This window comes from Gottfriedia solisilvae (assembly GCF_002128405.1).
Lineage (GTDB): Bacteria > Bacillota > Bacilli > Bacillales > Bacillaceae_G > Gottfriedia > Gottfriedia solisilvae.
Map to the genome: position 1 here is coordinate 461,374 of NZ_NETJ01000004.1, position 115,343 is coordinate 576,716.

A 115,343-nucleotide genomic window follows, 5' to 3' on the forward strand; every position below is an offset into this window, starting at 1 on the left:
TGAGCCAATATTGTAACGGCTTCAGGTCGAATTTCAATGAATCCGCCACTAACTGCAACAAAATCAGTTCCAGTTGGTGTTTTAATTTTAACAGGTGCTGTTGCTAACGGTGCCACAGTTGAAATGTGTCCAGGTAAAATACCAAGCTCACCGCTAGTTGCTTTCGTGCTAACGAATTCTGTTTCGCCTTCATAAGCCGGTCCATTAGGAGTGACGATACTGACTTTCATTGTCTTCATAGTTAACTCCTCCTGTCTAGCTTTGTGAGCAAATCAAGTTCTTATTATCAATCGATGAAAGAACGAGATTTCAATTAGACAAATATTATACTAGTGTTTTTGCTTTTTCTACTACTTCTTCAATGCGTCCAACTAAACGGAATGCATCTTCAGGAAGAGTATCATATTTACCTTCTAAGATCTCTTTGAATCCACTTACAGTTTCTTTAACTGGTACGTAAGAACCTTTTTGTCCAGTGAATTGCTCCGCAACGTGGAAGTTTTGAGATAAGAAGAATTGAATACGACGAGCACGAGCTACGACTAATTTATCTTCTTCTGATAACTCATCCATACCTAAGATTGCGATGATATCTTGAAGTTCTCTATAACGTTGTAATGTTGATTGAACTTGACGAGCTACTTCATAGTGCTCAGCTCCAACGATTTCTGGGTTTAACGCACGAGATGTAGATGCTAATGGATCTACCGCTGGGTAAATACCCATCTCAGATAAACGACGCTCTAAGTTAGTTGTTGCATCTAAGTGAGCGAACGCTGTAGCTGGTGCTGGATCCGTATAGTCATCGGCTGGTACGTAAATCGCTTGAATCGAAGTTACAGAACCTTTGTTTGTTGAAGTAATACGCTCTTGTAATTGACCCATTTCAGTAGCAAGAGTTGGTTGGTAACCTACCGCTGAAGGCATACGACCTAATAGGGCAGAAACCTCTGAACCTGCTTGAGTGAAACGGAAGATGTTATCGATAAAGAATAACACGTCTTGTCCTTGCTCATCACGGAAATATTCAGCCATTGTTAAACCAGTTAATGCAACACGTTGACGTGCTCCAGGTGGCTCATTCATTTGTCCGAATACCATCGCTGTTTTCTTGATAACGCCTGAGTCTTTCATTTCGTGGTATAAGTCGTTACCTTCACGAGTACGCTCACCTACACCAGCGAATACTGAAATACCGCCGTGCTCTTGTGCGATGTTGTTGATTAATTCTTGAATTAATACAGTTTTACCTACACCCGCACCACCGAATAGACCGATTTTACCACCTTTGATATAAGGAGCTAATAAGTCTACTACTTTGATACCAGTTTCAAGGATTTCTACTTTTGTAGTTAATTCTTCAAATTTAGGTGCTTGACGGTGAATTGGGTCACGACGAACGTCTTCCCCTAATTCTTCGTCTAAGTCAATGTTGTCACCTAATACATTGAATACGCGTCCTAATGTAGCGTCACCAACTGGAACCGAAATTGGTTTAGCTGTGTTAACTGCTTCCATTCCACGTACTAATCCATCAGTTGAAGCCATTGCAACTGTACGAACAGTATCGTCACCTAAGTGAAGAGCAACTTCTAATGTTAAATCAATGTTAACTTCATTTGCGCTGCCCGCTTCTTGACGAACACGTAACGCATGATAAATTTGTGGTAATTGGCCGTTTTCGAACTTAACGTCTACTACTGGTCCTAATACCTGAGTAATAATACCATTGCTCATCGCTTTTCCTCCTAGCATTGTTTCCTTAAAAGCCGAACGATTTATATGTCATTGAAGGCAGAATTAACCTAATGCTGCTGCACCGCCGACAATCTCAGTAATTTCTTGTGTAATTGCAGCTTGACGTGCACGGTTATAGTGAAGAGTAAGCTTACTAATAACTTCTTTCGCATTATCAGTCGCACTTTTCATAGCCGTCATACGAGAAGCATGTTCACTTGCTTTACTATCTAATAATGCACCGTAGATTAAGCTTTCTGCGTATTGTGGCAGTAAAACTTCTAAGATTTCATCATCAGAAGGTTCAAATTCGTAATTAGTTGTAGCTTTACCTGTGTCAATATCTGTTAAAGGTAAAAGCTTTTTCTCAGTAACTTCTTGAGAAATCTTACTTACGAAATGGTTGTAAGATAAGTATAGCTCATCAAAAATGCCATCAGAGTACATTTGAACTGTACGATTAGCAAATTTTTGAATGTCATCGAATGAAGGTTGATCAGGAATACCTAGAACCTCTTCAACGATTGGATAACCTAAACGATTAAAGTAATCACGTCCAACACGTCCTAATACAATAACAGCAAACTCATCATTTGAACGATGACGCTCTTTAATTGTATTTGTTACAGCACGTAATACATTACTATTGAATGCACCAGCTAAACCACGGTCTGAAGTGATAACAATATAACCAGTCTTTTTAACAGGACGAGTTACAAGCATCGGATGTCTACTGTTTACACCTTTCGCAATGCTACCAACTACTTCTTGCATTTTTTCCATATAAGGAACAAATTGCTTAGCATTTTGGTCAGCACGGTTTAATTTCGCAGCAGAAACCATCTCCATCGCTTTTGTGATTTGGCTTGTCTTTTTTGTTGAATTAATTTTCGTTTTTATATCGCGTAATGATGCCACAGGTTTTCACCACCTTTTGGTAAACAGTTAAAGGAAGGACGAGCTAAAGCTCGTTCCTTCAATATCAGTTATTTAAATTGCTTTCTTATTTAGAAGCAACAAAGTTCTTTTTAAAACTTTCGATCGCAGCGTTAAGGTCAGCTTCGTTTGGTAATTTACCAGTTGTACGAATAGCATCTAAAAGACCTTTAGCATTTGAATCCATCCAAGATAACATTTCTTCTTCAAAACGAGTGATGTCTTCAACTGGTACGCTGTCTAAGTGACCACGTGTTAGAGCATAAAGACTAACTACTTGTTTTTCTACTTTTAAAGGTTTGTGTAAACCTTGTTTTAAGATTTCAACTGTACGAGCACCACGGTTAAGTTTAGCTTGCGTAGCTTTATCTAAGTCAGAACCGAACGCAGCAAATGCTTCAAGCTCACGGAATGACGCTAAGTCAAGACGTAGCGTACCTGCTACTGATTTCATCGCTTTTGTTTGCGCTGAACCACCAACACGTGATACAGAAAGACCCGCGTTAATCGCTGGACGTACGCCAGAGAAGAATAAGTCAGACTGTAAGAAGATTTGTCCGTCAGTAATCGAGATTACGTTTGTTGGAATATAAGCTGAGATATCACCAGCTTGTGTTTCGATGAATGGTAATGCAGTTAATGAACCGCCACCTAACTCATCATTTAACTTAGCTGCACGCTCTAATAAGCGAGAGTGTAAGTAGAATACATCCCCTGGATAAGCTTCACGGCCTGGAGGACGTTTTAATAGTAATGAAAGCTCACGGTAAGCTACCGCTTGTTTAGATAAATCATCGTATACTACTAATACGTGTTTACCATTGTACATAAACTCTTCACCCATTGTTACACCAGCGAAAGGAGCTAAGTATAACATTGGAGCTGGAGATGAAGCAGGTGCAGTTACAACGATTGTGTAATCTAAAGCGCCATGCTTACGTAAAGTTTCAACAAGTCCACGAACTGTTGATTCTTTTTGTCCGATCGCAACATAGATACAAATCATGTCTTGGTCAGCTTGGTTAAGAATTGTATCGATAGCAACTGCTGTTTTACCAGTTTGACGGTCACCGATGATTAACTCACGTTGTCCACGTCCGATTGGTACAAGAGCGTCGATCGCTTTGATACCTGTTTGTAATGGCTCATGTACTGATTTACGTGCCATTACGCCTGGTGCTGCGTTTTCGATTGGACGAGTTTTAGTTGTTTCAATTGGGCCTAATCCATCAACTGGTTGACCTAATGAGTTTACTACACGTCCTACTAATGCTTCACCAACTGGAACTTGCATGATGCGTCCAGTACGACGAACTTCGTCGCCTTCTTTAATACCTGTGTAAGGTCCTAAGATGATAATACCTACGTTGTTTTCTTCTAAGTTTTGTGCTAGTCCCATAACGCCGTTAGAGAACTCAACTAGCTCTCCAGACATACATTGGTCAAGACCATGAGCACGAGCGATACCGTCACCAACTTGGATAACTGTACCAACATCACTAACTTCTATTTCAGTTTGGTAATTTTCGATTTGCTTTTTAATCAGCGCACTGATTTCTTCAGCTTTGATGCTCATGCATTTCACCCCTATCTACAAACTATTTTGCGATTAATTCACGTTCAATACGTACAAGCTTATTTTTTAAGCTGCCGTCAAAAATACGATTTCCAACACGAACTTTGTAACCACCAATTAATGATGAATCAATTTCGTTTTTGATTCGTATAGAATTTTTACCTAATTTCGAAGCGAATAGAGCTCCGATTTTTTCTAGTTCTTCGGAAGTCATTGCCGTTACAGAGTAAACAGTTGCATCTGCAATATTACGATTTTGATTCGCAATATTCACATACTCAGTTACTAAGTTTGGAATGATGCTTAAACGTTGGCGATCAACTAGTAAGCAAACTAGGTTAAGTACAGTTTCAGAGATTGAAGCAAACGTCTCGTTTAATACAGACTTTTTGCTTTCTTTTGTGATTCCAGGATGTTGTAGAAACTTGTGTAATTCATTGTTTTCTACATATTCCTTTTTTACAACTTGTAGGTCATGTTCAACTGTTTCTACTAAATTTTGTTCTGTTGCTAAATCAAAAAGAGCGTTTGCATAGCGTTTTGCAACTAATTCGTTACTCATTTCGCTTCGCCTACTTCTTTAAGATATTGATCAAAAATAGCAGATGCGTCTTCAGACTTCACTTCTTTTTCAAGTACTTTAGAAGCAATTAATACAGATAATGAAGCCACTTGTTGTTGAACTGATTGTACTGCAAGCTCTTTTTCACGAATAATTTCACGCTTAGCGCTTTCTTTCATGTTTTCAGCTTCAGCTTTTGCTGCTGCAACGATTTCTTCACGTTGAACATCAGCTTGTTTTCTAGCTTTCTCAAGAAGCTCACGAGCTTCTGTACGAGCTGCAACTAACTCTTGCTTTTGCTCTTCAACTAGTTTCATTGCTTCAGCATTACTTTTTTCAGCTGAATCTAGTTGATTAGCGATGTGATTTTCACGTTGTTTCATAATTCCCATTACTGGACCTAATGCATATTTCTTTAATAGTGCAAGTAGGATTACGAAGATTAATAATTGATACACGACATCGCCCCAAGCAACACCATGCCCTGCTTCAGCTAATACGAATAGTGATCCGTTTAACACAAGCCTTCACTCCCTTCAAGGGTTTCATTTAATGATTTTTTCTTTATAACATAGTTCGAGTCTCTAACTGACCGAACTTAACTTTCAAAAGGAATCTTTATAACAAGTGTCATAAAGGAAAGGCGAAGTAAATGTGAACACAAACTTCGCCATTTTTTAACTAATTGTATAATCTTACGCTTTACCGAAAGCCATGAAAGCGATAACTACTGCGATGATTGGAAGTGCCTCAACTAATGCAACCCCGATGAACATTAAAGTTTGAAGAGTTGAACGTAATTCTGGTTGACGAGCAACACCTTCTACTGTACGTGATACAATTAAACCGTTACCAATACCTGCACCTAGTGCACCTAAACCTATTGCGATTGCCGCTGCGATTAAAGCCATTTTAAATTTCCTCCTTCTTATACCTAAGAAATATATTTTTATTATAATTTTAACGAACTAACTATTTTAATGAGCAATTAATGCTCGTCCGCCACTTTATGTGACAGGTAAACCATTGTTAACATTACGAAGATAAACGCTTGGATTGAACCAACGAATACAGAGAAACCTTGCCATACTAGCATTGGTACTGCTGCAGCGATTGTCCAAAGAATACCCTCTCCTGCACTTGTTGCATAAGCATGTGTTCCCATTGTTGCAAGTAATCCTAATAAGATCTCACCTGCAAAAATGTTCCCGTAAAGACGAAGACCTAGCGTTAATGTGTTAGCTAATTCCTCAATAATCTTTAGTGGAAATAAGAATCCCATCGGCTGGAAAAATCCTTTTCCATAAGCCTTAAAGCCTCTCATTTTAATACCATAATAATGTGATAATCCAACAATAAAGATTGCTAATGATAACGTAATAACTGGGTCTGATGTAGGTGATTTCCAAACTGATTTTCCATCGACTGAAATATCGAATGGAAGGCCTAACATATTTGAAACAAATATGTACATAAGTAATGTCACACCTAATGTAAGGAAGCGACCACCAGTTTCCCAATCCATTGTACTGTTGATAATGTTTTTAACGAAATCTACTACCCATTCAATAAAGTTTTGCTTTCCTGACGGGCGAAGTTGTAAACTTCTTGCACATGTAACTGCGATGATAAAAACGATTACTGCAGCAATGGTAGTCATCAGAACATTTGTTAAAGTAAAATTTAATCCAAGTATTTCTCTAGAAAAAGTGCCGTGTTCCAATTTATTCACCTCTCTTCCTTGCAAAAGACGTATGTTGTAATGCAAAATTTATCATAATGACAAGATGTCCTGTCATTAGTCCCACCGTTAATGCCGGTATATTGACAAAATCGTCATACCGAAGGGCGATGACCATAGCTAGAGCCACCGCTGAAAGACAAATTACAGTACCAAGTGAACGAACTTTTTGTTGCTTTAAAACTCGATCAAAAAAGGTATTTATCTTTCTGTGTAGAATCCATATACAGTAAAAGCTAGTTACGATACCGAGAATATAACCTGTAAAGATTGTTTTATAATCGGTAAATGCCCATCCTAAAACTGCAAGGGCAGTAATGTATAACATATCTCGTGCGAAACGTCTAAAATGTTCTTTTTGCATGTAACTAGTCCCCTGGAGTAAATTGCTTAATTAGCTTAAGTGTGCCGTAGATACCAGTGAATAATCCTAACAATAATCCGATTATCATAAATACTGGAACAGGCCAATCAAAATATGTGTCAATCCATCTTCCGAGAAAGATTCCTATTAGAATAGATCCAACAAGTTGAGCTAGAATGGAAGACATGAGTGCCATTGCTTTAAGAGGATGTTGATTGTTGTTTTTCATAGCCAATCCCTCCACACGTCAATTTTCATTCTTTCCCAAAAAATTGCCAAAATTCTTATCATGGTTTATGATACAACAAATATTTATTAAAATCTCCACATTAAAGCTAAGTTCACAAAATGTTCACATATTCAAAATATTTAAATAGAAAGGGTTTACATTCAATAAAAACCCTTTTAAACATTCATGTTAAGCATACAATATGTTACAAAAATGTGTCAATTACTTAAATTAAAAAACTATTAAAAATAGCTTACCAATTTTTAGTCTTCTACATATATTTTAGAAACATTTACATAAGATTCTGTTGCACTCTCATATTGTTTACGTTTATAAAAGATCACAAACTTATAAATACCACTTTTTGGAAAGTTTTTTAATACCAACTCCTTCTTTATAATTCCACGCTCACTGTTCTTTTGTTGATCAATTACATCTATCAAACGAAATGTCTCTGCTTCAAACACAGCAATTTTGAATTCCTCAACTTTACTCGGTAAATATAATTCATATTTATAACTACCTTTACCTTTTCCTTTCACCCTACCAAAGTGAAATCCCATTACAGTCGGAAAATTCGGTTCTCCTTGAAGCAATAAGTAAGGCATTCGTAATGTTTCATCTGGCGTACTAATTGTAATTGCACCGTCATAGAATCCATCTTTTAAAACCTTTGTGTCCACTGTTGCATGCAACTTGATGGACTTAGAGGTGTTTGCTGGAATAGTGAAAGGTTTTGGTAATACCCATTTTATTCCGTTAACTTGTTGTTTATTTATCGTCATTACTTGTTTTTCTTTATTTGATTTATTAGAAACCCTAACAGTGAAGTCCTTCTCTATTGGAGCACTCTCTTTCTTAGTTACCCCCAAAGATAAAGAGGTAGGATAAAGTGTTGTTTCAGTTTCTAAAGCTTTATCAATATCCAATCTACCGGCACCTTGTTCATATGAATGATAGATCGTTTTATTATTCTTATATAATGGTGTTGCCGTATTCACAAGGACGCTTTTTAAATCATCCATACTCCAATTAGGATGTAATTGTTTGAGTAAAGCAGCTGCACCTGCAACATGTGGGCTAGCCATACTCGTACCCTGTAATGATAAATAACCTCCGGGAATTGTACTTTTAATTTGCACACCAGGCGCAACTAAATCTGGTTTCATTTGCCATGTCCCAGTAACTGGACCTCTTGAACTAAAATCTGCAAGCACATCGACCTTTTTTTCTTGCCCAGTCGTCGCAATCGTTTTACCCTTTTCTATTTCTTTTTGAATCGCTAATCCTACTTTTCTTGAGACAGTAGCAGCAGGTATTTTTATATTTCCTTTTATTTGTCCTACAAAATCACCATCCACATTATTAAAGACGATAACTGCTTTCGCCCCCGCTGCTTCTGCATTTTTAACCTTATCCGTAAATGTAAGCTTCCCTCTTTCTAACAATACGAATTTATTTCGAACTCTCTTCATTTCACTCTTATCTCCGTACTTTTTAAAAACGATTTTACCTTCTAAATCCCTTGCCCACTTTGAAGATCCAATCATTGGGGTAATAATTTGTTCTTTTTCTTTAATATGAATAGACGGGAAATACAAAGGTGGATAGCTCGCACCAACTGATAGAGCTTTTGCTGCAGTTGCAGGTGACCCAACTGTCCATAATCCGGGGCCAGAGTTTCCTGCTGCAGTAATTGCAAGCACGCCTTTTTCCACTGCTTTATTTAAAGCAATACTCGTTGGCCAATCCGGTCCATTCACTTCGTTGCCAAGAGATAAGTTTATAATGTCGACCTTATCCTTTACCGCACGTTCGATTGCTGCCAATACCGTTTCTGAAGTTCCTACTCCACCAGGTCCAAGTGCTCGATATGCATAGATTTGTGCTTTTGGTGCTACACCTTTTCTTTTACCGTTAGCCGCAATTACTCCTGCAACATGAGTTCCGTGGAATGTACTTCTTTCCTCAAGCCTTGTCTCCATCGGATCTTTATCTTGATCGATCGTATCGTATCCGCCACTATAATTTGATTTTAAATCTGGGTGTCGATAATCAACACCAGTATCAATTATGCCAACTTTTATTCCTTCACCTGTAATGATTCTTCCACGTTGATCTTTATAATTCTCTGCTTCATCTGCACCGATAAAAGGAATGCTTTCCTCCACATGAGCTTTGTAGGTAGTTACGAAATGAAAATCATTTACTAAAGGCATTTTTGCTATTTGAGACAGTTCCTCTAGTGAGCCAGATACGGAAAATCCATAATATGTTTCTGTAAACTTTTGCCTCACCTTTATATCAGGGTAATATTTTCCCATATATTTTAGCGCTTGCGTTAGCATCCCATCCTTAATCGAGAATAACGCTACTTTTTTCTGTTGATCATTTGCCAAAACTGCATAATTTTTCATTGGAACAAGGAAGAAAACTAGACATATAATTATTTTAAAATAATACTTTTTCATTCAATGAACTTTCTCCTTTTTAGACATTTATTTTCCTATATCATTTCTCACTACTCCTTCATTCATGTATAAAAAGGAAATTTTCTCTAAAGAAAACATAAATTTCTACTAATGATTTTAATAGTTCAACACTTGAACGATTCGAGCATTATCAATAGAAATCTATCATTATCTCAATTGGGTATGAATTATCGTTTAACTAAGAAAATAAAAAAAAGACTAACTTAACGGGTTAATCCCTAAAAGTTAGTCTACAAGCTACATATATATTTGAAACACTTCATTAATTTTTTAATTCAGCCTGGTTAAATAGTTGAAATCTTTTCTGTTTAACAATAGATTTCACTTCATTTATTACAAAGTATAAAACTGCTGCGCCTAAAATAACAATCCAAGTTTTCGTAACAACTTCATTTTGCCATACACCTAGTATCATCAAGAATGCAGGAAGTGTAATTGTAATCCAAGATTGAATCATAGCGACAATACCTGTATATCTTTCAATTTTCTTTCCTAACACTATACCTGCAAAGAATAAGTACCATAAGTAAGCCCAAAGAACCCATAACAATCCGTTCACAATATCATGAATAAGTATAAAGCTTACTAATGCATATAAAACAGACATAATTGAAACCCAAAGTGAAAACCAACCTAAGCCAGTAGCACTAAAACCTTTTAAATTAGTAAAACCATTATACAAGTAAGTAATTCCGAAGAAGAAAATACAAGCTAAATTATATAATTCCCACTTGCCATCCCCCATGTTCGTTAATAAATATAAAGGAATGATTACTTGTAATGCACCAACAAATATATTTAAAAGTGATGCACTTTTTGCATCAGCTTTATTTAATAATACAAGACTATTTAAAAATAGCGTCGCACCAGATAAAAGTAATCCTACAGTTGCCATAGCGATTCATCTAATAAGAAAGAAATGATCTTATTAAACTCAACCCTCCTAGAAATATGATTTAACTGAAAAAAAGTACAAGCGCTTGATATAAAATCAAACGCTTGGATAAATTTAATTTAAAACGATACCTACGATAATCGCTGTTAATACACTTACTAATGTTGCACCGAATAATAATTTAAGACCGAAACGAGCTACAACATTACCTTGTTTTTCATGTAAACCTTTAACTGCACCTGCGATAATACCGATTGAAGAGAAGTTAGCAAATGATACTAAGAATACAGAAACGATTCCTAATGTACGTGGGCTAAATTCTTTTGCTTGTTTACCAAGATCCATCATAGCTACGAACTCGTTCGAAACTAATTTAGTTGCCATAATACTACCTGCAGAAACAGCTTCTTTAAACGGTACACCCATAATGAACGCAAATGGAGCAAATACATAACCAAGAATTCCTTGGAATGAGATACCAAAAATCATATCAAAGATATTATTAACCGCTCCAATGATTGCAACAAAACCAATTAACATTGCCGCAACGATAATTGCTACTTTAAATCCATCTAAAATATATTCGCCAAGCATTTCAAAGAATGTTTGTTTTTCTTCTTCTTGAACTTCTAAAATATCCTCTTCAGCTGTTACTGTGTAAGGATTAATAATTGATGAAATAATAAAACCACCAAATAAATTTAAAACAATAGCTGTTACAACATATTTTGGCTCGATCATTGTCATGTAAGCACCAACGATTGACATAGATACAGTTGACATTGCCGAAGCACATAATGTGTAAAGACGATTTTTAGGTAAATGTCCTAATTGTTTCTTAACTGATATGAAAACCTCAGATTGTCCTAAAATTGCTGAAGCTACAGCATTATAAGATTCTAATTTACCCATTCCATTAATCTTACTTAAGATTAAACCAATGTATTTAATGATGAATGGTAGAACTTTTGTAAATTGTAAAATACCAATTAACGCAGAAATAAAAACGATTGGTAATAATACATTTGTGAAGAAAGGAAACGCTCCATCATTTGCTAGTCCGCCAAATACGAAATTAACACCTTCAGCAGCATATTCTAATAATTTACCGAATCCATTTGATATACCCTTAATTAAGAATAAACCAACATTTGTATTTAATAATAAGAAAGCTAAAACGATTTGAATAACTACCATGATTACTACTGGACGATATTTGATGTTTTTACGATCGCTACTAGCAATAAAAGCTAGTCCAAATACAACTAATAGCCCAATAAGTGCGATAATGTATTTCATGTTACTCTCCCCCGAGATTTTTAATTTTTATATAAGCGCTTTCAAAACGTACACAGTTTTAAACTTGTTAGATGTCAGACAAGTAAAATGCTTGTTAGATGTCAGACAACTATTAATCTACTATATATTAAACTTCTAAATCTTTCGAGCTAAATAATCCTGGTAATAACTGGTTAATTGTCGTTTCAGCGACGTCACCTTTTAAGTTTGTTAAAAATACTTTCGTGTTTTCATCACTAAATTCAGCAATAACTTGTCTGCATGCGCCACATGGAGAAACTGGTCCCTCTGTATCACCGACAATTGCTATCGCTTCAATTTTACCTGATCCTTTACCATTAGCTACTGCACTAAAAATGGCTGTTCTCTCAGCACAATTTGTAAGACCGTATGAAGCGTTTTCAACGTTACAACCAGTAAACACTGTTTGATCATTCATCAAAATTGCTGCGCCTACTTTAAATTTAGAGTAAGGAGCATATGCATTTTCTCTTGCTTTGATAGCTTCATTTATTAAAGATTGTGTATTCATCTCTTTATCACCTCTAATGAATAGTTTGGCAATTCATTTAAAAGTGTGTGAGTTTTGTCTTCGCTTTTACATATTAACAATGAATTTCAGAAAGAGCAATAACCCACACACTTTTTTGTAAATTAAATAAATTTAGAAATTAATATTAATAAGCTGTGTTTGATTCTTCACCTTGAACAATCTTAACGCCTGAGCTAGTACCAATACGAGTTGCACCAACAGATACTACATTTTCAAGATCTTTTAAGTTACGAACTCCACCAGAAGCTTTTACTCCTACGTTTGCACCAACAGTTTTACGCATTAATGCTACGTCTTCAACTGTTGCTCCACCAGTTGAGAAACCAGTAGATGTTTTCACGAAGTCAGCTCCAGCTTTAACTGATAATTCACAAGCTCTAACTTTTTCTTCGTCTGTTAATAAGCAAGTTTCAATAATAACTTTAACTAAAGCTTTACCTTTAGCAGCTTCAACAACCGCACGAATGTCTCTTTCTACTAATTCGTTATTGTTATCTTTTAATGCTGCAATGTTAATTACCATATCAACTTCATCTGCACCATTTTCAATAGCATTCTTTGTTTCAAATGCTTTTACTTCAGGAGTGTTTGCACCTAAAGGGAAACCAATAACTGTACAAACTTTTACAGTTGATTCCTTTAATAATTCACTAGCATATGAAACCCATGTAGGATTAACACATACAGAAGCAAAGCTAAATTCTTTAGCTTCCTCAGCTAATTTTGTAATTTCTTCTTTTCTTGCATCTGCACGTAATAACGTATGGTCAACTAAATTTGCGTAACTCATTCGGGTCACTCCTCAATTAATTTTTATAATTTAATGGAAATGAAAATGTCATTTCCTACTTTTAACACATTTTTGAATAACTTATTGAATATGGTTTTACTATATCACCTTCGTGAAATTTTGTAAAATATAAATTGAACTTATGTTCATGGATGGTTTTTCCTATAAAAAAACCTATATTTGATTAGTCTTTCAACTAAAAAAATATAGGTTTTTATTCATTATTTATTTCTAATAATCGCTTAGCAGTAAATTGATCTGTAATTAATATATTGGCGTATTTACCAACTAATGCGCCGTTAATCGCATCAGTTTTTTTCTCCCCACCAGCCACTAGAATGGACTTTTCCTTATTCCTTAACTCATCTAATTCAATACCGATTGTTCTGCTATTTAGTAAATTTGAATAGATTTGTCCATTTTTATCAAAAAACCGTGAGCATATATCTCCTACTGCATAAGTTTGTATATTCTGTTCTTCTTCCTCATTAAAGTATCCAACTCTAAATAACAACGCGTCTTTTTTTACAGTACCGACTGTAAATATTCCTATATTCGATTGTTTACCAAGCTCAATTAACCTTTCTATATGACGGTCTGATTCAACCATTTGTTTTACTTGTGGATTATCAAAAATGACTGGTAAAGGTAAATATCTAGGAATTGTATTAAACGCCTCAGCGAACATGTTTACTGTCTCAGATGCATATGTATTCGTTTTTGAATAACTAATTCCACCATTTAACTGAATAACTTCTACACCTTTTACAGATTTTTTCTCTAATTTTTTAGCAATGTGATACATCGTGGTTCCCCAAGTAACCCCTACAATATCACCGTCATTTACATAATCACCGAGTACATCTGCAGCTTTTTTTGTAATAATCTGTGTGACTTCACTGTAATCATCGATTGGCGAATAACAAACCTCGACTGATTGTAGATTATATTTTTTCTTTAACTCTTTTGCTAAATCATGATTGTCCTCAAGTGGGTCAATAATTTCGATCCGTACATACCCAAGTTCCTTTGCTTGCTGAAGCAATCTTGAAACAGTTGGTCGAGAGATACCTAAAGTATTGGCGATCTCTTGTTGACTAAAATCAGAATCATAATATAATCTTGCTGCATCTATTATTAAACGCTGTTTTTCTAGTGACATCCCACTTTAATCCCCTTTTTTAGCCAAAGCAATTTCCGAAACAAATTTTTAATTATTATAACTCTAATTTTAATTTATACCAACATTGTTCTTTGAGAGTTTTTCAAAATTATATAAAATAAAAAAGCTTTCCATGAAGGAAAGCCCATTTGTAGGAAACAATCATTTACTTATTGAAACGACTTGCCTTTTGAGGCGCGAAGTTACCCTAGTAGGTAATGACACCGAAACCATGTGAACCAACGCTAAAAAGCTAGCCTTTGTCGGGCAGGGTTGCGTTAATTATTTCGTACCAAATAAACGATCTCCTGCGTCCCCTAATCCAGGTACGATGTAACCATGATCGTTTAACTTTTCATCAAGTGCAGCTATGTAAATATCTACATCAGGATGTGCTTGTTGTAATATTTCAACACCTTCTGGAGCAGCAATTAAGCACATAAACTTAATGTTTTTAGCACCACGTGTTTTTAATGAGTTAATCGCCTCAACAGCAGATCCACCTGTAGCTAACATTGGATCGATTACAATGAAATCACGTTCTTCTACATCCGTAGGAAGTTTAACATAATATTCAACAGGCTTTAATGTTTCTGGATCACGATATAAGCCAACGTGTCCAACTTTTGCTGCAGGAACAAGTTGAAGGAATCCGTCGACCATTCCTAAACCTGCACGTAAAATAGGAACAATTCCTAATTTTTTACCTGCGATTACCTTTGATTTTGCAGTTGCAACTGGTGTTTGAATCTCAACTTCTTGTAAAGGAAGATCTCTAGTAATTTCAAATGCCATTAACCCTGCAACTTCATCTACTAATGCACGAAATTCTTTTGTTCCAGTATCTTTACTACGAATAAGTGTAACTTTATGCTGAATTAACGGATGATCAAAAACGTATACTTTACTCATTAATATCGCTCCTTGCAAAGACTTAGTAATATATTATCTTTAAAAAGAATACCGAAAGAGTTTAAATAATTCAAGTCACATCTTAAAATCGTTTTCATTTCATTTGCCACTTTTACAAAACACAGTCCCTATTAACATGTTCAAAAGTATATCAGAATAGTATAAAACAATGAAAATATCTCTTTAAAGTGTTAATCCTTAGATTACTTTAAAGAGATATTTTTCATTTTTATATTGCCAGTTGACTATAAGTTCAAAACTTTTTATATCATTTGATTATTTTTTGTGTTTAAATTAGGAAATTTTGTATTAATATATTTACCAACAAAAGTATCTAGACCAAATTTACCAGCATTTGTACCTGCTATAATAATAAAGATTCCTAATAAAACTAGTTGTGGATTCGTACTTGTCGTTCCACTAAATAAGAATGCGAAATTCATAACTAACCCAAAGAACATCGCTGTTTTTGTAAAACATCCAAGAATTAATCCAAGACCTACAGCAAATTCTCCAATTGGAACTAGGAAGTTAAATAAATCTATATTCGGTAAAGCAAAACTAGTTAAAAAGTCAGCCCACCAAGTTTGTACTGCTGGATGCTCGCCAGTCGCACTACCAATTGCTCCTTTTAGAAATCCTGTCGCATCAAATCCATCACCAGTTAATTTTCCCCAACCTGCAGTTATCCAAGAATAGCCTAAGTATAGACGAAGCACCGTTAACACACCGGCTGCTATATTATTTGTTCTTAAAAAATTAATAAACATATACTTCCCCTCCGTCAAATTTTATTTATTTATTTATTGATGATTACACTTATATTTTATCTAATTTAACTCTCTTTATGTGAAATATTTCACAAATTATATTGAACTTATTGTGTCTAAAATTATACAATTCCTACTATTCGAAATAAAAAAGTAGCCATTATAAATGGCTACTTTGATTGATTAATATGCAGGATATAATACGTATTTACTTGATAATGCATCAACGCGTTTGCGTGAAGTTTCAAGTACTTCTTCATTTTCATGATTTTTTAGTGTATCTGCAATAATAGAAGCTATTTCATCCATGTCTTCTAGTGTAAATCCACGAGACGTAACTGCAGCTGTACCGATACGAATTCCACTTGTTACAAATGGACTCGCTGGATCAAATGGGATTGTATTTTTGTTACAAGTAATACCCACTTCATCTAATACATGTTCTGCAACCTTTCCAGTTAATTCTAATGAACGAACATCAATTAAGATTAAATGATTGTCAGTACCACCAGATACTAATTGGATTCCTTGGGCTTTTAATGCTTCAGCTAAACGGTTCGCATTATCAACGATCGCTTGAGCATACACTTTAAAGTCTTCTTGTAAAGCTTCACCAAATGCTACTGCTTTAGAAGCAATTACGTGCATTAATGGTCCACCTTGAATACCAGGGAAAATTGATTTATCAATTGCTTTTGCATACTCTTCTTTACATAAAATCATTCCACCACGTGGACCACGTAATGTTTTATGAGTTGTCGTTGTAACAAAGTCAGCAAAAGGTACTGGATTTTGATGAAGTCCAGCAGCTACTAAACCAGCGATATGTGCCATATCAACCATTAGTAACGCTCCTACTTCATCAGCGATTTCACGGAATTTTTTAAAGTCGATCGCTCTTGGATATGCACTTGCACCTGCTACAATTAGCTTTGGCTTATGCTCGCGAGCTTTTTCTAATACAACATCATAATCAATAACTTGAGTTTCTGGGTCTACTCCGTACTCAACGAAGTTATATTGAAGTCCACTAAAGTTAACAGGACTTCCATGAGTTAAATGTCCACCATGTGATAAATTCATACCTAATACTGTATCACCATGTTTTAAAATCGTGAAATAAACTGCCATATTTGCTTGAGCACCTGAATGAGGTTGTACATTTACATGCTCTGCGCCAAAAATTTCTTTTGCACGGTCTCTAGCAATATTCTCAGCGATGTCTACGTATTCGCAACCACCATAATAACGTTTACTTGGGTAACCTTCAGCATATTTATTCGTTAATACTGAACCTTGTGCTTCCATAACTGCTTCACTTACAAAGTTTTCTGAAGCAATTAATTCAATTTTAGAACGTTGTCTTCCTAATTCTAATTGAATTGCTTCATACAATGATGGATCTTGCTTTTTTAAGTTTTCCATGGCTACATCCCCCTTTTAATAAAACACGAACATTATAAGTATAAATCAATAATATCATTCGAAAAAACGACCGAATTCCATTATATCTTACCATGATTTTCAATAGAAATAAATCTTTTATCTTTGATTCTATATAACATTTCGTCCTAGATGTTCTTAAATCCTCTTTCACGATCTATTACAAATTAATTTCTTCTTCAAGGGAATAGATCGCTCTTTCTCCCCCTATTAATTTTGGACGAGTTTTCGCTACTGAAATATGAGCTTGTCCAACTTCTTTTATACTTGTTCTTAATGGAACTGCAACATGTTTTAAATGCATTCCAATTAATGTATCGCCAATATCAATTCCAGCATCGGCTTTAATAAACTCTACTATTACAGCATTTTCTAGGTTTCTATAAGCATAAGAAGCTAGAGCACCACCTGCTGTTCGAACAGGAGTTACGGTAACTTCCTCTAATGACTGTTGTTTTGCCGTAGCTTTTTGAACAACAAGTGCTCTATTTAAATGTTCACAGCATTGAAATGCCAATTGTACTCCAGTCTCATTCTGAAACGCTTTAAGTGTTTCGAATAATACTTTTGCAACCTCCATAGTTCCAGATGTACCAATTTTTTTCCCACTTACCTCACTCGTACTACAACCAATCACCAAAATATGTTCACTAGTTAATGTAACTTGTTCCTTAAGCTCAGATAATAGCGTTGTCATTTGTTGCTTTACTAAACTCAATTCTTCCATCATATATTAGTCCTCCATCCATTAAGGTTTATTGATTTTTTGAATAAAAAAAACCGATAATCTTCAAAAGCTTTTTCGGATTAACGGCTGATTTGTTTTATTTCATTACATTTGTTTTTCGTATTCTTTAATTTTATTTACTCGATTTTCGTGACGTCCGCCCTCAAATTCAGTTGTTAACCAAATTTTTGCTATATCTCTAGCTAACCCCGGTCCAATTACTCGTTCGCCCATCGCTAGCATATTACTATTATTATGCTCTCTAGTTGCCTTCGCACTAAAAGTATCGTGTACTAATGCACATCGAATGCCTTCAACCTTATTTGCTGCAATTGACATCCCAATACCTGTTCCACAAACTAAGATACCGCGGTCAACTTCGCCATTCGCAACCATTTTAGCAACTGGAAAAGCATAATCAGGATAATCCACAGATGTACCACATTCACAACCGAAATCCTTATATTCAATACCCATTTCATCCATTAAATTCATAATTTCCTGGCGTATGTTAATTCCACCGTGATCAGATGCTATTGCTACTTTCATATGACAGTTACCCCCATAATGACTTCATGTTATATACTACTTTTTACCATTAAATATATTTCACTTCTATATTACACTATTATGTTCAGAATATGGGATACTAATTATGCTTTTAATCAGTCAATCTTTATCATTTTTTATTTACAATTTTCTTTATTAATCCTTCTAGTTCATTCAATGTATTTTCATATCTCATTAATGAACCTCCATATGGATCCGAAATTTCTCTATGATTTCCGTTCGCATACTCATGTAATGTAAATATTTTTTCTTCATGGTTAGGGTATTTCGAGACTAAGAACTGTTTATGATTCGCAGTCATTGTTAACACATGCGAAGACCAACTTAATAAATCCTCTGTCACTTGTTTTGAGGAATGATTTATTGATATACCCTTATTACTGACCGCAGTAATTGCATGCTTAGAAGCAGGCTCCCCAGGCATTGCAAAGACACCCGCAGATTTTGCTTGATGCGCATCACTCCCATAATGATTTAGAAGTGCTTCTGCCATTGGACTTCTGCAAGTATTCCCTGTACATACAAACAATATGTTTTTCATAAACTTCCTCACTTTCATTTACTCTCATGTATATATCTTTCACGTTATTTTACACATTTGAATTTACATCGTTTTCTTTTCATTTCAATCTCTCTTTAATAATAAACCATTATTCCCCATAAGTATCAAATCTTATTGCTTGTTTTATACCATGCCTTATAAATAGATAAAAGGATGAAGCCATTGTTATTCAATAGCACCATCCTTTAATAATTCATTATGTAGAAAAAAATAATAATTTAAGCCCAAATAAGAGCAAAACAGAACCACCTAGTAATTCACCAAACTTCCCTAGTTCCTGCTCTACCCTTCTACCTAGTAGTAAGCCTGCCCAGGTTAAAATTGTACTTATAATACCAAAGAGCAGAATCGTTAACCATGTTTTCGCACCAAATGTCCCAAGGCTGATCCCAACAGAAAAACTATCAACACTTACACTAAAGGCAAAGAGCAATAAACCAATTCCAGTTGGAGAAAACTTATTTTCTTCCTTACCAAATAGTGTGGAATATATCATATGGAATCCGATTCCTAGTAACAATACACCACCAAGCAGTACTGATATTCTTCCAAATTTATCTGATAGTTCATATCCTATAATCATCCCTAAAAGAGGCATAATGACATGAAATAGTCCAATGACGATACCTATATTTAAGATTTGTCTAAATTTCAGTTGAATTACACCCATTCCTAATCCAACAGAAAACGCATCTAAACCTAGTGCAGATCCCATTATCGTTAATGTAATCATTTCTTCGATTAATGTGCTACTCATGCCTTCCCTCCTAGGACTTGCTATTAAAAGATATGCAAGTCCAACCAATCATATGAGGGATATTAATAAATTTAATTCATTTTTTTACTCCGTAATGATAGAATGTCCACAAGCTTTCCACAAACGATTCATTATTGCAATTCCAATTCCTTCGTAAGGGAAAGATTCACAAAAAATAATATCCACATTCTCTTCATTAAATTGACGAATACAATCATAAAGAGATGCAGCAACAGTTGTTAAGTCTTCTCGTTTTCCACAAGCAAGTACAACATCAGCTTTATATTGGTTAATGTTTTCTTCTGTTGTTAGTATACCTACCTTTTTTCCTTCTGACTTAGCATTGTGTATAAGTTTGTGTATAAACTCCATACTCCCATTTACAAGGTGCATTTGAGCATCTGGCGCATAATGTTTGTACTTCATTCCTGGAGACTTCGGCGCTTCAGTTTCTTTCACGGTTGCAGGATCAACCTCTATATTTGAAACAACTTTTTTTATCATTTCAGGCGTAATACTGCCAGGTCTAAGAATAGTGAATACTTCTTGTGAGCAATCAATTACTGTAGATTCTAATCCTACTCCAGTACTTCCACCATCAACAATACCTGCAATCCGACCATTTAAGTCTTCAAATACATGCTTTGCTGAAGTTGGACTTGGCTTACCAGAAGTATTTGCACTCGGGGCGGCAATTGGTAAACCACTTGCTTCAATTAAAGCAAGCGCAACCGGATGATCCGGCATTCTAACCCCAACTGTGGATAAACCTGCAGTTACAAATTTGGAAACTTGCTTTTTACTTTTTAAGATAATCGTTAATGGACCTGGCCAAAAAGCCTCCATTAACTTTTTTGCACCTTCTGGAATTTCTTCGACTAACTCAGCTAGCTGATTATTGTTTGCTATATGTACGATTAACGGATTATCACTAGGTCTTCCTTTTGCTTGAAAAATCAGCTGAACTGCCTCATCTGAAAAAGCATTTGCTCCTAATCCATAAACTGTTTCTGTTGGGAAAGCAACAACTTGTCCAAGCTGCAATATTTTGGCTGCATCCACAATCTGTGGGTAAACTTTATCTTTATTCACAGAATTATCCACATTCCAACATTTCGTTTCCATGATTAACACCTCGCTTAAAAGTGAATATTAGTGTATATATTACAAATTTAGACAATACAAAATGAATGAAAAGCAAGTCTTATCCACAAATTGTGGATAAAACTTGCTAATTTGTGGACAACTTTGTGTATAGTTCTTTTTGATATACTAATACATTTTCATTCTTAATTGTATTTTGATAATGTTCCATTTCTTTAATATGAAGCGAAACATCTTCCTCTTCTGTCGGTTGAAATCCTAATAAAAGGAATAAATCCTGAACAACATTTTGCTTAGTTAACAAATAAACATGAGAGATCATTTCCTCTTTTAGTTTATCAAGAACACTTTGTAAAAAGACTACCATATGCTGTGAATAAATGGTAGGTGCAACTACTAATGATCTTAATAGTGCTTCATTTTTATACTGTTCATAACCAATGACAGCCTGAGCTGTTCCTACCTCGTCCTCCAATATAAAAAAGGATTCCTGTTGTTCTTGAAGTCCATTTGTAGAAAGTCCAGCTTGTCCTAAAAAAGAAAAAATCGTTTCAAAATCTGATGGTAAAGATGATCTTATTTTCATGAAAGAACCTCCCTAATATGCTTGTAATAACTTATGCACATAGGGAGATTACTAGAACTAAAATAATTGTTTGAACATGTGGACAAAAAAGCTTTCAACTTTAATATCTTCTTCTTGTTCGATTGTCGAGACCGCAGCTACTTCTACAGCTTCTTTATTCGATTCTTCTTGAATACTAGATTCAACTTCAGTAGACTGTTCTTTTTCATTGGATTCTTCTTTTAAATATGAAAATCCTTTACCTTCCTCTGGTTCTTCAATCTTTGTTTCCTTTTCAACTTTTTGTTGTGCTTGAAGCGAATCAACAGTTGCATCACCATTTGAAAAATCTAAGAAACATAAAGGCGGAAATAATACACACCACCAGTTTGCACCTTGTCCAGCACCTAGTTTAATTAATACAGCTTCATAGTCACCTGCTGGGTACAAAAAACTACCGTATAGCTTTGTTGGAAACTTTACTTTCTTAGAATACGTAATCGTAAATGTTTGCTTAGAACCTTCTTCTTTTAAAACACGTTGGACCGTTTTCTCTAAATCTGGAATATGGCTTTGAATGACTTTTTGTCCTTCTTCAAAGCTAGTCAAATCCTTTACCCAAGTATTAATCTGAGCATTAACTTCATCTCTTACTTTACGTTTTAATGCCTGATCTCCACTAGAATCACTATTTGCTAGAATTCGTAAACGTACCGCCTTCTTAGGAATAACAACCATTTCATTACCCTTTGCGTTTGTATCTTGAAGTGGCACTAAAACAGACGAACTGATTAATAATATAATAAATAAAGTAATTATTTTATAAGTAGTTTTCATTTTTGATTTCGCTTTATATCTTCTCATTTTATCTCCACCATCCCTCTAGGAAACAGTTTAGACAAAATGATAAATTCTTAAACACTACTATTCTATTTTTTTGTATCTGAACTTATTGCAAGCCTAACAGATTTCTTCTTAGGTTTGATTAAATCATTTTTAATATATTCAATAATGAGCTCTGCAACATTAATTCCAGTACATTTCATGATTGCTTTCATGTGAGCATTAGAGTTTACTTCACAAACTATCGCCTCATCATTCTCACCAAACAATAGGTCAATGCCAGCAAAGTCTACTCCTAAAATTTTTGCACATCTTAGTGCAAGTTCTTTTTGAGACTCAGTCGGCTCGTATGCAAATGCATCCCCACCTAACTCAGCATTGGCACGAAAATCTGTATCAGAACTACGTAGCATAGATGCGACTACACGATCTCCAACGACATATAGACGCATATCTCTACCCTTACTAGATTCAATAAACTCTTGGTAAAGATGAGGGACATATTGTAATTCATCTACTTTTTTAAGAAATTCTTCGCGATTTTGGATTAAATACACTTGCATCCCAAAAGAACCATAAGATTCTTTTAGGACAAATGGATAACCTAATTCTTGCTCAACGACATCATAAAAAGAGTAGTCTGTAACTTTACAGCTTGGATAGACTAATGGAGCATTTATCGTTTTTGGCATTGGCACTTCATATTCAGATAAAATTTGGTATGTTAATGACTTATTATCACAATTTTTAATAGCTAATGCAGAATTATATACCTTAAATCCCATAATCTCTAAATGACGAGCTAAAGCTGTATCTTTGTCCCAGTATATAATAAAATCTGGCTTTTCTTCACTGTATAATCCTTTTAAAATCGGCTTGCCCTTTTCAATAACAGGGACCAGCTCATGATGCTTTACTAATTTTGTATTTAGACCTTTACTTGCACAAATATCTTGCAAATTAAAGAATAAATCCATAAATTTTGAGGACGTAACATGTCCATTGTAAACAATCCAGCCATTTAAACTTGTCATATACTCACTCAACTTTCTTAACGAAATCATTAAAATGTAAGTTTAGTAATTCATTTCATCATATATACCATACGGTCTTTGCCGTTAATATCAAAGACAACTTCAACTTGTGCATGATTAAAGGTGTTTCTCAATATCGTTGCAACTGGTTCTCCTTGACCAATTCCTACTTCAAAAGCGACTAATGCTTTATGATTTAAAACCTTAGGTAAATCCGTTGCAAACCGACGATAAAAATCAAGTCCATCTTCACCGCCAACTAGCGCGCGATATGGCTCATGCTCCTTAACAACCTCATCTAATTGCAACCAATCCTGATGAGGTATATATGGAGGATTCGAAACGACAATATCGACTTTTTTGTTTTCATCTATAAAATAATTCAACAAATCATTATGAAGAAAATTGACATTTGCTCCTAAATGAAGTGCATTTTGCTTAGCAACCTCAATTGATTCCTCCGCAATATCAACAGTATGAACCGTAAGTTGTGGATTTTCAAGAGCCAGTGAAATAGCGATTGCTCCACTACCTGTACCTACATCAACAAGCTCTAAATGATCCGTTCGGTCCCAGAGTTTATGAATACGTTCAAGGACACCTTCAACTAATTCTTCAGTTTCAGGCCTCGGAATTAACACTTCATTATTTACAATAAATTTTCTACCATAAAAATATTCGTATCCAATTAAATACTGAATTGGTTCACCTTCAATATGTTTTTGTACCATTTCTTGAAATTGCAACAGGTGCTCTTCTTTTAAATCTTCTCTCATATTAGTCAATAATTGCGTTCGGTTGTAATCTAAAATATGCTTTAATGCTATTTCGCCCACATTTTCATCTCGTCCGTGTCTTTGTAAAAAAAGAGAAGCCCATTTTAGGGCTTCGTATATCTTTGTTGTCATTATTGACTTTGTTCCATTCTTTTTGCTTGATCATCCATAATAAGTGCATTAATGATTTCGTCAATCTTACCTTCGACGATTTGATCAAGCTTTTGAATTGTTAAACCAATTCTGTGGTCAGTAACACGGTTTTGTGGGTAGTTATAAGTACGAATACGTTCAGAACGATCACCCGTTCCAACAGCTTGTTTACGGTTTTGATCGTACTCTGCTTGAATTTCTCGTTGGAATTTATCATAAACTCTTGCACGAAGAACCTTCATCGCTTTTTCTTTATTTTTAATTTGTGATTTTTCATCCTGACATGATACAACCGTATTTGTAGGAATATGCGTTAAACGAACTGCGGACATCGTCGTATTTACTGACTGTCCTCCAGGTCCACTTGAAGCAAATGTATCTACACGAATATCTTTATCATGGATTTCAATTTCAACTTCTTCAGCTTCTGGTAAAACAGCAACAGTTGCCGTAGAAGTATGAATACGTCCACCTGATTCCGTTTCAGGTACACGTTGAACTCGGTGAGCTCCATTTTCAAATTTCAACTTCGAAAACGCACCTTTACCATTAATCATAAAGATAACCTCTTTAAAGCCACCTAATTCTGTGTAGTTACCTTCAATAATTTCTGTTTTCCAGCCATTTACCTCTGCAAATCGGCTGTACATACGGTATAATGTCGCGGCAAATAACGCTGCCTCATCTCCACCCGCTGCACCACGAATCTCAACGATAACGTTTTTATCATCGTTAGGATCCTTTGGAATTAGTAATATCTTTAATTGCTCTTCAAGCTCTTTTGATTCTGCTTCAAGTTCATTTAGTTCTTCTTTTACCATTTCACGCATATCAGCATCAAGCTTATCTTCAAGCATTGCTTTTGCGTCTTTAATCTGTTCTTTTACAGATTTGTACTGACGGTAGGCATCAACTGTTTCTTGAATATCTGACTGCTCTTTAGAGTATTCACGTAACTTCTTTGAATCATTTATTATTTCAGGATCACTTAGTAATTCATTTAATTTATCATAGCGATCTTCTACTGCTTGCAATCGATCAAACATAACTTTCACCTCGACATTTTCGTCTTAATATAGTTACTTTATAATATTTGTTGATTTTCACTCAAGGATGCTCAATTTTTCATACCAATCATTATCTTTTTAAGACTATTTATCAAATAATCATATTAAATAACAAACAAGATAGTGCCAGAAAGATCTAACTTAATCGTTTTGGTTTTGGAATGCTGGTTCTGTTCGATGAGAATTTGTAGGTACTTCGTGACAGTGGCGACATCTTGGCTCATAAGATTCAGATGCTCCTACTAAAATAATAGGGTCCTCAAATAAAGCCGGCTTACCATTAATTAATCTTTGTGTTCTACTTGCAGGTGAACTACAAACCGCACATACTGCATTTAATTTTGTTACATGCTCAGCAATGGACATAATTTCAGGTACCTTTCCGAATGGTAACCCTCTAAAATCCTGATCAAGACCTGCGCAAATTACTCTTTTACCCATATTGGCTAATTGCTGAACAACGTTAAATATTTCATCATCAAAAAATTGAATTTCATCTATTGCTACAACCTCAACCTCATCTGTTACATACTTAAGAATTTGAGATGAATGTGTTAATGCATAAGCAGGTACCTTCATACCTGTGTGAGACACAACTTCAACTTCACTATATCTGTTATCAATCGATGGTTTAAATGTTACACAACTTTGTTTAGCAAACTGTGTACGACGAACACGGCGGATCAACTCCTCTGATTTACCAGAAAACATACTCCCGCAAATCATCTCTATCCAACCATTTTTTCTCATCATAAACATTAAGAGTCTCACCTTTCTAAATCAGTTCTATGTCTAATTACATTATTTTTTATCTTTAAGATCTTTCATGTAAGTATTCAATTTATTTATATAAAAATTCTTTTTATGAATTAAATTATTATGTTAAAGGACTATAAATGCGTAAAAAAAGCAGGCAAAGTAGCAATAACTCGCCTGCTTTTCATCTTTATTACCTTAAGACTTAAGACCGTATTTTTTGTTGAAACGTTCAACACGTCCTGCAGCGTTAGCAAATTTCTGACGACCAGTGTAGAATGGGTGAGAATCAGAAGAAACCTCAACTTTGATAAGAGGGTAAGTGTTACCATCTTCCCATTCGATTGTTTCGCTAGAATATTTTGTAGATCCGCTTAAGAACTTGAAGCCAGTGTTAATATCCATAAACACGACTTTCTTGTAATCAGGATGAATATTTGCTTTCATGTTTTTCATCTCCTTCCGCCCTGAAATCCTTGAAATCAGAGTTATCAAATCATGTGTATACCACATAATTTACATTTAACATACAAATGAAATTATAGCAACTAACCCGGGAGAATGCAACCCACTATTTTTCAAAAAGGATGCCTATATCTACCAACTATTTATTAGTGACTGGTGTTTTTTTACTTTCTTCTGTCATCGTATTGAAGAATTCTTCATTTGTTTTTGTTTGACGAAGCATTCTAAAATATCTTTCAACAAAATCAGGTATATCTGACATAGTCTTTCTCATTAGCCATAACTTGTCTAAATGATCTTTAGGGATTAACAGATCCTCTTTACGTGTTCCAGATCTACGTATATCGATAGCTGGGAATATTCTACGTTCAGCAAGTGAACGATCTAAATGCAGCTCCATGTTCCCAGTTCCTTTAAATTCCTCATAGATCACATCATCCATACGTGAACCTGTGTCTATTAATGCTGTAGCTAGAATTGTTAAGCTACCACCTTCTTCAATATTACGTGCTGCACCGAAAAAGCGTTTTGGACGGTGGAATGCAGCTGGGTCAATACCTCCAGATAATGTACGACCACTTGGTGGAATGACTAAGTTGTATGCACGAGCTAGACGAGTAATACTATCCATAAGAATGATAACATCTTTCTTATGTTCTACTAATCTCATAGCACGTTCAAGAACTAACTCAGCTACTTTAATATGGCTATCAGGTGTTTCATCAAAAGTTGAGCTAACAACATCACCTTTAACCGAACGTTCAATATCAGTTACTTCCTCTGGACGTTCATCAATTAGTAATACAATTAATTCAGCTTCCGGATGATTAGTTGTAATACTATTTGCAATTTCTTTTAAAAGTTCTGTTTTACCTGCTTTTGGTGGAGCAACAATTAAACCACGTTGACCGAATCCTACCGGGGCAATCATATCAATAATACGAGTTGAAAACTTCGCTGGGGTTGTTTCAAGCTTCATTTGTCTATTTGGATATAATGCAGTCAGTCCAGGGAAGTGAACACGCTCTTTTGCGTTTTCAGGATCGTCACCATTAACCGCTTCCACTTGTAGTAAACCAAAATATCTTTCGTTTTCTTTTGGTGGACGTACTTTTCCAGAAACTTTATCACCATTACGCATATCAAATCTTCTAATTTGAGATGCAGAAATATAAATGTCTTCTGAACTTGGTGAATAATTGATTGGTCGTAAAAATCCATATCCTTCAGAAGGAATGATTTCTAGTACACCTTCCATGAATAATAATCCATCTTTTTCTGCCTGTGCTTTTAAGATGGCAAATATTAATTCTTTTTTTGTCAATTTGCTGTAATACGAAATCTTCATTACTTTCGCATGTTCATACAAATCTTTTAACTTCATGTTTTCTAATGCAGAGATTGTTAAACTCATACAACACCACTCTTTACTTTTATTCAATCATATAAGGATTATCTTAATTCGGAAGGTTATTTAGAAGGTTTTTTGAAGGAAACTTACATAAAGTAACTTATTCTTTAGTGTAACCTTTTCCCCTAAAAATATTCTAAGTAATTAGAATTAATAGGTTTACTATCTATTGAGATTATAATTCGAAAGGGTTTTTTATGCCAACTATTTTTCTATCTAATAAATTAACAACTCTTTCCTTTAGAAAATAAAGGAAAGAGTTGTTATATCAGTATATTCTTAAAAGCTTAGATCTGATAAAAGAAGAATGTTAATTTCCGCTTCAGAATGCTTAATTTACGTGAGGAGTGAGCCTGAGCCTCATATCCTATCAGATTCATGCAATCTTTCGTTACAACCAACTTCTACTTTTATATTAAATAGTTCCTTACTTTATAACTAAGTTAGGTTTTTTGTTTAGGCTGTGACGACCGTCTACAAAGCGCACCGTGCCTGATTTAGCACGCATTACTAGTGAATGAGTTGTTCCTACATTCCCTTTGTATTGAACACCTTTTAGTAGTTCACCGTCTGTAACACCTGTAGCTGCAAAGATCGCGTCATCACCTTTTACTAGGTCATCCATATATAATACACGGTCTGGGTCTTCTATACCCATTCGTTTACAGCGAGCAATTTCTTCCTCATTTTGTGGTAATAACTTTCCTTGAAGTTCTCCACCTAAACATTTTAATGCAACGGCTGAGATTACCCCTTCAGGCGCGCCGCCGCTACCAAATAATATATCTACACCAGTGTGATCGAAAGCTGTGTTAATTGCTCCCGCTACATCTCCGTCATTAATTAATTTGATTCGAGCACCAGCTGCGCGAATTTCTTCAATTAACTTTTCGTGACGAGGTCTATTTAAAACTGTTGCTACCACTTCATTAATGTTTTTACCTTTAGCATTTGCCACAGCAGTTAAGTTCTCAAGTACTGTTGCATTGATGTCAATTTTCCCTACTGCTTCAGGACCTACTGCAATTTTTTCCATGTACATATCTGGAGCATGCAATAAATTACCATGATCTGCAATTGCGATAACTGCTAATGCATTCCACCCACCTGAAGCTACGATATTTGTGCCTTCTAAAGGATCAACTGCAACGTCTACTCTTGGTCCATAGCCATTTCCAAGCTTTTCACCAATGTAAAGCATTGGAGCCTCGTCCATTTCTCCTTCTCCAATCACAACTGTACCTTTCATTGGAATGGTATCGAATACGTCACGCATTGCTGTTGTTGCAGCATCATCTGCTTCATCTTTCTTACCAAGACCCATCCATTTTGCTGAAGCAAGTGCAGCAGCCTCTGTAACACGAACTAACTCCATTGATAAACTTCTTTCCACTTCAAACTCCCCCTTTGATGAAATGCGAAGTCGCACTAGCAAACTCTATGTGATAAAACGATCCATGAAAAGAGCATGCTTTCTTTTTAACTTTTGTTTTGAAACTGTAAGAGCTTTCCGTCATCATTATACAACGAAAAGTATGTATCCGTCTGATTAAATTAAAATGAAGCACAAATAAAACCGTTCATTATGCGTTTTTTAGTTGTTCTACTTCTTGCTGCGTTAACTGAACACGCCATACATTGGCACCAAGACCTACTAGTTTTTCTACTAAATCTTCATATCCTCGATCTACGTGCTCTAAACCAGTAAGCTCTGTCTTTCCATCAGCAATCAAGCCAGCGATAACCAAAGCGGCTCCGGCTCTCAAGTCACTTGCTTTCACTCGACCGCCTTGTAGTGGAGCTGGTCCAGATATAATTGCAGTGCTACCTTCAACCTTGATCGTAGCGCTCATTCGTCTCAGTTCATCTATATGTTTAAATCGAGCACCGTAGATTGTATCAGTTATAACAGCAGTCCCATTAGCTTTAGTTAATAAGACAGAAAAAGGCTGCTGTAAATCTGTAGGAAAACCAGGATATACTAATGTCTTAATATCAACTGCTTTCAAAACTTTACTTGTCCCAGTTACAATAATTTGGTCATCATTTGTATCTATTTGTATATTCATTTCTCTCATTTTTGCAATAAGTGATTCTAAATGATGTGGAATGACATTATCAACAACAACACTATCGCCTTCTTGAACTGTTGCAGCTGCTAATATAGTATATGTTCCTGCTTCAATTCTATCTGGGATAATTGTATGTGTACATCCAGAAAGTGATTCTACCCCATCTATTCGAATTACATCCGTACCTGCACCTTTGATTTTCGCACCCATGCTTGTTAATAATGTTGCTACATCTACAATTTCTGGCTCTTTTGCAGCATTTTCTATAACTGTTCTACCATTAGCTAGCACCGCTGCTAACATGATATTGATTGTTGCCCCTACACTTACTACATCTAAGTAAATTCGAGCTCCCTTTAATTCTTCTGCTCGTAAATAAATTGCACCTTGTTCGTTCGTCACTTTTGCACCAAGTGCTTCAAAACCTTTTATATGTTGGTCGATTGGTCTTGGACCTAGATAACATCCTCCTGGTAAACCAATAACTGCTTGTTTAAATCTACCTAACATTGCCCCCATTAAATAATAAGAAGCACGTAGTTTTTTAACCTTTCCACTCGGAAGTGGCATTGCGACCATATTTGATGGATCAATTATAATCTTTTCATCTGACATCTCTACTTGACCGCCAATTTCCTCTAACAGGTCACATAAAGTTTGTACATCAGAAATAGAAGGAACTCCTTCAAGTGTTACAGGTGAACTTGCTAAAATTGTTGCAGGAATTAATGCTACAGCACTATTTTTCGCACCACTAACTCGAATTGTTCCTTTTAAAGGTATACCGCCTTCTAACACAAGCTTTTCCATAGTATACTCCCTTCTAAATGAGCAGAAGAAAACAGGGAGAGATGTAAGAATAATATCTCTTCTAATTCCCTAATTATTGTCTACCTATTTTCTCCAATTTTCTATCTCTCTAATCTTAGTTTATACGAGACGTGACTTCTAATGTAAAGTCTTTTGTTTGTACATTAATACACTAATGCTCTATTACTTCTTCAATCCAAACTAGTAAATCATTCATTTTTAAATTATAAATTACTAAATTTAAAATAAAAAATTCAGAGACCTAACAATATGTATTCCAATAATTTAATGGTTTCTTTAACCTGTTTTAAGATATTCTCTATTTTATTTCGAAAACCTTCTACTACGCAATGAAGTATTCTCATAAAAAATTGCTAAAAAAGAAAACCGTCTAAATAGTTTTAGACGGTTTCATTATTTACAATATAACACAATTCATTCGAAAACTCTTTAAATTATGCTTTGTTGCTAGTACCAAACTCACGAATTTTACCAGTAACAGTAGCGATAATCGCTTCACGTCCAGGTCCGATCACTTTACGTGGATCATATTGGTTTTGATCTTTAGCGATGAATTCACGAACAGCTTTGTTAAAAGCAATTTGGTTTTCAGTATTAACGTTGATTTTCGCAGTACCACGAGCAATCGCTTTTTGAATTTGTTCAGTAGGAATTCCAGTACCACCATGTAATACTAATGGTACATTTGTTTCTTTACCAACTTGTTCCATCTCGTCGAACCCTAATTTAGGTTCACCTTTGTATGGTCCGTGAACAGATCCTAAAGCAGGAGCTAAGCAATCAATACCAGTACGTTCAACTAATTCTTTACATTCAGCAGGATCAGCATAGATGATGTCACCTACAACATGATCTTCTTGCCCACCAACTGTACCTAATTCAGCTTCTACAGAAACACCTTTTGAGTGTGCATATTCAACTACTTTTTTAGTAGTTTCTACGTTTTGCTCAAATGGATCGTGTGAAGCATCAATCATTACAGATGTGAAACCAGCATCGATTGCAGCTTTACATACGTCATAGCTTGAACCATGGTCAAGATGGATTGCAACTGGAACAGTTACTTTTAAATCAATTAATAGACCTTCTACCATTTTTACAACAGTATTAAATCCGCCCATATACTTTGCTGCACCCTCAGAAACACCAAGGATTACTGGAGATTGTTCTCTCTCAGCAGCAGTAAGAATAGCATAAGTCCATTCTAAGTTATTGATATTATATTGACCAACTGCATACTTACCTTCTTTTGCTTTATTAAGCATTTCAGTCATAGATACTAAAGGCATGATAAGCCCTCCTTCTAATCTTTTATATAAGTTAAATTTTGTACCCATAATCGTACTAACAAGAATAGATTGCAACAAATTGTTCTTTATTATGTATTTTGATAGGTACCTCTATCACTTACTAAGAATACAAAAAATGATACAAAAATACAACAGTTATCCATTAATGTTCGTATTATCTTAACATTTTAGACAATTATGTATGATATATATAGTTTTTTTACGCTATTTCCGAAAACGCTTTCAAAATGCGCAGTGTAAATAAAAAACAGATGGTCTTTTGCCATCTGCTAGTGTTATTGAAGAGATTGAGGTTGAGAAGTATGTTCTCTAACCACTTTTTTAATTTCATCAATATCAAATGGCTTCGGAAAATATCGAAGTGCTCCTAGTTTTTTAGCTTCTTCAATAATGTCTAATTCACCATAAGCTGTCATTAAAATAACTTTAATCTCTTTGTTAATCTCTTTAATACGTTTTAAAATTTCTACTCCGTCCATGCCTGGTATTTTCATATCAAGAATTACTAAGTCGGGACAATCTTTAATGACAATATCGATTGCTTGAAAACCGTTGGCAGCCTGAAAAACTTCGTAACCTTCTTTTTTGAAAATCTCATGTAGTAGTAAACGAATTCCGTACTGATCATCTACAATTAATAACTTGTTTCCCAAAATTAGTACCACCTCTCTTAACCAGATCTGACTACATGCAAAAAATACAAATTCCCCTAAATTTTTACATTCTCTTTAGAAGTCCTATTTTCCTGCATCTTTTCGTAATTTTTATAAATTATTACTTTCTGAATGATTTAATTCGATACCTACTTTACAGTATAATGGTTAGCACATACTTTTTTAAGAGGGAGTACACAAAATGTTAAAAATTTTTACAACACAACTAAATGGTGTTTTTCAAAAGATATTAAAGCAAGAAGAAGTATTTGAAGATGCTTCTCGCTTTCTAGCACAAGCAATTGTTGGCGAAGGAAAAGTTTATGTACACGGTGCAAAAGAATTTTCAGGAATCGTTTCTGAAATCAAATATGGAGAAGATACACATCAATCATTTGAACCTTTATTTGAAGAAAGCCAGATGAAATCATTATCTTCAGTCGATCGTGTCCTCTTATTCGCAAAGCAGGCAGATGATGAGGAAGTTATTCAAATTGCAAATACACTAACCAAAAACGGAATTGGCTTTGTTGTCGTTTCTACAGTAATTGAGAATGATTCATTATCAGATTTAGCTGATATTTTTATTAATTATGAACTAACGCGTAAATTAGTACCTACTGAAGAAGGCGACCGTATTGGTTTACCGACTTTATTAACAGGATTATTTATATACCATTGCTTACTTTTAACGATCAATGAAATTTTGGCCGATTTTGAATAATTTAAAAACACCCAACACAAATCAAAGTGTTGGGTGTTTCATTCATAAGATTATTTTTTATTATTTAAAGAAGCTCCAACGAAGTCTCTAAATAATGGTTGTGGTCTATTTGGACGTGAAATAAATTCCGGGTGGAATTGAGATGCCACAAACCAAGGATGATTTGGCAACTCAATAATTTCAACTAAACGACCATCAGGACTAGTACCTGAGAATACAAATCCAGCTTGTTCCATTTGTTGACGATATTCATTGTTGAACTCATAACGATGACGATGACGCTCGTAAACTACTTCATCACCATAAGCCTCGTATGCCTTCGTACCTTCAATCAGTTTACATGGGTATAAACCTAAACGTAATGTTCCACCTAAGTCTTCAACGTCCTTTTGTTCAGGTAAAAGGTCAATAATTGGGTAGTTTGTTGTTGGATCAATTTCAGCAGAATGAGCACCTTTCATGCCTAGTACATTACGAGCATATTCAATAGATGCAATTTGCATTCCTAAACAAATTCCTAAGAATGGTACGTTGTTTTCTCGAGCAAATTGAGCAGTTAGAATTTTACCTTCTACTCCTCGATCACCAAAGCCACCTGGTACAAGGATACCATCAACATCACTTAATAATTCACTTACATTATTTGTTGTAACTTCTTCAGCGTTAATCCATTTAATTTCAATTTCACTGTCAAAAGAATAACCAGCATGTTTTAATGCTTCAGCTACAGAAATGTAAGCATCTTGTAATTCTACATATTTACCTACAAGTGCAATTTTTGTTGATTTAGTTAGATTTTTAACTTTATCTACTAATGCAATCCATTCTGTCATATCTGGTTCGTTTGTTTTTATTTTTAAATGATCACAAGCAATCGCATCTAAACCTTGAGCTTGTAGAGCTAATGGAATTTCGTAAAGTGTTTCTGCATCTACACATTCAATTACATCTTTTGCATCAACATCACAGAATTGAGCGATTTTATCTTTCATTTCTTGTGGTACAGATGTTTCAGAACGTAATACGATGACATTTGGTTGAATACCAATGCTACGAAGTTCTTTTACAGAATGTTGTGTTGGTTTCGTTTTTAATTCACCAGCTGCTTTAATATATGGAAGAAGTGTACAGTGAACGTACATTACATTTTCTCGACCTACATCACCTTTAATTTGACGAATTGCCTCAATGAAAGGTAATGATTCGATGTCTCCTACTGTTCCACCAATCTCAGTAATGACAACATCAGCATTTGTTTCGCGACCTGCACGGAAAACTTTATCTTTAATTTCATTTGTAATATGAGGAATAACTTGTACTGTTCCTCCTAAATAATCTCCACGACGTTCTTTTTGAAGTACTGTAGAATACACTTTACCGCACGTAACATTATTAAATTTTGTTACATTGATATCAACGAAACGTTCATAGTGACCTAAATCTAAATCTGTTTCCGCTCCGTCATCTGTTACGAAAACTTCACCATGTTGATAAGGACTCATTGTTCCTGGATCTAAGTTGATATACGGATCAAACTTTTGAATTGTTACATTTAATCCTCTGTTTTTTAATAGTCGTCCTAATGATGCTGCAACAATCCCTTTACCAAGAGAAGAAACTACGCCACCTGTTACGAAAATATACTTTGTCATAATTGAGCCCCTTTCATTTTTTTAGCATTCGTAATTTTATTTTTCTTTAGTAGAAATACAAAGCTAAATTTATAAAAATATAATTAATAACATAATTTTATGTATGCTTTATTGTCGTCCAAAATAGGATTATTTCATGCAAGTTAACATGATTTATCTATTTAAAAACAACAAAACAAACCATCCATAAAAGGTTGATACATCAAGTTTCTCGTTAAAAAAATAAAGACGCCCCCTATATAAAATAGGGAGCGTCAAATATATTTCGTTCTTTTTTAAAGAGCCCAATAAGAATTGTACTTATTCACTATCTAAAAGTCAAGAACTTATAGTTCTTCTTCTTCATCAAGTTCTTCTAATTCTTCATCTTCATCTTCTAAATCTAAATCTTCGTCATCTAAATCTATATCTTCATCTTCATCGATTTCTTCGTCATCAAACTCATCAACAACGTCATCAACAAGATCATCATCTAGTTCATCTAACTCAACTAAATCTTCATCTTCTTCAAAATCTTCATCATCTGCAGAATCATATTCAGCAAAATCATCATCTTCTTCAAACTTTTTAGCGCGTTTCTTCTTAGGTTTTGCAACTGGTAATACTTCCTCTTCAGCTTGATCATACGGATACCAAGCACGTAGGCCCCAACGAGTTTCACCTAAACATACAAAACGACCATCGATGTTTAATTCAGTATAAAATTGAGGAAGCTTTTCTAAAAGCTCTTCTCTTGTTACACCTAATTCTGACGCCATGCGGTCTACTAAATCATAAAAAGAAAACGGTTCTTTTGTTTCAGAGAATAATTCATATGATAATTCAATTAACGATAATTCTTTTAATTGCTCTTCCGAGTATTGCTTTAAACTCAAAGGTAAGCACTCCTTTAAAAATAATATTTTTAACGTAAATTAATCACATTATGTATAAATTTTACTTTTAGTTATAAAATACATATCTTTCATTATAAACAAAAGTATATTAAATATGCTAGCACCTAGACTATATTTTTCGATATTACCCTATTTTTTAATGAAAAAATGATAAATGAGCGTCAAAAAGACGCCCATTTAATGAATAAGTTTTTACATATTTCTTCTATACTGTCCGCCAACTTCATAAAGTGCTTGCGTAATTTGACCTAAACTAGCTACTCTTACAGTATTCATTAACTCTTCAAATAGATTTCCATTTTGTCGAGCTACTTGCTTTAAACGTTCTAATGCAACATTTGCTTCCGAACCATGTTTCGTTTGGAAACCAGCTACGTGATCAATCTGTGATTGCTTTTCGTCATAACTAGCTCTTGCAATCTCCATTGAATTAATAGAATCCATTTGTTCATTTGGATTGATATATGAATTAACACCAATGATTGGAAGTTCTCCATTATGCTTTAACGTTTCATAGTATAGAGATTCTTCTTGAATCTTTCCACGCTGATATTGAAGCTCCATCGCACCTAATACGCCACCACGGTCACTAATTCTTTCAAACTCTTTTAAAACTGCTTCTTCTACTAAGTCTGTAAGTTGCTCGATAATAAATGAACCTTGAATTGGATTTTCATTTTTTGATAATCCGTTTTCTTTTTGAATAATAAGCTGGATTGCCATTGCGCGTCGAACAGACTCTTCTGTAGGCGTCGTAACAGCCTCATCGTATGCGTTTGTATGAAGAGAGTTACAGTTATCATATAAAGCCATTAAAGCTTGTAATGTTGTTCGAATATCATTAAACGCCATTTCTTGGGCGTGTAGTGAGCGTCCTGATGTTTGAACATGATATTTAAGTTTCTGACTTCTCTCAGAAGCACCATACTTCTCTTTCATCGCTACTGCCCAAATACGGCGCGCAACTCTTCCAATTACCGAATACTCTGCATCTAATCCATTGCTAAAGAAGAATGATAAGTTATGTGCAAAATCATCAATTTTCATTCCACGACTTAAGTAATATTCAACATAAGTAAATCCATTAGATAAAGTAAATGCTAGCTGTGATATTGGATTTGCTCCAGCTTCAGCAATATGATATCCAGAAATTGATACTGAATAGTAATTACGAACTTTATGATCAATAAAATATTGCTGAATGTCGCCCATCATTTTCAACGCAAACTCTGTAGAGAAAATACAAGTATTTTGACCTTGGTCTTCTTTTAGAATGTCAGCTTGAACTGTTCCACGAACTTTTTGTAATGTTGTTACTTTTACTTCTGTAAATTCCTCTACAGTTAAAATTCGTCCTAGTTCCCTTTCTTTTATTTCAACTTGCTGATGAATAGCAGTATTTAAAAACATCGCTAAGATAATTGGTGCAGGACCGTTAATCGTCATCGACACAGAAGTCATAGGATTACATAAATCAAAGCCTTTATATAATTCAATCATATTATCTAATGTACATACGCTAACGCCACTTTCACCAATCTTTCCAAAAATATCTGGTCGTGTTGCAGGATCCTCTCCGTATAGCGTAACCGAGTCAAATGCTGTACTTAGACGCTTAGCAGGATCGTTTTCGCATAAATAGTGGAAACGTTTATTCGTTCGACTTGGCGGTCCTTCTCCCGCAAATTGTCTCTTTGGATCTTCATCTTGACGTTTAAATGGGAATACGCCTGCAGTAAATGGAAAATAGCCAGGAACGTTTTCTTTTGCTACCCATCTTAATAAATCACCATAATCACGATAAGTTGGAACAGATATTTTTGGTATTTTCGTTCCAGATAAAGTCTTAGTTGTTAATTCAACTTTTATTTCTTTATCTCGAATTTTTTGTACCAGTTGATCTTGAGAATAGGCTTCTTTGATCTGTTTAAAATGGTTTAATGCTTGTTTGGATGATGGTGCTAGAGAGTCTTCAAATTTCTGTTTTAACTCTACTAAAGTTCCTTTTCCATCTTCAACATTCAATGACTCTATTTCATTCAATGTTCCTTCAATTTGATATAACTTAGAAGCTTTAATTGCTTCTGCCTCAGTATTTTGATGGTAATTCCTAACTGTTTCAGCGATTTCCCTTAAATAAAAACGACGTTTACTTGGGATAATGACATGTTGTTTTTCAACATTTCCAGGTTGAATATATGTTGTTTTCCATTGTTTATTCACTTTCTTCTCAATCTCACCTGTTAATGCTAAAAATAAGTTATTCGTTCCTGCATCATTAAACTGACTTGCAATCGTTCCATACACAGGCATTGTATCTAAATCATCATGGAATAAATGACGACTACGTTGATATTGTTTTTGAACTAAACGTAACGCATCCTCAGAACCTTGACGTTCGAATTTATTGATTGCTATTAAATCTGCAAAATCAATCATATCGATTTTTTCTAATTGTGAAGGCGCTCCAAACTCACTTGTCATCACATATAAATGAATGTCACTAAATTGAGTGATTGCAGCATCCCCTTGACCGATCCCACTAGTTTCAACAAAAATCACATCGAAGTTTGCTGATTTTAAAATTGCTAACGAGTCGCCAAGAGCATTTGAGATTTCTGACTGACTATTTCTTGTTGCTAAGCTTCTCATATAAACATTAGGATGATGGATTGCATTCATTCGAATACGATCTCCCAGTAATGCCCCACCTGTTTTACGCTTTGTCGGATCGATTGAAACGATACCAATTGTCTTCTCGGGGAACTCTTGAATAAAACGGCGAACTAATTCATCTGTTAATGAACTTTTTCCTGCGCCACCAGTTCCCGTCATACCAATTACGACGCTATTGCTAACTTCTGATTTTTCTAAAGTAGCAGCCATTTCTAAACTTGAATCTAGAGAACCTTTGTTTTCCGCTAAAGTTATGAATCTAGCAATTTCCTTATGATTTGAAGCTGTAATTTGCTGCACATTTTCAATATCCTTTAGAGGAGGAAGGAAGTCTGTACTTTGTAACATGTGATTAATCATGCCTTGAAGTCCCATTGTTCGCCCATCTTCAGGAGAATAAATTTTTGTTATACCGTATGCTTCTAACTCTTCTTGCTCACGAGGAAGAATAACTCCTCCACCACCACCAAATAACTTGATGTGTGAAGCACCTCTTTCTTGTAGTAAGTCATACATATATTTAAAGTATTCCATATGTCCACCTTGGTAAGATGAAATAGAGATACCTTGTACATCTTCTTGAATCGCTGCATTAATAATTTCTTCAACCGAACGATTATGTCCTAGATGAATAACTTCAACACCATTTTCCTGCAATAATCTTCTTATCATATTGATGGAAACATCATGGCCGTCAAATAAGCTTGATGCAGTTACAAAACGAATCTTATATTTAGCTTGATACTTTTCTACCATACTAATCAGCCTCCGTTATTATCATTACCTCATTCAGAAAGAAAACTTGGTAAAAGGCTTTTCATCCCTCATACCAAGTTAATTTCACCTTTTGTACTACATAAAAGAATTTAGAATCTTATCACGTCTTATAGCATTCTAGAGATTACTAGCTTCTGAATTTCTTGAGTACCTTCATAGATCTGTGTAATTTTCGCATCACGCATGAAACGCTCCACAGGATAATCTTTCGTGTAACCATATCCACCAAATACTTGAACTGCTTCAGTTGTCACTTTCATTGCTGTATCTCCAGCAAATAACTTCGACATAGCAGACTCTTTACCATATGGAAGCCCATTAGACTCTAACCAAGCAGCTTGATAGGTTAATAGACGAGCAGCCTCTACACCAGTCGCCATATCCGCAAGTTTAAAAGCAATACCTTGTTGAGCAATAATTGGCTTACCAAATTGTACTCGTTCTTTCGCGTAGTCAACTGATGCATCTAATGCACCTTGTGCAATACCAACAGCTTGAGCTGCAATCCCATTTCTTCCTCCATCAAGTGTTTGCATGGCAACCTTAAATCCTTGCCCTTCTTCACCTAATAGATTTTCTGCTGGAATACGGCAGTCTTCAAAAATAATTTCTGTGGTCGGAGATGAACGAATTCCTAATTTACTTTCCTTCTTCCCAACTGAAAAACCTGGTGAATCACTTTCTACGATAAATGCCGATACTCCATGTTTATTCGTAGGATCAGTAATTGCGAATACAACATAAATTTCTGCTTCTCCACCATTTGTAATGAAAATTTTCGAACCATTTAATATATATTCATTTCCTTCTTTTCGGGCAGTTGTTCTCATTCCACCAGCATCTGAACCTGATCCTGGTTCTGTTAAACCGTAGGCACCAATTTTTGTCCCCTGTGCTAGCGGTTTTAAATATTTTTGTTTTTGTTCTTCAGTTCCAAATTTATAAATAGGCCAGCTTGCTAAAGATGTATGAGCAGACAGTGTTACACCTGTTGAAGCACATACTCTAGACAGTTCCTCAACTGCAATAACATATGCTAAATAATCACTACCGATTCCACCATACTCTTCTGGAAATGGAATTCCTGTTAATCCAAGCTCTGCCATTTGATTAAAAATATTTCGGTCAAACTTTTCATGCTCATCACGTTCAGCTGCAGAAGGTGCAACCTCATTTTTCGCAAAATCCCTTACCATTTTTCGAATCATTTCATGTTCTTCACTTAGACGAAATTGCATACTTTTCTTCCTCCATTATCATTAATAGGGTAGGGTTAAGGGGAAAAGATTTTAAGAATTAGAAAAAGACATAAACCCTTTTTCTATACACAATCTCTTACCTTTTTTCCTTATTTCAGTACTTTAAGAAGCCCAATATTACAAGAATACCGTCGAAATTTGTAAGCGTTACCATAATTATTTGAATTCTGCTTTAATATGCAGTCTACATATTAAATAATTCTACAAAAACTTCAAAATCCCTTGTTATTTTTTGTAGAATTTTGAAAAATTAAAAAATAAAAAGGTTCGAAAAAGAAAGAAGTTGGGATTAGTCTATAAAAAACTAATCCCATTACCCTGTTCTTTTCTAACCAAGTGTCTTTAAACCTTCTATACCTCTATTAACACTGCGTCGCCTTGCCCACCACCACTACAGATTGCTGCGATACCCAGTCCGCCACCTTGTGCCTTTAAAGCGTGTATGAGCGTGACAATAATTCTAGCGCCACTTGAACCAATTGGATGACCAAGCGCGATTGCTCCACCATTTACATTAATTTTATCTAGTGGTAAGTCTGCAATCTTTGCACTTGCTAATACAACAGCCGCGAAAGCCTCATTGATTTCAAATAAGCTTATATCTGAAACTTTTTTATTTGTCTTTTGAAGTAGTTTTTGAATCACATAACCTGGTGTTCTTGGAAAATCCTGTGCTTCAACTGCTATTGATTCTGTTGCAAGAATTTTAGCTAAAGGCTTGTAGTTATTTAATTTAGCTTCATCCTCGCTCATTAATAATAGAGCAGATGCCCCATCATTAATGCCAGGCGCATTTCCGGCCGTTATTGTGCCATCACGGTCAAATGCAGGAGAAAGCTTTGTCAATTTTTCAATTGATGTATCTTCTCTAGGACATTCATCAACCTCTATTTTTGTGATTGCGCCTTTTCTATCTTTTATTTCTACAGAAACGATTTCATCTTTGAACTTACCAGTATTTATCGCATTTACAGCAGATAAATGACTTCTTAATGCCCATTCATCTTGCTGTTGACGAGAGATCTCTTCGATTTTTGCAACATTATTACCATATGTACCCATATGAACACCTGTAAATGAGCAAGTGAGTCCATCATACAAAACACCATCTTTTAATTCAGTGTTGCCTAATTTATTTCCCCATCTTAATGTGGATTGATAAAACGGCGTATTACTCATTGACTCCATTCCACCCGCTATTACACGTTTACTTTCTCCGGAACGAATGAGTAAATCTGACAGCATAACACTTCGCATACCTGATGCACAGACCTTATTAATTGTTTCTGTTCTTGTTTCCCATGGTAAACCCGCTTTGCGCAAAGCCTGCCTTGAAGGTAACTGGCCTTGTCCACCCTGTAAAACACTTCCCATTACGACATCATCTATTGATGAAAAAGGATGGTTTACCTCGTTTAATGCTGCTTGAATAGCAATTGCTCCTAAATCAGACGCACTAAAACTTTTTAACATCCCTCCAAAACGACCGATTGGTGTACGAACTGCACTGACAATAACTGTTTTACTCATATCAATCTACCCCCTTAGATTTTTATCTATTTCAATCTTCATTTGTCATAATCCTTTAAAAAACATACTTTTAACAAAGAAAAAGGTGTACTTTATGTACACCATTCCATTTATATTTTATGATTTTTAAAATTTATTTAGAACTTTCTTAAGAAGCTTGTGTTTGTTTTGAACCAAATATAGATAGTTCTAATAGTTCAGCTACATCAAGTGTTTGAACCTTCTCTTCCACTTCTTTCGCTTTTGTTCCATCAGATAACATTGTTAAGCAATACGGACAACCCGTTCCAATCACATTCGGACTTACCGCTAATGCTTGCTCTGTTCGTGTTACATTGATTCTATTTCCAACATGCTCTTCCATCCACATTAATCCGCCACCTGCACCACAGCACATACCGGTTTCACGTTTACGTTCCATTTCAACCAATGTTACCCCCGGTATAGCTCGCAGGATATCTCTAGGCGCTTCATAAACTTCATTATATCGACCTAAATAGCATGAATCATGGTAAGTGATGACTTGATTTACTTGATGTAATGGTTTTAATTTCCCCTCTTTTACCCATTGAGATAATAACTCAGTGTGGTGATATACCTCTACCGATAAACCAAAATCAGGATACTCATTCTTAAATGTGTTATAAGCATGAGGATCGATCGTTACTAATTTACTTACCCCTGATTTTTCTATTTCAGCAATATTATTGTTTGCAAGCTCTTGGAATAAGAACTCCTGACCTAATCGTCTTGGTGTATCACCAGAGTTTTTCTCTTTATTACCTAATATCGCAAACTTAATGCCCGCTTCATTCATTAACTTCGCAAACGCTAAAGCAATCTTTTGACTGCGGTTATCATATGAACCCATTGATCCAACCCAGAATAAGTATTCGATTTCTTCGCCCGCTTTTTGAGCTTCTTTTACTGTAGGAATGTGGATACTTTCGTCTAGCTCTCTCCAGTTCTCACGGTCCTTACGATTTAATCCCCAAGGGTTACCTTGACGTTCAATATTCGTCATAGCACGCTGAGCATCTGGCTGCATTTTCCCTTCAGTTAAAACGAGATAACGGCGTAAATCAATAATTTTATCGACATGTTCATTCATTACCGGACACTGATCCTCACAGTTACGGCAAGTAGTACATGCCCAGATTTCTTCTTCTGTTATTACATCTCCAATTAGACTTGGATTATAGTCAACCAAAGTCGCAGCTGATTCTTGTTGTCCTTTACCAGCCGCAGCAAATGCTAACTGATTTCCTTTTGTATTCGAGAAGGCAACAGTTGGAACCCACGGAGCACGTGAAGTTACAACCGCCCCTGTTTCTGTTAGATGATTTCTTAATTTTAATATCAAGTCCATCGGAGATAACATTTTTCCTGTTCCTGTTGCTGGACAAACATTCGTACAACGTCCACATTCTACACATGCATATAAATCAATTAGTTGAGATTGACGGAAGTCACTAATTTTACCAACACCAAATGTCTCTTGAGTTTCATCTTCGAAATCAATTTTCTCAAGCTTTCCAGGTTTAGTTAAACGGTTAAAAAATACATTTGCAGGACCAGCAATTAAATGCGCATGCTTTGACTGCGGTACGTACACTAAGAATGTTAAAAGAGTGATTAAATGGATCCACCATGCAACATAAAAGAATGAGATCGCTAATGGTTCGCTAATACCACCAAAAATTGTCGCGATTACAGAAGCGATTGGTTCATGTAATGTAGCTCCTTCTCCATCCCAAATTAACCCCATCCCATTGCCAAACAATGTAGATACCATTAATAAACCGATAAAGATTAATACTAAACCATTCTTCCATCCTCTTTTAAGGCGGACTAGTTTTTCAATATATCTTCTATGGAATGCCCATATAACTGCTACTAAAATTAACAAGGCAACTATTTCTTGAAAAAACGTAAATGCACCATATAAAGGACCAAGTGGCAAATGAACTCCTGGAATTAGCCCTCTTAAAATAAAATCAAGTGCTCCAGCTTGAACTAAAATAAATCCATAAAAGAACAATACGTGAATGATTCCACTTTTTTTATCTTTAAGGAGCTTTTTTTGTCCAAATACATTCACCCAAATTTTCCCGAAACGTTCTTTGAAGTTTTGTTCGAACTCTTCTTTTTTACCAAGTCTAATGTAAGCTAATCTAGTTGTAATTAGGTAAACGAATAAATATAGTGCATAACCAGTAATGGCTACGAACCCTAACGCATTTAAAAAATATAGAGCGTGATCCATGATGTATTCCTCCCCCAAATTAGGTTATAAATAAAACGCTTACTTTTTAAAAATTTATAACCATATTAATATTCTGACAATATATACTATTATTATATAATGAATGAGTATTCAGTCAATAGTTTTTCATGATAAATGAGCCCTTTTTCATATTCCGCATTTTAAATGGTCATACTATCAACACGTACAAGATAAAGGAGTTTAATCATATGTTTCTTTTTATTTGTATTATTATAGCACTGCTATTGCTTATACTCCTTGCTGGTCTAGATCTTTATTTTGGCTATAAAGCTTTTCATAAACATGAAAAACCATGTCCATTTATTAGTAGAGACAGTCATACAAAATTAATTACTGACGGAAATGTCCTTTACAAGCACCTTCTAGACGACATCAAAGAAGCGACATCCAGTATAACGATGCTATTTTACATTGTCCGAAATGATGATACTAGTGAACAATTCTTATCTTTACTTGAACAAAAAGCGCAGGAAGGCTGCCAAGTTAAACTGTTGGTTGATTGGATTGGTAGCTTCGGTCTTAAACGAAAAAGAATTAAACAATTAAAGGAAAATGGCGTAGAATTTCTTTTTAATCGACGTGCAGGCTTCCCATATACATTTTATCGATTGCAACACCGTAATCATCGGAAAATTACAGTGATTGATTCTAAAGTAGGATACTTTGGTGGCTTTAATATTGGTAAAGAATACATAGGATTCGACGAAGAATTAGGTTATTGGAGAGATTATCATATCCGAATGACTGGTGAAGGTGTTAGAGACCTCCACGCTCAATTTTTAATCGATTGGGTAAGAAGTGGTGGAACTTACTTTCCATTTGAAGTATCGAATGAAGTCATTAAAGGGGATACAGAACACCATTTTTACTCTTCAGATTTTACTCGTATAGAATTACTTTACAAGGAACTAATAGACAATGCAGAAAAGCATATTTATATTGGAACTCCGTATTTTATTCCAACTAAGAAGCTAATGAATTCATTACTAGCAGCACTTCATCGTGGTGTCGATATTTGTGTTATGGTTCCTGAAAAAGAAGACCACAGACTTGTAAAAGAAGCTTCATTCCCTCATCTTTTACTCATTTTAGAGGGCGGGGGTAAAGTTTTTCATTATCAAAAAGGCTTTTTCCATGCCAAAGTTTTATTAATTGATGATTGTATATGTGACGTTGGCTCAGTGAATTTCGATCGTAGGAGCTTATGCATTAACGATGAGTGGAGCTGTATTTTTTCAAGTAAACAATTTATTTTAAAAATCAAAGAAATGTTTATAAAAGATTTGGAAAACACGAAAACATATCCGATTGATCATTATAAAAATACTTCATTTTTATGGAAATGTCGCAAGTTGCTTTCTAAACTGCTTTCTCCATTAATGTAAAAAAGCAATTTTGAGGTGAAAAATATGAAAATTCGCTTTGGATATGTGTCACATGCATTATCTTTATATAATTGTTCACCAGCAAAAACGCTCACTTTAACTCGTTATAAAGCAATGGAACAGAACGAAAGGTTAGATAAATTAATAGATGTTACATCCCAAAATATTAAAAATACATTTAGAGCACTTCATTATAATGTAAGTCAGCAAATCCCTTTATATAGAATGTCATCTTCTATGGTTCCGTTAGCAACTCATCCAGAAGTTGAATTTGATTATATCAATATCTTTCAAGACCAATTTAAAGAAATTGGAGAATTTATAAAAAAACATCAATTAAGAGTCAGCTTTCACCCAAATCAATTTACGCTTTTTACAAGTGATAAACAGCATATTACTGATAATGCAGTTATAGATATGGAATATCATTATAATGTTCTAGAAGCTATGGGAGTAGCTAACCAGAGTGTGATTAACATTCATGTTGGTGGTGCTTATGGAAATAAGGAGCTTGCGGTCAATCGTTTTTTTGAAAATATAAAAAAACTACCTGTTCATATTAAGAAACAAATGACACTTGAAAATGACGATAAAACATATACTACTGCTGAAACGCTAGAGATTTGTGTTAAAGAAAAAATCCCGTTAGTATTTGATTATCATCATCACATAGCAAATAACTGTGATGAGCCATTAGAAAGCTTATTACCAAAAATTTATCAAACTTGGGAGTCAACTAGCTTAACACCTAAAATACATATCTCTTCTCCAAAATCAGATAAAGAATTTCGAGCTCACTCCGATTTAATCAATATCGATTTTATCAAACCATTTTTTGATCTAGCAAAAGCAATTGGCGAGGATATTGATATAATGATTGAAGCCAAAAAGAAGGATATCGCATTGCTACAATTAATGGATGATTTATCAAAAATTCGAGGCTACAAACGAATTGATGGAGGAACTATTGAAGTTTAAAACGATTGTAAGTACTCTCCTTTCAATTAATGTATGTAGCGCGAAATTCATATTTAAAAATCAAAAAAACGCTTGGAATAGCTTCCTAGCGTTTTCTTTTGCAATCATCTCAATATTTATTTTGTCCTCGATCATGACCTTTGTTATATCTGTTATCTCGCTGGTTATTGGAATCATCTTTACGATGGTTTTGAGCATTTTGTTTACGATCATTTGAATGATGATTCCCTTTACCTATCTGATGCCATCTATTATCATTTTTCTTGTTTTTTTTTGAAGAGTCGTTCTTTTTATCATCATGGTTATGTTTATTTTCTTGCTGCTTTTTGTTTTCTTGATGATTTTTATTAGACCCATTACCTGAATTTGAATGATTCTGTTTTTCTTTATTCTTATTACCCTTTTGATCCACTTGTTTCACAACGGTTTTCGAATCATTTTTTGTTTCATGTTTTATTGTATTAAACTTATTACTCGGTTGTTTGCTTATACCGTTCTTCTTATCTTTTTTATTTTTTGCATCTTTATTTTTTGGTACCTCTTTAACTGGTTGCTCATTTTCAAAATGAGCATTACTTTGCTTGATATGATCTATTTCTTTACTTAATTTCTTTTGCTCATTACTAAATTTCTTATCCATTGAACCTGAAATCGAAACCTTTTCATCATGCTGAATAATCTCATTTTCCTCTAATTCAACAATCAGTTTTTCAGTAACATCTTTTACTGATTCTTTTTCCCAGTCCTTTAACTCAGCAATGATCTTTTTCCCTTGATCATTTTTTGCTTTCAGGGCAATAACTTTTAATTGTTTATCTAGAATCAATGAAACTTTAGCTTTAGATTCAATATTTACATAACCTGCTGCTAGTACTCTTTTTTTATTAAAATCTACAAGTACAAAAGACATTAAAATTAGGGCACTAGCAATCATAACAGGTACTAATTTAGGAATAATTTTTTTCACTTTATTATTTACGATGACTGCATAGTTAGGGAACTGAATTTCTTCACCAATTGTATATGATGACAATAATCTTTTACATTTTAAATATTCCCCATCTGGTGTAAGCACAATAACAGAATGAGAATTTATTTTTAAAACGATTCCTTTGTTCATCTTCAGTCCCCCCTTTTTAAATAACTTTGTAAATAAATATAATCATTCGCTGCAATGATGCACATGGCAATAATAAACTTTCTATGCTTCTCGAGCGTTTTACGGCTAAGTTCGACTTTACTTGTTAGTAGATTCATAGGCAGTTTTTTCTTTTTATATAGTAAGGTTAGCATTTCTTCATCAGAAGTAATTATTTCAACAACTGAGAATATATGCTCTCTCGTATCTTCATGTTTAGGTGAAACGTCTACTAAACTATCTAGGGATATCCCAAACTGGTTTAGCATTTCATTAAAGTGAATAATCTCTTCTTTGCGGTTTAATTCATCAAAATTCTTAATATATGAATCATATGCATGAAGGTCATATTCATTATGTAGTTCATCAGATTCTGATTGCGTTGCTGTAACATGCTGATGCCTAGATTCTTTTCTAAAGTAATCTATTAACTCTCTTTTAATGATTAACTTAGCAAATGATAAAAATGATGCTCCTTTTTTATAGGAGTACAAATTGATCGCCTCGTGAAAAGCATGTAAGCCAATACTGTATTCATCATCCTGCTTGGTAATATATCTCCCACAAATTGTAGAAGTAGTATTCAAAATAAATGGCTCATATTGAACGATAAAATCATCTAACTCTTTTGAAGAAGATTGTTGGATTGTTAAAACAATATCTTCAATTTTTTCTTTTCGTTTATATAGCGTCTGAAAAATTGCTAGTAACAAGACCACATCTCCTCTCAATAAATTCCTGGATTGGTTATCAAAACATAAGGCGCCACTCATTCATTAATTTAAATGAATGAGTAAGGCACCGTTTTAATGAACCTCATTACTAAAGCATATCGCATCTTTAATAATGTTTCATGTGATTTTTATAGAAAGGTTAATGGTAATTAATTACTTATTTATCTTATTTGTTATCTTTACCGTGATGACCACCATTTTCTTTCTCTTGGTGTTTCCCGTGATTCTCATGGTTTGCTTTATTTCCGTGTTTTTCGTTATGTTTCTCTTCTTTTTTAACTTCTTTTGCTGCACGTTTTTCTTCTTTTTCAGCACGTTTTGCTACGCGTTTCTCTTCTTTTTTAACTCGTTTCTCTTCTTTTTCTACTAATTTTAAAGCTTTTTTCTCAGCGTTTGGATGCTCTTTTTTAGTAGTCGGTGCAACTGCAACTTCATCATTTTTTTCTACTGTTTTTTCTTCTTCAATCACTTCATTTTTAACAGCAGTATTCTCTTGCTCTTCTACATCTTCAATTTTTGTAATTGTAGTAATAACTTCAGGTGTAGTTTCTTTAGAAGTATCAGTTGTGTTTTCTGGATATTTAATTTCGATTACCGGTGTTAGTACTGATTCGTTACCTTCTGATTTTTTCATTAACTTTTCTAACTTATCAGCAATTTTATTAAAGCTTTTTTCGATATTATTAGCGATTGCAGCTTTAGCTTTAGGGTTTTTAACTTGATCTAACACATTTGCTAAAACTAGTAAGTTATTATTTAAGTGATGTTGGATTTTAGCAATTTCTTTTTGTTCTTTTGTCAGTTTCTTTGTTTCTTTTTCTACTTCAGTCTTTTCGTCTTCTGTAGTAGTTTCTTTATCTTCTGTTGTAGTATCTGTGTTTGTTGTTGTGTCTGTGCTTGTTGTTGTATCTGTGTTTGTTGTTGTGTCTGTGTTTGTTGTTGTGTCTGTGCTTGTTGTTGTATCTGTGCTTGTCGTTGTGTCTGTGCTTGTTGTGTCATCCACAGCAGGAAGCTCAACATCAACTTCTTTTTGAGCAATTTCCATTTTTGATACAGCTTCTTTAATTGTTTCTTTCGCTAAATCCTCTTTACCTTCTTTAATTAAAACGCGTGCTTCATGAATACGCTCTCCAGCAAACTCTGCTAATAATTCAGCTTCTTTTACTTTATTAGTTGTTAGTAAAAGTTGAATTTTTTCTACTGTTGTTTTAACGAAATAAAGGAAATCACCTTTTACTAAAGATGGATCTTCTTGTTTTAATGCATCTGTTGGTAATGCTGTTTCGTTTGTATCAGCAAGTGCTGAATTTGCCATTCCTAATTGTGATAATAATAAAGCCGTTGCAGTTGTATGTACTAATAATTTTTTCATTAATTTTCTCCCCTTTTGTTTATCTCACTATATACATTCGAAAGAAGTTTTCATTTTAGGGGGGTCAAAATAAAAAAAAATAAATAAATTTGTCATTTAATGAAAAAAATTGTTTATTTCTGTGATTTTACGTTGTGGATTATCAGTTTTTCATATAGATAAAAACTGTTTAAGGCAATAAAAAAATACCATGGACTAATTTAAGTCCATGGTATTTACTATTTAACATTACATTTTTTCCGGAGCCGCTACGCCAACTAATGCTAATGCATTTTGAAGTGTTACCTGAACAGCTTTCATTAATGCAAGACGTGCTTTCGACTTATCAACATTTTCTGCATCAAGAACTTTTTCTGCATTGTAGAAGCTATGGAACGTACCCGCTAATTCAAATACATAGTTTGTAATATGATGTGGAGAACGTTTTGATGCCGCATGAGAAACAGCAGCTGGGAATTCTCCTAATTTCTTTAATAACTCATACTCTTTTTCAGATGATACAAGTCCATAATCAGCAGAACCATCAAAAACAATACCCATTTCTTCACCTTGGCGAAGGATACTACACACACGCGCGTGTGCGTATTGAGAGTAGTACACTGGATTTTCATTTGATTTTGATACAGCTAAGTCCATATCAAAGTCTAAATGCGAATCACAACCACGCATTGCAAAGAAATAACGAGTTGCGTCAACGCCTACTTCTTCCATTAAGTCACGTAACGTAACAGCCTTACCTGTTCGTTTACTCATTTTTACTTTTTGACCATCTTGGTATAATTGAACCATTTGGATAATTTCTACTTCAAGCGTATCAGCATTATATCCTAAAGCTTGGATTGCTGCTTTCATACGAGGAATATAACCATGGTGATCAGCTCCAAGTATATCAATTAATTTATCCGCTCCACGTCCTAATTTATCACGGTGATAGGCAATATCTGGTGTTAAATATGTGTACGAACCATCACTTTTAATTAATACACGGTCTTTATCATCACCATAAGTAGTTGAACGGAACCAAGTTGCTCCTTCTTCTTCATAAGTTTCGCCGCGTTCTTTTAAATCTGCAAGAGCCTCTAAAACTTTACCATTTTCATATAATGAAGTTTCTGAATACCAAACATCAAATTCTACACGGAAATTGCGTAGGTCACGTTGTAATTTTTCCATTTCTAACTTTAAACCGTACTCACGGAAAAATTTATAACGAGCTTCTTCTGGCTCGTTTACATAACGATCGCCAAATTCAGCAGCGAGTGTTTTTCCAATTTCAATAATATCTGCACCATGGTAACCATCTGCAGGCATTTCTTTTTCCATACCAAGTGCTTGCATGTAACGTGCTTCTACAGAAAGTGCAAGGTTATTAATTTGGTTTCCAGCATCGTTAATATAGTATTCACGAGTAACACTATAACCTGCTTTATTTAAAATATTACATAAAGAATCACCAAACGCAGCACCGCGAGCATGTCCTAAATGTAAATCACCAGTTGGGTTTGCTGAAACAAACTCTACTAAAACCTTCTCACCGTTTCCAAAAGTAGTTTGTCCATAACCTTGTCCCGCTTCAATGATCGTCGGTATTAAATCTGTCAGATAACTATTATCCATATAGAAGTTAATAAAACCAGGTCCAGCGATTTCTACTTTTTTAATACTAGCTTTACTTTGGTCAAAAGCATTTATTAATTCTTCTGCAATCATTCTTGGTGCTTTTTTAGCAACTCGAGCTAATTGCATTGCCATATTCGTTGAAAAGTCACCGTGAGCCTTATCTTTTGGTGTCTCTAAAACTACTTGTGGCAATTGATCCTCTGTTGCTAATTCTGCTTTTAATACTGCAGCTTCTATCTCATCTTTTAAACGACTTTTTACTTGTTCTAAAGTATTCATGTCGTAGCCTCCTTAATTGATACTGTAATGTTATACGAACCAGCATTTTCGTCACCTACAAATAACTTATACCCTAATTGAAGGACACCTTTTAATGGACCTTCTGATACTAGAAATTGACATTTTTTAGTATATGCTTTCGTGTGGAATACACCTAATTCATTTGAAAATGTACCCTCAGTAGTCTGATTGACTTTGTAAAGATGGCGCATTGTAACACCACCATTTCGAATGATTGTTACTTCACCTTTACCGATTTTCATCGTAGCTTTAACTTTTCGGTCCTCATGATTTTCATCAAATAACAAGTATGTAAGATCATCTTTTTTATAGTATAGTCCATTTGCTTGAAAACTGATCTTCTCACGTCCACTTGGATCTTTAATCAATGTCTCAAAATCAATTGAAACAGGAATTCCTAACTGTTCTTTCACTTTTACACGTCCTTTTCCACTGAACGTAACGAATCACATCCAAAAATCATCTTTTCCCATTTTAGCATAATCTAATAAAAAAAATAAAATAGGGAGGAAAAAAATATTGAAAAATATACTTTCTATTTAATTACATGGCCTGTTAAAAAATAATGTTGATTTCCGTTACAGGATGCTCGCTTTCCATGGGGCGTGAGCTGAGCCTCCTCGGCGAGCCTGCGGGGTCTCACCCTTCCCGCTACTCCCATAGGAGTCTCGCACCTTCCACTCCAATCAATCTCTTTAAATATTCTAAGTTTAAAATTCTATAAGATTTTTTTCGAAAATGTCTTTTGTAAAATATCAACAATTAACATTAATAGAGCCAATCACAAAAAAAGGCATCTTTTCGATACCTTTTTTGCGAAATTTTAGATTATCAAACACTTGTCTCTCGCTGCGTGAAAGCCTGATGAGGAGCGTTTTTACCTGAGAAGGTAATCAGGCAAGTAAGCGAAAGCATGCGTTTGGCAGACAGTCTATAGAGTTTACTAGAAATTAATGTGCTGACTCAGCTTTATCGATATGAATTAAATGTTTCTTATTTATAAATAGGAAGAAAACTGAAAGTAAAACGAAACATCCACCTACATAGAAAGGAACATGTGGATTGAACCACTCTGCCAGTTTCCCTGCTAAGTAAGGAGCAATTGCACCACCAATAAAACGTAGGAAGCTATATGCTGCTGATGCTGTTGATCTTTCAACTGGTGCTGCTTGCATAACTGCGGTTGTAATTAATGTATTGTTATTACCTAAAAATGCTCCTGCTATAATTACACTGAAAATGATAACATTATTTGTTTCAGTCCCTATTCCCATTATGATTAAAGTAATGGCGAAAAGCGTTAACATTGCATACATCGATTTAAGTGTACCGATCTTCTGTTGTAGTTTTGGTGCCATAAATACTGATGTAATTGCTAGTAATAGTCCCCAACCTAAAAATACATAACCTAAACCGTGTTCATCTAGCCCCATGAAGAAAGGTGAGAATGCTAAAAGTGTAAAGAATCCGAAATTATATAAAAATGCGGTAATCCCTAAAGTTAAAAGTGATCTATGTTTTAATGCACGGAATGGATCAAGAAAAGAAGTTTTTTTAGTATTTTTTACTACTTTTGTTTTTGGCATCATAAAGGAAAGCAATAAAAACGCGATGACCATTAAACAAGCTACACCATAAAATGGTCCTCTCCAAGAGATAGATCCAAGTTCTCCACCTAATAACGGCCCTACCGAAATACCAAGACCGATTGCTGTTTCATATAAAATAATTGATTGTGCTACACCTGATCTAGATAATGAAACTATTGCCGATAATGCAGTGGCTACGAATAATGCATTTCCTAATCCCCAACCCCCACGTAACCAAACTAGCTCCCAAATACTATTAGAATTACCACCTAGTCCTGAGAAAACTGCAATAATCATAATTCCTAAAAGAAGTGTCCATTTTATTCCTATACGAGAAGAAATATAACCTGTAATTAACATAGCAAAAGCCATTACTAAATTGTAGCTTGTAAACAATAATGTTACATCACTATGTGAAGCATGCATTTTTTCTGCAATTGCAGGCAAAATCGGATCTACTAAACCTATTCCCATGAAAGCAATAATACAAGCAAAACCTACTGCCCATATTGCCTTTGGTTGGTTTAAAAGACTAGACTTTTGTTTCGATTCTGTCTTTATGTTCTTACTTTGTGCCAAATTTGACATAACTTCTCCATCCCCCATTTTTTTTATTTTTCTAATGCTTTAAGTATTTTTTGGTACATATCATCCATATTGTTACGAATATCGTTCATCTTCTTAAGCTTTTCATCAATCATGTTTAATTGTTTAGATAAAATAGGCTCAATCTCAATCAGCTTTTCTCTTATCTTTTCATCATCTAATGTTTCCTTTGCTGCTCGATATTCTAGACGTCGTTCCTCGAAAGCATCACTTATTGAAATATATTCCTGTACTTCCTGCAAAGAAAAACCAAGCACATCGCGTACATTCATAATTTGTTTCAAACGTTCAATATGCTGATCTGTATATAAGCGAAATCCACCTTCACTTCTATCTGGCGGAGGAATCAATCCAATTTCTTCGTAATATCGAATCGCTCTCTTTGTTAATCCACACTCTTTCGCAACATCATCAATTTTATAGTGCATTATTTAAATCCCCCATTCGCAAAATACCCAACCCTTAAATTCATCACTTTTCTATATTACTCCTAACCTACCGTTAACGTCAACGTTAACTTTGTGCATTTTTCTATTTTTATCTTTCTACAAAATAGTGATTTTACTAAAAAGATTTAGAAATAATAGAACCCACAATTTACTGTGAGCGTTGTAGTCGTCGACTATTGCAAAAAATACAAAAAAAGCGATTTTCCGTCCATTATCGAACGAAAAACCGCTTCTATTTGTCTTATATTATTTAACCCATCCTAATAACATTTCGCGGATGAATTTACTTGCTGCAACTTGAGTTTGTTCAGCGTGATCATATACTGGAGCTACCTCTACTAAATCCGCACCAACTACATTAATATCACTGTTTGCAATCGCTAAGATGCTATCAATCATTTCTTTTGATGTAATACCACCAGCTTCAAGTGTTCCTGTACCAGGAGCGTGTGCTGGATCAAGTACATCGATATCAATCGTTACATATACTGGACGACCAGCAAGTGTTGGAAGAACCTTTTTCAACGGCTCAAGAACCTCGAATTTAAATAAGTTCATTCCCACTTCTTTAGCCCACTCAAATTCTTCTTTCATACCTGAACGGATTCCAAAAGAATAAACATTCGTTGGGCCAATTAAATTACAAACCTTTTTAATTGGTGTTGAATGAGATAGTGGCTCTCCTTCATATGAATCACGTAAATCAGTATGTGCATCAAAATGAATGATTGCTAAATCTGGGTATTTTTTATACATTGCTTTCATTACTGGCCAAGAAACAAGATGCTCCCCACCTAATCCTAATGGGAATTTCCCTTGAGCTAATAAGCCATCAATATAGTCTTCGATCATATCAAGACTTCTTTGTGCATTACCAAATGGAAGTGGAATATCTCCTGCATCAAAATATTTCACTTCTTCAAGTTCCTTATCTTGATATGGACTATATTCTTCTAAACCAATTGATACTTCACGAATACGTGCAGGACCAAAACGAGAGCCTGGACGAAAGCTTACAGTCCAATCCATTGGCATGCCATAGATAACCGCTTTACTTTCTTCAAAGCTTGGGTGACTCTTTATAAATACATTTCCTGAATATGCCTCATCAAAACGCATAAGACAGCCCCCTTATTTCGTAAGATCAGCTACAAATTTTGGTAGAACGAACGCTGCTTTGTGTAGCTCTTTTGTATAATATTTTGTCTCAATATCAAAGAAACGATTCTCTTCTACTTCAAGTGGATCGTGTTTTTTCGAACCAATTGTAAATGTCCACATTCCGCTTGGGTATGTTGGGATATTTGCAATGTATAAACGTGTGATTGGGAAAATTTCTCTTACATCACGTTGTACTTGCGTGATTAATTCAGGTGTAAACCAAGGGTTGTCCGTTTGGGCAACGAAGATTCCATCTTCTTTTAATGCTTTTGAAATACCAGCATAGAAACCTTTAGTGAATAAGTTTACTGCAGGTCCAACTGGCTCAGTTGAATCAACCATGATTACATCATATACATTCTCACTGTTTGCAATATGCATAAATCCATCGTCTACTTTAACTTCAACACGTGGATCTTCTAATTTCCCAGCAATTTCTGGTAAGTAAATTTTAGAGTACTCAATTACTTTTCCATCGATTTCAACTAAAGTAGCTTTTTTTACACTTGGGTGCTTTAATACTTCACGAATAACGCCACCATCGCCTCCTCCAACAACTAGAACGTTTTCTGGATTTGGGTGAGTAAATAAAGGTACGTGAGCAACCATTTCATGATATACAAACTCATCTTTTTGAGTTGTCATTACCATACCGTCTAAAATAAGCATGTTACCAAATTCTTCAGTCTCTACCATGTCAAGCTTCTGAAACTCAGTTTGCTCTGTATGTAAAGTTTTATTAATTTTAGCAGTAATTCCAAAGTTTTTTGTTTGTTTTTCAGTAAACCATAATTCCATTTAATGCATCTACCCTTCTTTATCAAGATTTAGTTTGAAACATAACACAGTAGTTTTTATCTAGTTGATTATGTTTCGTATTATCCCCACTCTTCCTAATTCCTATCGGATTTGTGTTGTTACGACTTTTTTTGCCGTACAAAAGAAAAGTATAGAGTAAATTCGATGAAATGCAAGATTTTTAAGGGGATTTAATTGATATTTTTTCTTATGAAAAATGAAAAGTTCCTCGTATAAAAAATCTCGCAATCTACCATACTATGAATATGACCAGTAACTAGTCGAAAAGGAGGGGAAAAAATGCAGACAATCACCTATTCATACCACTGGCGCTTCTTGCAAAAGGTAGGCATTCTATTAACTATCATTTCCCTTTTAGGTACAATTTTTTTTACTAGTGTTTACTTAATCGCTAGCCATACAACCAAACCATCATTATTTATTGAATCAAATTCTAACTTTTACGATTCTAATGCTACGTTAATTGGAAAAACGCAATTACTTCAAAATAGAAAGACTTTAAAAATTGCGGATGTTCCTCCAATTGTTGTCAATACGGTTTTAGTCTCCGAAGATCGGCAATTTTTTCACCATCATGGATTTGATGTAAAACGCTTGGTATCGGCTATCCTGATTAATATTTCAAAAGGTTCTTACGCCCAAGGTGCTAGCACTATAACTCAACAGTTAGCTAAAAACCTCTATTTATCCCAAGAGAAAACATTAAGTAGAAAATTAAAAGAAGCATTTATTACGATGAAGTTGGAGTCATCATACGATAAAGAAAAATTATTAGAAGCTTATTTAAACACAATTTATTTTGGCCATGGTGTTTACGGGTTAGAAACTGCTGCGAACACATATTTAGGGAAAGAAAGTAAGCAACTCTCTACTGCTGAAGCGACTTTTCTATTAAGTATTCCTGCCAACCCTTCAACGTATGATCCATATGCTCATCGTACATCTGTTAAAAAACGCCAAGCGCGTATTTTATCAGCACTTGAACAAAATGGTGTAATCGATCAAAAAACAGTAAATGAGGCGATTAAAGAGCCAATTGACCTTAAGCCGATTAATCATTCTACTAATTCACTGTTCACATCCTATTTTCAACAAAATGTGCTAAAAGAAATCTCAACGGATCTTGGACATTCAATCAATAATAATGGCAGTTCAATTTATACTACCTTTAATGCTTCAATTCAAAAAAAAGTTGAAAGTACCTTTGAGAGATTTATTAAACCAATTCCTAATTTACAAGCTAGTGTCATTGTATTAGATAGTCAGTCGGGTGAAATAATTAGTATGATTGGCGGTCGCGAGCAAGGTCAGCTTTTATTTAATCGAGCAATTTCTGCAAAAAGACAATTAGGTAGTACAATCAAACCAATTTTATACTATAGTGCACTTGTAAACGGCTTTACTCCCTCTACCAAATTAAAAAGTGAACCAACAGAGTTTAAATTTGAAGACGGTACAAAATATAGTCCCAAAAATAGTGGTAATTTATATGCCAATGATTCAATCACTCTAGCAAAAGCCATTGCAGTTTCTGACAATATTTACGCTGTAAAAACACAACAAGCCATAGGAACAGATGAATTTATGAAAACGCAAAACCTGTTTCATTTACCAAAACCAACTAAGGTAGTTCCTTCACTCGCACTTGGAACGCAGGAAGCAACATTGCTTGATATTACAAGAGCATATGCAATGATTGCTAATGGTGGTAAAGATGTTACGCCACATTTTGTGAAAGAGGTTAGATCTAAGTCTGGAAATTTAATTTATCAACCAACACAAAATTGGAAACAAGTCTTAAAAAAAGAAGAAACAATGATTCTTAAACAATTAATGAACGGAATGTTTAATACTACATTTTCTAGCTATCTACCAGTTACTGGTACTGTTATTTTACCGGAGTTATCCAAAGATTATTATGGTAAAACGGGAACAACAAAAACAGATAATTGGATGGTCGGCTTCGATTCAAAATATGTTGTTGGAGTGTGGGTTGGATATGATCATTCAAAAAAATTAACAGAGGATGAGAAAAATTTAGCGAAAGAAATGTGGGCATCAGTTATGGATTACTTACCTGATGAAAAAATAAAATCGGCAATTCCTAAGAATCTAGTAAAGGTTTCAGTAGATGAAAAAACAGGTCTTTTATATAAAGACGGCTGCAGTGGAAAGGTTAAACTATATTATCTTAAAAATACGCAACCAAAAAATAGTTGTATGAAGAAAGTATCGTTAAAAAAAGTCAAAAAACCGTGGTATTCACAGTACTTACCATAAAAAAACAAAAGACCTCACCAAATTGGTAAGGTCTTTTGTTTGTCCTAGTCCTAGCTTTGTCCAAGCTATTAATAGTTTACTGTATTTAGTCCTAAATGTAAAAAGATTATTCGACGTTTTCAGTAATTTTTTTTATATTATTTTCCAATTTGAATTTACAGAAAGTAGACTATCCTAACAGTTCAGTTTTTAATTGTTCAGAAGAATTGTTCCACATCTCTTCATTATGAGTTTTCAAGAAACCAGCTAATAATTTACGAGACTTTTCATCCATATGTTCTACCATTATTTTACGTTTCATTGCCTTATCCATCTTATTAACATGGTCAGGTAATAGTTTATAGCCTCTTCTAGCCTCTCGATCAACAGTCATATAACACCCTGTCACACCAGCATAGTATGGACCATTTTCATTGCGCTCAGTAGCTACCCACACTAACCAGTATGGCTTACCATTTGGAACTTCTTCCTCATTTGTTAGGAATTTAATTCCTTTTTCTACTGAACTACGTGCATGCATAGCGCCTACATCTACAAATACATCGTCCTCATTAATATCGATAAAGACGGGAGAAACGTTATCTAAGCTAATTGCGCCAACGCCAAATCCTCCATGCCCGCTCGTTGAGTCATTCTTTAAAATATTAAATCCTAGTGATTTCTTTTTTGGTTGTTCAGCCATTTTTCTACCTCCTAAAATCCATTACATAAATATAGGTGTAACAATAGAACTAATCCAGTGGAATACTGAAGGTATTGCAATGCCAAATATAGGTTGAATAGTATATTGATCTAAAGGAGTTAAAACTAAAATTAGAAAAACAAAAGCTCCATATTGTTCGTACTGACTCATGATCGCACGTACATTATTTGGTACAATGTCTTCAATAATTCGATAACCATCAAGCGGTGGTAGTGGAATTAGATTAAATACAAACAATACAATGTTCATTTGAATGAACATATTAAAAAATGTACTTAATGTAGTCACTAAAGCATCAGGAAACGAATCAAATACTCTAAACTTTATTAAACATAAGAAGACAATTAATCCTAATGTAGCTAACAGTAAATTACTGATTGGACCAGCTACTGTTGTTAATATACCAGCTATCCTTGGATTTTTAAAATTATTACGATTGACAGGTACTGGTCTTGCCCAACCAAAACCTAAAATTAAAATGGCAATCGTTCCAAATAAATCTAAGTGTTTTAATGGAGAAAGTGTTAATCTTCCTTGTCTTTGTGCAGTGCTATCACCAAACTTATAGGCTACATATGCGTGTGCGAATTCGTGGACTGATAAAGAAATCGCAAAAACTAATAAAACTAGTGGTAATTCTTGTAAAGGATATCGAAAAAATGTTTCCATTATTAGCCCCTCTCAGTAGATGGTATATTTATCTCTTTCTTAGAATATTTTAATGTTTTATGATGTATTGTTCAATGAGAATTGATTTAATTCGTTACGATTCCAAGCATTGAGTTATAATATAAATGACAATTAAAAGGAGGTCTAAATTATGCCATATGTAACAGTAAAAATGCTAGAAGGTCGTACTGAAGAACAAAAGAAAGCATTAGTCGAAAAAGTAACTTCTGCTGTAAGCGAAACGACAGGTGCTCCAGTAGAAAAAGTTGTCGTTTTTATCGAAGAAATGTCTAAAAACCATTACGCAGTTGCTGGTAAAAGACTTAGTGACGAATAGAAAATCTTAATTACATACAGTAAAAGAAAACGGAAGGAATCATTTCTTCCGTTTTCTTTTACGATTATCTACTTTTTGCCCCTGCAATTTCTTCTATGATTTCAATTATTTTCTTTCTTGTCTCATCAGGTTCATTATAGATTAAATCATGTGGGTAATATAATTTTGAATCAGATAGCTTTTTCCCTGTTATGCCGTCCACCAATTCTGACTTACGTGAAATCTCTTTTAACTCTCCATTAGGAAATAGTAACAGGATCGGCTTCTTCCCATCTTCCTCACCGTATCTAAAGTAATCATAAGCCTCGTCTGAAATTGTATCCTTCACTAAATAATAGTCAGGGTTAATGCCTATTTTCAAAAATAATTGATGTAGCTCAACAAGTTTTTCTGAATGAATTTGATCTTGAAAATCTACATATTTAAACAAATGACGATTTAAAAACCGCTGACATAAATCACTTAAAATTTCATCTGACTCTTCTTGCCATACTTGGAAGTAATATAATAATACAGATTCATCTAACTTTAAGTATTCATCTAACTCAACGTTTCCTTCAAATAGATTGCCAAAATGAACTGGAACGTAGTTAAAATGATAGCCTGTTTCATTTAAATACTTTGCACGTTGTAGAATTTTAAGTAAGATTGCTTCCGCACTACGAGAAACTGGATGAAAATAAACCTGCCAATACATTTGGAAACGACTAATTAAATAATGCTCCACTGCATGCATCCCAGATTTTTTGATAACAATACCATCTGGACGTGGTCTCATAACTCTTAAAATTCGTTCCATATCAAAGTTCCCATAGCTTACACCAGTGTAATACGCATCCCTTAATAAGTAATCCATTCGATCTGCATCAATTTGACTTGATATCATACTCGTCACTAATTTATTGGTTGATGTCTTTTCTATGATCTCTGAAACTTGCTTTGGAAAGTCCACTCCAACTCTTTGTAAAATGCTATTTATCTCAGTAGAACCTTCAATAATTTCTCTTGTCATTTCTTCATGGTCTAAATTAAAAATTTTTTCAAACGTATGTGAAAAAGGGCCATGACCAACATCATGCAACAAGCCCGCACAAAGCGCTAATAAACGATCTTCTTCACTCCACTCAGGTCTTCCAGAGAATACATCATCAACCATTCTTCTAATAATTTCATATACACCTAAAGAATGAGAAAATCGACTATGCTCTGCTCCATGAAAAGTAAGATATGTAGTACCTAGCTGTTTTATTCTTCGTAGCCTTTGGAATTCCTTCGTTCCAATTAAATCCCAAATCACTTGATCCCTAACATGGATATAACGATGAACTGGATCTTTAAAAACCTTTTCTTCATATAGCTTCTGAAAACGATAAGACATATGTTGGCCCCCCTTCAAACTCTTCATTATAATTGCGTGAAATAACACTTCCACTTTTATCCATTATAACAGATATATATGAAAAAACGCTCCTTACGATGAAGGAACGTTTAATTCTTACCTAGTTTTGATTTTATCTTTACAATCAATTCGTCTTCATTTGGTGCTGATAATGGACGATTATTGACAAAGCAAAATGACTTTTTGCGTCCAGGTCCGCAATATGATTGACAACCCACCTGTATTTCTGCGTCTTCATCTATTCTCTTTAAGCGAGGGACTAGTGTTTTAATATTAGTCGCCTGGCAATCGTCACATATTCTAAATTCATTTGACATGTTTTACAATCCCTTCTGTTCTTTATTGAACATACTATGCAGTATTTTACTCGTTCCAAAAAAGACATGCAAGTATTCACTTCAAATTGCACTCAAATAGTATTCTACTATTTTTTGTATAGTTTTCTATTTTTTTGTCCAAACTTCTATTAATCAGCTAAGAAATAATTTACTTTGCATAACTATTAAAGAAAGTTGAGGGGAATTTCAATGATGAAATTAAGACAAGATGCTTGGACTGAAGAAAACGATTTGTTATTGGCAGAAACCGTTTTAAGGCATGTCCGAGAAGGTAGTACCCAATTAAATGCCTTTGAGGAAGTTGGCGATATTCTAGAGCGCACTTCCGCTGCATGTGGTTTCCGTTGGAATGCTGTAGTCCGTTATAATTATGAAAAAGCACTTCAATTGGCTAAAAAATTTCGTAAAGAAAAACTTCGCCATGCTAAAGGTGAAGATGCAAAAAAGAAATTACTTTATACACCTTCTGAATCTAGTTATATACAAACTGATGTATCTAGTAATTTTGATCGGTATTTAAATGATGAACAAGATTTAGAATTTGGAGTAGAAATTGACCAAGAGTTCGGTTCTTTTGTTGAAACGAATACACTTAGCGATGTAAGTCATGAGACGACATCTGATGATCAAGTGTTGCAATCAGAGGTTGTTTCAAATGTACAAACGAATGTACCAACCGTTTCAAAAACTTATTCAAATCAAGTACCATCTTATAACACGAGAAAAGATTCAATTACTATGTTTGATGTTATTCAGTTTTTACAAGGTCTCTCTAGCAATCAAATCGGTAGTGAACGCTTAGTTCGTGAAAATGATCAGTTAAAACGAGAGATTCTTCTATTACAAGAGCGTAATACTCAATTACAGAGACAAGTAGAAAAACTTGAAACAGATGCAACTACGGTTCAAGAAGACTATGAAACAATGATGAAAATCATGAATCGAGCTAGAAAATTAGTATTATTTGAAGAGGAAGAGAAACCAGCAGCAACATCTTTTAGAATGGATAAGAACGGAAATTTAGAAAAAATTGCTGAATAGAATGTCTACCTTCTATTAAGTTAACTAGACTCTCATAAATAGAGGATACTATGAACTGCCAAAATCATAGTCCCTCTATTTTTTTATGTATGAGCTTTTATATGCAATGGAACGGAAATAAAAAAGGAGGAATTCCTAAAATAAGAATCCCTCCAATAATTATTATTCACCTAAAAACGATTTTTTAAAGAATTCTAGTTGCTTATCAAGTGTTACTGGATCACTGAATGAAGCACCGTTTCCTTCCATTTCATAAACATGATTGTTTTTCACAGCTGGAATGTTTTTATATGTGTTTGTTTTTTGGAATGCAATGTCTGCGCCTGCATACTTACTAATGATTACATAGTCTCCAGCATATTCAGGAAGAACTTCTGCTGAAACTGCGTAATAGCCATCTTTCAATGCCATTTCTTTTACTTTTTCAGGCATTTTTAAATTCATCGCTTGATATAAAATTTCTGTTCCACGTGCCCAGTTATTTCCGAAAACGTATAATTGTTTATCATAAGCTTCAAAAACAGTTACTGTAGCATCTTCACCAATTTTAGCTCGAATTTCTTCACCAGCTTTTTCTGATCTTGCTTTGAAATCATCAACCCAAGCTTGAGCTTCCTTCTCTTTGTTTAAAAGCTTGCCAATTTCAACGTGCTGACTTAAATAATCTAGTTTACCCCATGTATAAGTTACAGTTGGAGCAATTTCTTTTAATTTATCAAGATTTTTAATGTTTGATAATCCAATGATTAAGTCTGGATTTAGTTCAATGATTTTCTCTAAGTTTTCGTCAGATACTTCTGCAATATCTTTCATTTCTTCAGTAAATGTAGGATTATTTTTTGACCAAACATCCACACCTACTACATTTACACCTAACGAAAGAACATTACCTGTAAAACCTGATAATAAGATAACACGTTTAGGATTTGATGGAACTTCCACCGGACCAGTTTCTGATTCATATGTAAACGTCTTTGGCTCTTCTTTTTTAGCACTGTCTTTCTTTTCCGAACTGTTATTGCTACATGCACTAATCACTAGCATTAGGATTAGGACTAATGGGAATAAAACTTTTTTCATTTTTTATTTCTCCTTTAATTAGTTTATTGACAATAGTTTGTTTGTCCGTAGAAAATTTCTCTCAACTTCCCGAACTTGAAAACAATATAAAGCACATCATGAGACACATCTCCTCACGAATGGATATTTTGAAAATTGGATTTTAACCAAATAACATTCACTGAAGTAAAAGGTAAAATCGTTTGCATTTACTAAAATCATCTAAAATTTCCATCTAAAAAAGAAAGGTCTAATTGATAATGATTCTTATTATCGTATTAACTATAAGTTGGATTACAGTATGATGTCAATCATTTTTTAAAAAATTACATAAAAATTCAGATAGTATTATGTTGATATATGATTTTTTTTATTTGTTATGATTCATGTTAAAATAGGAAATCAAACGTAAAAAGCAAGGGGCTTACTCAATGAATCAACATTTAGAACGATTAAAGCAAAATGAAATACGTTTTATAGATGGATCAACCTTGGGACCTTCTTTTAAAGCCATTCAATCTTTTGCATTAGATGATACAATTTGTACGAAGATTGGAAAGCAAGAGTCACCTACAACAGTCCGTACATGGGTACATCATCAAACGATTGTACTTGGTATACAGGATACTAGATTACCAAACTTATCAAATGGGATTAAGTTCCTGAATGAGCATGGTTATAAGGCGATTGTTAGAAATTCTGGTGGACTAGCTGTAGTGTTAGATGAAGGTGTGCTTAATATTTCAATTCTTTTTCCTGAAGTCGAACGCAAGCTACAAATTAATGACGGCTACGAAACGATGTATGCACTTATTCAAGATATGTTTAAGGATGTAACAAGTGGTATTGAAGCAAAGGAAATTGTAGGTTCATACTGTCCAGGGGATTATGACTTAAGTATAGATGGTAAAAAATTTGCTGGTATTTCACAACGCAGAATTCGTAAAGGTGTCGCGGTACAAATCTATTTGTGCATAAATGAAAGTGGTGCAAAGCGAGCATCAATCATTAAGGACTTTTATGAAATTGCGATAAATAATAAAGAAACGAACTTTAAATATCCAAACATCAATCCGAATACAATGGCCTCTCTCTCTGAATTATTATCAATTAATCTTTCAGTTTCTGAGGTTATGAAAAGACTTCTTCAGTCGCTGATCAAACTAACCTCTACAATTGTGACGAACTCTCTCCAAGGCGATGAGATAGATTTATATAATCATCATTTACAACGTATGATTGATCGTAATGAGGAAATAGAAGCATTACAAGTAGATTTTTGAACAATAAAAAAGAGTACCTCATCGGTACTCTTTTTTTATAGTGCTTGTGCTGCAGTAATTATTGATAGTTTATATACGTCTTCACTATTACAGCCACGAGATAAATCGTTTACCGGCATGTTTAGTCCTTGTAAAATTGGGCCAATTGCTTCAAAGTTACCTAGACGTTGAGCAATTTTGTATCCAATATTTCCAGCTTCTAAGCTTGGGAAAATAAATGTATTTGCATCACCTTGAATGACTGATTCAGGTGCTTTGCTTTTCGCAACAGAAGGAACAAACGCTGCGTCAAATTGGAACTCGCCATCTAACGTTAATTCAGGCGCTAATTCTTTTGCAATCTTTACTGCTTCAGCTACTTTTTCTGTTTCAGGAGATTTAGCAGATCCTTTTGTTGAGAAACTTAACATAGCAATTTTAGGATCGATATCGAATAGTTTAGCTGTTTTTGCGCTCTCTATTGCAATTTCAGCTAAGTCTTGACTATTAGGAGCAATATTAATCGCACAATCTGCAAACACATACTTTTCATCGTCACGAACCATGATGAATACACCAGAAGTTTTTGACACGCCTTGCTTTGTCTTAATAATTTGAAGCGCTGGACGTACAGTATCTGCAGTAGAATGTGTTGCACCACTAACTAATCCATTTGCTTTGTTTGAGTAAACTAGCATTGTTCCAAAATAATTTGGGTCTAATAATGCTTTACGTGCTTGTTCCTCAGTTGCTTTTCCTTTACGACGTTCAACGAATGAAGCAACAAGTTCTTCCATATTTTCATATGTACTTGGATCTAATATCTCTACTCCCTCAAGTGCTAATCCTAAATCACTTGCTTTAGCTTTAACGTTAGCAACCTCACCAATTAAAATCGGTTTTAGTACATTTTCTTTTGCAAGACGATCAGCAGCCGATAAAATTCTTTCATCAGTTCCTTCTGGTAAAACAATCGAAATCCCTTTCCCAGCTACTTTTTGTTTAATACCTTCAAATAGATTACTCATTGTGACCTCCAAATTATCTCGGTTATTTATATGTACAATAATAAGAATAAAACCTTTTTACAATAATGAAAAATATAATATTCCGATTAAAGCGCTCTCATTTAAAATAAGTTTATTCGTAATTTTCTAACTAAAATTGACTACTGTATAATTTTGTATGTTTTTACAAAATACTTTTAATTGTAGTATGCTATATAAAAGAAAATCAATACGATAACGTTTGGGGGATTTAAAATGAGTGAAGCTGCAAAAACTTTAGATGGCTGGTATTGCTTACATGACTTTAGAAGTATGGATTGGCATGCTTTTAAGCAATTAAGCAGTGATGAGCGCCAAGTAGCAATCGCAGAATTTCAACAAGTATTTTCAAAATGGAATCATGTAGCTGATTCTGGTGAAGGTAGCCACGCAATTTATAATATTTTAGGTCAGAAAGCTGACATTATGTTTATGGTTTTACGTCCAACGATGGATGAATTATTACATATTGAAACAGAGATTAACAAAACTACTCTTTCTCAATTTATGATTCCAACATATTCATACGTTTCTGTTGTTGAGTTAAGTAATTATTTAAGCGCAGAAGATGGAGATCCATATCAAAATCCTCATGTACGCTCTAGACTTTACCCAGCTTTACCAAAAGCACAATATGTTTGTTTCTATCCTATGGATAAAAAACGTGAAGGCGAAGACAACTGGTACATGCTTCCTTCTGGAGCACGTAAAGATATGATGTATAGTCATAGTAAAATCGGTCGCGGTTATGCTGGAAAAGTTAAACAAATCATTACTGGTTCAGTTGGATTCGACGATTACGAATGGGGAGTAACTTTATTCTCAGAAGATGTACTACAATTCAAGAAACTTATTTACGAAATGCGCTTTGATGAAGTAAGTGCACGTTACGGCGTGTTCGGCTCATTCTTCGTAGGTACAATCCTTAAAGAAGACGCATTTGCTAAATACTTATATGTTTAATTGAAATGTGGAAGCGCCTCGCTCAGCCCCGACAAGCATAAGACAATGACTGGAAAAGTTGCTTTTTAACTTTTATAGGCATTGGCTTATGCTTGTCGGGGCTAGGCGCTGGAACTAGACATATAGAAAAGTGGATGCGCCTCGAGTAACTAGACAATAGAAAAGCGGAAGGCTTTCTTCCCCCAAAAAACTTCTCAAACTGAGAAGTTTTTTTATTTTGCATTTGGAAAAGATGTCATATGTTCTTCTAGATTTTAATATAGTTACAGTAGTGAACGAACTATTCAATCCTCGCTTTCCGATCTTCTATGAATACACACAATTTTATTCGGATGAGGAGGCTTTCTTATGGCTGTTATTCGTCATACAGAACAAGAGGTATTACTATTGGCTCGATTAATGCGTGCTGAAGCTGAGGGTGAAGGAAAAGAAGGCATGCTGATGGTGGGAAATGTCTGTGTTAATAGGGTATTATGCGATTGCTTAGATTTTAAAAAACTTAGAAGTATCACTGATATGGTGTATCAAAGTCCTGGTGGATTCGAAGCTGTACAAAAGTCATATTTTTATCAGCGCGCTCGTGACCAAGATATCGAATTGGCAAGAAGAGTTATAGCAGGACAGCGTTTTTGGCCTGCGAATTTCTGTTTATGGTTCTTTGAACCTTCAGGATCATGTCCACCAACATGGTACAACCAAAAATTAGCTGGAAGATTTAAGGCGCATTGTTTTTATCAACCAAGCCCTCAAGATTGTCCAAAAGTCTTTTAGTATTGAATTAAAGCCTATATTAAGGAGGTTTTTTCTTTGAGTAATCCTTTCGAATATTATCAAAATATTTATCGAGCAACACAACCTGCTCCACAACAAGGACAACAAACGGGGCAAGGGCAAGGATTTGCAGCCCCATCTGGTGGTATGATTACACAACAAGGTCAAGTTGTATCCTCACCAGCAATGTTTGAACAATCATATGTAGAAAATATCCTTAGACACAATCGGGGGAAAATTGCTACGGTTTATATGACCTTCACTGGTAATCAACAGCAAGTTTTCGTCGGGTATGTAATGGGGGCAGGTCGAGACCATATTGTACTTAGAGATGTAAATTCAAACAAAACGTTTATCTTACTTACAATTTACTTAGATTACGTTACATTTGATGAACAAATAGGTCTTCCTTACGAACTTTAAAAAAAAGTGTTCAATATAGTGCAAATCGCACTTTTATTGAACACTTTTTTTATTTCATCACTGCAATTCCTACTAAAATCCAAGCGATTAAAAATGATAAGCCACCCAAAGGTGTAATGGCACCAAGGATTTTAATACCAGAGGTACTTAATATGTACAAGCTTCCTGAGAATAACAGTATACCAATGACTGATAACCAACCAGCCCAAGTTAATTGCGGAGTTGATCCATATTTATCAATTAATAATCCAATTACGAATAGTCCTCCCGTTTGAAACATTTGATACTGGACAGCTTTTTGCCAAATTTGAAGTGATCTTTCAGAAATCTTCCCTTCAAGTCCATGAGCCCCGAATGCTCCTAATGCAATCGATACAAATGCAGATATACTACCTAATAAGAAAAATAGCTTCATACTTACTTTATCCCCCTACTATTTAAAAATCTAATAATGATCCACCTTGTTCTGACTCATCATATTTAGGCATCACAGCCATTTGAGTTTGAATAGGTTGACTAGGAATTGATTGAACAATATTACTACTGCTTAAATGACTAGAAACTTCTATACTACCTTCTTCTTCAAGCATTAACTCGCATAAAGCGCGAATACTAGCTATACGTTCACGAAATTGTCCTGGCTTTTGCGTATTTGCCTTTGCCTTTAGCAATTCATTTTCAATTTGCTGAATTACTTTTTCTACACTAATATTCAGATAAATCACCACCAAGCTTTTTTAGAACAATCCAATAAAGTTTATTATACTATGCCTTTTTTCTGAAAGCGAATACGAACCAAAATAACCACTATTATAATTGAACAGTGGTATACTAAGATAATTAATTTTTAGGAGGTAAAACATTGGAATATAAAATGATTGTATTAGACATTGATGACACGCTCTTAACAGATGAACATGTTATTTCTCCCCCCACAAAAGAGGCTTTGCTTAAAGCCCAAGATATGGGCGTAAAAGTTGTTCTTGCTTCCGGGAGACCGACCTTCGCAATGCATAAATTGGCTGAAGATCTTTTATTACATGAATACGGAAGCTATGTTCTTTCTTTTAACGGAGGCATCATTACTGATTATCGCACTAAGAATAATGTATATGAATGTACACTAACGAAAGAACAAGCACATGAACTTTATGAACTTAGTAAAAAACATGATGTATTTGTTCATACATACGTTGAGAATGATATTATCACTGAAAAAGGTAATCAATATACAGATATTGAAGGACAACTTACTGGAATGGCTATAAAAGAAGTAAATAGTTTTACAGAGCATGTGCAAAACGACGTTGTTAAACTTCTAATGTTAGAAGACCCTGAAAAGTTAGTAAAGGTTGAAAAAATACTTCAACAAGAACTTGAAGGTAAAATTAGCGTAATGCGCTCGAAGCCTTTTTTCTTAGAACTTACAAATAATGAAGTGGACAAAGGTAAAAGTTTGAATCACCTTATTCAAATTCTAGGAATTCGACAAGACGAAGTGATTGCAATAGGTGATGGCTACAATGATCTTCCGATGATTAAATTTGCTGGTCTTGGTGTAGCAATGGGAAATGCAGCAGATGAAATTAAGCAACAAGCTGATTATGTAACTTCATCTAACAATGAAGATGGCGTAGCAAAAGTAGTTGAGAAATTTATTTTCGAAAACATAAAATCGCCAATTTAACTTAATTAAAAAGGTTGTCCTAAGGGCAACCTTTTTTTGTAGAAACCGTGTAAAAATTAGATTCTCAGACTGTTTGAAAGGTTTTCTATAGACTTCTTTTTCATTTAACCTTCCAATCAATCGGTTCCATTTCAAATTCAACAAGCTTTTCGTTAATTTTTGAAAACGGCTTACTCCCAAAGAAACCTCTACTAGCTGATAGAGGACTAGGGTGATGTGATTTTAATACAAAATGATGCTCACTTGTTAAAAGTTTCTCTTTTGCTTGAGCATGTTTACCCCAGAGTACAAAAATAATCGGTCTTTCTTGTTTATTTAATTCGGTTAAAATTTGGTCAGTAAATATTTCCCAACCTTTATTCTTATGTGAGTTTGGTTCACTATCACGGACAGTAAGCACTGTATTTAATAATAAGACACCTTGCTTAGCCCAACTTTTCAAGTATCCTTCTTTCGGTATATCGAGACCTAAATCATGATGTAACTCTTTATATATATTTCTTAAAGAAGGAGGAATTTTCACACCAGGTAAAACAGAAAAACTTAAGCCGTGTGCTTGCCCTTGTTGATGGTAAGGATCTTGGCCGATTATGACTACCTTACAATCTTCATATGAACATTCATTTAATGCCTGAAAAATATGTTCTTTTTCAGGATAAACTCTTTTCTCACTATATTCGGTTTCGATAAATTCTATTAATTCTCTAAAGTATGGCTTATCAAATTCATTATTTAAGATTTTTCTCCATTCTGAAGATAATTGAAACAAAGAAATACCACCTTTCTTGACGAAATTTCCCGAGAAATAAGTCAATGATTCAATTTTTTGTTGAAACGTGTAACTTAATACCATACTTGAATAAACATGATGGCTACTAATATTTGAAATCCTACAATTAATAAGGCATATAAAGATAACTTTTTTCCTTGTTGTAAAATATACTTTATATTTACATTTAATCCAATTGCCGCCAAAGCGATAATTTCTAATAGATGACTAGATTGATTCGAAACATTTGATAACCAGCTAGGCAATACGCCTATACTATATAACACGCAAAGAGCTGCAAAGCCAATTACATACCATGGAAATTTCACCTTTAGTTTTTCATTAGTGTGATCAGTCATTGTTTTTCGTTTACTATTCGATAAAATAATGACTACTGCAACTAAGAAAATAACCCTAATTAGTTTGAAAATCGTTGCGTAATTTTTTACGTCATCATTTACTAAACTACCGCTCGCAACTACTTGTCCAACAGATTGCAACGTGCTGCCTAGTAAAGCTGCTGTAGGCAATGTTTCTGAGTGATATAGAACGGCAGCAATAAGCGGTAGGATAAACATTAAAACTGTTCCCATCAAATTGACAATTGTTACAGCCAATCCTTTTTCTTCTTGTGTTGCATGTATAGCTGGTGCAGTGGCACCTATTGCTGATGAACCACATACAGCATTCCCACTAGCCATTAAATAGCTAAAGTTAATCCCGAAGCCTAGTTTTTTACCAATCCAAATTGTAAAAATTAATACAAGCGTCATCTGGATCACAATCATTAATAATCCTTTAAAACCTAATAAATGTATCATCTGGACGCTAACTGTTGCTCCAAGCAAGAATATAGATACTTCTAACAAAGTGCTTTCTGCAAACTTTCTTCCAATTTGATAATTTGATTTGACGCCAAAAGTGTTACCAATCATTAAACCAATTAAAATTGAAAAAGTTGCTGCACCGACTGGTATGATAAACGACAATACTTGACTAATGATTGCAATCAAAAGGCATAGTATAAACCCTGGTAAAATACGTTTCATTTTCCCCATTATTTCTCTCCAAGTTTTGCCTTAATTTTATGTTCTTTATCTTTCTTTATCTAAACATGAAAAAAGAAATTCGACAAGATTCTTGTCGAATTTCTTAATTTCTACCACATATCTAAACTTCTTCATAGTTTGAAACTTCTACAATATAATGAGGTCTTCTTTTTGTTTCAAAATACGTTTTACCAATATACTCACCAATAACCCCAGTAATCAATAATTGTGTACCGCCAAAAAGCATAATTATATTTGAAATGGTATATAAGCCTGGAATTCGAACACCAATAAATAGTACTTTAAAACTCATCATAATGAAAAATATAAGACTAAAAATAATCAGCATTAGACCAAGCTTTGTTAAAAATCTTAACGGTTTCGTATGATAACTAAGAATATATTCAATACTGTTTTTTAATACATCGAATCTTTTGGTTTCAGCTTCCTTATTCATTACACGTGAAGTTACTTCATACTCAATCGTTTTTATTTTATAGCCAATCCATTTAAACATGCCTTTAGAATAACGGTTCGTCTCTGGCATACTTAATATGGCATTTACCGCTTTCCTACTTAACAAGCGAAATTGAGCATCATTTTGAAGTAGATCTGGATCTATCAATTTACTTATAAATTTTTCACCAATACTTCTTTTCGCTTTTTTCATTACACCATTTTCTAATTTTCTTTTTGCGACTACTTGATGGAACCCTTTTTTATATTCTTCAACCATTTCAAGAATCATATTTGTTGGATGATTAAAGCTACCATCCATTAGAATGACCGCATCACCTTTGGCATGCTCAAAACCTGCGCAAATAGATCCCTCTCTACCAAAAAAGCGACTAAAAGAAATATATTTCATATGTTTACTATGATTTGAAATTACTTGAAGAGCAAGTAATGTATCATCCTCGCTTCCATCATTAATGTAAATCAACTCATAGTCTTCACGGAGTAGTTTTAATGTGTTCGTTAAATTCACATGGAATTTCTCTAAACTTTCTCCAACATTATGACAGTAAATTACAACTGATACCTTCATTTAAAAACACCTACTTATCAAAAACTATTACAATTTAACTCCCACTTATGTTATAGCACATACTGACAAGATTCAATGAATTTCTCTTCTCCTTGTATTTCAAATACATTAATGAATGATTTTGCTTTTTTTAGATAGGTTGATAATATTTTGCGACTTATTATTAATTGGACCTTTCAGAACTACACCAAGTAACACAGCTAGCACAATATAGATGAATAATACTAACAGGTCACGATATACAGTTGACCATAATATGCCGCCAGTAGCTTCTCTTAATAAGCTGATTGCATAGGTAAAAGGTAAGTATGGGTTAATGATTTGAAAAAATGTAGGTGTTACTTGCACAGGATATACTCCACCCGCACCTGATATTTGTAGAACAAGAAAAATAATACTAATCCCTTTACCAACATTTCCAAATACAGAAACAAATGTATAGACAATAAATGTAAAAACAATGCTGATAAAGATTCCAAATAATATAAAATAACCTTTATTTGCTGCATATGTCCCTAAAATTAAAAAGTTACCAACAGTTACAACGATAGATTGTAAAATCGTAATTGATATAAACGTTAAAAACCTTCCAAAGTAAACTTCCCTACTTTTGTACTGCTGTTCTTCATGTACTTCTGTCGTTAACAAAGATACGAGCAATAAAGTCCCTACCCATAATGAAAGTGTCGTATAAAAAGGCGTCATACCAGTACCATAGTTGGGTATTGGATAAATTCTTTCATTTTTGATCTTAATGGGATTTGAGTAAAAATCACTTGTTTTTTCAATATCAGTGCGAAGGAAATCAATTAAATCTTCGATACTACCCTGTTTTTTTGCATCTCTAATTTTATTTGCGAGGTTTTTTATTTTTTCTTCAATCATTGGAAAATCATTAACTAATTGTTGTACTTCGCCTTTTTTCATTGATATTAGTTTTGATGTATCATTTAAGACTGCTTTAATAGCTGGTATGCTTTTTTTTGTATCATTTAAAACTGTTCGAATATTATTGATTGATGAATTCGCTAACTTGCTAATATTATTTATTTTCGGTGCAAAATCAGTATCAAATCTATTAGTTAGATTAGCAAGGCTGTCATTTATATTACTTGCATATAAGTTCATTTTGTTCAGTACATCTTGTGGAACTTCTCTCCCTGACTCAAGAGCTTCATTTACATCATTAGTTGCATCTTGAAGCCTACTTACGTTTGATTGTACTAGTTTTAAGGAATCTAGTTCATTACTTAAATCTATAGATGTACCATTGTTATATGTAGTAAGAAATTGAATCAAATCGTTCATCGTCTTGCTTGAGTTAGCCAAATGCTCTTCTAATTCGCGGGTAAATTTTAGAGCGTCAACGTTACTAATATCTTTATTTTGCATTTGATTCACGAGATTTTGAATCGTAGATGACTGATTTTGAAGTAGAAAGAGTGCTTGCTTTATAAACGGTGTAACATTTTGTATTGATTTATTAATATTTTCAAGAAAATTAGAGATATCATTTGTAAACATTTCCGCATTAGATGCAAGTTCATTGATTAACTGTAAATCTTGGTTTGCTGTTTGAATAACAGATTGAATGTTATTCATATGAATGAGTGCTTTTCTTACACCTTGCTCAATTTTTGGTAGATCCTCTTCTAATAAAAAAATCGTTTTCTCAGTTTTCTTAAGCAAAGGTAGATTTGACTGTAAATCAATGCCGATTTTATTAAATACACTTAGCACTTCAGTACTGACTGTTTTCTCGAATTTTTTTGTGATTTCGCTGGCAATTCCACTTGCTCCCTTTTCTGTATATTTAGGTGCAATAATGTTTAGCTTTTCATTTACACTATATAATAGTTCCGGTTTTTGAGGGTTATCTGTTATGACAGTGCTTATTTTTTCTGAAAAATCGCTTGGAATGATTATACTAGCATAATAAATTCCGTGCTTTACTCCTTTATTTGCATCTTCTTGATTGATAAATCTCCACCCTAATGTAGGCTCCTTCTTTAGGGCATGAACAACTTCATTACCGATGTTGATATTTTTATTTAAAACTGTAGCTCCACGATCCTCATTAACGATTGCTACTTTTAAACCTTTCGTATTCCCATAAGGATTCCAAGCAGATTTAATATTAAACCACGCATACATAGATGGTAAAAAAATAAGCCCTATAATAATCATTAAAGCTGCCCAATTCGTTACTATACGTTTCAAATCGCGTCTATAAATCTCAAGGATTGCATTCACTGACAACTCACCTAATATCTTCATTTTTTTGTAGTATGCTATATATAATTTAAAACTATGCGACTTGTTAATAATCTCGAAAACAATAAAAGACCTTCAATCTCGAATCGAAATTGAAGGTCTTTTATTATCTATTATGAATAATTAACTGTTTATCATTATTCCCATCTAAAAGTTTTTGCAGCAATTAAAAAGCTTACAATCATCCATACACATAACCAGCCAAAATCACTTGCTAAGTCACCGAAAGTAGCTCCGATATTCATAATATCACGCATGGCAGTGGATAAATGGGTGATTGGTATTGTTTTTATAATAGGTTGCAAGTATTCAGGCATATTGTTTACAGGGAAAAATACACCTCCTAAAAACATAAGCGGGAATGAGATAAATCCAGCAATTGGCCCTGCACTTTCTGGGCTTTTAGCTAAACTGGCGATAATAAAACCAATACTCATAAATGTTAAAGTCCCTAATACAACAAATAGGACAACTAAAAGAAATGATCCCCTAATGCTTACATCAAAACCATAATAGCCTATTAAAATTGTCAATATAGCTTGTAAACTATTAAGGATTAGCCTTGCTGTAATTTGGGCTGCAATAAATGTAGAAGCCTTTAAGGTCGTTCCTTGCATACGTCTTAAAACACCACGTTCTCTCCAAGACGCAATTTGCCCCGCAACCCCATTCATATTATTATTCATGATTTGCATCGCGATAATTCCAGGCACAAGAAAATCTAAATATGACAGAGTAATTCCTTCTACTCCTTTTAATGTTGTTACTACTTTCGGTGTATATCCAGCCATTTGCTTACTTGCACCATCTATATTAGCCGTAATAGTAGCAATTCCACCTTGTAATTGTCCCATTTTGCTCTCATTATAGAGAACTTGAATTTGTGCAGGGATATTTTTCTTAGAAGTAACTTGATCCTGGAAGCCTTTTTTAATCAAGATGACAAAATCCGTTTTCCCATCAGATAAAGACTTTCTCGCTTTCTCTTCATCACTTTTTTGATGAATTTTCAGAGAATTCTGCTTATTTAGTATCGAAACGATTTCCTTACTTGCTTGAGTTTTATCATAATCAATTAAGTTAACCGAATAAGTAGTTGTATTTCCATCATTAAACATTAGACCAAATATGATCATAAAGAAAAAAGGAAATAATAATGTCCATATTAAAGCTTGGCGATTACGCACATAAATTCTGAGCTGAGCTAAAGTGAGTTGGTAATAAGCCCTCATTCTTCACGTAACCCCCTTCCAGTCATGCTTAAGAATACATCTTCGAGCGTCGCAGATCTTGTTGATAAATCTGAAATAGAGATGTCTTTTTCTTTTGTATACTCTAACAATGCAATTAATGAAAATTGGAGATTACGTGTATACAATGTAACAAAATCATGATTGACTACAATATTCGTTACACTTTCCAAATGATTAAATTCATCTACTCTCTCTGGAGATTTCGTTTTAAATTCAATTGCACTTTCAGCTTCAATTGAACTGACTAAATTATTTGGCGTATCCAATGCAATCAGTTTCCCTTGATCCATAATACCAATTCGGTCCGCTAATACATGTGCTTCATCCATATAATGTGTAGATAAAACGACTGTTTTCCCACGTTCTTTTAATGTAAGAATGATATCCCATAAAGTCCTACGAGCTTGTGGATCTAGTCCAGTAGTGGGTTCATCTAAAAATATAATTTGTGGGTCATGTATAAGTGCTAATGCAATTGCTAATCTCTGTTTTTGACCACCTGATAAACCTTTGACTAAACTATTTTGTTTTTCTGTTAATAGCATCTCATCAATAAGCGGTTGTATCGGTATATGAGATGGGTAAAAGCTGGCATATAATTCGATGATTTCTTTAACCTTTAGTAGCTCGAATAAAGATGTAGATTGTAGCTGTATACCGATTTCTTGCTTGATTTTGCTAGCATCCTTACCAATTGAATGTCCAGCGATTGTAGCCGTACCGCCATCAGGTTTTCTTAGTCCAACAAGCATTTCCATTGTAGTCGATTTACCCGCTCCGTTTGGACCAAGCAAACCAAAAACTTCTCCTTTTACAACTTCAAAACTAATTCCATTTACTGCATAAAAGTCCCCGTACTTTTTTTGTAAATTTTTTACTTCAATGATTGAATCCACTTTTTCACCTCATCTAATTACATGAATTAATATTTATCGTTTTAATGAGTATAGGCACAATATTTTGCCTGTTTCAGTATAACCTCCAATATTATATTTTTGTGTCGAAATTCCCAATTATTAACAATTTTTAATGCTTTTAAAATAATATATTAATTAATATTATAGATTTAAAACTAGATTTAAAAACGATTCGCCCAAGGCTACCTTCATAGCATTTCACATAAAAATGTTACTTTTTATAACTTTATTGTAATGGCAATGTTTTAGCTCTGTAATAATTTTTGGTTACAATATGGTGGCAATTAAAAAAAATAATTAGGTGATCATATGAAAAAAGAACGAGAACAATGGTTAGATGTGGCCAAAATGATCGGGATCTTATTAGTTGTTTATGGTCATTCTTCTGAAGGTGGTCCGCAATCAATAACGTTTATTTATTGGTTTCATATGCCACTATTTTTTATGATAAGTGGATATTTATTTAAACCTGTTAATTCATTTAGTGAGCTAAAATTTTATATAAAAAAACTAGCCTTCAGATTACTTGTACCATACTGTACGTATTTACTCTTATTTAGTATGTATAAACTAATTTTGCAAGCACAAGAAGGTCCAATTCATTTATCCACCATTATTAACGAAGGAGTTTCATTGTTGATTGGTGGAAGATTTATTACTGGTATACATGGTGTCTTTTGGTATGTGACATGTTTATTTATCACTCAAATTTTATTTGCAATCACATGCTTAATGTTCAAGAAAAATCTTACACGTTTATTGGTAGTTATTTCTTGTTACTTAATCGCACACTTTGAGACAATTAATTTAGTACCGTTAATCGGAAAATCAACTTTTAATAATATTTTTATACCGTGGAATATAGACGTTGCATTTTTAGCGATTTTCTTTTTAGGTTTCGGCTACTTTGCAAAAAGATTCATCTCGTCAATTCCTAATTATATAGGTATACTAAGTATTTTCTGCAGCATAATCTTTATGAGTCTTTATCACTTAAATAAATTGGATTATCATTTAAGCTTAAAATATTTACGATACGACCACTTATATTTAGACGCGATCATTCCCATAACGATGAGTATAGCTTTACTTTATTTATGTCAGATCATGGCGAAGGTAAACATCATCAAACCATGTACAATATGCGGTAAAGAATCATTAACGATTATGTATATTCACTTGTTTGCAAACGCAGTATTTTCACAGTTTTTCGATTATGGTCCACTTTTCTTTACCATTATTGGTATAGTAGTACCATTACTATTAAAACGATTCATCATTGAAAATCAACCAACTATAAAACCACTCTTTATTGGTTTAAATGTGAAGCGAAAACGTCAATTTAAAGTAAGAACTGCATAAAAAAAAGCCCTTTTTGAAATGAACCCCAATTGTTAATTGTGTCAACAATGGGGTTCATTTCATTTTGGGCTTTTTATTTTAATGTAACATTAGCAACTGTTGAGCCAGCTTGAATTGCTCCAGATGCATTTATTTCGATATTTTCAGCAATATCTCCATTAGTGAATATAACAGGAGTTATCGTGCTTTTTGCATTTTCTTTTATGTAGTTTAGATCAAATGTTAGTAACTGATCTCCCGCTTTTACTTTTTGGCCCTCAGTCACATGAGCTTCAAATCCTTGACCTTCTAGTTTAACTGTTTCTAATCCTACATGAATTAAAACTTCCAAACCTTCATTTGAACGGATGCCAACTGCGTGTTTTGTATGGAAAACTTGAACGATTTCTCCATCTACAGGTGATACTACAACACCTTCACTTGGTGTAATTGCAAAACCGTCACCCATCATCTTTTCAGCAAAAACAGGATCTGGAACTTCTGATAAATCATTGAATTCACCAGTTAAAGGTGCTTTAATTGCAACTTCTTTCGATACTGATGTTGTAGATTCAACTGTTGATGGATTTTCATTTTCACCTGTACCAAATAATTTCTTTAATTTGTTAAACATATTACTCACCTTTTCTAATAATATTCATTCCACACTTATCATTATCTTTTCTATAAAAATAATACTAATTATCCTAACAGAAATAATAGTGTATTGCATAGTAATTATATGTAGATATCGTGAAATTTAATAAAAAGGTTTTAAATTCTTGGTTTACTCTCCATCATTTTTGTATTTTTTTGATGTGCAAAGGGACATCAATTCTTTAAAAATGGCTCTGTTAAAAAAGAATGTTGAATTCCATTCCAGGTTCTTCGCTTTCCATGGGGCGTGAGTTGAGAATTATAGGCATGCTAAAACCACGACGGCCTGTCGTGACGTATGCATGATTCACATCCTATGGGACTTCCTGCGGGGTCTCAGCCATCCCGTATCTCCTACAGGAGTCTCGCACCTTCCTTTTGTAAGCCACTCTTTTATTTATTGTTTTAAATCCAAAAAGCAACAATCTTTTAGAAAAGAATCAAAAATAAAAAAGAGATGAATCAAAAATTCACCTCTTTCTTCGTTGCAATTATTTTATTTTGTTATATACTTCGATGATTTTTTCTAATGACAATTCTGAAGTAGAAGCGTAAACAATATCAGCTTTTGATAATGACTGTTCTGAACCAACTCCAACAGCAAACATTCCTGCACCTTTAATAGAGTCAACCCCAGCTGCTGCATCTTCAATTCCAATACAAGCTTTTGGATCTACATTTAATAACTCTGCCGCTCTTAAAAAGATCTCTGGGTCAGGTTTACCTTTTTTGATTGTTGCAGCATCTACAATTACATCAAACTGTTCTTTTAACCCTAGAGATGACATTACAGCTAACGCATTTTTACTAACAGAAGCTAGTCCTAATTTTAGACCCATCTTTTTAATATCCGCTATTAATTCTTCGATTTTCGGTAGGATATCAGTAGGAGAAATATTTTGAATTAATGAAACATAATGTTCGTTTTTCTTTTCAGCTAATGACATTTTCTCATCTGCTGTAAAATCATTATGTTTATTGCCTAATGCCAGAATTTTTTCTAGTGAGTCCATACGAGATACACCTTTTAATTCTTCATTAAATTCGCGAGTAAAGGGTACTCCTACATCTTCACCTAGTTGTTTCCAAGCTAAGTAATGATATTCAGCAGTATCTGTAATTACACCATCTAAGTCAAAAATTATTGCTTGTAATTCCTTTGTCATTTTCTGCATCTCCTTTAAATCACTTTAAGCTTCATTAAAAAAATTCAGAAAGAGAATGTCTTGTTCTCTCTCTGAACAAATCGTTATTACTTTTGAATCGCTACTGTTAATTCTCCATTTTCAGGAATTGTCACTTCATTCCCATAAAGTTTTAATTGTAAAGTAGGACCAGTTTGTGTAATAACAACATTCGATTGATTAATTTCAATTGTTAAACGATGTTTACGATAGACAATTTTAAACGAGTAATTCGTCCAAGTGCTTGGAATAAATGGTGCAAAAGATAGTGTCTCATTTGCTGTACGCATTCCAGCAAAGCCCTGTACAATCGCTAACCATGAACCAGTCATACTAGTAATATGAAGCCCATCTTCAGTATCGTTATTGTAATTATCAAGATCAAGCCTTGCAGTTCGATTATACATTTCATACGCCTTTTCTTCCATTCCTAATTCTGCAGCTAAAATGGAATGTACACAAGGTGATAGCGATGATTCATGTACTGTCATTGGCTCATAAAACTCAAAGTTACGGCGTTTTTCATCCATTGAGTATTGATCATTTAGGAAGTACATCCCTTGTAATACATCAGCTTGTTTTATAAAGCAACTACGAAGAATACGATCCCATGACCAGTTTTGGTTTAATGGACGATGTTCTGGTGCTAACTGATCTACAGTCATTAAATCTTTATCAAGGAATGTATCATGTTGTACGAAAACATTCAATTCCTCATCATACGGGTAATACATTTTGTTGATTATATCTTGCCACTTTTCAATTTCTTCTTTAGTAATATTTAACCCATTTACACGGCTTTCAAACCCATTGCTCTTTAAGTGCTGAATTACTTCTAATGTATACTCCAAAGTCCAGCTAGCAATTCGATTTGTATACCAGTTATTATTCACATTATTTTCGTATTCATTTGGTCCAGTTACACCATGCATCATATATACATTTTTCTTTTTATTGTAATGCACTCGGTCAGCCCAAAATCTAGAAATGCCGGTTAATACGTCTATCCCATATTCGTTTAAATACGCTTTATCGCCAGTATAATTCACATAATTATAGATACCATATGCAATTGCCCCATTACGATGAATTTCTTCAAACGTAATTTCCCACTCATTATGGCATTCAATACCCGTGAATGTAACCATTGGATATAATGCACCTTTTAGTCCTTGCTGTTTAGCATTATGATAAGCGCCTTCTAATTGATTATGACGGTAAACTAGTAAGTTTCGTGAGACTTCCTGATTAGCAGTTGATAAATACAATGGAATTGCATAAGCTTCAGTATCCCAATACGTTGCTCCACCATATTTTTCACCTGTAAATCCTTTTGGACCGATATTTAATCGTGCATCTTCACCATAGTAAGTAGCAAATAACTGAAATAAATTAAATCGAATACCTTGTTGCGCTTCAGCATCACCACTAATCATCACATCTGCAATATCCCAACGATCTAGCCAACCTTTTTTATGGTCTGCTAGTTCTGCTTCAAAACCATATGCTATTGCTTGTTCTACTACTAATTTTCCTTTTGTAACTAATTCATTTGCATCATAGTCTCGGTCTGTCGTTACTGCGACATATTTAACAAGACTGACGGATTCGCCTTTTGGTACATTAATAACAATTGTATTATCAACGTATTCTTCTTTTTCACTTTTTAAAATTGATGCTATTTTTGCATTTTCAGTTTGTACTGTAATCCCCATCGTAGTTGCTACCTGGAATGTAGGCGAACCAAACGGATTATCTTTTGTTTTCATTTGAAGACTGCCAAAATAGTCTTCTACATTTCTATTAACTTCTACCCAGAAATCTTCATCGTAATTCGAATCCTCATTACGGATATCGCCATCTAAGTAAGGGACAAATGTAATGTCACCAGTGTAATTTTTAGCCGTAACTGTATATTTAATGACAGCTAATTCCTTCTTAGCAACAGATAAGAAACGAATTACCTCAATGTCTGTTTCCTTTTCTCCGTGAACGACTGTAAACTTACGAGTTAATACACCATGTTGCATATCTAATTCTCTATAAAACTCTTTTACAACGGCAGTATTTAGATCGAGTTCTTCTCCATCGATCAATACATTAATACCAATGAAGTTTGTTGAGTTGATTACTTTTCCAAAATAATTTGGGTACCCATTTTTCCACCATCCAACTCGCGTTTTATCTGGGAACCAAACTCCAGCCACATATGAGCCACGATGGAAATCGCCCGAATACTTCTCTTCAAAGTTTCCTCTCATTCCCATGTGACCGTTTCCTAAACTAACCATACTTTCTGCAAGACGAAACTCTTCTTTATGCAATTCTGTTTCTACAATTTTCCATTCGTTTACATCAAATAGTCTTTTCATTTTTTTCACCTATATAAATTATATTTGTTGTTAACGGTTTCATTTTTATGCAACCGCTTTCGTAAAATAGAAAAATTTTTTTGGATTACTCTGCTACAAATCCTATTATATAGCATTTTTGAAAAAAAGAAATACTTATACATAACTTGTCGAAACGTTTTCATAGATTTGTATATTGTTTAGTAATCTAGCGAATGTTTTATTTTATTCTATATAAACCAGGAAAAGTCTAAAATTTAGTTGGTCTATGATAAAATTAATAGAAATTAATACATTACATCTGAATTCAATATATTCTGAGGAGCGATTATATGACGGAAATGGTTCCTTTATTATTTAGATTATCGAGTAAAAAAATTGTCATCATCGGTGGAGGGAAAATTGCATTTCGTAAAGCGAAGACATTTGTTAAAAGTGGAGCAGCAATTACCATTATTAGCCCCCAAATCATTGAGGATTTCAAAGAATTCCCTTCTATAACACATATCAATAAAAGATTTGAAAAAGACGACATAAAAGAAGCTCATATCGTTATTACTGCAACTAATGATAAAGAGGTCAATCAATTTGTTAAAGAATGTACAACGGATTTTCAATGGTTTAATGATGTAAGTGACCAAAAAAATAGTGATTTTCATACACCCGCTGTTGTGAGAAGAGGCGAACTAATCGTTTCTGTGTCAACCTCGGGGAAAAGCCCTATCCTTTCAAAAAAGTTAAAAAGTGAACTAGAAAACTATTTTGATGATCATTATGTCGAAATAGTGAAAACTTATGCAGATGATAGAAAAAAACCAGGTATTGAGTAATTCATTTACCTGGTTCAGTTTGTAGACAAAGTACTAAACCTAAGAGATTCAGACTGTTGACTACTGTTTTTTTAATTTTGCCAACGCTTCTGCGAATGGATTATTAAATGGTTCATCATCTTGCTTATTTTGTTGTTTTAAATATTTTTGTACATCTTTTTTCGAAACCTTACTGTTTTTCTCTTTTGATCGTCTTTCTTTAAAAGTAGAAAGTTTTTCACGGTGACCACATGAACAAACGAATATTTGCCCTTCACCTTCTCCTCTTAGCTCTAATCGTTTGAAACAGTTTGGGCATCTACTATTTGTTGATTGTGAAATAGTCTTTCTATGTCCACAATCCCTATCTTGACATACAAGCATCTTCCCTCTTTTTCCATTGACTTCAAGCATCAGTTTTCCACAATCAGGACATTTCGTACTGCTCATATTATCATGCTTGAATGTTTGTTCTGTTTGCTTAATTTCTTTCACAGCATTAGAAGCAAATACTATCATGTCATTCATAAATTCGTTTTTGGATAATGTTCCTTTTGAGATTGCTTGAAGTTTTTGTTCCCACTCTGCGGTTAATGCAGGTGATTTTAACTCCTCAGGCACTAAATTTAAAAGCTGTTTCCCTTTATTTGTGATAAAAATATCCTTACCTTTTTTCTCAATTAGGAAACTACTAAATAACTTTTCAATAATATCTGCTCGCGTTGCAACAGTACCTAATCCGCCAGTTTCTCCGATTGTCTTCTTCAACTCATTACTTTCTCCAGACATGAATTGAACTGGATTCTCCATTGCACTTAATAAAGTAGCTTCATTAAAAAACGCAGGTGGTTTTGTTTGGCCCTTCGTTTCAATAAATCGAGACATTTCATAAGTCTCTTTTTGTTTAATGACTGGAAGCTTTTGCTCTTCTTTCTGATCCTGCTCTTCTTGATCTTGAAAAACTTCTTTCCAGCCAAGAGATTGTACTCTTTTCCCTTTCGCAATAAACGTTTCTTGTTCAGACTCAGCGATAACATTTGTTTGCTCATATTCAAATGGAGGAAGTAATACTGCTAAAAATCTACTGACAATTAATTCATAGATCTTATATTCTTTTGATGAAAGCTCACTAAGTATGGGTGCTTCTTCAGTTGGAATGATTGCATGATGATCAGAAACCTTTGTATCATCTACAAATGATTTATTTACTTTAATCGGCTGATTTGTAAGCTTCATAATTATTTTTCCGTACGGCTTCATATTACACGCAAGTAATCTCTCTTTTAATGTATCAACTAAATCTGAAGACAAGTAGCGAGAGTCTGTACGAGGATAAGTAACTATTTTATGATGCTCATATAGTTTTTGCATGATTGATAACGTTTCTTTAGGAGAAAAATTAAATCTTTTATTTGCCTCTCGTTGAAGCTCTGTTAAATCATACAACCCAGGTGCAAAAGTTTTTTTCTGACTAGTCGATACTTCTTTGACGATCAGTTGTTTGCCTTTTATTTTCTCTACTAGTTTTTGTAACTCTTCATTCGTTTTTATTTTTGTTTCCTTCGTTTTACTGTTTTGCCACGTAAACGTTACATTATTTGCGATTACTTGTAGTCCATAATATGTTTGCGGTTTAAATGATTTAATTTCCTTTTCTCGTTCATTAATCATAGAAAGGGTTGGAGATTGTACTCTTCCACAAGAAAGCTGAGCATTGTGCTTACATGTAAGGGCACGGGTAGCATTAATCCCAACAATCCAATCTGCTTCTGCTCTTGCTACTGCAGATTGAAATAAATTTTCATATTCTTTTCCACTTCTTAAGTTACTAAATCCCTTTTTAACCGCTTTATCTGTCGCAGAAGAAATCCACAGTCTTTTGATTGGTTTATTCACCTTAGCCATTTGTAAAATCCATCTTGCTACAAGTTCACCTTCACGCCCCGCATCTGTAGCGATTACAATATCTGTTACATCTTTTCTTAATAATTGTGTTTTTACAGATTGAAACTGTTTACTCGTTTTTTTAATGACAATTAATTTTAATTTTTCAGGAATCATTGGTAAGTCTTCTAAATTCCAAGATTTATATTTATGGTCATACCCCTCAGGATCTGCCAATGTAACGAGATGGCCCAATGCCCACGTTACTATATACTTATTACCTTCTAAATAACCATTTCCTTTGCGATGACAGTCTAGTACCTTGGCGATATCTCTTGCAACTGAAGGTTTCTCAGCTAAAACAACCGTTTTACTCATATATTACTCCTTAATATTTCACATTTTCTTTGTACTAACTTTATCATTTCTAAACGGATTATTCCAAACCCAAGCGGTCGGATCTACTTAGTTCTTATGTATAAGTGATGATTTGAAAGAAATATACTTTGTCTTTATCCACATATTTCAGTTCTTCTTCATAACTTTGTCCCTTCTAGCACATATTAACGTATATGATATTTTGGGTAATTCCAATTCATCATGTCTAAAGGTCATTTCAATTAATATGTCCAGGAGGATTTATATGAGCTATTTAATTGCGTTAGTAGGGTTAGTTGTTACGCTAGCTCTTGCATATATTGCTAGTACGAATCGGAAAATCATTAAAATTCGTCCGATTATCATAATGATTGTTGTTCAAGTTATTTTGGCCTACCTATTCTTAAAAACAGTCATTGGTATTAAAATTATTCAAGCAATTGCTAAAGTGTTCGATAAGTTACTTCTATATGCAGCCGACGGGATTAACTTTGTTTTCGGTGGGGTCGCGAATGAAGGTGCATTTGTTTTCTTCTTAAATGTACTATTACCAATTGTTTTCATTTCCGTATTAATTGGAATTCTACAATATACAAGAATATTACCTTTCATAATGAAAGGTATCGGTTTACTTTTAAGTAAAATAAATGGCATGGGAAAATTGGAATCATATAATGCCATAGCCTCCGCGATTGTCGGACAATCTGAAGTATTTATTACAGTCAAAAAACAACTAGGTCAATTAGCGCCTCATCGTCTCTATACTTTGTGTGCCTCTGCAATGTCGACTGTTTCAATGTCAATTGTTGGTGCATATATGACAATGATTGAACCACGTTATGTCGTAACTGCCATTATATTGAACTTATTCGGTGGTTTTATTATTTCATCAATTATTAATCCTTATGAAGTATCAGATGAAGAGGATATATTGGTTGTTCAAGATGAAGAAAAACAAACTTTTTTTGAAATGCTTGGAGAATACATTTTAGATGGTTTTAAAGTTGCTATTATTGTAGCTGCAATGTTAATTGGATTTGTTGCTCTGATCTCATTAATTAATAATGTTTTTGATTTAATTTTCGGTATTACATTCCAAGAAATTCTAGGTTATGTTTTTGCACCAATTGCATTCTTAATGGGTATTCCATCATCAGATATCATCAAAGCTGGTGGCGTCATGGCTACCAAATTAGTTACAAATGAGTTCGTTGCAATGGATGCATTATCAAAAGTGGCCAAAAGCTTTTCTGCAAAAACGATTGGAATTATTTCAGTTTTTCTTGTTTCCTTTGCTAATTTCTCTTCAATTGGTATCATTGCCGGAGCAGTTAAAGGATTAAACGAAAAACAAGGTAATACCGTTGCACGATTTGGATTGAAGTTACTTTACGGGGCTACTTTAGTTAGTGTTTTATCAGCGATTATTGTTAGCTTGGTTCTGACATAAGTAAAATAAGTAATTTGATGACGACAAGCATAAAGGGACGTTTCCCTTTATGCTTTTTTTGTTGGAATTTTATCATTTATACTCAGAATCACATTAAAAAGTTTACAACATAGAAACATCCTATGACAAAATTAGAAACATTTAAATCATATGATACATACATCAAGATTTTAGGAGAGTGATCTGGAATAAAGAAAGAATCCTATTGTGATAATCATGAGTGAAAGAATTAATGATGGTCATTTTTAGTTGATTATTTTTTTTGCAGAAATTTGACGTTTTATAATTCTAAAAAAATAAAGGATTTAAATAGATTAAGAGCAAATTTAGTAAGTAATTCCAATTATAAGGAGAGAGACAATGACTAATAAGATCGTATCTGTGCTTCTCGGAATGTTTTTATTCCTTTTACCGACTGCTAATGCTACTTCGTTCACTTCCAGTTTTACTGATAATGAGTTCTCTAAATATATAGATAATCTCACAATGAATACAACTGAAGCTGCTTACGGCCAAACAATCGATATTGGGCTAACGACGAAGAAAAATTTTGGACATATATCTTTATTCTTTTCAAATGGAACAAAAAAGAATGAAGTAACTTTTATAAAAACATCTGATAATTACTATTCTGGAAAAATAAAAATTACTAGCGACTTTGAAAAAGGAGTTTACCAACTTACATCTATTAAACTAGATGAACAAGATTTAACAATGTCAGATAAACTGATTAAATATTCAATTGTAGACTTACCTACTCCTACTATTGATAAACTGTCAAATAAGTCAACATCTATTAAGGGAGTATTTCTTCCTAATAGTGAAGTTCAGATTTTAAAGAATAATACGCTTTTGAAAACTTTATCTACAAATTCAAGTGGTGAATATTCTTATGCAGTAAAACCTATTAAGGCTGGAACGAAAATTACTGTAATTGGTTTAAGTAACAATATTGAAAGTCAATCTACTACAATATTAGTCTCTGATTTAATCGCACCATCTGTATCGTCTATTTCTGCAGTTTCTGACCAGTCACAATATATCACTGGTAAGTCTGAAGCCTATGCAAATGTTAAGGTTTATAACGGTACGAAGCTAATTGGTAAGGGTGTCGTGACTTCATATGGAAAATTTAACGTGAAAATCACTAAACAAAAAGCAAATGCTATTATCAAGGTCATTACAATTGATAAGAGTAACAATGAAAGTAAACCTTTATCAGTTCGTGTAATTGACCGTACAGCACCATCAGCTCCTTCGATTAAGTCTCTTAAAGAGAATGCAACGATAATTACTGGGAAAACAGAACCAAAAGCAACTGTTAAGCTATACGTTAATAATGGTTACGTTGCAAAAACAACAGCAAATAGTATTGGTACGTATTCATTTAGAGTAAGCAAGTTAAAAGCTTATGCTAGCATTAAAGTTACTTCTCAAGACTTAGCTGGAAATCAAAGTAAGCCTGCTACTATTGAGGTACAAAGCAATCAACCTATTTCAAATGGCCAGTTAATTATTATTAATACCCAATCTAATAAACTATCATATTACAATAAAGGAAAACTTGTTAAAACATTTAGTGTAGCAACTGGTAAATCATCAACTCCTACACCAACTGGTAAATTTAAAATCTTAAATAAAATTAAAAATCGACCTTGGTATAAAGAAAATATTCCTGGTGGTGATCCAAGAAATCCGCTTGGAAAACGTTGGATGGGATTAAGTGTGGGTGATTCTCCAGGAAACTCTTATGGAATCCACGGAAATAATAAGGAAAGCTCAATTGGAAAATCAGTTAGCAATGGTTGTATTCGTATGCACAACAGCGAGATTGCATGGCTTTTTGAACAAATTCAAACAGGCACTACTGTTATCATTGCTAAATCTTCCAACTCTAATGGAAAAATCGCTCATTCACATGGCATTTCGATTGCTTCATAAGTTGGTCGTAACATCCAGACTGTCCGGGTATGTCTCGGCAGTCTTTTTTTGTACAAAAGTTGTACCATGTCTTCTACATTTACTGCGCTGTACCAATCATATTTTCTGATAGCATTCTATTCATTTTTCATTAATAATAATTAGTAAAAAGGAAAATTCTAGAAAGGGGCTGGTTTGTTTTGAAAAAATTTCTACCTTTATTGATTCTCGTGTTTGGCTTGTTCTATATTTTTTTCATACCTTCTGAACCAATTGGTATCAAAATTTTATTTAAATTAATTCCCATGCTATTAATTTTGTATTTTGCTTTTTCTTTGAAGCCTGTTCAGTCATCGAAGTATCGTACACTCATCATCACTGGTTTATTTTTTTGTATGATTGGTGATGGTACGTTAATTTGGTTTGTCATTGGTTTAAGTGCCTTTTTAATTGGACATCTATTTTACACAGCAGGTTTTATTTCAAGTTGGAATTACTCAAATAAACGGATGTTATCAATTATCCCTATTGCCATATATGCTTTTTTAATGTGTTCCAATATAACGGCAGCGTTAATAGATAAAGGGGATCGTGGTTTAATCATTCCAGTGATTGCTTATACAATTGCTATTTCTACGATGGTATTTACTGCTATCATGACTGGGAATAAATGGGCAATTATCGGTAGCGTTTTATTTATTATCTCTGACTCTATTCTTTCGTGGGATCTATTTGTACAAACCGTTCGTTATAATCATGAATTGATTATGATTACATACTATAGTGCGCAATTTTTAATCGCTAGAAGTATATTATCGTTAAAATCTACCGCATAATATTTTACTTTCAAATACAGAACAAACTAAAATAAACTAGTAAGCTTAATCGTTAAACTAGTAAATGTAAGCGCATTTTTACATGTAGAAAAGGAGCTATTCAAATGAAAAATGAATTAATGAATCGTTTAATTAATTATGCTAAAGTGGATACACAATCAAACGCAAGCAACAATACATGCCCTTCTACACCGGGACAATTAACATTGGGACGTATGCTAGTTGAAGAGTTAAAAGAAATTGGATTAGTTGATGTAACGATGGATGAAAATGGTTATGTAATGGCTACTTTGCCCGCTAACACTGAAAAGGACATTCCTACTATTGGATTTCTAGCTCACGTTGATACTGCTACTGACTTCACTGGTAAGAATGTTAACCCACAGATCGTTGAAAATTATGATGGTGAAGATATCGTTTTAAATGATTCACTGAATATTATCTTGTCTCCAAAACAATCTCCTGAGCTTAGCAAGTATAAAGGACATACGTTAATCACAACGGATGGCACAACACTACTTGGCGCAGATAATAAAGCTGGTATTGCTGAAATCATGACAGCAATGGCATATTTAGTACAACATCCAGAAATAAAGCATGGTCGAATTCGTGTTGCTTTTACGCCTGATGAAGAGATTGGTAGAGGCCCACATAAATTTGATGTGAAAGCATTTGATGCAAAGTATGCATACACAATGGATGGTGGTCCACTAGGAGAACTTCAGTATGAAAGCTTTAATGCCGCTGGTGCGACTATAACTGTAAAAGGTAAAAGCGTTCACCCAGGCACAGCAAAAGGTAAAATGATTAATTCAACAAAAATTGCCATGGAAATTAATCAGTCACTACCAGTAGAAGATGCGCCAGAATATACAGATGGATATGATGGTTTCTATCATTTAATCTCAATTGAAGGTGATGTTGAGGAAACGAAATTACAATACATTATCCGAGATTTCGATAAAGAAAAATTTCAACAACGAAAAGAAACATTAAACAGTATTGTTAATCGCTTAAGAGAAACTTACGGTGAAAACAGTATCTTAATAGAAATGAACGACCAGTATTACAATATGAGAGAAAAAATCGAACCAGTTAAACACGTAGTTGATATTGCTTATGAAGCGATGAAAAACTTAGATATTACACCTATTGTCGAACCAATTCGTGGAGGTACTGACGGATCTCAGCTTTCATACATGGGGCTTCCAACTCCTAATATTTTCACTGGCGGAGAAAACTACCATGGAAAGTTTGAATATATCTCAGTAGATAATATGATCAAAGCAACAAATGTCATGATTGAAGTCATTAAATTATATGAGAAAAAAGCTTAAGGCAAATCCTATTAGAATGAGAAAAAACGCATTAGTTACTACTATGCGTTTTTTTATGGTTGGCTCGGTTAAAAAAAGTTGTTGATTTCCACTCCAGGATGCTCGCTTTCCGTGGGGCGTGCGCTGAGCCTCCTCGGCGCTACGCACCTCCGGGGTCTCACCTGTCCCGCTATTCCCACAGGAGTCGAGCACCTTCCGTTCCAATCAACTTCTTAATAAATCGTTATGACTTTAGATAACTTGTTTAAAAATATTTACCTGATAGATTAAGCCTTTAACTTTTTAATAAATACTACCTTTAAATAGTTTCCTTCTTTAAAGTGCTTATTCGTTTTAAAATCATCTGGAAGTGAGTATTCCTCCATTAATTTATATTGACCACCTAATTCTTTAAAAGCGATGTCTATAAATGTTTTAAATTTATTCATCCCAAAAGAACTACAATTTGTTGATGCTACAATGACTCCATTATCTTCAGTAATTGTAATTGCCTCTTTTAGAAGATCTTTATAGTCTTTTTCCGCACTGAACGTATGTTTTTTTGATCTAGCAAAGCTTGGCGGGTCTAAGATCACCATATCAAATAAAAGGTTTTTCTTAACTGCGTACTTGAAGTAATGGAATACATCTTCAACTATGATGTCTTGTGTACTTGGATCGATGTTATTTATACTAAATTGCTCTTTAGTCTTCTGTAAACTTCTATTCGCTAAATCTACACTTGTTGTTTTTTGTGCTCCACCAATCGCAGCAAATACAGAAAATGCGCCTGTGTATGAAAATGTATTGAGCACTCTTTTTCCATAAGCGTATTTATCACGTATTAACTTACGCACTTCACGCTGATCTAGAAATACGCCTACCATCGCGCCATCATTTAAATAGATTGCAAAATGAACGCCATTTTCTTTTACGATAATTGGAAATTCGCCCTTTTCTCCCGTAACAAAATCATCTTCTTCAATGTACTGACCTTTTGCATCAAAACGTTTTTTCTGATAAATCCCTTTAAATTCAACTATTTTCGTTAAAGCGTCAATGACATAGTCTTTAAATTGGTAAATGCCTTCGCTATACCAGCTAATTACATAATAGCCATCATAATAATCAATGATCAATCCGCCAATACCGTCACCTTCACCATTAAATACTCTAAAAGCAGTTGTATCGGGATTATTGTAAAATGTGCCTCGAGTATCTATCGCAGTTTGAATTTTATCTATAAAAAATCTTGGACCAATTTCTTCATTTTGATCGAAACTAAGTAACCAACCTAAGCCTTTATTTTGCTTACCGTAATAACCTTTTCCAATAAATTGATTACGTTCATCTACTAGCTTAATAACTGTTCCTTCACTCGTTAAATCTTTACTATTCATAATGGATTCTTTTGAAATAAGTGGATATCCATTCTTATAATCTTTTACAAATTTTTGTTTCACCTTTAATTGCAGTTCATTTTTCATGCTTTCACCAGTTATTCTCATATTTTATCTCAGTATTTCCATAATCGATTTTAATTAAAATGGATAGTGAAAACATTTGATAATCATCGTTTTTCATAGTCTTTTCATTGCTTTATTTAGCATAGTATACACTTTCCATAAAGGCAATTTATTCCTTACCTTTCACTTAACATCTATTTTCTATATCAAAAGAAAAACCTTGTCCAAGTGAGACAAGGTTTTAGAGTTATTTACATTAAATATTCTGTTGAATACGTCTAGCGAAATCGACAAATTTAAACTTATCTGGTCTGTGACGAGATTGACCATACTGTAATAGTGATCCGTCATCTAAATAAACGAATGTATTCACAACAACAACCATATCATAGCCATCTAGATCTAAGTACTTTCGATCGTCCTCATTACAAGTTTGTACAACGATTTCTTTTTTTGCAAAGCCAATATTTAATGATAGTGTGTTTTCTATATAGTCAAAGATTGAGCCTTCACAAATTTCTCTTGAAAGTTTCTCTACATATTTACCGTTATAGTATTCTTTATCAAGAATAATTTTTTTCCCATCAATTTTTCTAGATCTGATTACTTTCCAGATAGATGTCTCATCATCAATTAGTAATTGTTCTTTGATAAATTTGCTGGGTTTCTTCAATTCTAGCTTTTCAACAATCGTTTCAGCTGTTCTACCAATTTGTGCTGATAGTTCTTTAAAGCTAATTAATCCAGTTACTGGAAAATTGAACTTAGCAGTATCTAAAATAAATGAACCTTTACCTTTAACCTTATTGATATAACCATTTTGTTCGAGCATTTGTAATGATTTTCTAATTGTATCCCTAGACACATCAAATTGTTCCATTAAACATTTTTCAGAAGGTATTTTACTCCCAACCGAATAAATGCCTTTTTCTATCTGCTCAATTAACTTATGGTAGATAGAAATATATTTCGCATTCATATTCATCACCTAGGAAAATTTTATTATAATCTTCCTTATTTCTCAAGAAGGTAACAGATTGACTCGTAAGGACGTAAATGAATTTCATTTAAATCCATGCTAGAATCATCATAATTCGAAATCAAAATACTTCGTTTATAGTCGGTAATATCAATGTTGTCAGGTAAATTAAATATTGTCTCGTTTGCATAGAAATTATTAATGACGATTAGTTTTTGGTTTCCTAAATTACGCGCATAAGCAAATATATTTTTATGATCCATTATAAGTGACTCATAATCGCCTTCTGCAATAATGTCATACTGCTTTCGTAGTTGGACAAGCTTTTTGTAATGATAAAAAACTGAATTTTGATCACTTAGCGCACTTTCTACATTTATTTCAATAAAATCCTTACCGGTAGGAATCCAAGGTGTTCCCGTTGTGAATCCAGCATGATTTGAGTCATCCCACTGCATTGGTGTACGAGAATTATCTCTTGATTTACTTTGTAAAATCTTAATTATGTCTGACTCTGATACGCCTTCGGATTTTAATATCTCATAGTAATTTAAACTTTCTACATCTCTATATTGTTCAATTTGATCGAATTTAGGATTTGGCATACCTATTTCTTCGCCTTGGTAAATATAAGGTGTTCCTCTTAATAAATGCATCGCAGTGGCAAGCATTTTTGCAGATTCTTTATGGTACTCCTGATCATTTCCAATACGGGAAACAATTCGTGGTTGATCATGGTTACACCAAAATAATGCATTCCAACCATTACCCTCTTGCATTCCTTTTTGCCATGAATCAAGAATATTTTTTAGTGCCATAAAATCGAAGTCCATTACAGACCATTTTTCTCCATCCTTATAATCTATCTTAAGATGGTGGAAATTGAATACCATTGATAATTCTTTTTGTTCTGGATTTGAGTATTGAATGCAGTGTTCAATTGAAGTAGAAGACATTTCTCCAACTGTTATAATATCTTCCGTTTTTCCGAACGTTTCTTTATTTAATTTTTTTAAATAGTCATGAATTCTTGGTCCGTCTGTATAGAATCTTCTACCATCGCCATTTTCATCATTTTCTAATTGATCTGGCTTTGAAATCAAATTAATAACATCTAAACGAAAGCCTTTGACACCTTTATCTATCCAAAAATTCACAATATCAAATATTTCCTTTTGAACTTGGACATTTTCCCAATTTAAATCTGGTTGTGTCTTATCAAAAAGATGTAGATAATATTCACCTGAACCTTCTATTTTCTCCCATGCAGAACCACCAAACTTTGAGATCCAATTCGTTGGTTCTTCTCCATCTTTACTTTCTTTAAAAATATAATAATCTTTATATTTTTTATCTCCTGCAAGCGCTTTTTGAAACCACTCATGCTCTGATGACGTATGATTAAATACCATGTCTAGCATGATCTCTATGTTTCGTTCTTTTGCAGCCTGTACTAATTCCTCAAAATCGTTCATTGACCCATAAGCAGGATCAATATTCCGATAATCTGCAACGTCATAACCATTATCATTTTGCGGAGATACATAAAATGGGGTAAGCCAAATGTAGTCGACACCTAATTCTTTTAAATAATCTAGTTTTTTTGTCACGCCATTTAAATCTCCAAAGCCATCTCCATTTGAATCATAAAAAGACTTTGGATAAATTTGGTATACAACACTGTTCTTAAAATCCTTCATTTTTAATAATCTCCTTGATTGTAAACTTTGAAAGGAAGGAAAAATAACTTTTCCTTCCTCTTAAATAATTATGAATTTTTTACTAGCAGTTTTTTCTTGTTAAAGATAATTGTTAAAATAAATGGAATTACAATTGCAACTAACATTGCTACTGCAAACATTCCCATATGTTTTGGTTGAATAGATAGAATACCAGGTAAGCCACCTACTCCAATTGAGTTTGCCATAACGCCAGAACCAACTGAAATAATGCCAGCAATTCCAGATCCAATCATTGCAGCTAAGAATGGATAAGCATATTTTAAGTTAATACCAAACATTGCGGGTTCTGTTACACCTAAATAACAAGAGATCGCCGCTGGAATTGAAATTTGTTTTTCTTCTTCATTTTTTCTATTTAAGTAAATAATTGCTAATACTGCAGAACCTTGAGCAATATTTGATAAAGCAATCATTGGCCATAGGTTTGTTCCACCAAGCTCACTCATTAACTGTAAATCAATTGCGTTCGTCATATGGTGTAAACCTGTAATTACTAATGGAGCATAGAAGAATCCAAATACTAAAGCAAATAACCAACCAAATGATGATGTTAATCCAGAATAAACTACATGTGAAATTGCAGAACCAACTTTCCAACCAAGTGGTCCTAAAACAATATGAGCAATTAACACTGTTGGTACAAGTGCTAAGAAAGGAACAACGATCATTGAAATTGCACTTGGAACAACCTTTCTAATACTTCTCTCTAAAAATGCTAATGTAAAACCTGCTAAAATAGCCGGAATTACTTGAGCTTGGTAACCAATCATGTCAATTTTAACGAAACCAAAGTCCCAGAATGGTGCTTCTGCCCCACCAGAAACTGCATATGCATTTAATAATTGTGGAGAAACAAGTGTAATCCCCAGAACAATCCCTAAAATTTGAGTTGTACCCATTTTCTTTGTAATCGACCATGTGATACCAACAGGTAAGAAGTGGAAGATTGCTTCACCTATTAACCATAAGAATGAATGCACACCAGCCCAAAATTGTGAAGTTTCTACAATCGTTTTAGTTCCATCTTCTAGTAACTTAATATCACCAATAATATTTCGGAATCCTAAAATTAGACCCCCAACAACAATCGCAGGAATTAATGGAGAAAAAATTTCTGCTAAATGCGCAAGTACACGTTGTAACCAAGTCATGTTTTGTCTTGCTGCAACTTTTGCATCTTCCTTAGAAGATTCATCAACACCAGCTAATTCTACAAAATCATTGTAAAACATTGATACTTCGTTCCCAATAATAACTTGGAATTGACCTGCCTGTGTAAATGTTCCCTTAACTAATTTAAGATCTTGTATCTTTTTCTCATCAGCTTTTTTTACATCTTTTAATACAAAACGCATACGCGTTGCACAATGTGTAACTGTTGCGATATTCTCTTTGCCACCGATATGTTGAAGTAATTGTTTTGCATCATCAGTATAACGACCCATTTCAATACCCCTCCTCTTATGTTTCTCTTTTTATCTATATCCTGTACGTACAAGATAAGTATATTCCTGTACGTACAGGAAAGCAAGCGTTTTTTGAAAACGCTCACAACAACTTTCATTTTTATTCAACAAATGTTTACTTCAGTTTTTAGGCAAATTTATGTAAATCGTCAATATAAGTCAGTTATATGAGTTTTATTACTATTTATGGTTCCAAAAATATTACTTTCCATTAATGAGTGCGGATTAATAGACATAACAAAAATAGCCCGATTCACCATTTACATCTAAGGAACCGAGCTTTATTTTATGAAAAACTTTCTTCTGTATAAAAATCAATCACCATACAACCTGCACCCTGTGCAACGATATTGTAAGCCGTAGTTGATTTCACTATTTGAATTGGACTATTTGGGTAATGTTTCATTCTTGATCTCGCTATATCAGATGCAATATCGAAAAAAAATGGCTTTGGAACTAATGTACCTCCACAAATGACAATATCTGGTCTTAATAAAAAAATCAGATTAGCCAGACCTATTCCAAAATAATAAGCTGCATCCTTTAACACTTCTAAGCTTAAACGATCTTCTTGTTCTAATGCATCTAAAGTTTGGTGCAAACTAATATCTTCTATATCTTCAACACAATCTTGAAGATGGGAAGACTCTCCCCGTTTAATACGTTTAATCACCTCTTCACGAATGGCAGGTAAACTGCTATAAGCTTGAAGACAACCATAAGACCCACATGAACAACGTTGTCCATGGACGTCAATGATCATATGACCAAATGCATCGTCCATTTCATTTTTATGACTGAGTAATCTTCCTTGTTGAACTACACCACATCTTATACTCATATCACTTGAAACAAATATAATATTATCTGTTTCTTTTCCATACTTTAATCGATATTCAGCTAAAGCAGCTAAATTTGTTCCATTATTAATGAAAACTGGACATTGATTTGTTTTCTCTAAGTAGTTTATGATATTTAAATCTTCCCACCCACCAGCAATAAATGAGTCAGAATTAATGATTGTTCCTTTTTCTGAATCGATTGGATCGAGTAATCCTATTCCGATCCCTAATAATTTTTCTCTACTAATATCATTTTGAACTAATAATTGATCAACACAGTTCGTTACAAAATTCAGAGTAAATTCTCCAGTACTTCCTTGATCCATCTTTAGTTTCTTAGTCTCTAAAATATTTAAATGTAAATCTAATAATAAAACAGTTGTATATAAATTTGTAATCTCTACGCCAATTATATAGTTCGACGTAGGATTTACTACGTACATTACGGGCTTTCTTCCACCGCTTGAAACACCTAACCCACTATCTATAATCAGTCCGGCTTGTACTAATTCGTCTAATAATCTCACACAAGTTGTATGTTTATAACCAGTTAGCTCAGTTAGTGTGCTTACTTTTATTGGTCCTAATTTTCGTATTAAGCTATATAAAAGCTTTAAACTTTTTAATTTTGGCGAATGTACTCCTACAAATTGCCTTAGCATCGTTTTCCTCCAAAGCTTTTTCATTATCAATATCTTACCCGATTTATACTGCAAGCATCACTTACAATCAATCAGCTTTTTTTATTTTATAAATTAAGTATAGCTATTTTAGACATTTGATAATAGTATTTTTTCTCGAAACACTTAACTTTTTACCAAAATGGTATTTAGTCCATTTACAATCAGGAAAAAATCATTTAGACTAATATTGAAAGAAATCATCTATTACATTAAATTTTTATGAATACAAATTATTAACTCATTCAAGGAGGAAATAAAAATGCATAAAACAGAACATATTTTAGAAACAAAAGAATTTATCCTAAACAAAACAAACTACCGCCCAACAGTTGGGTTAATCTTAGGTTCTGGATTAGGAACACTTGCAGATGAAATCGAAAATTCAGTTACAATCCCTTATAGCGAGATTCCTCACTTTGCTAAATCTGAAGCTGTCGGTCATGCCAATGAATTAGTAATCGGAGAATTAAAAGGACAAGCTGTAGTCGCAATGAAAGGCCGTTTCCATTATTATGAAGGCTTTACATTAGATGAAGTAACGTTCCCAGTACGCGTTATGAAAGCTCTTGGAGTTGAAAAATTAATTGTTACAAATGCATGTGGAGCAGTTAACACAAGCTTTAATCCTGGCGATTTAATGTTAATTACTGACCATATTAATCTAGTTGGAAACAACCCATTAATCGGACCAAACAACCCCGAACTAGGTACTCGTTTCCCAGATGTATCAGAAGTTTATAATAAAGAATTACGCGCGCTTGCATTAAAAGTAGCTGAAAAACAAGACGTTCAATTACAACAAGGTGTTTATGCTTGGTGGAGTGGACCTTCATATGAAACACCTGCTGAAATTCGTATGATTCGTACATTAGGTGCTGATGCTGTTGGGATGTCTACAGTACCAGAAGCAATCGTTGCTGTTCACAGTAGCATGAAAGTTCTTGGTATCTCTTGCCTAACTAATATGGCATGCGGCATTCTAGACCAACCATTAAACCATGAAGAAGTAATCGAAGTTGCAAGCATGGTACGCACTAAATTTGTAGGACTAGTAAAAGGTATTTTAGAAGAGCTTTAATTAGTAAAATAGAAGTAAAGAGGGACTATACCCTCTTTACTTTTTTAATTCGTAAATGAGGTGTCATTTTGAAAGGAATATTGTATATCATCATTGGATCTGCATGTTATGGTGTATTGTCTACATTCGTAAAACTAGCATATAATGATGGTTTTATTGTGAATGATGTTGTTGGGATTCAAATGTTTGTTGGGGCTATTTTATTGTGGTCTATTGTTCTTATAAATAAGCTTCTTAAAAAGAAGTCGACAACTCAGACATATGTAAAGCCTGCAAAAAAAGATATATTATTATTAACTGTATTAGGATCGACTACTGGATTAACAGGAATGTTTTATTATTTGTCTCTTCAATACATCACAGCCTCGTTTGCTATCGTATTACTTTTTCAATTTACTTGGATCGGCGTTTTCTTAGAGGCTTTGCTTAACCGAAAATTTCCCGAGAAAGGAAAGGTAATCTCCCTAATCCCATTAATAATTGGAACTCTTTTTGCAACAAATGTTTTTTCGGCCGGTATCCAGCAAATAAACTTGCTAGGCTTACTTTTTGGTTTGTTATCTGCCATTTCATATTCTATATTTGTTCTCTTAAGTGGAAGAGTTGCAGTACAAACTAACCCTGTTACAAAAACTGCTCTTATGATTACGGGCGGTTTTATAATATGTGCCCTTTTTCTCCCTCCTAACTTTTTTAGTGACGGAAAATTATTTGTTGAAATCACATTAAAATACGGCATCATACTAGGTTTTTTAGGTCCATTCTTCTCTACATTTATGTTTTCAAAAGGAGTGCCATTAACGGGGTCTGGCTTAGCATCTATTTTAGGAGCGGCAGAACTTCCGACCGCTGTTTTGATGTCAGCGCTTGTGTTAAAAGAATCAATTGGTACGGCACAATATATAGGCGTTTCCTTAATTTTAGCTGGTATTGCCCTTCCAGAATTATTAAAGAAAAAATCATTACAGACATCTTAAAAAACACTTCCTCTGAAGTGTTTTTTATTATATAGTTGAGTATTTTTAATAAAACTTAGGAGCAAGTTTTTTAATCAGTATTATTTATATAGTATATTTTTGACCTTTTCCCAAATAATATCTTTGTTACATTCTTAATGGAGGTGTTTTAAAATGAAGGTCAGAGACGTTATGTCAAGCAATGTAGAAAGCTGCTCTAACCAAGATTCATTACAAGCAGTTGCAAGCAAAATGGAATCTTTAAATGTAGGTGCAATACCAGTTGTTGAGAACGGTCAAGTAGTCGGTATGATTACGGACCGCGACTTGGCACTACGAGGTATTGGACATAATGGAAACGGACATGCTTCTCAAGTCATGTCTAATAACATCGTAACTATTGATGCAGATGCTAATCTTCAAGAAGCATCTAGCTTAATGGCGCAACACCAAATTAGAAGATTACCTGTTGTTGAAAACGGAAATCTTGTAGGCATGCTCTCTCTAGGTGACTTGGCCGTTCAAGATCAATCAGATGAAAGTGCTGGGGAAGCTTTATCACAAATTTCTCAAAATGATGTGCAATAAGTTTAGTTGAAAAGGCAAAAGGAACCGTAGTAATACTTTCGGTTCCCTTTGTATTCATTATTTATTCATTTGTGCAAGAAAGTCACCTAGAAGGTCATCCAAGTCTTCTTTCTCATTTTTATGCTTTGTCTGCTCTATCTCCTGCTCACTCTCCCATGTAAAGTCGTCTATATCGATACCTCTTACATCTCTTGTATCATCCTCACCCGATATATTTTCACTTGGAATTGGCTTCCACTCTAATTTAGCAGCTGCTATTTCATCATTCTGTTCATACGTATATGTCGCACCACTATTTAATGAGGTCAGCAATGATACAGTCTTGATTGGATCTGATAATAGTTGATAGACAATACTTCCTAGTAACGCTTCAGACTGTTCATGCTTTAACCAGTCTCTTTGGGCCTTATTTAATCGATTTGGAAGTGGGATTGTAATTGTCTCTTTTTGTATCGAGATTTCATCGTTCACTCCTCTCAAAGTGAACTCGGCAATTTTACTTGAGAAATTTCGTCTTTCACTTTCCTTTAAGCTTTGTAAATGTTTCAAAATGTGATTAGGTGTATCAGAAGGGATACGAAATGTAATAGGTTGTCCTCTCGTTAATTCTTTTTCCTTCTTCATAAAGTCACCTTACTTTGTCTTTGCCATTTTTTGTTCTTCACTTTGTTTTTCCCTCTGATTTCTTCTTGAAAAATCAGCTATTAGCTTGTAATAGGCATTAACCATCATCCAAATACTTTCTTTTTCATCTTCAAAGAAATCAATTTGATAGCCGTCAAGGTTATTATTTAACGCGACTAAATACTCTTTTAAGATAATTGATCCTCCACCAATAAAATAGCAAATTTCAGTTTGAGAGTTCCTCTGCCACATATTTCGTAAATGACGGTATTGTTTTTTCGCCAATTCTAATAGAATTCTATCAACAATGTCATGAACGCTTGTCCTACTTCCCTTCACCATAATATGGTTCCGGTCACTTTTCTTCGTTATAATTTCGACAACGTCTCTTCTACTATCTAACTCTATGCCATATTTTGAACGTATTTCCTCACGTATCTGCTCGAGAGATTCTGAAACACCTAGGTTAAAACCTTGTGCTTTATCGTCATCTACTTTCCTATTTTTTATGACTGCGATATCAGTAGACAGTCCTCCGATATCTTGAATGAGGATTCTTTTATCAATTAGTTCTTTATTAATAATATTTAAATGCTGGTCCATTACTAAATTAATATAAGCTGCAAATCCTTCAGGATAGATTTTCACTTCTTCAAACTTAATATTTATTTTCAGTCCTTGATACTTAGGTGTTACTAGAAACTCAACTTGGTGTACCGAGCTTAGTAAACGAGAACGATATGCAACGTCCTTCCCTTCCTTCACCTCTCTTAACGGAAGGCCTGTCCCCAATGTATAAGTAGCCTCAATCACTTGATTTGACCGTTTAAAGTTTTGTTTATTCTCATCTCTAGCAGCATCTAGTGCTAGTGCAGCGAATAACATAATTAAGGTTTGATCTTCTTCTGATTTATTACTACCTGGATCTAGCTCCGTAGCATTATTGCTTTTTGTTGCTAAGTATCCAACACGATAAATAGAATTATTATCTTTTAGAGTCGGTGAATGTACTCGAATATGTATGCCATCGTTTGGATCTTGATTATTCAATTCTTCTACTCCAATTATTGGGCGATCTTCAATATCTCTCGCAACAATATTAGGAATATTAATTTCATGTTCCATCTTTCCGAATATGCCTTTAAGTGAATCATTACCTACATCAATTGCAGCAATACGAGCGTTTACCAAATAAATCATCCCTTTCACCATGTGTTTTTACAGATAATTAATTTAATTCTGACTAAAAGGTTATCTGAGTTTATTTTAAGGGTCAATCGTATCTCTTAACTAACATGAAAATGTAAACTAGACGATTTATTTGTCATCTTGTATACAAAACCGTAAACTCATTTAAATGAAAGCATGTATATAGATTTGTATACTTGTAAACATGCATACATTTATGTGTACAACTGTTTACAATCTGTATACTTGTTTACAAAAATGTATACATCGTAGATTAGTCTAATGAATAGATCAAACTTCTTTTATGGTTACTTTTAGTTATGTTTTTTTCAATCCACTGTTTTGTGGGGCTAAGCTTGAGCCTCTTGTCCACACGATGTAGATCATGCATGCCTTACGACAAAACTTCGTGTTTTAGCATGGCTACCTTACTTGCCTTATGGGTCTTTAGCCTTCCCGCATCTCCCACTGGAGTTTTGCACCTTCCGTTATAATCAACTCCTGTCTTATTTGGTTTAAACTCTGAATGCAACAATCTTATAGATAAAAACACTTAGTTACGTTTTGTAATTTTTTACTTTTCTAGAAAAGTTTTTGTTCTTTTCTCTTTAAACTATTATAATAGTAATTGCGATTGTACTTCTTACGTACAATTGTTAATAGATAATTTAATAAAAATCCATAAGTAAAATACTTATGGTAGAGGTCGCAAACTCCCCTCTACAAAAAAATAAGGCGAAAAACAATATTTGTCGTATTGTTTTTATTTTTGTTATTCGGGATGCCCTCTTCTTTTTAATCATGTAAAGGAGAGAAGAAATATGAAAAATGAAAAAGCAATCGTTGTATTTAGCGGTGGCCAGGATAGTACGACTTGTTTATTTTGGGCAATGCAGCAATTTAAAGAAGTTGAGGCTGTTACCTTTAACTACAATCAACGTCATAAATTAGAGTTAGATGTCGCTGCAGATATTTGTAAGGAATTAAACATTCCCCACCATATACTTGATATGTCTTTATTAAATCAACTTGCACCAAATGCTTTAACAAGATCAGATATCGATATTACACATGAAGAAGGCGAATTACCTTCGACATTTGTTGATGGTCGTAATCTATTATTCTTGTCTTTTGCAGCTGTTCTAGCAAAACAAAAAGGCGCAAGACATATCATTACAGGTGTTTGTGAGACTGACTTTAGCGGATATCCAGACTGCCGTGATATCTTTGTTAAGTCATTAAATGTAACACTTAACCTATCAATGGATTATCCATTTGTGATCCATACACCACTTATGTGGATTGATAAAGCTGAGACGTGGAAATTAGCTGATGAATTAAACGCATTCGAATTCGTTAGAAATAAAACATTAACTTGTTATAATGGCATCATTTCTGATGGTTGTGGTGAATGCCCTGCTTGCGAGCTTCGTAAAGCTGGATTAGATCGTTATTTAGAAATGAAAGGAGCCTCTGAGCATGTTTGATTTTCGCATAGTTGAGAGACTCCATAAAATAGATGAACATATAAAAAAAGAAGACTTAAAATACCATCATAAACGTGTACTTGTAAATAAAGAATTTACTTTTGATGCCGCACATCACTTACATTGCTATGAAGGAAAATGTAAAAATTTACACGGTCACACATATAAAGTCATTTTTGGTATTAGTGGTTTTGTCGATGATATTGGATTAGTGATTGATTTTGGTGATATTAAAGAGATTTGGAAAGAAAAAATCGAAATTTATTTAGATCATCGTTATCTAAATGAAATGCTTCCTCCAATGAATACAACAGCTGAAAACATGGTCGTTTGGATCTTTGAGCAAATGGAAAATGCATTAAAAGATGAAACGAACCCAGCACAAGACATTAGAGTAGAGTTTGTTCGTTTATATGAAACGCCTACAAGCTACGCAGAAGCTCGTAGGGAGTGGATGATTAATGAGTAAAATTCCTGTACTTGAAATATTTGGCCCTACTGTACAAGGTGAAGGTATGGCAATTGGACAGAAAACAATGTTTATTCGTACAGCTGGATGTGATTATTCATGTAGCTGGTGTGATTCATCCTTCACTTGGGATGGTAGTGAGAAAGAGAATATTAATTGGATGACTGCCGAGGATGTTTGGAATCGTTTAGTAGAGTTAGGCGGAGATACCTTCTCACATATTACGATTTCAGGTGGTAACCCTGCCCTTCTTCCTTCTCTAGGACCTATAGTTGACTTCTTAAAAGATAAGCAGATGACGTTGGCGCTTGAGACACAGGGAAGCAAATGGCAAACATGGTTACCTTTAATAGACGAAGTGACGTTATCACCAAAACCACCAAGTAGTGGTATGAATACTGATTTTGATGTATTAACAAACATTATTCAACAACTTGAACATCATCCAAAAACTTGCTTAAAAGTAGTTATTTTTGATGAAAAGGATTTAGCATTCGCAGAAACTGTTCATCAAAAGTTTCCTCAAATCCCGTTTTTTCTACAAGTAGGAAATAGCTGGTTAAACGCAGATGATGGATCTTTATTACAACACATGTTAAATCGTTATGAGTGGCTTATAGATGAAACAATGAAATCAAAAGTGTTTAAAAATGTAAAGGTTTTACCTCAATTACATGCATTTGTATGGGGAAATAAGAGAGGAGTTTAACAAAAATGGTAGGAAGATCAAAAGGTACTTTAGAAGACGTATCGTTACTAGGGAGTAATAATACTAAATATTTATTTGAATATGACCCAGGAATTTTAGAAACATTTGATAATACTCACCCTGACCGAGATTATTTCGTTAAGTTTAATTTCCCAGAATTTACTTCACTTTGCCCAAAAACTGGTCAACCTGATTTTGCAACAATTTATATTAGCTATATTCCAGAGCAAAAAATGGTAGAAAGTAAATCATTAAAACTTTATTTCTTTAGCTTCCGTAATCATGGCGACTTCCACGAAGATTGCATGAATATCATTATGGATGACTTAATTAAATTAATGGACCCACGTTATATTGAAGTTTGGGGCAAGTTCACACCTCGTGGTGGAATCTCAATTGACCCTTATTGTAACTATGGTCGTCCTGGTACAAAATATGAAAAGATGGCTGAACATCGTATGATGAACCATGATTTATATCCAGAAAAGATTGATAATCGCTAATTCGATTAATCTTTCAATATTATAACTAGATTAATATGAAAGCTCATTTCTTATACAGAAATGAGCTTTTATTGTGTAGACAACCATTATAAATACTAACGGTTTATGGCAATCATATTAGTTTTACTTTACAATTAATGGAAAAGACATAAAAAGTGTGGTGAACCTTTTGTTTAAACTTTTATTAATTGAAGATGACTCGTCTCTTTTTAACGAAATAAAAGATCGATTATCTCAGTGGTCATATGATGTCCACGGAATATCTGATTTTAGTAAAGTGTTTCAAGAGTTTACTGAAATTAAACCTGATTTAGTCATCATTGATATACAGTTACCTAAATATGATGGATTCCACTGGTGCCGAATGATTCGATCTCATTCAAATATTCCAATTATCTTTTTATCTTCTCGGGATCATCCGTCTGATATGGTCATGTCTATGCAATTAGGCGCGGATGATTTTATGCAAAAACCGTTTCACTTTGATGTTTTAATTGCCAAAATACAAGCGACACTTAGACGTGTTTATAACTATAACACTGAGAAAATTGCATTAAAAACTTGGTGTGGCGCAACAGTCGACTATGAGAAGAATACTGTTTCAAATGAAACAGGGTTAATTGAGCTAACAAAAAATGAGATCTTTATTTTAAAGCTGTTAATAGAGCAAAAGAATAAAATCGTTAGCCGCGAAGACATCATCAATGACTTATGGGACGATAAGCGTTTTATTAGTGATAATACACTTACTGTAAATGTAAACAGATTAAGAAAAAGATTGGATGAAATTGATTTAGGTCGATTTATTGAAACCAAGGTGGGACAAGGCTATATCGCCCTTGAAGTGGAATATCAATGATTAAAAGATTTCTCTTAGAAAGATTAAGTTGGATTGCTTTATTTGTTTTTCTTCAACTTTTTTTACTATTTGTCGCATTTATTGATACAGCCATTCCTTTTACACCAATACTTTATATTGTCTTTTTATCAATTGTCATTTTTATCTTTTTTTTGGTTTTACGATATCCAAAGGAAACAAAATTTTATAGAAGCCTTATTGAACGCGAAGATAATCTTGATTTGACGGGATTAGCTGAACCAGAGAGTCCTTTTGAACATTTGGTTGAGACAAGTATTATGAATCAAACAGAACAGTTAAAAAAAGTTGCATTACATAATCAAACTGCATTAGAGCAAGAAAAGGATGAGCTTCTGTCTTGGATCCATGAAGTAAAAACACCATTAACTGCAATGCATTTAATGTTTGATCGATTACAAGACGAAAAATTAAAAACGCATTTAACTTTTGAATGGCTGCGTATTCATTTTTTACTAGATCAACAGCTTCATCAAAAAAGAATTCCCTTTATCGAAAACGACTTGTATATTGAAAAACTACAGTTAGAACCTGTCATATTTTCTGAGATAAAAACTTTACAGTCATGGTGTATACAAAAAGGGATTGGATTTGATATACAACTTGAAGAAACCGAAGTGCTAAGTGATGGAAAATGGCTTTCTTTCATTATTAGACAACTATTAACGAACGCAGTTAAATATAGTAATGCATCAGATATTATTGTTAGTAGCAAACTAAAAAATGATCATATGACTCTTACGATTAAAGACTTTGGTCGAGGTATCGATTCAAAAGATTTACCAAGAATATTTGATAGAGGTTTTACTTCTACTACTCAACATCAAGACAATGCTGCTACAGGAATGGGATTATATTTGGCGCAAAAAGCCGCACAATCATTATTAATACAAATTGATGTCAGTTCAGAATTGGCAAAAGGAACTGTCTTCACTTTAACGTTTCCAAAGCAAAATGAATTTGTAAATATTAAAAGCATGTGACAAAATTGTCACATGCTTTTATTGATTGTTCGCTTAATCAAAGGAAACAACTATGAAAAACTTCTATACTAAGTTTATCGATATAAAAGGAGTGTGGAGATGAATGAGTATTTTAGAAGCTAAGAAAATCCATAAAAGTTACGGAAATAAATTTAATAAACAAGAAGTATTAAAGAGTTTAGATATTACGATTGAAAAAGGTGAATTCGTAAGCATCATGGGAGCATCTGGATCAGGTAAAACGACTTTACTAAATGTTCTCTCTTCAATTGATAAAATTAATGGCGGAACAATCACAATCGAAGGTACCGAAATTTCTGGAATGAAAGAAAAACAATTAGCAGAATTTCGTAAAAACTATTTAGGGTTTATATTTCAAGAATATAACTTACTTGATACGTTAACAGTCAAAGAAAACATACTATTACCTTTAACAATTACAAAGGCAACTCCAGCCGAAGCTGATCAAAAGTTTGAAGCAGTTGCAAAAGAATTAGGTATCTTTGAGTTAAAAGATAAATATCCTAATGAGATTTCTGGAGGACAAAAACAACGTACTTCTGCTGCTAGAGCATTTATTCATGAGCCAAGTATCATCTTTGCCGATGAACCAACAGGCGCATTAGATTCTAAATCTGCATCAGATTTACTTAATAAACTAAGTGAACTAAACGAAAAAAGAAAAGCAACAATTGTTATGGTTACTCATGATCCTGTAGCTGCAAGCTATTGTCACAGAGTCATCTTTATAAAAGACGGACAAATTTATACTCAATTACACAAAGGCAATGATACAAGACAAAACTTCTTCAAAGACATCATGAAAACTCAAGGTGTGTTAGGCGGGGTGCAAAATGAGCATTAATCAACTCATATTCCGTAATTTAAAGAAAAACCTTAAAAACTACTACTTATATGTATTTGCATTAATATTTAGTGCAGCGCTATACTTTGCATTTGTTACTTTGCAATATGATCCTTCAATGAATGAAACAAAAGGATCAATTAAAGGTGCTGCTGCCATTAAATCAGCATCAGTTTTATTAGTAGCAATTGTATCTATTTTCCTTCTATATGCTAACAACATTTTTATTAAAAGAAGAAGTAAAGAAATTGGACTATTCCAGTTAATTGGTATGACAAAAGATAGGATTTTTCGAATTTTAACAGTTGAAAATTTTATCTTATATTTTACTTCTTTAATCTTAGGGATTCTGCTAGGTTTTTCAGTTTCAAAATTAATTATTATGATTTTATTTAAAGTTACAGGCATTAATGCGATCGCAACACTTCACTTTTCGGGTCGCGCATTAATTCAAACGGTTATTGTCTTTTTGGTCATTTATTTATTCATTATGTTAATGAATTATACCTTTATTAAAAGACAAACTATCTTATCTTTATTCAGAGTAATCTCTTTAACAGAAGGTAAAGTAAAGAAAATGTCTGTTTTCGAAATTATCATTGGAATTGTAGGGATTATCTCAATCACCTCAGGCTATTTTATTTCATCGAAGCTATTTGGCGGAGACTTTACTTCAACAATGGAGCTATTTTTAGCAATGATTTTTATTTTAGCTTCTGTTATTATCGGAACGTATTTATTCTATAAAGGCTCAGTACGATTTATATTAAATATCATCCGTAAGAGTAAGAATGGTTATTTAACAATCAACAATGTATTGTCACTATCATCAATCATGTTCAGAATGAAATCAAATGCATTATTGTTAACTATCATCACGACTGTGTCTGGATTAGCAATTGGCTTATTATCTTTAAGTTATATTTCTTATTATTCAGCTGAAAAAACAGCAGAAAATAACGTACCTAACAATTTCTCTATTTCTAATACAAAAGACGCTGATCAATTTACGGACGCTTTATCAAAAAATAATATTAAATTTACTGAAAAGAAGATTGACGTCATCCAAGTTAGTGCAAATTTAGATAGCATTTTAGAATCTAAGCTTGATGCATCTGCTATGAAAAGTTCAGATGATTTACCGATTCCAGTCATTAGTGAAAACTCGGTTAAAATGAACTTATCTGAAGATGAAACTGTTTTTACAGGCTACAATGATTTATTGCAACGCTTTATGACGTTAAAAGAAAGTGGTCACATTAAATTTAATACTCAACATGAAGAGATACCACAATCATATATAGGATTAAAGAAAGACTATATTATTTCTAATTATTTTACGAGTGGCGGTTTTCCAACTGCAATCGTTGATGATAAGGTTTTTAACAAATTAAAAGCAGATATCGATCCATCTATTCAAAGAGATTCGACAATCTATATAGGTATTGATATTAATGATGAAAAAAATCTCGTTAAAGCAAATGAAATCTTTAATCAAAATAATTTAAATGATGGGTATATGAATAGCTCTCGACTTGAAATCAGTAATGAGCAAAAACAAACAATGGGATTAATTATGTTTATCGTTGGATTTTTAGGTTTAGCATTCTTAATCACTTCTGGTTGTATTTTATACTTTAAACAAATGGACGAAAGTGTTGATGAGAAACCAAATTATACGATTTTAAGAAAGCTTGGATTCTCACGTTCAGACTTAGTTAAAGGAATTCGCTCAAAGCAAGTGTTTAACTTTGGTATTCCATTAGTCGTTGGCTTACTTCATAGCTACTTTGCAGTTCAATCTGGTTGGTTCCTATTTGGAACGGAAGTTTGGACGCCTATGATTATCGTTATGGTTCTTTATACAGTGCTATACTCAATCTTTGGTATCCTATCTGTGTTTTATTATAAAAAAGTAATAAAAGATGCCCTATAATTATCTTTTCATATATTTTCAACACAGTAAAAGCTCCAGTCATTTAAATGAACTGGAGCTTTTACTTTTTACGCTCTTTTTGGCGCTAACTCTATTGCTTGACGAATTGCTTCTTGTAAACTCTTTTCATCAGCGATGCCTTTTCCTGCAATATCAAATGCAGTTCCATGGTCAACACTAGTACGAATGATCGGCAATCCAACTGTAATATTTACACCTGCATCTAATCCTAGTACTTTTACTGGACCATGACCTTGATCGTGGTACATCGCTACAACGATGTCAAAATCTCCACGAACCGTACGGAAAAACAGTGTATCTGCTGGTAGTGGACCTACTACATTAATTCCTTCTAATGCCGCTTTTTCCACTCCAGGAATTACTTTTTCTTCCTCTTCACCATAGCCAAACAATCCATTTTCTCCTGCATGCGGATTGATACCACATACAGCTATTTTAGGATTTGTATAGCCTGCTTTTTTAAGTGTTTCATCAGCAAGTTTAATTACTTTATAAACTCTCTCTGGGTTAATCATTTTAACTGCATCAATAATTCCGACATGTGTTGTTACATGAATAACCTTTAAATTAGGTGCCGATAGCATCATTGAGAAGTCGTTTGTGTTCGTTAATTCTGCTAGAATTTCAGTATGTCCAGGATAAATATGACCACCTTTATGCAATGCCTCTTTATTTAAAGGTGCAGTACAAATCGCATCAATTTTCCCTTCATTTGCTAACTCTATTGCTTTTCTTAAAAATTCAAATGCAGCATGCCCCGCCTCTGCTGAAACCTGACCTATTGGTAAATCAGCGGGCACAAGATTCATATCTAAACAATATACCTTACCTGCTTCATACGCCGCTTCCCCGATATCTTCAATCGTGATAATCTCTAAGTTCGTATTCACAAATTGTTGAGCACGATCTAAAATTCTAGCATCTCCAATTACAATTGGTCTGCATTGTTGGTAAACTTCTTTAGTATTTAAACTTTTTAGTATAATTTCTGGCCCTACTCCTGCGGGATCACCCATTGTAATGCCAACTACTGGTAATGTACTCATTATTGTCCTCCTTTTAATTCTCTCACTGCATTAACTAAGGAATCTTCATTTCCAAAAGCGCCTGCTTTCGTAATCGCGAACAACTCGTGGTCCCCTACTAATTTCCCTAATGGAATACCTGCTTCAACTTCCTTCAACAACTCTAAGCCACTTGCTCCAATTTGAAGGCAAACATCCTTTGCGGTATCTCCACCCGTTAATACAAGTCCTGAAACAAAAGAGTAATTTTTTACAAGCTCACTTGCAATTTCACCTAACCCTTTTGAAATACGGTTACTAACTTCAGAAGGTGTTAAACCTAACTGCTTTCCAGCTTTAGCTGTATTTTCGCGATTTTCAGTACTTGAATCTACATATAATACCGCATTATATCCTTGTTCATATGTTGATACGAGCTGGTTGATATATTGATTCTTCAGTATCTTCCATTGATCACCCGTTTCAAACATTTCTAAAGGATTAACCTCGACAGCTTTCATCTCATCCATCTCTATTAATCTCTTTACTTGTTGTCTCGTCACACTTGAGAGACTACCTGATACAGCTAAAATATTCTTGTTGCTTATCGTAATTTGTTTATGACAATCAGTTGATTTAGTAAGCCCTAGTACTTTCGGTAAGAATTCAGCTAAACCAGCTGAACCAATCCAAATGACATGCTTTGAAATTTGAGATATTTTCTTAGCTATTTCTTCAAGATGATTATCCGTCGTTGCATCAAATACTAACCACTTAATACCTGCTTCTTGCCATTTTTGCAATTCAGCTTTCCATTCACTTAAATCTGTTCCTAATTCAGCAGTACTTACAAGACCAACAGTCACACCTGTCTGATTTTCAATTAATTTACAAATAGAAGACTCAGTAACAGGACATTTTGGATCTCTTGAAATTTCTGTTTCTGAAAGAGGCTTCCCATTTAAATAATGAATTCCCTTTTCAGTTGTTCTTCCGATACGTGGAAATGCTGGTGCAATAATACAAAAATCATATTCAAAAAAATCTGTTACTGCTTTAATTTCAACACCTAGATTTCCTCTTAAAGTTGAATCAACTTTTTTAAAAATGTGCTTATATTGATTGTCTTTTAAAAAGATTGAAGCCTTCCGAACAGCCTCATATGCTTCATTTTTACTTATTGCGCGACTATCGGTATCAATGATAATGGCATCACTTGTAATATGTTCGGGTGCTAATGCATTTAAATCTAAGATAACAGATGAACGTAATCCTTGTTTTACTAGCTGTACACCACTATCATTTGCTCCTGTTAAATCATCTGCAATCATTCCGATTTTATTCATGATGTACCCTGTCCTTTCTTCCTCTCGATACTAAACTATAAGCTAGTATTTATTCGACCGTATTTCCTTTTACACCGATTCGTTTTGCATACCATGCAACCACAATCGGAACTAAAATAGATGTTACGATAACAGAAGAAGCAACTAGAGCTGTTGCAGATGGTACAAAAGGTGCATACACTGCGTTCGCCGAAGCGACAGCCGCTGGTACACCTACTGCATTACCCGCTGTTGAAGCAGCCGATAATCCTGCAATACCATTACCACCAATTAGTTTATCTACAATTAATAAAGCTGTACCTGTAATTGCTACTACAGCTACCCCTAGTAAAACGCCTAAGATACCAGCTTTCCAAACGTTTTGCAAACTCATACCAGCTCCTAATGCAAATGCAAAGAATGGTACCAAAACTGGCACTGCTTTACTTAAATAATCTCGCATATCTTTATCAAGATTTCCAAGAACCATACCAACTATTAGCGGAATAATTGCTCCTACTAAGGTTTGCCAAGGAAATGCTGCAAGTCCAGCAACCCCAAGTGTAACCATTGTTAAGAAAGGTCCAGATTCTAAACTCATAATTGAGTAAGCACCAACGTCTTCTTTTTTCCCGAATTGACCCATTAAGGCCATATATAAACCACCGTTTGTATCATTCATTGAAGCAACTACTGCAAGAACTGATAAGCCTAAAAAGAATCCGCTTTCAACCATTCCGTCGCCAAATACTTTTGCTCCAACAAACCCTACTAATGCTGCTATACCTACTTTAGTTGCAAGTAAAGATCCACCTTTTTTCATAATATATGGAGTAGCTTTGAAATCAATTGTTGATCCCATACATACATAAAATACTGCTAGGATTGGTAATGCCCCCGTCATTAACGCTCCTGTAAATGATCCAAATGTCGCTCCAGCAGTTGGAAATAGTGTATTAATAATAGCACCTAATAGTAATGGAACAATCATCATTCCACCAGGAATACGGTCCAGTGTTGCTTTGATTTTCATAAAAATAATCCCCCTTGCATGTGTTCTATTTTGAAA

Annotated in this window: 107 protein-coding genes (1 of these 107 running past the window's edge); 28 read left to right on the forward strand and 79 right to left on the reverse strand. The window is 34.0% G+C overall.

Going from position 1 to position 115,343, the window contains the following annotated elements; all coding sequences use genetic code 11:
* The 36 genes from CAB05_RS15470 to CAB05_RS15645 form a co-directional block, all read right to left on the reverse strand.
* Nucleotides 1-239 carry the 5' portion of a F0F1 ATP synthase subunit epsilon gene (locus tag CAB05_RS15470; RefSeq protein ID WP_088001376.1) on the reverse strand. Its footprint begins 163 nt before the window's first position, so the window shows 239 of its 402 coding nt (coding positions 1-239); its start codon is at nucleotides 237-239; its stop codon lies off the left edge, out of view.
* A gap of 85 nt (nucleotides 240-324) precedes the next feature.
* Nucleotides 325-1,737 carry a F0F1 ATP synthase subunit beta gene (gene atpD / locus CAB05_RS15475; protein WP_088001378.1) on the reverse strand — a complete coding sequence of 471 codons (1,413 nt, stop codon included), beginning with the start codon at nucleotides 1,735-1,737 and terminating at the stop codon, nucleotides 325-327.
* Nucleotides 1,738-1,800: 63 nt separating this feature from the next.
* Nucleotides 1,801-2,655: an ATP synthase F1 subunit gamma gene (gene atpG / locus CAB05_RS15480; RefSeq protein ID WP_088001381.1), complete on the reverse strand. Its 855-nt coding sequence runs from the start codon at nucleotides 2,653-2,655 to the stop codon at nucleotides 1,801-1,803.
* Nucleotides 2,656-2,740: 85 nt separating this feature from the next.
* The gene (gene atpA / locus CAB05_RS15485) at nucleotides 2,741-4,249 is read right to left on the reverse strand and encodes a F0F1 ATP synthase subunit alpha (protein ID WP_088001383.1); all 1,509 of its coding nucleotides are present in this window, start codon (nucleotides 4,247-4,249) and stop codon (nucleotides 2,741-2,743) included.
* Nucleotides 4,250-4,271: 22 nt separating this feature from the next.
* Complete coding sequence (locus tag CAB05_RS15490) at nucleotides 4,272-4,811, reverse strand: F0F1 ATP synthase subunit delta (RefSeq protein WP_088001385.1); 540 nt, start codon at nucleotides 4,809-4,811, stop codon at nucleotides 4,272-4,274.
* Complete coding sequence (gene atpF / locus CAB05_RS15495) at nucleotides 4,808-5,332, reverse strand: F0F1 ATP synthase subunit B (protein WP_088001387.1); 525 nt, start codon at nucleotides 5,330-5,332, stop codon at nucleotides 4,808-4,810. The genes CAB05_RS15490 and atpF overlap by 4 nt, the downstream gene beginning before the upstream one ends.
* 174 nt (nucleotides 5,333-5,506) lie before the next feature.
* Complete coding sequence (atpE, locus tag CAB05_RS15500; protein WP_025568599.1) at nucleotides 5,507-5,722, reverse strand: F0F1 ATP synthase subunit C; 216 nt, start codon at nucleotides 5,720-5,722, stop codon at nucleotides 5,507-5,509.
* Nucleotides 5,723-5,799: 77 nt separating this feature from the next.
* Nucleotides 5,800-6,534, reverse strand: a complete 735-nt coding sequence (gene atpB / locus CAB05_RS15505; RefSeq protein WP_088001389.1) for a F0F1 ATP synthase subunit A — start codon at nucleotides 6,532-6,534, stop codon at nucleotides 5,800-5,802.
* 1 nt (nucleotide 6,535) lies between these two features.
* On the reverse strand, nucleotides 6,536-6,916 hold the full coding sequence (locus CAB05_RS15510; RefSeq protein WP_088001391.1) for an ATP synthase subunit I: 381 nt from the start codon (nucleotides 6,914-6,916) through the stop codon (nucleotides 6,536-6,538).
* 4 nt (nucleotides 6,917-6,920) lie between these two features.
* Nucleotides 6,921-7,145: an AtpZ/AtpI family protein gene (locus CAB05_RS15515; protein ID WP_088001393.1), complete on the reverse strand. Its 225-nt coding sequence runs from the start codon at nucleotides 7,143-7,145 to the stop codon at nucleotides 6,921-6,923.
* A 263-nt stretch (nucleotides 7,146-7,408) separates the two neighbouring features.
* A complete protein-coding gene (locus CAB05_RS15520; protein ID WP_088001395.1) occupies nucleotides 7,409-9,616 on the reverse strand; it encodes a S8 family serine peptidase in 2,208 nt (735 codons plus the stop codon).
* Nucleotides 9,617-9,899: 283 nt separating this feature from the next.
* Nucleotides 9,900-10,532: an AmiS/UreI family transporter gene (locus CAB05_RS15525; protein ID WP_088001397.1), complete on the reverse strand. Its 633-nt coding sequence runs from the start codon at nucleotides 10,530-10,532 to the stop codon at nucleotides 9,900-9,902.
* Nucleotides 10,533-10,646: 114 nt separating this feature from the next.
* Nucleotides 10,647-11,831 carry a NupC/NupG family nucleoside CNT transporter gene (locus CAB05_RS15530; RefSeq protein WP_088001399.1) on the reverse strand — a complete coding sequence of 395 codons (1,185 nt, stop codon included), beginning with the start codon at nucleotides 11,829-11,831 and terminating at the stop codon, nucleotides 10,647-10,649.
* A gap of 127 nt (nucleotides 11,832-11,958) precedes the next feature.
* Nucleotides 11,959-12,363 carry a cytidine deaminase gene (locus CAB05_RS15535; protein WP_088001401.1) on the reverse strand — a complete coding sequence of 135 codons (405 nt, stop codon included), beginning with the start codon at nucleotides 12,361-12,363 and terminating at the stop codon, nucleotides 11,959-11,961.
* 145 nt (nucleotides 12,364-12,508) lie between these two features.
* A complete protein-coding gene (deoC, locus tag CAB05_RS15540; protein WP_088001403.1) occupies nucleotides 12,509-13,174 on the reverse strand; it encodes a deoxyribose-phosphate aldolase in 666 nt (221 codons plus the stop codon).
* A 214-nt stretch (nucleotides 13,175-13,388) separates the two neighbouring features.
* The gene (gene deoR / locus CAB05_RS15545) at nucleotides 13,389-14,336 is read right to left on the reverse strand and encodes a DNA-binding transcriptional repressor DeoR (protein ID WP_088001405.1); all 948 of its coding nucleotides are present in this window, start codon (nucleotides 14,334-14,336) and stop codon (nucleotides 13,389-13,391) included.
* 282 nt (nucleotides 14,337-14,618) lie between these two features.
* A complete protein-coding gene (gene upp / locus CAB05_RS15550; RefSeq protein ID WP_088001407.1) occupies nucleotides 14,619-15,248 on the reverse strand; it encodes a uracil phosphoribosyltransferase in 630 nt (209 codons plus the stop codon).
* 263 nt (nucleotides 15,249-15,511) lie between these two features.
* Nucleotides 15,512-16,018 carry a DoxX family protein gene (locus CAB05_RS15555; protein ID WP_088001409.1) on the reverse strand — a complete coding sequence of 169 codons (507 nt, stop codon included), beginning with the start codon at nucleotides 16,016-16,018 and terminating at the stop codon, nucleotides 15,512-15,514.
* A 183-nt stretch (nucleotides 16,019-16,201) separates the two neighbouring features.
* Entirely contained in the window at nucleotides 16,202-17,443 is a 1,242-nt protein-coding gene (glyA, locus tag CAB05_RS15560) for a serine hydroxymethyltransferase (RefSeq protein ID WP_088001412.1), read from the reverse strand.
* Between the two features lie 178 nt (nucleotides 17,444-17,621).
* On the reverse strand, nucleotides 17,622-18,188 hold the full coding sequence (locus CAB05_RS15565) for a TIGR01440 family protein (RefSeq protein WP_167374479.1): 567 nt from the start codon (nucleotides 18,186-18,188) through the stop codon (nucleotides 17,622-17,624).
* Between the two features lie 105 nt (nucleotides 18,189-18,293).
* Complete coding sequence (gene rpiB, locus CAB05_RS15570) at nucleotides 18,294-18,737, reverse strand: ribose 5-phosphate isomerase B (RefSeq protein ID WP_088001416.1); 444 nt, start codon at nucleotides 18,735-18,737, stop codon at nucleotides 18,294-18,296.
* A 130-nt stretch (nucleotides 18,738-18,867) separates the two neighbouring features.
* Complete coding sequence (locus CAB05_RS15575; protein WP_088001418.1) at nucleotides 18,868-19,299, reverse strand: low molecular weight protein arginine phosphatase; 432 nt, start codon at nucleotides 19,297-19,299, stop codon at nucleotides 18,868-18,870.
* Between the two features lie 217 nt (nucleotides 19,300-19,516).
* Nucleotides 19,517-20,077 carry a manganese efflux pump MntP gene (locus tag CAB05_RS15580; RefSeq protein WP_088001420.1) on the reverse strand — a complete coding sequence of 187 codons (561 nt, stop codon included), beginning with the start codon at nucleotides 20,075-20,077 and terminating at the stop codon, nucleotides 19,517-19,519.
* Nucleotides 20,078-20,161: 84 nt separating this feature from the next.
* Nucleotides 20,162-21,202: an L-threonylcarbamoyladenylate synthase gene (locus CAB05_RS15585; RefSeq protein WP_088001422.1), complete on the reverse strand. Its 1,041-nt coding sequence runs from the start codon at nucleotides 21,200-21,202 to the stop codon at nucleotides 20,162-20,164.
* Between the two features lie 106 nt (nucleotides 21,203-21,308).
* Nucleotides 21,309-21,767, reverse strand: a complete 459-nt coding sequence (locus CAB05_RS15590; RefSeq protein ID WP_088001424.1) for a GNAT family N-acetyltransferase — start codon at nucleotides 21,765-21,767, stop codon at nucleotides 21,309-21,311.
* Between the two features lie 57 nt (nucleotides 21,768-21,824).
* The gene (spoIIR, locus tag CAB05_RS15595; protein ID WP_371870403.1) at nucleotides 21,825-22,610 is read right to left on the reverse strand and encodes a stage II sporulation protein R; all 786 of its coding nucleotides are present in this window, start codon (nucleotides 22,608-22,610) and stop codon (nucleotides 21,825-21,827) included.
* 65 nt (nucleotides 22,611-22,675) lie between these two features.
* Entirely contained in the window at nucleotides 22,676-23,623 is a 948-nt protein-coding gene (locus CAB05_RS15600) for an ATP-grasp domain-containing protein (protein WP_158093295.1), read from the reverse strand.
* A 50-nt stretch (nucleotides 23,624-23,673) separates the two neighbouring features.
* Nucleotides 23,674-24,531, reverse strand: coding sequence for a peptide chain release factor N(5)-glutamine methyltransferase (gene prmC, locus CAB05_RS15605; protein ID WP_088001428.1), 858 nt, complete (start codon nucleotides 24,529-24,531; stop codon nucleotides 23,674-23,676).
* Nucleotides 24,531-25,598 carry a peptide chain release factor 1 gene (prfA, locus tag CAB05_RS15610; protein ID WP_142283112.1) on the reverse strand — a complete coding sequence of 356 codons (1,068 nt, stop codon included), beginning with the start codon at nucleotides 25,596-25,598 and terminating at the stop codon, nucleotides 24,531-24,533. Before prfA ends, prmC begins: the two co-directional genes overlap by 1 nt.
* 162 nt (nucleotides 25,599-25,760) lie before the next feature.
* Nucleotides 25,761-26,378 (reverse strand): thymidine kinase, encoded by a 618-nt coding sequence (locus tag CAB05_RS15615; protein WP_088001432.1) that lies wholly within the window; start codon nucleotides 26,376-26,378, stop codon nucleotides 25,761-25,763.
* A gap of 195 nt (nucleotides 26,379-26,573) precedes the next feature.
* A complete protein-coding gene (locus CAB05_RS15620) occupies nucleotides 26,574-26,822 on the reverse strand; it encodes a type B 50S ribosomal protein L31 (protein ID WP_088001434.1) in 249 nt (82 codons plus the stop codon).
* A gap of 157 nt (nucleotides 26,823-26,979) precedes the next feature.
* Nucleotides 26,980-28,254 carry a transcription termination factor Rho gene (gene rho / locus CAB05_RS15625; RefSeq protein WP_088001436.1) on the reverse strand — a complete coding sequence of 425 codons (1,275 nt, stop codon included), beginning with the start codon at nucleotides 28,252-28,254 and terminating at the stop codon, nucleotides 26,980-26,982.
* 424 nt (nucleotides 28,255-28,678) lie between these two features.
* Nucleotides 28,679-29,644: a class II fructose-bisphosphatase gene (gene glpX, locus CAB05_RS15630; protein ID WP_088001438.1), complete on the reverse strand. Its 966-nt coding sequence runs from the start codon at nucleotides 29,642-29,644 to the stop codon at nucleotides 28,679-28,681.
* A gap of 190 nt (nucleotides 29,645-29,834) precedes the next feature.
* Nucleotides 29,835-31,133 (reverse strand): UDP-N-acetylglucosamine 1-carboxyvinyltransferase, encoded by a 1,299-nt coding sequence (murA, locus tag CAB05_RS15635; RefSeq protein WP_088001440.1) that lies wholly within the window; start codon nucleotides 31,131-31,133, stop codon nucleotides 29,835-29,837.
* 455 nt (nucleotides 31,134-31,588) lie between these two features.
* Nucleotides 31,589-32,443, reverse strand: coding sequence for a class II fructose-bisphosphate aldolase (locus CAB05_RS15640; RefSeq protein WP_088001442.1), 855 nt, complete (start codon nucleotides 32,441-32,443; stop codon nucleotides 31,589-31,591).
* Nucleotides 32,444-32,739: 296 nt separating this feature from the next.
* The gene (locus tag CAB05_RS15645) at nucleotides 32,740-33,117 is read right to left on the reverse strand and encodes a response regulator (RefSeq protein WP_088001444.1); all 378 of its coding nucleotides are present in this window, start codon (nucleotides 33,115-33,117) and stop codon (nucleotides 32,740-32,742) included.
* A gap of 202 nt (nucleotides 33,118-33,319) precedes the next feature.
* Here CAB05_RS15645 and CAB05_RS15650 point away from each other — a divergent pair, with 202 nt between their 5' ends.
* Complete coding sequence (locus CAB05_RS15650; protein WP_088001446.1) at nucleotides 33,320-33,841, forward strand: DUF2529 family protein; 522 nt, start codon at nucleotides 33,320-33,322, stop codon at nucleotides 33,839-33,841.
* Nucleotides 33,842-33,891: 50 nt separating this feature from the next.
* On the opposite strand, the gene pyrG is transcribed toward CAB05_RS15650, so the two are convergent.
* The 6 genes from pyrG to CAB05_RS15680 all read right to left on the reverse strand — a co-directional run bounded on the left by pyrG (nucleotide 33,892) and on the right by CAB05_RS15680 (nucleotide 44,897).
* Nucleotides 33,892-35,493, reverse strand: coding sequence for a CTP synthase (pyrG, locus tag CAB05_RS15655; protein WP_088001448.1), 1,602 nt, complete (start codon nucleotides 35,491-35,493; stop codon nucleotides 33,892-33,894).
* Between the two features lie 326 nt (nucleotides 35,494-35,819).
* On the reverse strand, nucleotides 35,820-36,368 hold the full coding sequence (gene rpoE / locus CAB05_RS15660) for a DNA-directed RNA polymerase subunit delta (RefSeq protein WP_088001450.1): 549 nt from the start codon (nucleotides 36,366-36,368) through the stop codon (nucleotides 35,820-35,822).
* Nucleotides 36,369-36,581: 213 nt separating this feature from the next.
* Nucleotides 36,582-39,821 carry a fused isobutyryl-CoA mutase/GTPase IcmF gene (icmF, locus tag CAB05_RS15665; protein ID WP_088001452.1) on the reverse strand — a complete coding sequence of 1,080 codons (3,240 nt, stop codon included), beginning with the start codon at nucleotides 39,819-39,821 and terminating at the stop codon, nucleotides 36,582-36,584.
* A 128-nt stretch (nucleotides 39,822-39,949) separates the two neighbouring features.
* Nucleotides 39,950-41,080: an acyl-CoA dehydrogenase gene (locus tag CAB05_RS15670; protein WP_088001454.1), complete on the reverse strand. Its 1,131-nt coding sequence runs from the start codon at nucleotides 41,078-41,080 to the stop codon at nucleotides 39,950-39,952.
* Between the two features lie 372 nt (nucleotides 41,081-41,452).
* On the reverse strand, nucleotides 41,453-42,631 hold the full coding sequence (locus CAB05_RS15675; protein ID WP_088001456.1) for an acetyl-CoA C-acetyltransferase: 1,179 nt from the start codon (nucleotides 42,629-42,631) through the stop codon (nucleotides 41,453-41,455).
* Nucleotides 42,632-42,779: 148 nt separating this feature from the next.
* Entirely contained in the window at nucleotides 42,780-44,897 is a 2,118-nt protein-coding gene (locus CAB05_RS15680; protein WP_088001458.1) for a (Fe-S)-binding protein, read from the reverse strand.
* A 209-nt stretch (nucleotides 44,898-45,106) separates the two neighbouring features.
* Between CAB05_RS15680 and cls the strand changes: the two genes are divergently transcribed.
* A complete protein-coding gene (gene cls / locus CAB05_RS15685) occupies nucleotides 45,107-46,303 on the forward strand; it encodes a cardiolipin synthase (RefSeq protein ID WP_158093296.1) in 1,197 nt (398 codons plus the stop codon).
* A 24-nt stretch (nucleotides 46,304-46,327) separates the two neighbouring features.
* Nucleotides 46,328-47,281 carry a UV DNA damage repair endonuclease UvsE gene (uvsE, locus tag CAB05_RS15690; protein ID WP_088001462.1) on the forward strand — a complete coding sequence of 318 codons (954 nt, stop codon included), beginning with the start codon at nucleotides 46,328-46,330 and terminating at the stop codon, nucleotides 47,279-47,281.
* Nucleotides 47,282-47,390: 109 nt separating this feature from the next.
* Here uvsE and CAB05_RS15695 read toward each other — a convergent pair whose 3' ends face one another.
* The 9 genes from CAB05_RS15695 to speE all read right to left on the reverse strand — a co-directional run bounded on the left by CAB05_RS15695 (nucleotide 47,391) and on the right by speE (nucleotide 57,048).
* The gene (locus CAB05_RS15695) at nucleotides 47,391-48,401 is read right to left on the reverse strand and encodes an anti-sigma factor domain-containing protein (RefSeq protein WP_088001464.1); all 1,011 of its coding nucleotides are present in this window, start codon (nucleotides 48,399-48,401) and stop codon (nucleotides 47,391-47,393) included.
* Nucleotides 48,402-48,403: 2 nt separating this feature from the next.
* Nucleotides 48,404-49,132, reverse strand: coding sequence for an RNA polymerase sigma-I factor (sigI, locus tag CAB05_RS15700; RefSeq protein WP_235821523.1), 729 nt, complete (start codon nucleotides 49,130-49,132; stop codon nucleotides 48,404-48,406).
* A 187-nt stretch (nucleotides 49,133-49,319) separates the two neighbouring features.
* The gene (locus CAB05_RS15705; RefSeq protein WP_088001468.1) at nucleotides 49,320-50,525 is read right to left on the reverse strand and encodes a DUF5667 domain-containing protein; all 1,206 of its coding nucleotides are present in this window, start codon (nucleotides 50,523-50,525) and stop codon (nucleotides 49,320-49,322) included.
* A gap of 228 nt (nucleotides 50,526-50,753) precedes the next feature.
* A complete protein-coding gene (gene argS / locus CAB05_RS15710; protein ID WP_088001470.1) occupies nucleotides 50,754-52,424 on the reverse strand; it encodes an arginine--tRNA ligase in 1,671 nt (556 codons plus the stop codon).
* Nucleotides 52,421-52,858, reverse strand: coding sequence for a YwiB family protein (locus CAB05_RS15715; protein ID WP_088001472.1), 438 nt, complete (start codon nucleotides 52,856-52,858; stop codon nucleotides 52,421-52,423). Before CAB05_RS15715 ends, argS begins: the two co-directional genes overlap by 4 nt.
* Nucleotides 52,859-53,395: 537 nt before the next feature.
* Entirely contained in the window at nucleotides 53,396-54,622 is a 1,227-nt protein-coding gene (locus CAB05_RS15720) for an MFS transporter (protein WP_088001474.1), read from the reverse strand.
* Between the two features lie 23 nt (nucleotides 54,623-54,645).
* Nucleotides 54,646-55,068 (reverse strand): MerR family transcriptional regulator, encoded by a 423-nt coding sequence (locus CAB05_RS15725; protein ID WP_308464611.1) that lies wholly within the window; start codon nucleotides 55,066-55,068, stop codon nucleotides 54,646-54,648.
* 267 nt (nucleotides 55,069-55,335) lie between these two features.
* Nucleotides 55,336-56,208, reverse strand: a complete 873-nt coding sequence (gene speB, locus CAB05_RS15730; protein WP_088001479.1) for an agmatinase — start codon at nucleotides 56,206-56,208, stop codon at nucleotides 55,336-55,338.
* Between the two features lie 12 nt (nucleotides 56,209-56,220).
* Complete coding sequence (gene speE / locus CAB05_RS15735; protein WP_025671010.1) at nucleotides 56,221-57,048, reverse strand: spermidine synthase; 828 nt, start codon at nucleotides 57,046-57,048, stop codon at nucleotides 56,221-56,223.
* Nucleotides 57,049-57,348: 300 nt separating this feature from the next.
* Between speE and CAB05_RS15740 the strand changes: the two genes are divergently transcribed.
* Nucleotides 57,349-59,349, forward strand: coding sequence for a transglycosylase domain-containing protein (locus CAB05_RS15740; RefSeq protein ID WP_088001481.1), 2,001 nt, complete (start codon nucleotides 57,349-57,351; stop codon nucleotides 59,347-59,349).
* Between the two features lie 169 nt (nucleotides 59,350-59,518).
* On the opposite strand, the gene CAB05_RS15745 is transcribed toward CAB05_RS15740, so the two are convergent.
* A complete protein-coding gene (locus tag CAB05_RS15745) occupies nucleotides 59,519-60,031 on the reverse strand; it encodes a YwhD family protein (RefSeq protein WP_088001483.1) in 513 nt (170 codons plus the stop codon).
* A 21-nt stretch (nucleotides 60,032-60,052) separates the two neighbouring features.
* Nucleotides 60,053-60,721 (reverse strand): site-2 protease family protein, encoded by a 669-nt coding sequence (locus CAB05_RS15750; RefSeq protein WP_088001486.1) that lies wholly within the window; start codon nucleotides 60,719-60,721, stop codon nucleotides 60,053-60,055.
* Nucleotides 60,722-60,872: 151 nt separating this feature from the next.
* Here CAB05_RS15750 and thmT point away from each other — a divergent pair, with 151 nt between their 5' ends.
* Nucleotides 60,873-61,058: a 2-hydroxymuconate tautomerase gene (gene thmT / locus CAB05_RS15755; RefSeq protein WP_088001489.1), complete on the forward strand. Its 186-nt coding sequence runs from the start codon at nucleotides 60,873-60,875 to the stop codon at nucleotides 61,056-61,058.
* Between the two features lie 64 nt (nucleotides 61,059-61,122).
* On the opposite strand, the gene CAB05_RS15760 is transcribed toward thmT, so the two are convergent.
* Nucleotides 61,123-62,436 (reverse strand): HD domain-containing protein, encoded by a 1,314-nt coding sequence (locus tag CAB05_RS15760; protein ID WP_088001491.1) that lies wholly within the window; start codon nucleotides 62,434-62,436, stop codon nucleotides 61,123-61,125.
* A gap of 110 nt (nucleotides 62,437-62,546) precedes the next feature.
* Nucleotides 62,547-62,774, reverse strand: a complete 228-nt coding sequence (locus CAB05_RS15765; RefSeq protein ID WP_088001493.1) for a YuzB family protein — start codon at nucleotides 62,772-62,774, stop codon at nucleotides 62,547-62,549.
* Nucleotides 62,775-62,987: 213 nt separating this feature from the next.
* Between CAB05_RS15765 and CAB05_RS15770 the strand changes: the two genes are divergently transcribed.
* Nucleotides 62,988-63,836: an RsfA family transcriptional regulator gene (locus CAB05_RS15770; protein ID WP_088001736.1), complete on the forward strand. Its 849-nt coding sequence runs from the start codon at nucleotides 62,988-62,990 to the stop codon at nucleotides 63,834-63,836.
* A gap of 162 nt (nucleotides 63,837-63,998) precedes the next feature.
* Here the strand turns inward: CAB05_RS15770 and CAB05_RS15775 are convergent, their stop codons facing one another.
* A complete protein-coding gene (locus tag CAB05_RS15775) occupies nucleotides 63,999-64,916 on the reverse strand; it encodes an iron-hydroxamate ABC transporter substrate-binding protein (RefSeq protein ID WP_088001495.1) in 918 nt (305 codons plus the stop codon).
* A gap of 410 nt (nucleotides 64,917-65,326) precedes the next feature.
* Here CAB05_RS15775 and lipL point away from each other — a divergent pair, with 410 nt between their 5' ends.
* Nucleotides 65,327-66,178 carry an octanoyl-[GcvH]:protein N-octanoyltransferase gene (gene lipL, locus CAB05_RS15780; protein WP_088001497.1) on the forward strand — a complete coding sequence of 284 codons (852 nt, stop codon included), beginning with the start codon at nucleotides 65,327-65,329 and terminating at the stop codon, nucleotides 66,176-66,178.
* 35 nt (nucleotides 66,179-66,213) lie between these two features.
* Here the strand turns inward: lipL and pta are convergent, their stop codons facing one another.
* Nucleotides 66,214-67,185 carry a phosphate acetyltransferase gene (gene pta, locus CAB05_RS15785; protein ID WP_088001499.1) on the reverse strand — a complete coding sequence of 324 codons (972 nt, stop codon included), beginning with the start codon at nucleotides 67,183-67,185 and terminating at the stop codon, nucleotides 66,214-66,216.
* Nucleotides 67,186-67,419: 234 nt separating this feature from the next.
* Between pta and hemQ the strand changes: the two genes are divergently transcribed.
* From hemQ to gerQ, 3 genes are all read left to right on the forward strand, one after another.
* Entirely contained in the window at nucleotides 67,420-68,166 is a 747-nt protein-coding gene (gene hemQ, locus CAB05_RS15790) for a hydrogen peroxide-dependent heme synthase (RefSeq protein ID WP_088001502.1), read from the forward strand.
* Nucleotides 68,167-68,514: 348 nt separating this feature from the next.
* Nucleotides 68,515-68,937: a cell wall hydrolase gene (locus CAB05_RS15795; protein ID WP_088001504.1), complete on the forward strand. Its 423-nt coding sequence runs from the start codon at nucleotides 68,515-68,517 to the stop codon at nucleotides 68,935-68,937.
* A 36-nt stretch (nucleotides 68,938-68,973) separates the two neighbouring features.
* Nucleotides 68,974-69,360: a spore coat protein GerQ gene (gene gerQ / locus CAB05_RS15800; protein ID WP_235821526.1), complete on the forward strand. Its 387-nt coding sequence runs from the start codon at nucleotides 68,974-68,976 to the stop codon at nucleotides 69,358-69,360.
* A gap of 49 nt (nucleotides 69,361-69,409) precedes the next feature.
* Here gerQ and CAB05_RS15805 read toward each other — a convergent pair whose 3' ends face one another.
* Nucleotides 69,410-69,775, reverse strand: a complete 366-nt coding sequence (locus CAB05_RS15805) for a DUF423 domain-containing protein (RefSeq protein ID WP_088001506.1) — start codon at nucleotides 69,773-69,775, stop codon at nucleotides 69,410-69,412.
* A gap of 22 nt (nucleotides 69,776-69,797) precedes the next feature.
* Nucleotides 69,798-70,085 carry a YwdI family protein gene (locus CAB05_RS15810; protein ID WP_088001508.1) on the reverse strand — a complete coding sequence of 96 codons (288 nt, stop codon included), beginning with the start codon at nucleotides 70,083-70,085 and terminating at the stop codon, nucleotides 69,798-69,800.
* Nucleotides 70,086-70,222: 137 nt separating this feature from the next.
* Here CAB05_RS15810 and CAB05_RS15815 point away from each other — a divergent pair, with 137 nt between their 5' ends.
* The gene (locus CAB05_RS15815) at nucleotides 70,223-71,047 is read left to right on the forward strand and encodes a Cof-type HAD-IIB family hydrolase (protein ID WP_088001510.1); all 825 of its coding nucleotides are present in this window, start codon (nucleotides 70,223-70,225) and stop codon (nucleotides 71,045-71,047) included.
* A gap of 100 nt (nucleotides 71,048-71,147) precedes the next feature.
* Here the strand turns inward: CAB05_RS15815 and CAB05_RS15820 are convergent, their stop codons facing one another.
* From CAB05_RS15820 to CAB05_RS15845, 6 genes are all read right to left on the reverse strand, one after another.
* Nucleotides 71,148-71,816, reverse strand: a complete 669-nt coding sequence (locus tag CAB05_RS15820; RefSeq protein WP_235821528.1) for a uracil-DNA glycosylase — start codon at nucleotides 71,814-71,816, stop codon at nucleotides 71,148-71,150.
* Nucleotides 71,817-71,890: 74 nt separating this feature from the next.
* Nucleotides 71,891-72,874 (reverse strand): YeiH family protein, encoded by a 984-nt coding sequence (locus tag CAB05_RS15825; RefSeq protein WP_088001514.1) that lies wholly within the window; start codon nucleotides 72,872-72,874, stop codon nucleotides 71,891-71,893.
* Nucleotides 72,875-72,986: 112 nt separating this feature from the next.
* On the reverse strand, nucleotides 72,987-73,913 hold the full coding sequence (locus CAB05_RS15830) for a glycosyltransferase family 2 protein (RefSeq protein WP_088001516.1): 927 nt from the start codon (nucleotides 73,911-73,913) through the stop codon (nucleotides 72,987-72,989).
* Nucleotides 73,914-74,021: 108 nt separating this feature from the next.
* Nucleotides 74,022-76,190 (reverse strand): YhgE/Pip domain-containing protein, encoded by a 2,169-nt coding sequence (locus CAB05_RS15835; protein ID WP_088001518.1) that lies wholly within the window; start codon nucleotides 76,188-76,190, stop codon nucleotides 74,022-74,024.
* Between the two features lie 134 nt (nucleotides 76,191-76,324).
* Complete coding sequence (locus tag CAB05_RS15840; protein WP_088001520.1) at nucleotides 76,325-77,419, reverse strand: ABC transporter permease; 1,095 nt, start codon at nucleotides 77,417-77,419, stop codon at nucleotides 76,325-76,327.
* Nucleotides 77,416-78,336: an ABC transporter ATP-binding protein gene (locus tag CAB05_RS15845; protein WP_088001522.1), complete on the reverse strand. Its 921-nt coding sequence runs from the start codon at nucleotides 78,334-78,336 to the stop codon at nucleotides 77,416-77,418. The genes CAB05_RS15840 and CAB05_RS15845 overlap by 4 nt, the downstream gene beginning before the upstream one ends.
* Nucleotides 78,337-78,666: 330 nt before the next feature.
* Between CAB05_RS15845 and CAB05_RS15850 the strand changes: the two genes are divergently transcribed.
* Complete coding sequence (locus CAB05_RS15850) at nucleotides 78,667-79,719, forward strand: acyltransferase family protein (protein ID WP_088001525.1); 1,053 nt, start codon at nucleotides 78,667-78,669, stop codon at nucleotides 79,717-79,719.
* Between the two features lie 73 nt (nucleotides 79,720-79,792).
* Here CAB05_RS15850 and CAB05_RS15855 read toward each other — a convergent pair whose 3' ends face one another.
* From CAB05_RS15855 to mdxK, 3 genes are all read right to left on the reverse strand, one after another.
* Nucleotides 79,793-80,332: a PTS sugar transporter subunit IIA gene (locus CAB05_RS15855; RefSeq protein ID WP_088001527.1), complete on the reverse strand. Its 540-nt coding sequence runs from the start codon at nucleotides 80,330-80,332 to the stop codon at nucleotides 79,793-79,795.
* Nucleotides 80,333-80,846: 514 nt separating this feature from the next.
* Nucleotides 80,847-81,521: a beta-phosphoglucomutase gene (pgmB, locus tag CAB05_RS15860; protein WP_088001529.1), complete on the reverse strand. Its 675-nt coding sequence runs from the start codon at nucleotides 81,519-81,521 to the stop codon at nucleotides 80,847-80,849.
* Between the two features lie 86 nt (nucleotides 81,522-81,607).
* Nucleotides 81,608-83,911: a maltose phosphorylase MdxK gene (gene mdxK, locus CAB05_RS15865; protein WP_088001531.1), complete on the reverse strand. Its 2,304-nt coding sequence runs from the start codon at nucleotides 83,909-83,911 to the stop codon at nucleotides 81,608-81,610.
* 311 nt (nucleotides 83,912-84,222) lie between these two features.
* Here mdxK and CAB05_RS15870 point away from each other — a divergent pair, with 311 nt between their 5' ends.
* The gene (locus CAB05_RS15870) at nucleotides 84,223-84,720 is read left to right on the forward strand and encodes a precorrin-2 dehydrogenase/sirohydrochlorin ferrochelatase family protein (protein ID WP_088001533.1); all 498 of its coding nucleotides are present in this window, start codon (nucleotides 84,223-84,225) and stop codon (nucleotides 84,718-84,720) included.
* Between the two features lie 60 nt (nucleotides 84,721-84,780).
* Here CAB05_RS15870 and CAB05_RS15875 read toward each other — a convergent pair whose 3' ends face one another.
* Nucleotides 84,781-86,961, reverse strand: a complete 2,181-nt coding sequence (locus CAB05_RS15875) for a DNA topoisomerase III (RefSeq protein WP_088001535.1) — start codon at nucleotides 86,959-86,961, stop codon at nucleotides 84,781-84,783.
* A 265-nt stretch (nucleotides 86,962-87,226) separates the two neighbouring features.
* On the opposite strand from CAB05_RS15875, the gene CAB05_RS15880 reads away from it, so the two are divergent.
* The 4 genes from CAB05_RS15880 (at nucleotide 87,227) to pepT (ending at nucleotide 92,504) form a co-directional block, all read left to right on the forward strand.
* Nucleotides 87,227-88,411 carry a NupC/NupG family nucleoside CNT transporter gene (locus tag CAB05_RS15880; protein ID WP_088001537.1) on the forward strand — a complete coding sequence of 395 codons (1,185 nt, stop codon included), beginning with the start codon at nucleotides 87,227-87,229 and terminating at the stop codon, nucleotides 88,409-88,411.
* 360 nt (nucleotides 88,412-88,771) lie between these two features.
* Nucleotides 88,772-90,352: a L,D-transpeptidase gene (locus CAB05_RS15885; RefSeq protein WP_158093297.1), complete on the forward strand. Its 1,581-nt coding sequence runs from the start codon at nucleotides 88,772-88,774 to the stop codon at nucleotides 90,350-90,352.
* Between the two features lie 209 nt (nucleotides 90,353-90,561).
* On the forward strand, nucleotides 90,562-91,167 hold the full coding sequence (locus CAB05_RS15890; protein ID WP_328588942.1) for a lysoplasmalogenase: 606 nt from the start codon (nucleotides 90,562-90,564) through the stop codon (nucleotides 91,165-91,167).
* Nucleotides 91,168-91,271: 104 nt separating this feature from the next.
* Entirely contained in the window at nucleotides 91,272-92,504 is a 1,233-nt protein-coding gene (pepT, locus tag CAB05_RS15895; protein ID WP_088001541.1) for a peptidase T, read from the forward strand.
* A 266-nt stretch (nucleotides 92,505-92,770) separates the two neighbouring features.
* On the opposite strand, the gene CAB05_RS15905 is transcribed toward pepT, so the two are convergent.
* The 5 genes from CAB05_RS15905 to CAB05_RS15925 all read right to left on the reverse strand — a co-directional run bounded on the left by CAB05_RS15905 (nucleotide 92,771) and on the right by CAB05_RS15925 (nucleotide 99,640).
* Nucleotides 92,771-93,970, reverse strand: a complete 1,200-nt coding sequence (locus CAB05_RS15905; protein ID WP_088001742.1) for a class I SAM-dependent rRNA methyltransferase — start codon at nucleotides 93,968-93,970, stop codon at nucleotides 92,771-92,773.
* A gap of 235 nt (nucleotides 93,971-94,205) precedes the next feature.
* Nucleotides 94,206-94,928: a trehalose operon repressor gene (gene treR / locus CAB05_RS15910; RefSeq protein ID WP_088001545.1), complete on the reverse strand. Its 723-nt coding sequence runs from the start codon at nucleotides 94,926-94,928 to the stop codon at nucleotides 94,206-94,208.
* Between the two features lie 35 nt (nucleotides 94,929-94,963).
* A complete protein-coding gene (gene treC, locus CAB05_RS15915; RefSeq protein ID WP_088001547.1) occupies nucleotides 94,964-96,628 on the reverse strand; it encodes an alpha,alpha-phosphotrehalase in 1,665 nt (554 codons plus the stop codon).
* A gap of 68 nt (nucleotides 96,629-96,696) precedes the next feature.
* Nucleotides 96,697-98,115, reverse strand: coding sequence for a PTS system trehalose-specific EIIBC component (gene treP / locus CAB05_RS15920; RefSeq protein ID WP_088001549.1), 1,419 nt, complete (start codon nucleotides 98,113-98,115; stop codon nucleotides 96,697-96,699).
* Nucleotides 98,116-98,422: 307 nt separating this feature from the next.
* On the reverse strand, nucleotides 98,423-99,640 hold the full coding sequence (locus CAB05_RS15925) for an ROK family protein (protein WP_088001552.1): 1,218 nt from the start codon (nucleotides 99,638-99,640) through the stop codon (nucleotides 98,423-98,425).
* Between the two features lie 280 nt (nucleotides 99,641-99,920).
* Here CAB05_RS15925 and CAB05_RS15930 point away from each other — a divergent pair, with 280 nt between their 5' ends.
* The 3 genes from CAB05_RS15930 to CAB05_RS15940 all read left to right on the forward strand — a co-directional run bounded on the left by CAB05_RS15930 (nucleotide 99,921) and on the right by CAB05_RS15940 (nucleotide 102,283).
* Entirely contained in the window at nucleotides 99,921-100,739 is an 819-nt protein-coding gene (locus tag CAB05_RS15930) for a purine-nucleoside phosphorylase (RefSeq protein WP_088001554.1), read from the forward strand.
* A gap of 68 nt (nucleotides 100,740-100,807) precedes the next feature.
* Nucleotides 100,808-101,716, forward strand: a complete 909-nt coding sequence (locus tag CAB05_RS15935) for an EamA family transporter (protein ID WP_088001556.1) — start codon at nucleotides 100,808-100,810, stop codon at nucleotides 101,714-101,716.
* Between the two features lie 153 nt (nucleotides 101,717-101,869).
* Complete coding sequence (locus CAB05_RS15940) at nucleotides 101,870-102,283, forward strand: CBS domain-containing protein (RefSeq protein ID WP_088001558.1); 414 nt, start codon at nucleotides 101,870-101,872, stop codon at nucleotides 102,281-102,283.
* A gap of 57 nt (nucleotides 102,284-102,340) precedes the next feature.
* On the opposite strand, the gene CAB05_RS15945 is transcribed toward CAB05_RS15940, so the two are convergent.
* Together CAB05_RS15945 and CAB05_RS15950 are read right to left on the reverse strand one after the other, a co-directional pair.
* Nucleotides 102,341-102,907 (reverse strand): hypothetical protein, encoded by a 567-nt coding sequence (locus tag CAB05_RS15945; RefSeq protein WP_088001560.1) that lies wholly within the window; start codon nucleotides 102,905-102,907, stop codon nucleotides 102,341-102,343.
* 9 nt (nucleotides 102,908-102,916) lie between these two features.
* Nucleotides 102,917-104,107, reverse strand: a complete 1,191-nt coding sequence (locus CAB05_RS15950; protein ID WP_371870404.1) for an Alp7A family actin-like protein — start codon at nucleotides 104,105-104,107, stop codon at nucleotides 102,917-102,919.
* Nucleotides 104,108-104,916: 809 nt separating this feature from the next.
* Between CAB05_RS15950 and queC the strand changes: the two genes are divergently transcribed.
* The 8 genes from queC to CAB05_RS15990 all read left to right on the forward strand — a co-directional run bounded on the left by queC (nucleotide 104,917) and on the right by CAB05_RS15990 (nucleotide 111,924).
* Complete coding sequence (queC, locus tag CAB05_RS15955; protein ID WP_088001563.1) at nucleotides 104,917-105,582, forward strand: 7-cyano-7-deazaguanine synthase QueC; 666 nt, start codon at nucleotides 104,917-104,919, stop codon at nucleotides 105,580-105,582.
* Nucleotides 105,575-106,051 (forward strand): 6-carboxytetrahydropterin synthase QueD, encoded by a 477-nt coding sequence (gene queD / locus CAB05_RS15960; protein ID WP_088001565.1) that lies wholly within the window; start codon nucleotides 105,575-105,577, stop codon nucleotides 106,049-106,051. The genes queC and queD overlap by 8 nt, the downstream gene beginning before the upstream one ends.
* A complete protein-coding gene (gene queE, locus CAB05_RS15965; protein WP_088001567.1) occupies nucleotides 106,044-106,760 on the forward strand; it encodes a 7-carboxy-7-deazaguanine synthase QueE in 717 nt (238 codons plus the stop codon). The genes queD and queE overlap by 8 nt, the downstream gene beginning before the upstream one ends.
* Before the next feature lie 5 nt (nucleotides 106,761-106,765).
* The gene (gene queF, locus CAB05_RS15970) at nucleotides 106,766-107,263 is read left to right on the forward strand and encodes a preQ(1) synthase (RefSeq protein ID WP_088001569.1); all 498 of its coding nucleotides are present in this window, start codon (nucleotides 106,766-106,768) and stop codon (nucleotides 107,261-107,263) included.
* Between the two features lie 169 nt (nucleotides 107,264-107,432).
* Nucleotides 107,433-108,122: a response regulator transcription factor gene (locus CAB05_RS15975; protein ID WP_088001571.1), complete on the forward strand. Its 690-nt coding sequence runs from the start codon at nucleotides 107,433-107,435 to the stop codon at nucleotides 108,120-108,122.
* On the forward strand, nucleotides 108,119-109,123 hold the full coding sequence (locus CAB05_RS15980) for a sensor histidine kinase (protein WP_088001573.1): 1,005 nt from the start codon (nucleotides 108,119-108,121) through the stop codon (nucleotides 109,121-109,123). Before CAB05_RS15975 ends, CAB05_RS15980 begins: the two co-directional genes overlap by 4 nt.
* A gap of 103 nt (nucleotides 109,124-109,226) precedes the next feature.
* Nucleotides 109,227-109,988, forward strand: a complete 762-nt coding sequence (locus CAB05_RS15985) for an ABC transporter ATP-binding protein (RefSeq protein ID WP_088001575.1) — start codon at nucleotides 109,227-109,229, stop codon at nucleotides 109,986-109,988.
* Nucleotides 109,978-111,924, forward strand: coding sequence for an FtsX-like permease family protein (locus CAB05_RS15990; RefSeq protein ID WP_088001577.1), 1,947 nt, complete (start codon nucleotides 109,978-109,980; stop codon nucleotides 111,922-111,924). The genes CAB05_RS15985 and CAB05_RS15990 overlap by 11 nt, the downstream gene beginning before the upstream one ends.
* 68 nt (nucleotides 111,925-111,992) lie before the next feature.
* Here the strand turns inward: CAB05_RS15990 and pdxA are convergent, their stop codons facing one another.
* From pdxA to CAB05_RS16005, 3 genes are read right to left on the reverse strand one after another with little or no spacing between them, the layout of a single operon-like run.
* Entirely contained in the window at nucleotides 111,993-112,991 is a 999-nt protein-coding gene (gene pdxA, locus CAB05_RS15995) for a 4-hydroxythreonine-4-phosphate dehydrogenase PdxA (RefSeq protein ID WP_174567293.1), read from the reverse strand.
* A complete protein-coding gene (locus tag CAB05_RS16000) occupies nucleotides 112,991-114,295 on the reverse strand; it encodes a four-carbon acid sugar kinase family protein (RefSeq protein WP_088001581.1) in 1,305 nt (434 codons plus the stop codon). Before CAB05_RS16000 ends, pdxA begins: the two co-directional genes overlap by 1 nt.
* Nucleotides 114,296-114,344: 49 nt before the next feature.
* On the reverse strand, nucleotides 114,345-115,307 hold the full coding sequence (locus CAB05_RS16005; protein ID WP_088001583.1) for a 2-keto-3-deoxygluconate permease: 963 nt from the start codon (nucleotides 115,305-115,307) through the stop codon (nucleotides 114,345-114,347).
* Nucleotides 115,308-115,343 lie beyond the last annotated feature (36 nt).

Bases quoted from the DNA above. Each gene is read 5' to 3' on its own strand.
- thmT (WP_088001489.1), top strand. From the start codon at position 60,873: ATGCCATATGTAACAGTAAAAATGCTAGAAGGTCGTACTGAAGAACAA.
- CAB05_RS15675 (WP_088001456.1), bottom strand. From the start codon at position 42,631: ATGAGTAAAACAGTTATTGTCAGTGCAGTTCGTACACCAATCGGTCGT.
- CAB05_RS15620 (WP_088001434.1), bottom strand. From the start codon at position 26,822: ATGAAAGCAAATATTCATCCTGATTACAAGAAAGTCGTGTTTATGGAT.
- CAB05_RS15705 (WP_088001468.1), bottom strand. From the start codon at position 50,525: ATGAAAAAATTATTAGTACATACAACTGCAACGGCTTTATTATTATCA.
- CAB05_RS15720 (WP_088001474.1), bottom strand. From the start codon at position 54,622: ATGTCAAATTTGGCACAAAGTAAGAACATAAAGACAGAATCGAAACAA.
- CAB05_RS15680 (WP_088001458.1), bottom strand. From the start codon at position 44,897: ATGGATCACGCTCTATATTTTTTAAATGCGTTAGGGTTCGTAGCCATT.
- deoC (WP_088001403.1), bottom strand. From the start codon at position 13,174: ATGAGTTACGCAAATTTAGTTGACCATACGTTATTACGTGCAGATGCA.
- CAB05_RS15990 (WP_088001577.1), top strand. From the start codon at position 109,978: ATGAGCATTAATCAACTCATATTCCGTAATTTAAAGAAAAACCTTAAA.
- CAB05_RS15905 (WP_088001742.1), bottom strand. From the start codon at position 93,970: ATGAAAAATGAACTGCAATTAAAGGTGAAACAAAAATTTGTAAAAGAT.
- CAB05_RS15490 (WP_088001385.1), bottom strand. From the start codon at position 4,811: ATGAGTAACGAATTAGTTGCAAAACGCTATGCAAACGCTCTTTTTGAT.
- CAB05_RS15880 (WP_088001537.1), top strand. From the start codon at position 87,227: ATGAGCTATTTAATTGCGTTAGTAGGGTTAGTTGTTACGCTAGCTCTT.
- spoIIR (WP_371870403.1), bottom strand. From the start codon at position 22,610: ATGAGAAGATATAAAGCGAAATCAAAAATGAAAACTACTTATAAAATA.
- speB (WP_088001479.1), bottom strand. From the start codon at position 56,208: ATGCGTTTTGATGAGGCATATTCAGGAAATGTATTTATAAAGAGTCAC.
- CAB05_RS15855 (WP_088001527.1), bottom strand. From the start codon at position 80,332: ATGTTTAACAAATTAAAGAAATTATTTGGTACAGGTGAAAATGAAAAT.
- rho (WP_088001436.1), bottom strand. From the start codon at position 28,254: ATGAGTTTAACAATCTCTGCATTAGAAAACATGAAGTTAAAAGATTTG.
- CAB05_RS15580 (WP_088001420.1), bottom strand. From the start codon at position 20,077: ATGAGTAGCACATTAATCGAAGAAATGATTACATTAACGATAATGGGA.
- CAB05_RS15600 (WP_158093295.1), bottom strand. From the start codon at position 23,623: ATGACAAGTTTAAATGGCTGGATTGTTTACAATGGACATGTTACGTCC.
- CAB05_RS15585 (WP_088001422.1), bottom strand. From the start codon at position 21,202: ATGGAAACGAAATGTTGGAATGTGGATAATTCTGTGAATAAAGATAAA.
- CAB05_RS15575 (WP_088001418.1), bottom strand. From the start codon at position 19,299: ATGAAAAACATATTGTTTGTATGTACAGGGAATACTTGCAGAAGTCCA.
- queF (WP_088001569.1), top strand. From the start codon at position 106,766: ATGGTAGGAAGATCAAAAGGTACTTTAGAAGACGTATCGTTACTAGGG.
- speE (WP_025671010.1), bottom strand. From the start codon at position 57,048: ATGGAATTATGGTTTACTGAAAAACAAACAAAAAACTTTGGAATTACT.
- queC (WP_088001563.1), top strand. From the start codon at position 104,917: ATGAAAAATGAAAAAGCAATCGTTGTATTTAGCGGTGGCCAGGATAGT.
- CAB05_RS15945 (WP_088001560.1), bottom strand. From the start codon at position 102,907: ATGAAGAAGGAAAAAGAATTAACGAGAGGACAACCTATTACATTTCGT.
- CAB05_RS15980 (WP_088001573.1), top strand. From the start codon at position 108,119: ATGATTAAAAGATTTCTCTTAGAAAGATTAAGTTGGATTGCTTTATTT.
- cls (WP_158093296.1), top strand. From the start codon at position 45,107: ATGTTTCTTTTTATTTGTATTATTATAGCACTGCTATTGCTTATACTC.
- queD (WP_088001565.1), top strand. From the start codon at position 105,575: ATGTTTGATTTTCGCATAGTTGAGAGACTCCATAAAATAGATGAACAT.
- CAB05_RS15740 (WP_088001481.1), top strand. From the start codon at position 57,349: ATGCAGACAATCACCTATTCATACCACTGGCGCTTCTTGCAAAAGGTA.
- pyrG (WP_088001448.1), bottom strand. From the start codon at position 35,493: ATGACAAAGTATATTTTCGTAACAGGTGGCGTAGTTTCTTCTCTTGGT.
- CAB05_RS15885 (WP_158093297.1), top strand. From the start codon at position 88,772: ATGACTAATAAGATCGTATCTGTGCTTCTCGGAATGTTTTTATTCCTT.
- deoR (WP_088001405.1), bottom strand. From the start codon at position 14,336: ATGTCACTAGAAAAACAGCGTTTAATAATAGATGCAGCAAGATTATAT.
- CAB05_RS15750 (WP_088001486.1), bottom strand. From the start codon at position 60,721: ATGGAAACATTTTTTCGATATCCTTTACAAGAATTACCACTAGTTTTA.
- CAB05_RS15770 (WP_088001736.1), top strand. From the start codon at position 62,988: ATGAAATTAAGACAAGATGCTTGGACTGAAGAAAACGATTTGTTATTG.
- CAB05_RS15520 (WP_088001395.1), bottom strand. From the start codon at position 9,616: ATGAAAAAGTATTATTTTAAAATAATTATATGTCTAGTTTTCTTCCTT.
- CAB05_RS15940 (WP_088001558.1), top strand. From the start codon at position 101,870: ATGAAGGTCAGAGACGTTATGTCAAGCAATGTAGAAAGCTGCTCTAAC.
- CAB05_RS15530 (WP_088001399.1), bottom strand. From the start codon at position 11,831: ATGAAATACATTATCGCACTTATTGGGCTATTAGTTGTATTTGGACTA.
- pepT (WP_088001541.1), top strand. From the start codon at position 91,272: ATGAAAAATGAATTAATGAATCGTTTAATTAATTATGCTAAAGTGGAT.
- CAB05_RS15805 (WP_088001506.1), bottom strand. From the start codon at position 69,775: ATGAAGCTATTTTTCTTATTAGGTAGTATATCTGCATTTGTATCGATT.
- treP (WP_088001549.1), bottom strand. From the start codon at position 98,115: ATGGGTCGTTATACTGATGATGCAAAACAATTACTTCAACATATCGGT.
- CAB05_RS15985 (WP_088001575.1), top strand. From the start codon at position 109,227: ATGAGTATTTTAGAAGCTAAGAAAATCCATAAAAGTTACGGAAATAAA.
- argS (WP_088001470.1), bottom strand. From the start codon at position 52,424: ATGAATACTTTAGAACAAGTAAAAAGTCGTTTAAAAGATGAGATAGAA.
- CAB05_RS15565 (WP_167374479.1), bottom strand. From the start codon at position 18,188: ATGGAAGAATTGAGTTTAGTAAAGCAACAAATGACAACGCTATTATCT.
- CAB05_RS15775 (WP_088001495.1), bottom strand. From the start codon at position 64,916: ATGAAAAAAGTTTTATTCCCATTAGTCCTAATCCTAATGCTAGTGATT.
- rpiB (WP_088001416.1), bottom strand. From the start codon at position 18,737: ATGAAAGTAGCAATAGCATCTGATCACGGTGGAATTAACATACGCCAG.
- CAB05_RS15850 (WP_088001525.1), top strand. From the start codon at position 78,667: ATGAAAAAAGAACGAGAACAATGGTTAGATGTGGCCAAAATGATCGGG.
- CAB05_RS15760 (WP_088001491.1), bottom strand. From the start codon at position 62,436: ATGTCTTATCGTTTTCAGAAGCTATATGAAGAAAAGGTTTTTAAAGAT.
- CAB05_RS15670 (WP_088001454.1), bottom strand. From the start codon at position 41,080: ATGCAATTTCGTCTAAGTGAAGAACATGAAATGATTCGAAAAATGGTA.
- treR (WP_088001545.1), bottom strand. From the start codon at position 94,928: ATGAATGCGAAATATATTTCTATCTACCATAAGTTAATTGAGCAGATA.
- glyA (WP_088001412.1), bottom strand. From the start codon at position 17,443: ATGGAAAACTTAAAAAAGCAAGATCCATCATTGTATGAAGCAATTCAA.
- atpA (WP_088001383.1), bottom strand. From the start codon at position 4,249: ATGAGCATCAAAGCTGAAGAAATCAGTGCGCTGATTAAAAAGCAAATC.
- CAB05_RS15725 (WP_308464611.1), bottom strand. From the start codon at position 55,068: ATGCACTATAAAATTGATGATGTTGCGAAAGAGTGTGGATTAACAAAG.
- CAB05_RS15590 (WP_088001424.1), bottom strand. From the start codon at position 21,767: ATGAAAATAAGATCATCTTTACCATCAGATTTTGAAACGATTTTTTCT.
- CAB05_RS15765 (WP_088001493.1), bottom strand. From the start codon at position 62,774: ATGTCAAATGAATTTAGAATATGTGACGATTGCCAGGCGACTAATATT.
- CAB05_RS15695 (WP_088001464.1), bottom strand. From the start codon at position 48,401: ATGAACAAAGGAATCGTTTTAAAAATAAATTCTCATTCTGTTATTGTG.
- CAB05_RS16000 (WP_088001581.1), bottom strand. From the start codon at position 114,295: ATGAATAAAATCGGAATGATTGCAGATGATTTAACAGGAGCAAATGAT.
- mdxK (WP_088001531.1), bottom strand. From the start codon at position 83,911: ATGAAAAGACTATTTGATGTAAACGAATGGAAAATTGTAGAAACAGAA.
- CAB05_RS15830 (WP_088001516.1), bottom strand. From the start codon at position 73,913: ATGAAGGTATCAGTTGTAATTTACTGTCATAATGTTGGAGAAAGTTTA.
- CAB05_RS15795 (WP_088001504.1), top strand. From the start codon at position 68,515: ATGGCTGTTATTCGTCATACAGAACAAGAGGTATTACTATTGGCTCGA.
- uvsE (WP_088001462.1), top strand. From the start codon at position 46,328: ATGAAAATTCGCTTTGGATATGTGTCACATGCATTATCTTTATATAAT.
- upp (WP_088001407.1), bottom strand. From the start codon at position 15,248: ATGAGTAAAGTATACGTTTTTGATCATCCGTTAATTCAGCATAAAGTT.
- CAB05_RS15825 (WP_088001514.1), bottom strand. From the start codon at position 72,874: ATGGGGAAAATGAAACGTATTTTACCAGGGTTTATACTATGCCTTTTG.
- queE (WP_088001567.1), top strand. From the start codon at position 106,044: ATGAGTAAAATTCCTGTACTTGAAATATTTGGCCCTACTGTACAAGGT.
- atpD (WP_088001378.1), bottom strand. From the start codon at position 1,737: ATGAGCAATGGTATTATTACTCAGGTATTAGGACCAGTAGTAGACGTT.
- CAB05_RS15615 (WP_088001432.1), bottom strand. From the start codon at position 26,378: ATGTTTATGATGAGAAAAAATGGTTGGATAGAGATGATTTGCGGGAGT.
- prmC (WP_088001428.1), bottom strand. From the start codon at position 24,531: ATGACAACAAAGATATACGAAGCCCTAAAATGGGCTTCTCTTTTTTTA.
- CAB05_RS15840 (WP_088001520.1), bottom strand. From the start codon at position 77,419: ATGAGGGCTTATTACCAACTCACTTTAGCTCAGCTCAGAATTTATGTG.
- CAB05_RS15835 (WP_088001518.1), bottom strand. From the start codon at position 76,190: ATGAAGATATTAGGTGAGTTGTCAGTGAATGCAATCCTTGAGATTTAT.
- CAB05_RS16005 (WP_088001583.1), bottom strand. From the start codon at position 115,307: ATGAAAATCAAAGCAACACTGGACCGTATTCCTGGTGGAATGATGATT.
- CAB05_RS15930 (WP_088001554.1), top strand. From the start codon at position 99,921: ATGCATAAAACAGAACATATTTTAGAAACAAAAGAATTTATCCTAAAC.
- pdxA (WP_174567293.1), bottom strand. From the start codon at position 112,991: ATGAGTACATTACCAGTAGTTGGCATTACAATGGGTGATCCCGCAGGA.
- CAB05_RS15745 (WP_088001483.1), bottom strand. From the start codon at position 60,031: ATGGCTGAACAACCAAAAAAGAAATCACTAGGATTTAATATTTTAAAG.
- icmF (WP_088001452.1), bottom strand. From the start codon at position 39,821: ATGGTAGAAAAGTATCAAGCTAAATATAAGATTCGTTTTGTAACTGCA.
- CAB05_RS15950 (WP_371870404.1), bottom strand. From the start codon at position 104,107: ATGATTTATTTGGTAAACGCTCGTATTGCTGCAATTGATGTAGGTAAT.
- CAB05_RS15640 (WP_088001442.1), bottom strand. From the start codon at position 32,443: ATGCCTTTAGTATCTATGACTGAAATGCTTAATAAAGCAAAAGAAGGT.
- prfA (WP_142283112.1), bottom strand. From the start codon at position 25,598: ATGTTTGATCGATTGCAAGCAGTAGAAGATCGCTATGATAAATTAAAT.
- CAB05_RS15525 (WP_088001397.1), bottom strand. From the start codon at position 10,532: ATGGCAACTGTAGGATTACTTTTATCTGGTGCGACGCTATTTTTAAAT.
- pgmB (WP_088001529.1), bottom strand. From the start codon at position 81,521: ATGACAAAGGAATTACAAGCAATAATTTTTGACTTAGATGGTGTAATT.
- hemQ (WP_088001502.1), top strand. From the start codon at position 67,420: ATGAGTGAAGCTGCAAAAACTTTAGATGGCTGGTATTGCTTACATGAC.
- CAB05_RS15510 (WP_088001391.1), bottom strand. From the start codon at position 6,916: ATGCAAAAAGAACATTTTAGACGTTTCGCACGAGATATGTTATACATT.
- murA (WP_088001440.1), bottom strand. From the start codon at position 31,133: ATGGAAAAGCTTGTGTTAGAAGGCGGTATACCTTTAAAAGGAACAATT.
- treC (WP_088001547.1), bottom strand. From the start codon at position 96,628: ATGAAGGATTTTAAGAACAGTGTTGTATACCAAATTTATCCAAAGTCT.
- pta (WP_088001499.1), bottom strand. From the start codon at position 67,185: ATGAGTAATCTATTTGAAGGTATTAAACAAAAAGTAGCTGGGAAAGGG.
- CAB05_RS15870 (WP_088001533.1), top strand. From the start codon at position 84,223: ATGACGGAAATGGTTCCTTTATTATTTAGATTATCGAGTAAAAAAATT.
- CAB05_RS15555 (WP_088001409.1), bottom strand. From the start codon at position 16,018: ATGTTTATTAATTTTTTAAGAACAAATAATATAGCAGCCGGTGTGTTA.
- CAB05_RS15925 (WP_088001552.1), bottom strand. From the start codon at position 99,640: ATGCTAAGGCAATTTGTAGGAGTACATTCGCCAAAATTAAAAAGTTTA.
- atpE (WP_025568599.1), bottom strand. From the start codon at position 5,722: ATGGCTTTAATCGCAGCGGCAATCGCAATAGGTTTAGGTGCACTAGGT.
- CAB05_RS15875 (WP_088001535.1), bottom strand. From the start codon at position 86,961: ATGAGTAAAACGGTTGTTTTAGCTGAGAAACCTTCAGTTGCAAGAGAT.
- lipL (WP_088001497.1), top strand. From the start codon at position 65,327: ATGAATCAACATTTAGAACGATTAAAGCAAAATGAAATACGTTTTATA.
- CAB05_RS15535 (WP_088001401.1), bottom strand. From the start codon at position 12,363: ATGAATACACAATCTTTAATAAATGAAGCTATCAAAGCAAGAGAAAAT.
- CAB05_RS15650 (WP_088001446.1), top strand. From the start codon at position 33,320: ATGTTAAAAATTTTTACAACACAACTAAATGGTGTTTTTCAAAAGATA.
- CAB05_RS15515 (WP_088001393.1), bottom strand. From the start codon at position 7,145: ATGAAAAACAACAATCAACATCCTCTTAAAGCAATGGCACTCATGTCT.